Origin of the sequence: Bifidobacterium sp. CP2 (assembly GCF_018555635.1) — a bacterium.
Classification (GTDB): Bacteria; Actinomycetota; Actinomycetes; order Actinomycetales; family Bifidobacteriaceae; genus Bifidobacterium; species Bifidobacterium saguinibicoloris.
Map to the genome: position 1 here is coordinate 1 of NZ_JAFEJX010000003.1, position 115,343 is coordinate 115,343.

Genomic DNA, 115,343 nt, shown 5'->3' on the forward strand with positions numbered 1-115,343 from the left:
ACCCCAGCTCCCGGATCACATCCGCCGCGCAGCACTCATACCTCACATACAACTCGACCGCACGCCGCCGCTGCTCCCTCGTATACCTCGCCACGATGGTTCCTCTCCCGGATCACAGTCCAAGAAAACGGCACCACCTCGTTTTCCCCGGTGTCGTCATCGTTTCCCGGTGATGTGAAGAGGCATCGGTTCCGCCGCCTGTATATTCCCGGATTGCAAGTCGATTCGATCCGGCCGGTTGCCGCCGGCCGGCGTTCCGGGAAGGAAAGGATCATGGCGATACCGATGCCCATTCAGCACGATATCAGGAGACTCGACCATCAGGGGTTGTCTCGAGCGGAGATAGCGCGGCGGCTGCATGTCGACCGGGGGACGGTCGCGAAGTACGCGGATATGCGTGATATGAGTCCGAAACGGCCTGTGGACCGCAGGTATGGAACGAAGCTGGACGAGTTCATGCCGGTCGTGGACGGTTGGCTGGAGGCGGATTGCAGGTTGCCGCGCAAGCAGCGTCATACCGCCAGGCGCGTGTACGACCGGTTGGTACGCGAGCATGGGTTCGCGGGCTCGTATTCCGGGGTGCAGCGGTACGTGAAGCGTTGGCGGGAGACGAACCGGGATTCCTCGGACGGGTTCCTGGATCTCGAGTGGGCGCCGGGGGTGATGCAGGTCGATTTCGGCGTGGCGTTGGCGTTCGTCGCGGGCCGTGAGACGCAGACGCATTGCCTGGTGGTGTCGTTCCCGTATTCGAACATGCGGTTGTGCGTGGCGATGCCGGGCGAGAACGCGGAGTGCCTGTGCGAGGGGCTGATGCTGGTGTTCGAGCACGTGGGCGGCGTCCCGCCCCTGATGGTGCTGGACAACGCCACGGGCGCCGGCCATCGCAATGCGAAAGGCGAGATCACGTTGACCGGGGTGTTCTCCGCGTTCCTGGCGCATCACCGCGTCGAGGCCAGGTTCTGCAACCCGTATTCCGGGCATGAGAAGGGCAGCGTGGAGAACGCGGTCGGGTTCCTGCGGCGTAATCTCATGGTCCCGCCCATGCGTGCGGAGTCCTACGGCCAGCTGAGCCGTCTCATGCTCGAGCGGTGCGACGAACTGGCCGTCGGGTCGTACTGCCCGCGTCTGATGGACGTGCCCGTGGCGGAGGTGTTCGCCGGGGAGCGGGAGCGTCTGCTGCCTTTGCCGGCCGAACGGTTCGATCCGGTGCGTTGGGAGGAGCGGCGCGCCGACAAGCACGGCCGGATCCAGGTCGACTCGCGTTCCTATCTGGCGGGCGGGGCGTGGGCGCGCAGGCGCGTGCTGGCCGCCCCTGCGCTGGGACACGGTCACGCTCATGGACCCCTGTTCCGGCGAGGTCCTGGCCGAATACCCCCGCTCCTATGGCGACGGGCCGCGCGTCCTGCAGGACCCGGCGCTGGTGATGCCCATGCTCGCCGTGCGCCCCGGCGCATGGCGGGAAAGCCCGATCCGCCCCGACGTGCCCGACGACGTGCGCGGATGGCTCGACTCCATGGATGAGAGGACGTTGCGGGAAAGCCTCGGGGCGATCGGCGACGCGTGCCGTGCCGCCGGGTTCGAACCCGCGATGCGGGCATGCGACGAGATCCTGCGCCGCAACAAGGCCATGGGACTGCACACGGACTCGCTCACCCCGATCGCGCTGCGCATGCGCGACAGCGACTGGGAATACCCCGGCGCGGTCGCCGAACCCGACCTGACCGGATACGACCGGTTCATCACCGACACGCACGACCAAGGAGAGGAAGGCCGATGAGCGCCAGACCCGACCCCGTGATCCCCGAGACGCGCCGCCGGCGCGCGTCCACGACCGAGAAGAGCGAACGCATCCTGAGGATGAGCCGCAGCCTGACCCTCACGCGCAGCGTGCTCGCGGACACGCTGGCCGACGCCACCCCCAACCAGCTCGACCTCATCGAACGCTGGTTCCAGGCCGAGCTCGACTCACGCGAACGCTCCAAACGCACGCGCCTGCTGAAACAGGCCGGCTTCCCCGCCGACAAGACCCTCGACGGCTACGACTGGACCAACCTCAGGATGCCCGCCGACTGGGGGCGCGCCCAGCTCGAGAGCCTCGAATTCGTCGACGCCCGCGAGGACCTCGTGCTCTACGGGCCCGTCGGGGTCGGCAAAAGCCACCTCGCCATCGCCATCGGCAGGCTCGCCTGCGACAAAGGCGTACCAGTCAGGTTCTTCACCGCGACCGGACTGCTCATGCGCCTGCGCCGCGCCCAACAGGAGCACCGTCTCGACAGGGAGCTCGCCGCCATCGGCAAGGCGCGCCTGCTGATCATCGACGAGTTCGGCTACCTGCCCATCGACGAGGAAGGCAGCCGCCTCCTCTTCCAGATCATCAGCGACAGCTACGAGACAAGGAGCATCATCTACACCACCAACATCGAATTCAGCGGATGGGGACGCATCCTCGGCGACAAGAACATGGCCGCCGCCCTCATCGACCGCACCGTCCACCACGGACGACTCATCAGATTCGAGGGCCGCTCCTACCGAAGCGAACACGCCCTCATGACCAAATAACCCAACCACAACAACACAACACGCACACAGGCAGCGGCACCACCGCTCACGCCGCGGGAAACCCGCTGCCTACACTGCGGAAAAACACCGCTCACAAAGCGGACGCCAACTTGCTAAAACACACCGCGCATGCGGGGAACACTCAACACGTCACCCTGAAAGGAAAGAAGCGACGGGATCATCCCCGCGTATGCGGGGAACACCTCGAGGATCCTCACGGCGGTGCCCCAATCGCGGGATCATCCCCGCGTATGCGGGGAACACGACTACGACGCGCCCAACCCGGCCACGCACCTGGGATCATCCCCACGTATGCGGGGAACACGACGAGGCCGCGCGCCCGTCCGGCGTGCTCACGGGATCATCCCCGCGTATGCGGGGAACACGCGAACTACATCCTCAAGCTGTTCCCGGACGAGGGATCATCCCCGCGTATGCGGGGGAACACGGCCTTCCCATTGCGCCACAGCATCGCCCCCAGGGATCATCCCCGCGTATGCGGGGAACACGAGCAAACCTTCGAAGTGCCCTTGACTGGCATGGGATCATCCCCGCGTATGCGGGGAACACATGGACAGCATCGCCGGTATCGCCATGCCAAAGGGATCATCCCCGCGTATGCGGGGAACACGACGGCGCGCCATAACGGACGCCGGGAATAGCGGGATTATCCCCGCGTATGCGGGGAACACCCCGACCAGTTGGGCGGCGTGCTGGTGCGCGCGGGATCATCCCCGCGTATGCGGGGAACACCAGGCCAACCGCATCGACACACTGCTCGACGCGGGATCATCCCCGCGTATGCGGGGAACACTGACCCGAAGCGTCGCGCCCTTCTGGGTAACCGGGATCATCCCCGCGTATGCGGGGAACACCGCCGCGACATCGTCATGATCACCACGCACCAGGGATCATCCCCGCGTATGCGGGGAACACGGTGGCGAGGTCCGCCACCAGCGTCATCACCAGGGATCATCCCCGCGTATGCGGGGAACACCGCCACTGTTCAACCGCCGGCAGCTGAAGGGGGATCATCCCCGCGTATGCGGGGAACACCTGCCTTTGGCTGCCGGGTTGGCGAGCAGCTTGGGATCATCCCCGCGTATGCGGGGAACACCATTACCCTCGAAGCCGAAATCGATACGCGCGGGGATCATCCCCGCGTATGCGGGGAACACCGCTGGAAGGCGTGGCCGTGCCCTACGGCCAAGGGATCATCCCCGCGTATGCGGGGAACACCCGCGTTCGTAGTCGGCAATCATGTCGTCAACGGGATCATCCCCGCGTATGCGGGGAACACCACCCCACGTCTTTTCATCGCCAGTCTTTGCGGGGATCATCCCCGCGTATGCGGGGAACACCCCCTGACGCCGGAAGACGTGATAACAACACGGGGATCATCCCCGCGTATGCGGGGAACACGACACGGACCTGTTGAGTTTCGGCCTGCACGCGGGATCATCCCCGCGTATGCGGGGAACACGGCGTCACGGACCCGACCATCGCCGCATATCAGGGATCATCCCCGCGTATGCGGGGAACACACTGTCGTGCAACGGCGTGAGGTCGGATGCGAGGGATCATCCCCGCGTATGCGGGGAACACGGCACACGGGACAGGTCGATGCCCTTCTGCCAGGGATCATCCCCGCGTATGCGGGGAACACTCTACGAGCTCGCGCATCCGCGCGTCGAGAGTGGGATCATCCCCGCGTATGCGGGGAACACAAGGTCACCGTCCGCGACGGCATGGACGTGGAAGGATCATCCCCGCGTATGCGGGGAACACTGCGCGAAACGCAAGCAGACGTTGGCGCAACGCTAATCATCCCCGCGTATGCGGGGAACACACGCCCGTCATATGGTTACTGCTGGTCTTGGGGGGATCATCCCCACGTATGCGGGGAACACTGCAGCTCCCCTCCGACTCTTCGATGTCTGACGGGATCATCCCCGCGTATGCGGGGAACACGTGGCCGCCGCATTCGGCAAGTTTCCCCAGTCGGGATCATCCCCGCGTATGCGGGGAACACCTCCTTGATATTGGTTTCCTGGTTGACGACGTGGGATCATCCCCGCGTATGCGGGGAACACCTCAGGCGGTGGCCTTCGGGCCCAACGGCATGAGGATCATCCCCGCGTATGCGGGGAACACCGTCACGGTGTCCTACCGTGGCGGCTTGATGCGGGATTATCCCCGCGTATGCGGGGAACACCATGTCCGTGTGGGACGCGTCGGTGTGGATCAGGGATCATCCCCGCGTATGCGGGGAACACCAAGGCAACAGCCGATACGCGCCTCTATATGGGGGATCATCCCCGCGTATGCGGGGAACACTGTAGGGCGGTTTCCACCCAACGCTGTATTCGGGGATCATCCCCGCGTATGCGGGGAACACTTCGCCTAAGGGGAGCCACGCATGGCGAGCACTGGATCATCCCCGCGTATGCGGGGAACACGAGTGGCCCGACGATTCGTTAGGTCTCATGTCGGGATCATCCCCGCGTATGCGGGGAACACCCGGCGGGCACGGTCTCCGTCGCGGTCGTGTAGGGATCATCCCCGCGTATGCGGGGAACACTCGATGCTGATGGTCTGGCAGTTCGACGCATAGGGATCATCCCCGCGTATGCGGGGAACACTTCATGCTGCTCAACGACGGTGATGGTGCCGCGGGATCATCCCCGCGTATGCGGGGAACACTGGCCGTCACACGTGGTTTTGTCCATGAACGTGGGATCATCCCCGCGTATGCGGGGAACACTGGCCCAAGAGCCGCGACACTAGAAACAGATCGGGATCATCCCCGCGTATGCGGGGAACACATGTCGTCGCCATTGTTGGAGTCGAGGTCGCCGGGATCATCCCCGCGTATGCGGGGAACACTGGACGCAGGCGTGGCAGGGCGCGCAAAACATGGGATCATCCCCGCGTATGCGGGGAACACTGGAGTTTCGCGAACGCGTTGGTCTTGTCGCCGGGATCATCCCCGCGTATGCGGGGAACACGGGTATTGTTACCGCCGTCATGTCTGCGATTAGGGATCATCCCCGCGTATGCGGGGAACACGCGGCGGCATTGCCCGGTGTGAACACTTGGCAGGGATCATCCCCGCGTATGCGGGGAACACTTAGGAGTTCCCATGGCTATTATCATGCATCCGGGATCATCCCCGCGTATGCGGGGAACACGCGGCACGGGAAGCGTTCACGCATCCCTGCCAGGGATCATCCCCGCGTATGCGGGGAACACTCCGAGTATTTTTCGGCCGCGAACTGCCAAGTGGGATCATCCCCGCGTATGCGGGGAACACTATAAGACGGGAGCGCTTCGCGAGTCCGGTCGGGGATCATCCCCGCGTATGCGGGGAACACGGCGGGGTGCTGCCGAGGATCGTGTCCGGGCCGGGATCATCCCCGCGTATGCGGGGAACACCAGCGGCCCGCCGCGCCCGTCGCGGAACACGCGGGATCATCCCCGCGTATGCGGGGAACACGGGCAGTGTCCGATGATGCGGCGTGTGCGGGGGGGATCATCCCCGCGTATGCGGGGAACACGTCATGAGCACCGAGGGCACGGCCGACAGCACGGGATCATCCCCGCGTATGCGGGGAACACGCGCCGACGTTCCAAGTGAGGGCGACGAGCTGGGGATCATCCCCGCGTATGCGGGGAACACTTTGATGAGGTGGATGAGCCGGGACGTGTACAGGGATCATCCCCGCGTATGCGGGGAACACCCATGCGCCGCCACGTTCCGCCACGTGCCGCCGGGATCATCCCCGCGTATGCGGGGAACACGACACCGACATGCTCGAAGCCGAGTTGGAGCAGGGATCATCCCCGCGTATGCGGGGAACACCCCCGCATAGGCCGGCATAACGTTATTTCCTAGGGATCATCCCCGCGTATGCGGGGAACACACTTCAAAATCCCTTATATACCAGCATATACGGTATGGAATCAAAGTATTTTCATTCGGTTTCAGAGTGTCCATAGCCCAGAACACTCTCTGATCATGCCATGCAATGCAACAGGGTCTCTTGCATATGCCAATCAGGCAACTGGCATATACAAGAGACCCTTAAATGATTCCAACCCAGAGGAACGTGTCACGGTCGGAGTAGCAAACGAATCCCCTCTATCGGACAGGTATCAACCATGTATCAGCGGGGCAGCATCATCGGACGCTGCGAGGCCGTGATCGGCGCGGGCAGCTCGCTGGTGTGCTCGCTGGACAGGTATTCATCCACGGCGGCCGCGCAGGAGCGGCCCTCCGCGATGGCCCACACCACGAGGCTCTGGCCGCGGCCGGCGTCGCCGCACACGAAGACGCCGTCCTGGGAGGTGGCGAACTTGTCGTTGCGGGCGATATTGCCGCGCTTGTCGAGCTCGACGGGCAGCTGGTCGACGATGGTCGAAGTGTCCGGGTGCAGGAAGCCCACGGAGATGAGGACCAGGTCGGCGGGCAGCACGCGTTCGGTGCCGGGCTGACGGGTGAACGGACCGTTCTCGCCGGGGGCGACGGACACGACCTTGAGGCCGGTCACATGGCCGTGCTCGTCCGCCACGAAGCCTTCCGCGGTGGTGGAGTTCTCCACGTGGACGCGGGACTGCTCCTCCTCCGAGCCGATGAAGTTCACCGAATCGGTGGAGTACAGGTATTCGCCGCCTTCGGCCATCGACGTGGTCTTCTGGTAGAGGCGGGCGAAGGTAGGCCACGGCTGGTTGTCGGGACGCTTCGAAGGCTCCTTCGGCATGATCTGCAGGACGGTGACGTCCTTCGCTCCCTGGCGGATGGAGGTGCCGAGGCAGTCGGAGCCGGTGTCGCCACCGCCGATGACGATGACGTGCTTGTCCTTGGCGGTGATGTCGTGTTCGAGCGGCGCGCCGTAGATGCGGCGGGTGGCATCGGGCAGGAAGTCCATGGCGAAGTGGATGCCGTCGAGCTCACGGCCAGGGATCTTCATGTCGCGCGGCACGCGGGAGCCGATGGCGACGACGACCGCATCGTACCGGTCGCGCAGGTCGTCCCAGCTGATGTCCTTGCCGATCTCCACACCCGTCTCGAAGCGGGTGCCTTCGGCCTCCATCTGCTTGATGCGGCGGTCGATGAGCGTCTTCTCGAGCTTGAAGTTCGGGATGCCGTAGCGCATGAGGCCGCCCAACGCGTCGTCCTTCTCGTAGACGACGACGGTGTGGCCGGCGCGCGTGAGCTGCTGTGCGGCGGCGAGGCCGGACGGGCCGGAGCCGACGACCGCGACGGTCTGGTCGGTCAGACGCTGCGGCGGCATCGGCTTGACGTAGTCGAGGTCCCACGCCTGGTCGATGATCGTGCATTCGTCGTTCTTGATCATCGTCGGCGGCTGGTGGATGCCGAGCACGCAGGCCTGTTCGCACAGGGCCGGGCAGATGCGGCCGGTCACCTCGGGGAAGTTGTTGGTCAGGGAGAGCCGCTGGTAGGCGTCCTCCCACTGCTCCTGGCGGACCAGGTCGTTGAACTCCGGGATGAGGTTGCCCAGCGGGCAGCCGGTCATGCAGAACGGGGTGCCGCAGTCCATGCAGCGGGCCGCCTGTTCGGTGGTCCACGGCTGCAGGCCGGATTCGGCGTGGACGTCGAACCAGTCCTTGATGCGCTCCTGGACGGGGCGCTCCGCCAGCTCCCTGCGGGTGCGGACTTTCAGGAATCCTCTCGGGTCGCCCATCTCAGCGCGCTCCTTCCATGACGTGCTCGTACACCTGCTCCCAGGCGCCGGGCGTGTTGAAATCGATGTGTTCCGCTTCGGCCTCGGCCATGGCCTTCTCCATGGCGATGAAGTGCTTGGGCACGACGTGCGTGAACCGCTTGGCGGTCGCGTCCCAATCCTCGAGCAGGCCGGCGGCGAACGCGGAGCCGGTCTCCTCGGCGTGCTTCTTGACGAGGCCCTTGACGAGGTCGGAGGTTTCGGCGTCGAGCGGCTCGAAGAGCAGCGCGCCGGATTCCACGGCCTCCGGGTTGACCTGCTTCATGTCGAGGTCGAGCACGTACGTGTTGCCTCCGGAGAAGCCGGCGCCGAAGTTGCGGCCGGTCGGGCCGAGCACCACGACGGTGCCGCCGGTCATGTACTCGCAGCCGTGGTCGCCCACACCCTCGACGACGAACGTGGCGCCGGAGTTGCGCACGGCGAAGCGTTCGCCCGCCTTGCCGGCGACGAACATCTCGCCGGAGGTGGCGCCGAAGCCGGTGACGTTGCCGGCGATGACGTCCTCGTGCGGGTCGAAGGTCACGCCGTCCTCGGGACGGACGATGAGGCGTCCGCCGGACAGGCCCTTGCCGGCGTAGTCGTTGACCTCGCCGTACACGCGGATGGTCTCGCCGCGCGGGATGAACGCGCCGATGGACTGGCCGCCGGAGCCGTGCAGGGTCATGTCGATGGTGTCGTCGGGCAGGCCGGGCGCGCCGTAGCGGCGGGTGATCTCGTAGCCGACCATCGTGCCGACGGTGCGGTTGACGTTGCGGATCGGCATCTCGATGCGCACGGGTTCCTTGCGTTCGAGCGCGGGCTCGGCGAGTTCGATGAGCTTGTTGTCGAGCGCCTTCTCGAGCTCGTGGTTCTGCTGCTCGGTGTTGTGCAGGATGGTGCCGGGGACCGGACCGGACTGCTTGAGCACGTTGGTCAGGTCGATGCCGTCGGACTTCCAGCGCTTGATCGCCTCGTCCTGGTCCAGGCACTCGACGTGGCCGACGGCCTCCTCGAGCGTGCGGAAGCCGAGCTGTGCGAGGATCTCGCGCACCTCCTCGGCGATGAACATGAAGAAGTTCACAACGCTTTCGGGCTTGCCGCGGAAGCGGGCGCGAAGCTCCGGATCCTGGGTGGCGATGCCCTGCGGGCAGGTGTTCTTCTGGCATGCGCGCATCATGACGCAGCCTTCGACGATCAGCGCCGCGGTGGCGAAGCCGAACTCCTCGGCGCCGAGCAGCGCCGCGATGACGACGTCGCGGCCGGTCTTCAGCTCGCCGTCGCACTGGACGACGATGCGGGAGCGCAGGCCGTTGAGGATCAGCGTCTGCTGGGTCTCGGACAGGCCGATCTCCCACGGGGTGCCCGCGTGGCGGATCGCGTTGAGCGGGGCCGCGCCGGTGCCGCCGTCGTAGCCGGAAATCAGCACCACGTCGGCATGACACTTGGCCACGCCGGCGGCGATGGTGCCGACGCCGAACTCGGAGACGAGCTTGACGTGGACGCGCGCCTTCGGGTTCGCCATCTTCGCGTCGTTGATCAGCTGCTTGAGATCCTCGATGGAGTAGATGTCGTGGTGAGGCGGCGGGGAGATGAGTTCGACGCCCGGGGTGGCATGGCGGACCTTGGCGATCCACGGCGGAACCTTGGCGCCCGGCAGGTGGCCGCCTTCGCCCGGCTTGGCGCCCTGGGCGAGCTTGATCTGCAGGTCGGTGGCGTGGACCAGGTAGTCGGAGGTGACGCCGAAGCGCGCGGACGCGATCTGCTTGATGCGGCTGTAGCGCTGCGGATCCTCGATGCGGTCGTCGGATTCGCCGCCCTCGCCGGAGTTGGAGCGCGCGCCGATCCGGTTCATGGCGATGGCGAGCGTCTCGTGCGCCTCCTGGGAGATGGAGCCGTAGCTCATCGCGCCGGTGGAGAAGCGCTTGACAATCTCGCTGGCCGGCTCCACCTCGGAGATGTCGATCGGCTTGCGCGTGTTGTTGAACTTCATGAGGCCACGCAGCGTCATGAGCCTGTTGGAGGTGTCGTCGATGTGGTGCGAGTACTTCTTGAACATGCCGTAGTCGCCGCGCTGGGTGGACTGCTGCAGCAGGAAGATGGCCTCCGGGTCGTTGAGGTGATCCTCGCCGGTGCGGCGCCACTTGTAGAGGCCGCCGGTGCGCAGGTTGCGGTGCGGGGACGCGGTCCACTGGTTCGGGTAGGCGACGCGATGGCGGGAGGCGACCTCCTCGGCGATCTCGTCGAGGCCGACGCCGCCCACGCGGGTGGTGGTGCCGGTGAAGTATTCGTCGACAACCTGCTGGCTCAGGCCCACGGCCTCGAACAGCTGGGCGCCGCGGTAGCTCATGATGGTGGAGACGCCCATCTTGGCCATGATCTTGAGCACGCCGATGGACAGCGCCTTGGTGAGGTTCTTCACGGCGGTGGCCGGATCGACCTTCACGTAGCCTTCGCGGGAGAGGTTCTCGACGGATTCGAACGCGAGGTACGGGTTCACGCAGGCGGCGCCGTAGGCGATGAGCAGGGCCACGTGGTGGATCTCGCGCACGTCGCCGGCCTCGACGGCCATGGAGATCTGCGTGCGGGTGTGGCGGCGCAGCAGGTGGTGCTGCACGGCGGACGTGAGCAGCAGGGACGGAATCGGACCCCACGTGTGGTTGGAGTCGCGGTCGGACAGCACGATGAAGTTCTTGCCGTTGTCGATCGCCTCGTCGACCTCGGCGAAGATCTCGTCGAGACGCTCCTGGAGGGCGTCGCCGCCGCCGGCCACCTGGTAGAGGCCCTTGACGACGTACGGACGGTAGTAGCCGCCGAGGATGCGCGCCTTGTCGAGACGCTTGAGCTGGGCCATCTCGTCGGAGTTGATGACGGGCAGCGGGATGAGGATCTTCTTGGCGTGCAGCTCGGAATCGGTCAGCAGGTTCGGCTCCGGGCCGATGGCGGATTCGAGGCAGGTGACGATCTCCTCACGCTCCCAGTCGAGCGGCGGGTTGGTGACCTGCGCGAACTTCTGGTGGAAGTAGTCGAACAGCATGCGGCTGCGCTTCGACAGGACCGGCAGCGGGGTGTCGTTGCCCATCGAGCCGAGCGGCTCCTTGCCGGTGTTGGCCATCGGGGTGAGGACGAGCTTCAGATCCTCCTCGGTGTACCCGAAGGCGCGCTGGCGGCGCTGGACGGACTGTCCGGAGTGGTTGACGTGCTCGCGGGCGGGCAGGTCGCTCATCTCCACGGAGTTGCCTTCGACCCACTGGCGGTACGGGTGCTGGGAGGCGAGGGTCTTCTTGATCTCCTCGTCCGGGATGATGCGGCCTTCGGCCGTGTCGACGAGGAACATCTTGCCGGGCTCGAGACGGCCCTTGGAGACGATGTGCTTCTGCTCGACCTCCGGCAGGACGCCCGCCTCGGAGGCGAGCACGAGGTAGCCGTCGTCGGTGAGCTGCCAGCGGCCGGGGCGGAAGCCGTTGCGGTCGAGCAGGGCGCCCACCTGGGTGCCGTCGGTGAAGACGATGTCGGCCGGGCCGTCCCACGGCTCAATGAGCGTGTTGTTGTACTCGTAGAAGGCCTTGAGGTCCGGGTCGAGCTGGTCGTTCTTCTCCCAGGCCGGCGGCAGCATCATCGAGATGGCGTGCGGCAGGGAGCGTCCGGCGAGGTGCAGCAGTTCGAGGCATTCGTCGAAGGTGCCGGAATCGGAGTAGCCGGGCGTGGTGATCGGCAGCAGCGGTTCGAATTCGCCGAGCAGTTCGGAGCTCAGACGGCCCTCGCGCGCGGACAGCCAGTTGCGGTTGCCCTGGATGGTGTTGATCTCGCCGTTGTGCGCGAGCAGGCGGAACGGCTGGGCCAGCGGCCAGCTCGGGAACGTGTTGGTGGAGAAGCGGGAGTGCACGATGGCGACGACGGCCTTCATGCGCTCGTCCACGAGGTCCGGGAAGAAGTGGGTCAGCTGCATGGTGGTCAGCATGCCCTTGTAGGTGATGGTGCGCGCGGACAGGGAGGCGAAGTAGACGCCCACCTCATGCTCGACGCGCTTGCGGATGCGGAAGGTCTTCCTGTCCAGTTCGATGCCGACCAGTCCCCCGTCCGGATCGGCCACGACGAGCGTCTTGAAGCTCGGCATGGCGGCGAGCGCCTGCAGGCCGAGCCCGTCCGGGTTGGTGGGCACGACGCGCCAGGCGAGGACCTCGAGGCCCTCCTCACGCACGATCTTCGCGATGGCCTGCTCCTGCTGGCCGGAGGTCTCGATGTCACGGTCGAGGAACGCGATGCCGGCGGCGTAGTGGCCGGCTTCGGGCAGTTCGGCGGGCACGGTGGCACGCATGAACTCGTCCGGCATGCTCATGAGGATGCCGGCGCCGTCACCCGTGTTCTCCTCGGCGCCGACGGCGCCACGATGGTCGAGGTTGACGAGCACCTCGATGGCGTCCTTGACGATCTTGTGTTCGGGCTTCTTGTTGAGCGTGGTGACCATGCCCACACCACAGGCGTCATGCTCGTTGGAAGGGTCGTACATGCCGTCCGGAGCATGGACCGTGAGATCGAGCGGGGCTTTGAATGTCACCGGAATCACCTCAATCGTTAGCGGGCACGCCGAAGCGCGCCACCTCTGTCAGTTGCTGTTGACAGCGTAGCGTCGGCCTATGTCGTTTGCGTTTCGCTGTCCATATACCGAGTTGCGTGAAAAGTCAATACCCAATTTTACGCGATTCGGGTTTTCCTTGATCCGGCCGCGTCATCCGGTCGCGCCATGCGGGCGTCCGGGAGGTCCGCACGACGCCCGTACGACGCCCGTCGGCGCGTTCAGGCGAGCGTCTCGAGCCATGCGCGCATGCGGCGCAGTCCCTCGGCCGTGTCGTCGGCCGTGCCCACGTACGAGATGCGCACGTATCCGGCGCCGCGCGCGCCGAACCCGGAGGCGGGCGTGACGGCCACGTGCGCCTCGTGCAGCAATCGCACGGCGAAGTCGCGGTCGGACAGACCGGTCCTCTTCACGTTGACGAGCGCGTAGAACGCGCCGTCGGGCTCGGCGCAACCCACCAGCGGCATGTCGGCGACGGCGTCGACCACCATACGCCGGTTCGCGCGGTAGGCGGCCTTCATGACGGGCAGGATATCGGCGGCGCCTTCGAGCGCGGCCACGGCGCCCGCCTGCAGCGCGCCCGGCACGCAGGAGACGACGTTCTCCTGCATGACGGTCATGCGGTCGACGGCGTCCTTCGAACCGAAGACGCAACCGATGCGCCATCCGGTCATCGCGTACGTCTTGGAGAACGAGTCGATGACGAGCGTACGCTCCCGCATGCCCGGCACCTGTGAGATGGAGCGGCATTCCGTCGCGTCGTCATAGACGAACGCGCGGTACACCTCGTCGCTGATCACCCACAGGTCGTGCCGGCGTGCCACGTCGGCGATGCGTTCGAGCTCGTCCGGTCCGATGACGGCGCCGGTGGGGTTCGAGGGCGAGTTGAGCAGAAGCGCCCTGGTCCGCGGCGTGACGGCGGCCTCCACGTCCTGCGCGCGCATGCGCCAGCCGTGCTCCTCATGCAGGGGCACGGGCACCACGTTGACGCCCGTCATCTGGGCCTGACCGAAGTAGTTCGCGTATCCGGGGTCCGGGATGAGGATGTCGTCGCCGGCGTCCATGGCCGCGGTCATGGCGAGGAACATGCCTTCCATGCCGCCGGCGGTGATGATGATGTCGGTGTCGGGATCGTAGTCGACGCCATCGGCGCGGTTGCGGGAGGCGCACCATGCGCGGCGCAACGCAACCGTCCCCCTGTTGGGCGTGTAGTGCGTGTCCCCCGCGCGTGCGGCGGCGTACGCGGCGTCGACCACCTCGCGGGGCGTGTCGAACCCGGGTTCGCCGATCATGAAGGAGATGACGTCCTCCATGCCGGACGCCATCTCATACATCTCACGGACGGACGGGTACAGGGCCTCCTGGGCGCGACGCGACACTTCGGGCATATGCATCTCCTCATCGGACGGACGGAACCGTGTCTGTCCGACGATGCTAGCGCCCGCGTGTTTCTCGACCGGTCCGCCGTCTCACCAGCTCACCGTCCGTCTCACCCAACGCAATGGCTATTCCACCGATTTCAACGCGGCGAGCATGTCCACGTTCCTGAGCTGCCGGTAGACGACCACGCCGAGCACGGCCAGCACCACGGCGACGAGCGCGGCGGGCGCCACGAACGCCGGCCATCCCAGCGCGGGATCGAACATGACCTCGTCCGGCGGCACCTCGGTGATGATGTACCGGTGGAGCCCGGCGCCGAACCCGTAGCCGGCGAGGATGCCGAGCGCGGAGAGCACGATGGTCTCGCGGTAGATGTACATGGTGGTCTCGTTCGAGTGGAAGCCGAGCACCTTGATGGTCGAGAGCTCCCTGATGCGTTCGGACACGTTCAGATTCGTGAGGTTGTACAGGATCACCACGGCGAGCATGCCGGCCACGAGCACGAGCACCTCCATGATCTGGTTCAACGAGTCGACGATCGTGGCGACCTGGTTCTTCATCGTGGTGTTCTGCACCACTCCCCTGACACCGTCGTTCCTCATGAACCGTGCGCCTTGTTTTTCGGCGTTGGCGATGGAATCGTCCTTGAGGTTGACGAGATAGGCGTTCGACCGGTAGTCCCTGCCGAACACGTGCTCGTACCCGCCGGACGTCATGTACATGTAGTGCCCGATGTACGCCTCGCTCACGCCGTCGACGCGCACGGAGCGTTCGGCGCCGTCCTCGCCGGTGACGCGGATCGTGTCGCCGGTCTTCGCGCCGAGCATCGCGGCCATGCGTTCGGAGATGACGGCGCCTCGGTCGGTGAGGATCTGCGGCTTGTGGCCGACGCGCGAGCGCAGTGTCACGTAGTCGGAGAGGTTGTATGCGTCGTCGGTGACGAGCAGCGTGATCGACTGCTTGTCGTCGGCTTTGCCCGCGGTTCTGGTGAGCTCCTCGTAGCGGATCGGCATCGCCTGGTCCACGGCCTTGTCGGTCATGGCCTTGGCGACGGCGGCGCGCTGTTCGTCGTTGTCGTCGGGTTTCTCGGCGACGATCATGTCGTAGTGGACGACCTCGTCGAACTGGCGTTCGCTGATCTGGTCGATGGACCCCTGCACGCCGAGTCCGGCGACGAGCAGCGACACGGCGCCCATGACGCCGAAGATCGTCATGAAGCCGCGCGTCTTGTAGCGGAAGAGGTTGCGCGCGGTGACCTTGCGCGTGAAGCTGAGCCGGTTCCAGATGAAGCCGAACCGTTCGAGGAGGATCTTCGAGCCGTTCGCCGGCGGTTTGGGCAGGAGAAGCGCGGCCGGCTTGTCCTTGAGCTCGCGTGCGGCGGCCAGTATGGCCGGCACGACGGCACTCGTCCACGCGAGCAGGAACGCGGCCACGGTGACGGCCGGATGGAACTTCAGCTCGATGAGCGGCATAGTGAACCCGTCGCTGTACGCATGGTAGACGATGAGCGGCAGGATCGTGTGCCCGGCCGCGACGCCGAGGATGGTGCCGACGGTGGAGGCGGCGAATCCGTAGACCGTGAACTTCTTGAGGATGTCCGCGTTGCCGTAGCCGAGTGCCTTCAGCGTGCCGGAGTTGACGCGCTCCTCGTCGATCATGCGTCCCATCGTGGAGAACGTGACGAGCGCGGCCACGAAGTACAGGAACACGGGGAAGATCATGGCGAGCTTGCCCACGATGTCCGTGATGGTCTCGTATACGCGGTAGCCGTTGGAGGTGAGGCCCTCACGCCTGCCGTCGATCGAGTAGGCGGGCACTTCGAGCGTGTCGACCTTCTCACGGGCGAGCGCGATGTCATGTTCCGCGTCCGCGATCTTCCGTTCGGCGGCGGGTTTCGCGTCGTTGAATTCCTGTAGTTTCGCGTTGTATTCGTCCTCGGCCTTGTCGATGTCGCGTTGGCCTTGGATGAGCTGCTTCGCGCCGGCCGAGGCGCTGCCGTCGTGTGACGCGCCTGCGGGCGCCTTGGAGATGGCCTGGCCGAGTTCGGCCTGTTTGTTCGCGAGCTGGTTGGAGGCGTCGGCGAGCGCGGCCGCGTTTCTCTGGTATTCCTCGGTATTCTGGTCGAGTTGCGCGGCGCCGTCGTTCCATTGCCTGAGCGCGGTGTCGTAGGCGTCCAGCTGCGTGTTGTATTGGGTGACAGCGTCGTTGTAGGCGGCGAGCGCCTTGTCGTATTGCGCTTTGATGGTGTCGTACACGCCACCGGTCAGGCCGCTGTCAGCCCAGTCGGTCAGCAGCTCGCCGGTTTTGTCGAGCACGGGTTTGACCGATTCGAGGGCGGCGCGCGCCGTGTCGAGTTGCGTCTTGGCCTGTGTGAGTTGGCTCCATGACGAGTCGAGCTGGGACTGCCCCTGTGTGAGCTGTTGGGCGCCGGCGGCGAGCTTGGCCTGTCCGGCGGTGATCTGCGAGCTGGCCGAGGCGATCTGCGCGAGCGCGCCGGAGAGTTCGGCGGCCGCGGACGAGCCTTGGTCGACGGCGTCGATCTCGCCTTGGGTCATCTGATCCTTGGCGGTTTCGATCTGGGTCTTCGCGTCGGTGAGCTGCTGTTCGGCATCGGTGAGCTGTTGCTTCGCGTCGTCGACCTTGGCCTGCGCCTTGTCGATCTGCGCGCGGCGGTCTTCGCGGATGGCGGCTTCGCGTGCTTCGGGTTGTCCGGAGAGGCGTTTGGTGAGTGTGTCCTTGTGCGCCTGCACGCGGTCGCGGTAGTCGGCGGTCCAGTAGTCGAGGTCTCGCGTGTCGTCGAAGGTGATGCGTCCGATCATCGTCACGTCCGAGTCGAACGTCTTCGGCACGACCACGCCGTAGCCGTCGAGTTCGCCGGTTCCGGCGGTGGATTGGCCCATGTTGAGGTCGGAGACGATCTCGCTGGCGTCGACGAATCCGACGACGGTGTATTCGGTCCGTTTGAGGATGGTGTCGCCGGCGATGTCGGGCAGTTCGGTGACGTTGACGGTGCTGTCGATCGCGTATTTGTCGCGTTCGCCTGAGTCGAGCGCGATCTCGCCGGTTTTGTCCGGCAATCGTCCTTCGACGACGCGGTATCCGGAGACGACGTTCGGTTTGGAGTAGATGCGCAGGCTGTGGTCGCTGCCTTTGATCGTGACGTCTTTGAAGTAGCCGAATTCGGCCTGGCGCACGCCGGCGGTGTCGCGGATGATGGTCTCGTCGTCGCGGCTCAATCCGTAGTCGCTGATGACGGTCACGTCGGCGAGATTGTGCTCGTCGTAGAAGGTCCTGCCGGTCGCCTGCATGTCGGGTCCGGTGGCGAACAGTCCGACGAGCGCGAATGAGCCGAGCAGCATGAGGCTGACGATCGAGGCGAAGCGTCCTTTGGATTTGGCGAGGGTGACGCGGATGTCCTTCCACAGCATGTGTTTGCGGGTCATGGCGGTCACCACTCCAGGTCGTTGATGTCCATCGGGTGCTCGTTGACGTCGATGGATTTGACGCGGGCGTCGTGCATGTGGATGACGCGGTCGGCGATGGGCGCGATGGCGGAGTTGTGGGTGACGATGACGACGGTCGCGCCTTTCTTCCTGCTTTGGTCCTGCAGGATCCTGAGGACCTGTTTGCCGGTGTTGTAGTCGAGTGCGCCGGTCGGCTCGTCGCACAGCAGGATCTTGGGGTTCTTGGCGACGGCGCGTGCGATGGCGACGCGCTGCTGTTCGCCGCCGGAGAGCTGCGCCGGGAAGTTGTCGATGCGGTCCTTGAGCCCCACGTCGATGAGCGTCTGCACCGGATCCTGCGCGTCCTGCACGATTTCGGAGGCGAGTTCGACGTTCTCCTTGGCGGTGAGGTTGGCGACGAGGTTATAGAACTGGAACACGAAGCCGATGTCGTGGCGGCGGTAGTCGGTGAGTTGGTGGGCGGTGTAGTTCGAGATGTCCTTGCCGTCGATGATGACCTGGCCTTCGGAGTTCGTGTCCATGCCGCCGAGGATGTTGAGCACGGTGGATTTGCCGGCGCCGGACGAACCGAGGATGATGGCGAGTTCGCCCTTCTCGATGCCGAAGCTGACGTCGTTGTTGGCGGTGATGACGGTGTCTCCCATGTGATAGCGCTTGAAGCTGTGGACCATATCGATGTAGGCCATTGTCGGTTCCTTTCGCTCCTCAATAAACAACGTGTTGATTTAAGTTGGTTGTGATTCTAGATACGCCAGGAATGGCCGGTCAATGAACGGTTTCAGGGGTTCTGTTCAGATTGGACAGCCAGCCGGAAATTGTCGATTCGATCGCCAATATCGACAACATGTTGATATAATCGACTATCGATACCACCGACGGGAGCACCATGACCACCAAACGAAAAACCAAGACCGAGGCGAAGATCAAGGCCGCGTTCACATCGCTCGTCCAATCCAGGGGATTCGACGTGATGACCGTGAGCGACCTCGCCCGCACCGCGGGCATCAACCGCGGCACGTTCTACATGCACTACCTCGACAAGTTCGATCTCAGGGAGCAGCTCATCGACGACACGATCGAGGAGCTGACGACGATCCTTGTCGACAACTCCGATGCGGAAGCCCACACCACGTCGAGCGCCACCGGCCGGGCGATCTGCGATGCGTTCCAGACCGAGTCGATCTCCGCCGCGCTGCGCTATGTGCGGGACGACTACGCGTTCTTCAACGCGATTTCGCGCTCCGGCAACGACATGCAGCTCTACGACAAACTGAAGAAGGTGCTCAAGCAACTGATCGTGGCGCAGGCGACACGGTTCGGCGCCGATCCCCAGTCCTCCTACAACGGCATTCCGGCGGACTACGCGATGGAGATCCTCGTCTCGGCGGTCGCCTCGATCATCTGGCTGTGGATCCGGCGCGGCTGCAAGGAGACGCCGGAGGAGATCTGCCGCATCATCGAGATCAACAAGACCACCGCCCCCATCGACGTGCTGTGGTGAGGACGGCGGCGAGCTACAGCAGAGCGGAATCAACGGGTGGATTCGCCGCCTGCTCCACCCGTTTCGAAACTGTCGACGCAGACGGCAAGCGCGGAGGGCGCCAGTTTGGCGAACACGCGATACAGCTTGTAGAACGCCAATGGCGTGTACTCGGCGCATCCGCGTTCCGCCTTCGCCAGCACCTTCCCGGTCTCCCGATGCAGGTCGAGGTACGGCAGCCGGGCGAGTTTGCCGGAGGCAGCGCCACGCACGTTCATTTCGGTATCCATGTTGCCGGGGCTGAACAGCATCACGTTCACGCCGCGAGTACGCTCCTCCTCGTGCAACGCACGGGCGAGGAACCTGACATAGGCCTTGCTCGCGGCATACACGGCCTGCCATGGAATCGGCGCGAAGGACGACACCGATCCGGTGATCACCTCGAAGCTTCCGCTGCTCATGTACGGCAGGCAGATACGGTTGACCATCGTCATGGCGGTCACGTTGAGGTCGATCATCGTGCGGATGTCCGCCGGCTTCATGTCACGCAGCAACCCTTCACGCTCGTAGCCGGCATTGTTGATCAGCACTCGAATGTCCGGCCGCGATTCCCTCAACAATGCGGCCAATTCCCCATGCGCATCCGTCTTGGTCAGGCCCAGCGGCACAACCCGGATACGCGTATTCGGATTGTCGTACCGCTCGGCAAGCGCGCGCAGCCGTTGCTCGCGTCGGGCGATGATCCAGATCTCATCGAGATTCCGGTATCGGGCGACGATCGCCTCGAGGAACGCCGCCCCAAGACCCGATGACGCACCGGCGACGATGGCGATATCCATTCGATGACTCCTTTGCATTTGTCTTTGCAGACTGTGAAACGTTGGCAGCGAAGATCACCGCCGCACTTTGCGGCGGCGTGGAGTGAGGGCGGCGGGACCGTGCTGTCTGAGCGCGAACAGCAGCGCCTTCAGGCCGCCGATGCGCGGATCGGGACCCTCCCCGCGCGCGATGCGGTGCATCTGCAGTTCGAACCAGCTGATGACGAGGATGCCGCCGAACGCCTTGTCGAGGGCCCTGATGCCGGTCATGACGCGGGGCAGCTCGACGCTGCCGTCCCATCGGTCGCGGATGATGCGCTTGGGCAGGTCGGGGACCAGAGCCAGAGGACGCGCGATGCCGATCATCTGCGTGATGCCCTCATCGAGCGCCCGTTCCATGTCGCGTGCGTTGCGGAAGCCGCCGGTCAGGGCGACCGGCACGGTCAGCTCGCCTTTGACGCGGCGTGCGAAGTCGGTGAAGTAGACGCCGCGCCTGCGGTCCTCGGCCGCGCCGCTGTTGGTCTGGATGACCGGCTTGGCGTAGGTGCCGCCGGAGATGTCGATGAGGTCGACGCCTCGGGTCTCCAGCTGTTTCATGACCCAGATGGACTCCTCCTCGCTGAAGCCGCCCGGCGCGCCGTCCTGCGCATTGAGTTTGACCGCCACGGGGAAATCGGGGCCGACCGCCTCGCGCACCGCGTCGAACACGTCGAACAGGAATCGGGCGCGGTGTTCGATGTCGCCGCCGTATTCGTCGGCACGCCGGTTGTCGAGCGGCGAGAGGAACTGGTTGATGAGGTATCCGTGCGCCGCATGGATCTCCACGCCGGTGAAGCCCGCCTTCTTCGCGATGCGCGCCGTGGTGGCGAACCGGCGCACGATGTCGCGGATCTGACCGACCGTGAGTTCGGTGGGCTCGGCGAAGAACCTGCCGTATTCGCCGTCGATTCCGCCGGCGCTCGGGGCGAGCGGATGCGGGTTGATGGTGATGGGCGACTGGCGCCCGGGGTGGTTGATCTGCATCCAGCAGTGTGTGCCGTTCTCGGTGCCGGCCGCCGCCCAACGGCGCAGCATGTCCAGGTCACGCTCGTCCTCGACGGCGACGTTGCCGGGCTCGCCGAGCTGGGTGCGGTCGACCATCACGTTGCCGGTGACAAGCACGCCCGCACCTCCCCTCGCCCACGTGCGGTAGAGACGCACGTGCTCCTCGGTCGGGGCGCAGTCGCGGCCGGCGAGCGCCTCGTTCATCGCGGATTTGTAGAACCGGTTCTTGATCGTCACCCCGCAGGGCAGGATCAGCGGTTCGGCGATCGGCGTCGCAGTCTTCTCATTCATCATGATTTCCAACTTTCCATACGTCTATGTTTTTACAGTTGTCTAAACTATCACATAGTTTGACAACTGCAAAATTCTGGACGATAGGATATGCTGGATGATCATGAAGAAGGATCTCAACGGCAAACTCACGCGTGGCGCGCAGCGCACGCTCGACGCGTTCTTCGACGCGATGACCGGGCTGCTGGCGACCACATCGTTCACCGACATCAGCGTCAACTCACTGTGCGAACGGGCAGGCTATCCGCGCGCCACGTTCTACAACTACTTCGAGGACCGCGACGATCTGCTCAACTACTGTTGGACGGCATTGTCCATGCAAACGAATCTGACCGACCTCGCATCGTCCGAGCCGGAACATCGCGTGGACACCGCTCTTGACGCGATGGCCGACCTGCTGGAATCCAACGCGGATCTGCTGCGCGCGGTGCTAGAGCACAATCCGCCGGCGGGCCCCCTGTTCTCCAGCCTGCACATGTTCATCGAGGGACGGGCGCACGAGATCATGCGCACCTGCGTCGACCTCGACCGGTTCGACCTGCCGGCCGACCTCATCGCCGACCATTACGCGAACACGATGATGCTCGTGCTCGATTGGGCATATCTGCGCGGGCACGAGCTCACCCGCGAGCAGCTGCACGCCTACGCGCACACCCTGCTGGGCGGCGTGGAGTAGCGGATTCCCGTCGTCTCGATGTTCGGCATGAACCGCCATTCGTTTCGGATTTTGCCTATGACCATTATCACTGTTCAGATGCGTTTCAGTTCGGCCATCGCGGCATAATGCAGCACCTCGAACCGTTCCGGGGCGATGCGCTCGAGCAGTGCCTTATGCTCCCGTTCCCACGCCGCAATCTCACGTGCGGGGAGCGACGCACCGATGCCCCGGCATGCCTTCACCCGTCCGTTCCAGCTCTCGCGTGTGAACGGCACGGCGAGTCTGTATTCCTCATGATGAACGAGTTCGAAACCGTTTGAGTAGCAGGCGGGGATGTCGATCGGACGCATCCGTTCCCCCGCGCCGCTCCAGTCCGGGTTGTATTTCAGAATCAGCCGTTCGCTCGCTCCCGCGATCGGATCCTCGAACGGCAGCCACGCCATATACAGCACGAGGATGCGCCCATTCGGTTTGAGGATGCGATGCAGTGTGCCGTGAATCGCCTCATGGTCGAAGTACCAGAAGCATTGGCATGCCGTGATCACGTCGAACATGCCGTCGGGAAAATCGATATGCTCCGCCGGCATCGTGCGATATACAATGCCCATGCCTTCGGAAAGCCTCCGCGCCTGGGCGATCTGCCGTTCGGAGATATCGACGCCGACCCAGGTCGCCCCATACCGGACCATGGCTCTCGGAATCACACCCGTACCGGTGCCCAAATCGAGGACGTACTGTCCGTCACGGCATAGGCCACGGTCGAGGATCCTCCGGTAGAACCGCGCCGGATAGATGTCGCGATAGCGCGCATATTCGTCCGATACGCGTCCCCAATCAAAGGGAACACCGTGATCGATGCGTTCATCGACTATCATCCGGCCACCTCCTTGGCGAACATGCTCTCCGGACTCTGCATATCATCCACCATCATCGGATATATCGACTTCGAGCGCTCGAAGTCAATACCGCCGGGCATCGATTCGCGGCGGCACGATCACGACAGGCCCACGTCGTCAGCCGTTCCGCTCGCTGTGCAGGAACACGAGCGGGATGACGATCAACGGGACCGCGCACGCACCCATGACCAGATACGTCAGGTTCAGGCCATGCATGTCCGCCGCGGCCATGGTCATGCCGCCGGCGTGCGCGGACGCCGCCAACGCGGTCATCATCCCGACGAACACGGCCTGGCCGATCGCGCCGGCGATGGTGCGCAGCGCGGTGAGCAACGCGTTCGCATCGGCGAGACGCCCCTCCCCCGCGACTCCGGTGCCCCAGGTGACCAGCGGCATCATCAGGCAGCCGATCGCGAGCGACCGCGCCACGTTGATCGTGGCGGCCACCCAGATGGACGCCGACATCGGCAGCAGTCCCATGCACAGGTTGCTCGCGGTGAGGCAGACGCCGCCGACGAGGAACAGACGCCGCACGCCGAACCGGTCGTACAACCTGCCGGCCATCGGGCTGATGACCGCCATGGCGAGCGAGCCGGGCAGGCTCACCAGGCCGGCCATCGACGCCGAACCGCCCTTGATGGTCTGCACGTAGAGCGGCAGCATCACCGACGAACCCATCATCGCGAAGTACAGCAGCATGCTGCCGACCACACTCAACGCGAACCCGCAATGACGCAGGATGCGCACATCGAGGAACGGGCGCTCGCGCTTCAGCTGCAGCATCACGAACCATACGGACGCCGCGACGCCCAGCGCCAGCGACGGCAGGACCGCCATGCTCGTCAACGGCATGGAGCCGATGTTGCCGATGCCGAGCGTCACACCACCGAACGCGACGATGCTCACCGCGAAGGACAGGACGTCGAAGGAGCGCCTCGACGTCCTCAGCACGTTGTCGAACACGAGGCAGGCCGCAATCAGCGACACCGCCATCACACCGACCACCAGATAGAAGATCGACCGCCAGCCGAACGCGTCGACCATCAGACCGGACAACGTCGGCGCGATCACCGGCGTGACACCGACCGCGAGGCCGTACCAGCCCATGATCGTGCCACGGCTGTCCGGATAGATGGTCATGAGCACGACCTGCGCCATCGCCATGAGCAGCCCGTTGCCGCACGCCTGCACCACGCGCCCGACCATGATGACGGCGAACGGCACCGGGGCCACGCAGATCAGCGAGCCGATGATGAACAGCACGGTGCCTGCGAGATACAGCGGCTTGGTCGGGAACCGGGTGATGAGGAACGCGGTCAACGGCATGACGATGCCCATGGCGAGCGAGTAGCCGCTGGTGAGCCATTGGCCGGTCTGCATGGTGACGCCCAGATCGGCCACGATGGGTGGCAGGGCCGTAGTGAGCGCCGTGGCCATGATGGTCATGGCGATGCACGAGAGCATGATGTTGACGAAGATGAGCGCGCGGCGGCGATTGCTCAATGGGGTTTGTCCACTGTTGGACATGGCGTTGCCTCGCATGGTCGATGTTCCTGCCGAGAATTCATGGTGATGTCGGTGACGCGCCGATGGCACGGCACGGTTTCGGTTCCGGCCGTTCCGGCCGTCACGTGGCGGCGCTAGGCCCCACGTTCGTCGAGCTCCTGGTAATGGCGTTTGATCGCGGTGAGGATCTCACCGAATTGGACGCGTTGGTCTTCGCTGAGCGCCGCCAGCAGTTCGCCGGACGCGTTGTTGCCGGCGGACCGACGACGCATCGCCTCGGCCCTGCCCTCCCCGGTGAGCTCGACCAGGTAGGTGCGGCCATCCTCCGGATGTGGGGTGCGCGAGATCCAGCCACGCGCCTCCATCTTGCCGAGCAGTTCGCTCATCGATGCCGAGCGTATGCCCAGGATCGCCGCGAGCCGACGCTGGCTGACCGGGCCGAGACCGCCGAGGGTGAGCAGGCAGCGCGACTGCCCGCCGCCATGCGCGAGGGCGTCGTTGTTGCGCACCTCCCGCTGATGGCTGACGCGCGCCACGTCATGGAACAATTCCACCAGTTCCCGGTCGCTTGTCGTCATGGTATGCGGCGCCCCTCACGAAATTCTGCTAGGTACCTTGCAAATAATACAAGGTACCTAGCAAAAAGCAACTCATCGCGGTTCACACGCCGGCGAGGTCGAAGACGCGTTCGATGACGGCGTCGTTGAGCAGACGCCCCTTGCGCGTGGGGACGATGCGGGTATGGTTCCTGGCGTCGGATTCGATGACGACGAGTCCTTCCTCGACCATCGGCAACAGTTGCGCGGCGTCGATGGGACGCAGGGGCGTGGATTCGTCCGCCCCGCGTGCGGAGGCGATGGCCCGGTTGATGCGGTCCATGTCGAGACCCTCTCGGATGCGCAGGCCGAGCATGATGAGCTCCTCGAGGTTCTCCCCCGACGTGATGGTTTCGCTGCCGCCCCACGGGATGCGGCCCTCGTTGATGGCGGTTGCCCACATGCGCGGGTGCGCGATGTCCCACGCGCGCAAGGCATGCGCCTCGGCGCTTTCGCTGTCGGCGACCGTGTTGTAGTGGGAATGGGCTCCGGGGCCGATGCCCGCCCAATCGACGTTGCGCCAGTAGCCGAGGTTGTGACGGCTCTCGTATCCGGGCTTCGCCCAGTTGGAGACCTCGTACCATGCGAGTCCGGCCGCCGTGAGCAGGTCGTCGACGATCTCGTATTTCGCGGCCTCGTCGTCGTCATCAGGCTTGGGTAGGGTGCCGGCGGCGATGCGACGGCCCATCTTGGTTGTCGGCTCCACGGTCAGGGCGTATGCGGAGATGTGGTTGACGCCGAGGCCGATGGCCGTTTCGACCGAGGTACGCCAGTCGTCGAGGCTCTCCCCGGGCGCGCCGTAGATGAGGTCGACGCTGGACCGGAGCCCGGCCTTGGCGGCGGCCCTGACGCCCGCCGCCACGTTCGCGGGCGTATGCGTGCGGTCGAGCGTCTTCAGCACATGCGGCACGGCGGACTGCATGCCGAAGGAGATGCGTGTGAAGCCGCCTTCGGCGAGGCGGTTGATGTAGTACTCGTTGACGGTGTCCGGGTTGGCTTCGGTGGTGATCTCGGCGTCCAGGGCGAGGCCCCAGATGCGGCGGATGGCGTCGAGCATCGCGACGAGGTCGTCCGCCGAGAGAATCGTGGGCGTGCCGCCGCCGAGGAAGACGGTGCTCGCCGCCGGCTCCTCGACGCCGTGCGCGAGCTGCCATTCGCGCGTGAGCTCCATCTCGCGCACGACCATGTCGGCATAGTTGCCCCGCGAGGCGCCGGCGCCGAGATCCACGGCCGTGTACGTGTTGAAATCGCAGTATCCGCATCGCCGCAGGCAGAACGGCACGTGGATGTAGACCTCGAACATCAGCCTTCGGTCTTCTGCGCGGCACGGATCTTGTCCTTGGTATCGCGGTCGTTCGCATCCTCGCCGGTGGACAGGGCGGCGATGAACGCCTCCTGAGGCACCTCGACATGGCCGAGCATCTTCATGCGCTTCTTGCCGGCCTTCTGCTTCTCGAGGAGCTTGCGCTTACGGGTGATGTCGCCGCCGTAGCACTTGGCGAGCACGTCCTTCCTCAGGGCGCGGATGTTCTCGCGGGCGATGATGCGCGAGCCGATCGCGGCCTGAATCGGGATCTCGAACTGCTGGCGCGGGATGAGCTCGCGAAGCTTCTTCGTCATCATCACGCCGTAGCTGTATGCCTTGTCGCGGTGCACGATGGCGCTGAACGCGTCCACCTTCTCGCCCTGGATGAGGATGTCGACCTTGACGAGGTCGGCGGACTGTTCGCCGTCCTCATGGTAGTCGAGCGAGGCGTAGCCCTTGGTGCGGGACTTCAGCTGGTCGAAGAAGTCGAACACGATCTCGGCGAGCGGGATGCGGTAGTGCATCTCCACACGGTCGGTGGAGATGTACTCCATCGTGCCCATCTGGCCGCGGTGGTCCTGGCACAGGTCCATGACCGCGCCGATGAACTCCTTGGGGGTGATGATGTCGGCGGCGACCATCGGCTCGACGATCTTCTTGATCTTGCCGTCCGGGAACTCGCTCGGATTGGTGACGTGATGTTCGGAGCCATCCTCGGAGGTCACGTCGTAGGTGACGTTCGGGGCGGTCTGGATGAGGTCGAGACCGAACTCGCGCGACAGACGCTCGTTGACGATCTCCATGTGCAGGAGTCCCAGGAAGCCGCAGCGGAAGCCAAAGCCCAGCGCCACGGAGGTCTCCGGCGTGTAGATGAGGGCGGCGTCGTTGAGCTTGAGCTTGTCGAGCGCATCGCGCAGTTCGGGGAACTGGGCGTTGTCGATCGGGAACAGGCCCGCGTACACCATCGGCTTGGGGTCGCGGTAGCCGGGCAGCGGCTCCGTGGCGGGACGCACGGCGGAGGTCAGGGTGTCGCCGACCTTGGACTGGCTCACGTCCTTCGCTCCGGTGATGATGTAGCCGACCTCGCCGGCGCCGAGCGCCTTGGTGCGGGTCATGTCGGGGCTGATGACGCCGATCTCGATGGGATCGTGCGTCATGCCGATGCCCATCATGTGGACCTTCTCGCGGTCGTGCAGCTCGCCGTCCTCCATACGGATGTAGGTGACGATGCCGCGGTAGGAGTCGTATACGGAATCGAAGATGAGGGCGCGCGCCGGGGCCGTCGGTTCGCCTTCGGGCGCGGGCACCTCCATGACGATGCGGTCGAGCAAGTCGGCTACGCCCTCGCCGGTCTTGCCGGAGACGCGCAGCACGTCGGACGCGTCGCAGCCGATGAGATTCGCGATCTCCTCGGCGTGCTTGTCCGGTTCGGCGCTGGGCAGGTCGATTTTGTTGAGCACCGGGATGATGGTGAGGTTGTGGTCGATGGCCATGTACAGGTTCGACAGCGTCTGCGCCTCGATGCCCTGCGTGGCGTCCACGAGCAGCACGGCGCCCTCGCAAGCGGCCAGCGCTCGGGACACCTCGTAGGTGAAGTCGACGTGACCCGGGGTGTCGATCATGCCGAGCGTGTATTCGGTGCCGTCGAAGGTCCACGGCACGCGCACGGCCTGCGACTTGATGGTGATGCCGCGCTCCTGCTCGATGTCCATACGGTCGAGGAAGCGGTCGCGCATCTCGCGTTCGGGCACGATGCCGCTCAGCTGCAGGATGCGGTCGGCCACGGTTGATTTGCCGTGGTCAATATGCGCGATGATGCAGAAATTGCGGATCAACGACTGGTCGGTGGAACCGGGCTGGTTGTGCTGGGTGGCCACTGAAGCATGCCTCCTACTCGACGTGCCTGAAGTCAAACTCACATTAGTGTACGCGACATGAAAGACCCCGCAGACGATGCGGTCTGCGGGGTCTTCCGGCCGTTCCGCCCGATGACGGGCGGAACCATGAATCACAGGGCGTTGATCGCCACGGCCAGACCGGACTTGCGGTTCGCGGCCTGGTTCTTGTGGATGACGCCGGCGCCGGCGGCCTTGTCCAGCTTCTTGGCGGCGACCTGGTAGGCGGCCTCAGCGGCGGCCTTGTCACCGGCGGCGATGGCCTCGCGGGTGTTGCGGACGGCGGTCTTCAGCGCGGACTTGACGGCCACGTTGCGCTTGTGCGCCTTCTCGTTGGTGATGACGCGCTTCTTCTGCGACTTGATGTTTGCCAATGTAACTCCAAACGACGTTTGCTATAAGGACATACGAAACGTAGATGATAGCACGCCACCCGGATAACGGGACACGGAATGAAACCCCGGCACATAGGCGTGTCGCGGACGACGAAGGCGGGTCACTCCCGTTCATCACCGTCGTCGTCCCAGCGCGAACGCTTCGGCGTTTCCCCATCCCTGGGCTTCGGCGTGATGTCCGGTCTGCGCAGATACCGTCCCTCCCCCGGCAGATATACGGTACGGCGCTCCACCGCCCCCGGGAATTTGATGTTGAAGATGACCGAGGCCAGACGCAGCCCGACAATGAGGGCGATGATGACGATGTCCAAGGCGATCTCCTGCTCGGCGTCGAGCAACCCGGCGATGCGCCCCTTGCAGACGAACACGGTGAGCACGCATCCCAGCGCCGACGGCACGGCGTACCAGTGCTTGTCGCGGATGATCATCGGCACGTCGTTGAGCAGCATGTCACGCACCAGTCCTCCGCCCAAGGCGGTCGCCATGCCGAGGAAGACGGAGGTCATGCCGGAGGAACCGAGATACATGGCCTTGGACGTGCCGATCACGGCGAACAAGCCGAGAGCCAGCGCATCGAGCGTAAGCATCGACCATTTGAGCTTGTCGACCTCGAGATGCAGCACGGCGATGGCCACACCGGAGACCAACGCGGTGACCACGGACCATTTGTCGGTGATGCCGACGGGCGGCACCTCAAGCAGGACGTCGCGCAGCACGCCGCCGCCCAAGGCGGTCAGCCACGCGGTGACGAGGATGGCGAACAGGTCGTACTCCTTATGGACGGCGGCAAGACCACCCACCAGACCGCAGCAGAACACGGCCACGTATTCGACCAGCATGAAGAAGAGGTTGCTCTCCAACGCGACCTGCACGATGCCCCTCCCCGTTCGGTGTTTCCCTACGGTCACACGCTACCCCATCGCGGCGAAAAGGCGATGCTCCGCGCCCATGGAAAAACACACCTCCTGGATTATCCGTCGTTGTAGACGGTTATAGTCATGATATGGGATGCACGGCAGACGCCGTACCATCTCACCATGCCACACGCTCGTAAAAGACGTGGTTTCATGGTAAACTCACCCCTTGTGAAATGAGCGGGCGCAAATCGTAAGACTTGCGCCCGCGACTTTTACCCCACCATGGGCATGGCGGGGTCGATATCTATCAATCGCGACGCGCGAGTGTATCTCCGACAGGTCCCCAAGGGTTGTTGGGCTATAGGAACTAAACGTGGTGTTTTAGAGTTCCCGGGCATGGCGCGGGTGCTGTCGCAGGATTTTCCGTTGCCGCCTTTCCTTTTGCATCCAGACCGAAGCCCGATGGACGATTCCCATGACGCCGATGATGGCGCAGGCCAGGTCGAAGCCGGCGCGGGTGATGTTCATGGTGCCGCCATTCGCGGAAGGGATGAGGGTCGCGATCATGTCGATCAGGCTTTGCGCTACTTGCATGGTGTATTCAATGATTTCCATGCATGACGGCTATGCGCATTGGCCCGCGGGTCAACGGACGTGGCCCTTGCGGATATAGAAACCGGTTTCGTTGGCGGGGTCGTCATGGTTATTGGCCTGGATGCCGTCGCCATAGGACTTCGGCGAATCGCCGCCGTCTTCGTCCCGGGTGTGGACGCTGACCGGGGGCTTCCAGTGTTCGGGCCTGATCAGCGATGTGGGGTCCGGGGAGCCGCTTTTCATGTAGCACACCCATTCGCAGGCGCGTCTCATGTGTTCCTCGGGTAGCCCGTGGTGGTCGAGGAGCACGTGCTTGAGTGGCGAGTTGACGCCGCCCTCCAAACGGTTCGTGGTGCGCGCCACAGGGCCTCCGGCCGTGAGTCCGGGTTCGAGGAACGCGAACAGCCTGCCCTCGCGGAACAGCTTCTCCAATCTCCGGTAGCAGCGGCGGACCTCCTCGTGCGTCCACCACCACTCCTGACGCGTGGCCTTCGGGTTGGACGGGTCGTCCCTCGCGTAAGTGCGTTCGGCGATGAAGTCCTTCCACCTGATATGCCATGCGTTGAGCGCCTCCGCCCATTTGGCCGCCTGCTCGGCGTCATGGATCTTCGTGAGCTTGTCGGAGAGCTTCTTGAGCTCCCTGCCCGCCTCAAGCCTGGGTTTCGATGTCAGGTCGGTCCTCGTGTTGCGCTGCACGTGCACCAGGCAGCGCTGGATCCTCGTATCCGGCCATACGGCGTTGCAGGCCGTCTCCGCGCCACGCAGCCCGTCCGTGATCAGCACGTCGGGCGCGGGGATTCGGGAGAACAGCGCCGTGTACGCGGCCTTCGACTCGTGCTCGCACCACTGGAGGCCCAGCACCTCGCCGGTCCCGCCGTCGATCGCGACGATCAGGCACCAATCATGGTTCATGTACGTGCCGTCCGCCATCACCGTGTGGTGCCTCACCGCGCACGGCGGCATCACGGGTCGGATGTTCCAGCACCATTGGATGCGTTTGCGAAACGCGCGCGGCCCCGGGCCCATGTCACCCTGCGTCCTGCCGGAAAGCAGCCAGTCGAGGAAGGCCCGCAGGTCGGCGTCATGCTTCCTGTCAGCTCTGGGCGCGGTGGACCCCAGTGAGCAGTCCGTGCATTTCCAGCGTTGGGAGCCGGCCTTCGTCCTTCCGTTCTGCCTCATCGGTTTTCCGCATACAGGGCACAGCCGGGCCCTCTTCGACTTCGTCCTCATGCACCCATCGAACAGGCACCGGACGGCCGGACCGACGGTCTTTAACACGACATCGTGTTAAAACCACCCCGACACGCCTACTGCCACAAGGCCAAACCCCAGTCATAAACACCACGTTTGGTTCCTATAGCCCGGGTTGTTGCCCAATGGCCCCTTGCCCGAATGACTGAACCAAAAAGCAAGGCCCCTCACCCCTACTCGCGTAAGGGATGAGGGGCCTTCAGTCGAACGGATGTTCGAACGGTCTCAGCAGACCTTCCACATCCAGTTGTGCGGATCCTCGATCTCGCCGAGCTGGATGCCGAGCAGCTTGTTGCGCAGGGCCACGGTCAGCTCGCCGGAGCCGCCGTCGGCGACGGTCACATCGAACTTCTCGGACTTGAAGCGGCCGATCGGGGTGATGATGGCGGCGGTGCCGCAGGCGAACACCTCGGTGACCTCGCCGGACTTGATGTCCTCGAGCAGCTGGTCGATGGCGATCATGGTCTCGACGACGTCGCGGCCCTCGTCCTGCAGCAGCTGGATGAGGGAGCGGCGGGTCACACCCGGCAGGATGTTGCCGGTGAGGGACGGGGTCTCCACGTGGCCGTCCTTGTGGACGACCATCATGTTCATGCCGCCGAGCTCCTCGAGGTAGGTCTTGGTGGCGGCGTCGACGAAGCAGACCTGCTGGCAGCCGTTCTCGATGCCGGTGTACTCGCCGAGCAGGGAGGCGGCGTAGTTGCCGCCGCACTTGGCGAAGCCGGTGCCGCCGGGGCCGGTGCGGAACCACTTGTCCTCGACCCAGATGCTCACGGGCTTGACGCCGCCCGGGAAGTACGGGCCGGACGGAGAGGCGATCACGCAGTAGTCGACCTCGTGCGGGGCACGCACGCCGAGGAACGGCTCGGAGGCGAACATGAACGGACGCATGTACAGCGTGTACTCGCGGCGGGACGGGACCCAGTTCACATCACGGCGGACGAGGGCTGCGACGGAGCCGATGAAATCGTCGACCGGCAGCTCGGGCAGGTACAGACGCTTGGCGGAGTTCTGGAAACGCTCGGCGTTCGCATCCGGACGGAACAGCCAGGTGGAGCCGTCGGCGTGACGGTAGGCCTTGAGGCCCTCGAAGCACTCCTGCGCGTAATGCAGCACGGAGGCGCCCGGATCCATCTTCAGCGGCGCGTACGGTTCGACGCGACGGTCGCCCCAGCCCTCGCCCTTGGTCCAGGTCATGTGGGTCATGTTGTCGGAGAAGACCTGTCCGAACGCCGGCTTGTCGATGAGCTCGGCGCGCTTGGCGTCGGATGCGGGGTTGTCGTTCGGCAGTACGGTGAAGGGCTCGACAAGCTTGTCGAGCGCCGCCGGATCGTGATGCGTGTTCTCAGTCATGTTCACTTCTTTATCATTCGGCCGCCCATGGGACGGCGTTCATTGCGAAGGGTCAGCCGCACGCTCGTGGCATGCGGTGCTGTGGGATACTTTGTCACATCCCCGACGTCGGAATATGACATGGTTCACATTATGAAAAGACCCGCGGCCGCCGGGGTCGCGGGTCTTCCAGGGAAGCCATCGGCCGGATTCGCTCCGGCTCGGATCACTTGGCGGCCGGGGCTTCCGCGGCCGGGGCGGCAGCGGCGTCGGCGGCCGGGGCGGCCTCGGGGGCAGCAGTGGACTCGGTGGCGTCCTCCGGGACCTCGACGGTCACGACGGACTCCTCCGGATCCTCGACGTCGAGCTCGACGCCCTCGGGCAGGACGACATCCTTGGCGAACACCTTGGTGCCGTCGGTCAGGCCCTCGACGCTCACGACGATGCGCTCCGGCAGGTTGGCGACGTCGGCGCGGACCTTGAGCTCCTGGATGTCGACGAACGCGACGGCGGCGCCCTTCGGGGTGCCCTCGACAAACACCGGCACCTCGACGTCGATCTTCTCGCCGGCCTTGACCTCGTAGAAGTCGATGTGCTCGACGATGCGCTTGACCGGGTTCTTCTGGACGTCCTTGACGACGGCCATGGCCTTCTCGTCACCGAAGTTCAGCTCGAACAGGGCGTTGGTGTGGCGCAGGGAAAGGGTGGTCTCCTTCATCGGCAGGGCGATGAACTTCGGCTCGGCGCCACCGGCGTAGATGGTGGCGGGGATGAGCTTGGCGACGCGCATGCGGCGCGCGGCACCCTTGCCGAACTCGTTGCGGACATCGCCGTTGAGGACGATCTTGGTAGCCATGGTTATGCTCCTTGGTTGGTTTCGTTAAGTGGGTTGTGTCACTTGTCGTTCTGTCTTTTGACGCCACGACGCGCCGCAGAACGTCCCAAGGAGGGATGATTCACGCCGAGTCGATAACGGAAGCGCGGATTCCCATGGGGGAACCGCTTCTTCCCTCGCCAAAGCAACAGCAACCAAGTATACGAGGCGGCGGGACAACGAGGCGGATAGACTGGTGTCGTCGATGGTTTTCAAGGGAATCGAGCTGCAATGGAGCGAATCGTCAGGAACATGCTGATCGGGGCGGGCGCGGGCGCTGGACTGCTCGCCGCGGGGACATATGCGACGGCCGAACTGATGTTCCACCTGTCGCTGGACCTCGACTGGTCGCGTTGGATGGAACGGCTGATGTCCTCCGGCGCCTCGGCGTCGTATCTCGCCGCACCGCACCACGACGCCGCCGAGGAGGCCGAAGCCGCACGCTGGTTCGACACGGCGAAGCAACCGGTGGCGCTGCGCAGCGAGGACGGGCTACGCCTCCACGGGTGGCTGTTCGATCCGGACTGCGCCTCCCCCGCGCCGCATCTGTACGCGGTCTGCATGCACGGCTATGCGGGCAAGCCCGCCGACATGGCGAAATACGCCCATCGGTTCGCGCGGATGGGATTCACCGTGCTGGTCCCGGCGCAGCGTGGCCATGAGCTGAGCGAGGGACGATACATCGGCATGGGTTGGCTGGAACGTCGCGACCTGCTGGGATGGCTCTCCCTCGTGACGGCGAGCGACCCCGAGGCCCGCATCCTGCTGCACGGCGTCTCGATGGGCGCCGCCACGGTGATGATGACGACCGGCGAGGCGGCCCTGCCCCGCAATGTGAAGGCCTCGATCGAGGATTGCGGGTACACGTCGGTGCGGGATCAGTTCCTGTTCAACGCGAAGGGCATGTATCATCTGCCCCGCCGATGGATGGGAGTGCCGGTCGTGGACCTCATGTCGTCGATCTCACGCCGCGTCGCCGGATACGGGTTCGCCGAGGCGTCCTGCGTCCGTTCGCTGCGTCGCACGATCATTCCGATGATGTTCATCCACGGCGGTGCGGACATGTTCGTCGACCCCGCGTTCCTCGACCGCAACATCGCCGCATGCGCATGTCCGGACCGTGAGCGGCTGCTGGTGCCGGGCGCCGGCCACGCCCTCGCCGCGAGCACGGATCCGGAGCTCTACTGGAGCCGCGTCACCGCGTTCGTCACCCGTGTGTTCGGACTCTAGCGCGGGACGTCCGCGAAGGACGTACGACGAAGGGCCGATTCCCGATTGGGGAATCGGCCCTTCGTCACTGCGACTGGCGCTCCATTATGCGAGCAATGTAATTGCTGGCATGATGTGTGCGGCTTCTAGGCGCACCGAGGGAAGCGGTACGAAGGTACCGCGACCGAGGAGCAACGACGAAGACGCTCCATCAGGCCAGCAATTCCTTGACGGCGTTGATGACGGCTTGCAAGCTCTTCTTCGCGTCGCCGAACAGCATCTGCGTGTTGTCCTCGAAGTAGAGCTCATTCTGGATGCCGGCGTAGCCCATGCCGCGGCCGCGCTTCATGACGACCACGTTCTGCGCCTTGTCGACGTCGAGGATCGGCATGCCGGAGACCGGGGTGCCGGGACGGCGGGCGGCCGGGTTGGTGACGTCGTTCGCGCCGACGACCAGGGCCACGTTGGCCTGCGGGAACTGTGGGTTGATCTCGTCGAGGTCCACGAGCTCCTCGTAGGGCACGTTGGCCTCGGCGAGCAGCACGTTCATGTGGCCGGGCATGCGGCCGGCGACCGGGTGGATCGCGTAGGAGACCTCGACGCCGTGGGCCTTGAGCAGCTCGCCCAAATCGGCGAGCTCGCGCTGGGCCTGCGCCTGGGCGAGGCCGAAGCCGGGCACGAAGATGACCTTCTCGGCGTAGACGAGCTGGACGGCGAGGTCGTCCGGACTGGTCTCCTTCATCGTGCCTTCAGGACCTTCGCCCGCGGCGGACGCACCCGAACCGCCGCCGAAGCCGCCGGCGAGGACGGACAGCAGCGGACGGTTCATGGCCTGGGCCATGAGGATGGACAGGGTCACGCCGGCCGAACCGACCAGAGCGCCGGCCACAATCAGGGCGACGTTGTCGATGGCGAGGCCGGACATGGCGACGGCGGTGCCGGTGCAGGCGTTGAGCACGGAGATCACGACGGGCATGTCGGCGCCGCCGATCGGGATGACGAACACGAGGCCGTAGCACAGGGCGAACACGGTCGTGAGGATCGACCACAACAGACGCTGCTCGGGCTGGACGCACAGCATGACGAGCGCGACGATGGACAGGACGGCGAACAGCACGTTCCACACGCCCTTGCCGGGCAGGGCGAGCTTCTTCACCCACTTGATGCCCTGCAGCTTGCCGGCGGCGATGAGCGAGCCGGTGAACGTGACGGAGCCGATGAGGATGCCGAGGCCGGCGGTGATGAGCACGACAATGTCCGGCAGGCCCTCCTTGGTGAGGATGTCGTTCAGGGCCACGAGCGCCGCCGCGCCGCCGCCGACCGTGTTGAACACGGAGACGAGCTGCGGCATGTCCGTCATCTTGACCTTCTTGGCGGACACGACGCCGGCGACCGCGCCGATGAGGATGCCGACGACGAGCACGACCACGGCGATCGTGTTGATGAATCCCTTGGCGAACAGCACGATGAACGCCATGAGGACGGCGACGACCATGCCGAACGCGGAGATCTGGTTGCCCTTGCGGGCGGTCTTGGGCGAGTTCATGAAGTGCAGGCCCACGACGAACAGGACGGCGGAGAACAGGTAGACGAACCAGGCGACGATGTCGATGGTTCCGACGGTTGCGGAGGCCATTTACTTCTCCTCCCCCTTCTTCTTGTTGGACTTGAACATCTCGAGCATGCGGTCGGTGACGACGTAGCCGCCGACGACGTTCATCGTGCCAAGCACCGCGGCCAGGAAGATGAACACGTAGGCGAGCGGCGAGTTGGCCTCGGCGGCGACGATGACGACGCCGACGATGACGATGCCGTGGATGGAGTTCGCGCCGGACATCAGCGGAGTGTGCAGGGTGGCAGGCACCTTGCCGATCACCTCGATGCCGATGAGCAGGGCGAGCACGAACAGCGTGATGGAAACGACGAGCGTAGGCATTTCCTTGTCCCCTTTCCTTTACTTCTTCTCTTCGGACTTGCCTTCGACCGGGGCCTCGGCGCGGCCGGCCACGACGAGCGCGGAGTCGAGCTCCTCGTTCAGGTCCTGCGAGAGCCTCCCGTCGCGCACGAAGTGGGCGAGCACGTCGGCCACGTTGCGGGCGAGCAGGTTGGACGCGGTGGTGGCGACGCCGGAGGCGAGGTACGGCGCGCCGATGATGGTGACGCCGCCGTCGGTCACGTGCGTGCCGACCGCGGACCCCTCGACGTTGCCGCCGAGATCGGAGGCGGCGCAGTCGACGATCACGGCTCCGCGGTGCAGGCCGTCGACGCCGGCCTTGGTGAGCAGGACCGGCGGCTTCCTGCCGGGGACCTTGGCGGTGGTGATGACGATGTCGAATCCGGCGGCCTTCGCGTCGACCGCGGCCTGCTGCTGGGCCTGCTCCTCGGGGGTCAGGGCGCGCGCATAGCCGCCCTCGCCCTGTCCCTTGGAGAAGTCGAGTCCCAGATCGAGGAACTTCGCACCGAGCGACTCGACCTCGCCCTTGGAGGCGGGTCTCACGTCGTACGCGGTGACGACCGCGCCGAGGCGGCGCAGCGTACCGATGGCCTGGAGCCCCGCGATGCCGGCGCCGAGCACCAGGGCCTTCGCCGGACGGATGGTGCCGGCGGCGGTGGTCATCATCGGCAGGAAGGAGCCATACGCGTCGGCGGCGAGGATCGCGGCCTTGTAGCCCATCACGGAGTTCTGCGAGGTCATCTCGTCCATCGACTGCGCGCTGGAAAGCTGGCGGGGCAGCTTCTCCATCGCCACGCCGACGACGCCCGCCTTTTCGAGCGAGGCGACGTAGTCGGCGTCCGTGAAGGAGCCGAGCATGCCGATCACCCACTGTCCCTTCCGCAGCTTGGCGATGACGGAGGCGTCCGGACGGTCGACGAAACCGAGCGCGTCGGCCTTGGCGATCACCTCGTCGCGCGTGGCGACGGTCGCCCCCGCCTTCTCGTAGTCCTCGTCCGTGTATTGCGCCGCGGCGCCGGCGCCGCGTTCGATGAGGCAGGAGACGCCGCTCCTGCCGAGCCTGGTGACGATGTCCGGGGTCAACGCGACGCGGGATTCGACATCCGACGTCTCGCCCAGCACACCGAAAGCCACCGTGGCTTCCTTGATTCCAGCCATGAGAGCCCTTTCTGACATTGGCCGTGTAGGTCATTACGCCGAACAGTGTAGCCGAAAGTGCTCACCGGACGACGAATCATCCGCCTTTTGGGCCGTCCCACGCCGACGGTCGCGGCATTCGAGGCCGGCGGCGCATATGACGCCTACGCCACCGTAAGGTGACGTGTCGCGCGAAGACGACTAGACTTGCTCCTTTGAGACAGGACATTGCAGAGATTGGGCAAGGAGCTTCACGTGTCCGTTTTTTCCACGCTGAAACAGCAAACCACGAACATCACGCGGAAGGCGTTGCATCTCGGCACCGACTTCGTGCATCCGGTCGGGGATGATTCGGGCAGCGAGCCCGACTACGCGGGAGAGGACATCGTCCGCGAGGAATCCATCGAACTCCCCCACACCGACGTCTGGGGGCCCGACCGTCCCACGGTGACGGAAATCGACCCGGCCTCGGGCCTGCTGACCACCTCCACGCAGGGCAACCCCCCGCTGGACATGGGCACGTCGATCTACGACATCTACGCCGACCGCGCCGCGCGCATGGGCGACGATCCGCTGTACACGTACAAGGAGAACGGCGAGTGGGTGACGAAGACCGCGAACGAGTTCCTCGCGGAGGTGCGTGAGATCGCCAAAGGCCTGCTGCACTACGGTCTGAAGAAGGGCGACGGCGTGGCGTTCATGTGCCGCACCTCCTACGAGTGGGATCTGACCGATGCGGCCGTCATGGCGTGCGGAGGCGTGCTCGCCACAATCTACGACACGGATTCCGCGGAGCAGATCCGCAACATCGTCAACAACTCCGACGCCCGCCTGCTCATCGTGCAGGATACCGCCATGCGGGACAAGGCCGATGGCGCCGTCGAGGAGTGCCCGTCGCTGGAGCACATCGTGTGCATCGAGACCGGCGGATTGGACGAGATCAAGGCGTACGGCAAGTCGGTGTCCGACGAGGAGCTGGACGAGCGCATCGACTCGGTGCAGAAGACCGACCTGTGCTCGATCGTCTACACGTCCGGTTCCACCGCCGCGCCGAAGGGCGTGGAGATGACGCACGAGCATTACTGCCAGACTGCGTTGAACCTGCCCGACTACATGCCGGGCCTGCTGCACGACAAGAGGAACACGATCCTGCTGTTCCTGCCTCAGGCGCATTCGTTCGCACGCGCCATCAACTACATCGTCGTCGCCTCCGACGTCCACATCTACATCGCCACCGGCATCAAGACGCTGATCTCCGACCTGCAGGTCGCGAAGCCGTCCATCATGATCGTCGTGCCCCGCGTGCTGGAGAAGGTGTACAACGCCGCCTCGCAGAAGGCCGGACACGGAGCGAAGGGCATGGTGTTCGCCTCCGCCGTCGTCGCCGCGCAGAACTATATGAAGGAAGTCTCCGAGAAGGGTCACGCGGGGGCCCTGGCCCGTACGAAGCGGGCCGCGTTCGATCCGCTGGTCTACAAGTCGCTGCGCGAGGTGCTGGGCGGCCGCGCCAAGTGGATCGTCGCCGGCGGCGCCCCGCTCGATCCGGAACTCATGGCGTTCTTCCGCGGCGCCGGCGTGCCCGTGTATGAGGGCTACGGTCTGACCGAGACGACCGCCCCGTGCTCGTTCAACGTGCTGGGCGTCCCGTTCCATGCCGGTTCGGTCGGCATCGCGTTCCCGGGATTCTCGCTGCGCATCGCGGAGGACGGCGAGATCCAGGTCAAGGGACGCGCCGTGTTCCCCCGCTACCATAAGAACGAGGAGGCCACCGAGACCTCCTTCACCGAGGACGGTTGGTATGCGACCGGCGATCTGGGGCGTATCGACAACGACGGCTTCCTGTACATCACCGGCCGCAAGAAGGACCTCATCATCACGGCCGGCGGCAAGAACGTGTCCCCCGGGCCCATCGAGGAGGTCATCCAGCGTTGCGAGATCGTCTCGCAGGCGCTGGTCCTCGGCGACAAGCGCCCGTTCATCTCCGCCCTCATCACATTGGACGAGGAGTCGTTGCGCCCGTGGCTCGCGGCGAAGGGACTGGATGAAGACATGCCGATGGAGGAGGCCGCGGCCAATGCCGCCGTGCGCGCCGAAGTGCAGAAGTGGGTCGATCAGGCCAACGAGGGCGTCTCCCGCGCCGAATCCGTACGCAAGTTCATCATCCTGCCCGAGGAGTTCACGCAGGAGAACGGGCTCATGACCGCGTCGATGAAGGTCATCCGTCCGAAGGTCATCAAGCGTTACGCCACGCTGCTCGCCACGCAGATGTACACGAAGAGGACCGCGCCGCGTCAGTGACGCCGCCACGTGACCGGCATCGGACCGGCACCATGGCGAGGCCCGCGCCGATCGGCGCGGGCCTCGCCGCATCTTCGGACGTCCCGGTCCGTCTCAGCGCTTGCCGGCGTAGATCACGTTGTCGATGAGGTCGCGGTAGCGCTCGGTGATGGCCTCGCGGCGGGCCTTCATCGATGCGGTGACGAGTCCGTTGTCCTCGGTGAAGTCGTCGGGCACGATCTCGAATTTGCGAATCGACTCGGCTCGGGAGACCAGTTCGTCCGCCTTGTTGACGGCGCGTTCCACCTCCGCGTACACGATGGGGTTGCGGGCCGCCTCGGCGAGGCTCGCGCATGGCGCGGCGCCCTGCGCCTCGAGCCATGTATTGGTCTCGGCGAGGTCGAGGGCGACGATCGCGGCGACGAACGGCTTGCGGTCGCCGACGACCACGCACTGGTTGACGACCGGGGAGGTCATCACCGACGCCTCCAGTTCGCCCGGGGAGACGTTCTTGCCGCCGGCGGTGATGATGAGGTCCTTCTTGCGGCCGGTCACGCTCACGAAACCGTCATCGTCGAGCGATCCCAGATCGCCGGTGTGCAGCCAACCGTCGACAATCTGTTGCCTGGTGACCTCGGGATGGTTGTGGTAGCCGACGCATACCGCCGGGCTCTTGATGCACAGTTCGCCGTCCTCGGCGATGCCGACCGCGGTGCCCTGCATCGGCAGGCCGATGGTGCCGATGCGGTATCCGGTCGTGGGGTTGACGGTGGCGGGGGCGCAGGTCTCGGTCATGCCGTAGCCCTCGAGCAGCGGGAGGCCGATGCCGTTGAAGAAATGCGCAATCGACTTGTCGAGCGGGGCGCCGCCGCACACCGCATATTCGACGTGGCCTCCGAACACCTGCATGATCGACCGGTAGACGAGCCTGGAATACACCGCATGCTTGAGATTCAGCCAGAACGGAATCGGCCCGGACTGCTGCGCCGCGCTCCACACACGGGCCACGCCGGTCGCGCCGGCGAAGATGCGCCCCTTCAATCCGGCGCCGGCCTTCTGCGAGGCGGCGTTGTAGATCTTCTCGAAGATGCGGGGCACGGCGAGGATGAACGTCGGCTTGAACGCGGCGAAGTCGGACAGGATCGTCTTCAGGTTGCCGGACAGGCCCAGCGTGACGTTGCCGGCGAAGCAGAAGAACTGCATGTACCGGGCGAACACGTGGGCGAGCGGCAGGAACAGCCACAGGCGGGCGTGTTCCGGCATCGCGATGTCCGGCATGGAGCGGACGCCGGAGTAGGTGATGAACAGGAAGTTGCCGTGGCTCAGCTCGACGCCCTTGGGCGTGCCGGTCGAACCGGACGTGTACACGATGGTGGCGAGGTCGGTGCCGCGCACCGCACGTTCCCGCTCGCGGAATTCGGCGTCGGTGACGGTCCTGCCGTACTCCTCGATGGTGTCGAGCGCTCCGAAGTCGATGACGTACACATCGCCGAGATCGGAGCACTCGTCACGTACGGACTCGATCTTGTCACGCTGCATGTCGTTCTCCGCGAACGCCATCCGCACCTTCGAATCGTTGAAGATCATGCTCACCTGCGTGGCCGAGTTCGTCTCATACACCGGCACGGTGAGCGCGCCGATGGACATGATGGCCATGTCGAGCGCCGTCCATTCCCAGCGGGTCTTGGAGATCACGGACACCGCGTCGCCGGGCATGACGCCCCGGGCGATGAGCCCCTTGGCCAACGCGACGACCTTGTCCCTGAATCCGGCCGCGGTGAAGGACTCCCATGCGCCCGTCCGCGGGTCCTTGTACTCGACGAGCGAATCGTCCGGCCTGCGTGCGGCGCGGTCCTCGAGAATCGAGAACAGGTTCCCGTCGGTGTCGATCGGCTGTTCCAGCGGCCTGAGATATTCCTTGATCATACGTGTTCCCCTATTGATGCTGTGGACGCCACCGATTGTAGTCCCTTGTCCCCGTGACGGTCATCGGTCGTACGGCTTCAATGCGATGCGCCGCGGGGTCGTCATGCCTTCCGGATCGATGTACCGCTCGCCTCCGCGACGCACGCCCCAGTGCAGGCACACGCCGTCGCAATGGTCGGAACGGTCCGCCACCTGCGCGAAGGGTGCTCCGCGCGTGACGGCCGCTCCGGCGCCGAGGTCGGTGACGGCGGGCTCGAAGCTGGAGACGAGGCCGTCATGCCGTATGCTCACCACCTGCTTGCCGGCGACGTCCCCGGCGAAGGAGACGACGCCGTCAGCGGGTGAGAGGATCCGCTCCCCCGCTCCCGCCTCGAGGTCGACGCCCCGATGCCCGGCCATCCAAGGTTGTTCCGGTCCGTCGAATCCGCGTGCGACGCGCGCTTCGTCCAACGGCCAGGTCATCGCCGCGACGCACCCGTCCACGTCCCCTGGTTCGCCGGCAAAGGCCGGTCCCACGCCGTCACGCGTCAGCGCGATGCCGGTGGATGACAGCAGCGCGGACGCCGTCATCATGACGATGAGGCGACGCCGCATGCGCACGTCGTCCCGTGAACGCCTGTTCCTCGCGTCGTGTTGCCGGACGGCGCGTCTGCGCCGTCTTCTCCGTTCGTATTCCCTGTCCATGTCGACTCCTTCGTCCGTGGTCCATCCGTCGGCGTCGCGCCGTCGGATGCGCGGGGAGCGCCTGCCCGTCCGGTAGGCTCCTCGTGGTTCCACGATTCCAGTGACGATGAACCAGGTCCAGCCGCGCAGAGGAATGTGGATAGAGCCCCGATGAATCTTCACAATCGGTGCGGCCGGACAACCGATGGCCGAGAGGCCGGGAGGATAATCGCCGGAAAACAAAAACCCCGCCGATCGGCGGGGTGACATGGAGCGGACAACGGGACTCGAACCCGCGGTCTCAACCTTGGCAAGGTTGCGCTTTACCAACTAAGCTATGTCCGCAGAGGATTCCCGCCGTGAGAAGCGGGATTCCAGTGGGCGATGTAGGAATCGAACCTACGACCCCTTCGGTGTGAACGAAGTGCGCTAGCCGCTGCGCCAATCGCCCCTGCAATGATATTCAGTTATCGGATACCGGACCCTATCGGTCCGAGTGGGCGATACAAGATTCGAACTTGTGACCCCTTCCGTGTCAGGGAAGTGCGCTACCTCTGCGCCAACCGCCCGGGTCATGCTCTTCCGGCCGTGTCACCGGCCGTCCGAGAGGTGGGTACGAGAGTCGAACTCGTCTATACGGCTTTGCAGGCCGCTGCCTAACCGCTTGGCTAACCCACCGTAAGGTCGTCAACCCTTCGGACCTTAGAGCGGACAACGGGACTCGGACCCGCGGTCTCAACCTTGGCAAGGTTGCGCTTTACCAACTAAGCTATGTCCGCACGCGGTCTCGGCGGTCATCGCCGCCGAAGCACGAGGCACTACTATAACGACGTCGCACGGTTTTGCCAAACACGGCGTGTCGCACGCCCGGAACGACGCACGCCCATGGCGAAAAACCGGCGGAATGATGCCGCACCGCGGCACCGGCACATTATCGTAGGAGGCATGAGTGAGGAACGAGTCGAAGGACGGCGCGTCCTGATTGCGGCATTCGACGGATGGAACGACGCCTGCCAGTCGGCGACGAACATGATCCGTCATCTGGTGGATCGGTATGACGCCCGGGAGATCCGGCACATCAGCTGCGACGGATACTACGACTATCAAGTGTCGCGTCCGATGCTGTGCCGGGTGACCGGACGGCCGCGCATCATCTGGCCGCAGACGACGTTCTACGAAATCGAACTCTCCCCCGACCGGGTCGTCTACGCGCAGATCGCACCCGAACCCAACTACCGGTGGCGCGAATACTGCCGCCAGAGCCTGCGCATCGCCGACGAACTCGACGTGGACCGCATTATCACGCTCGGCTCGATGTACGCCGACTGCCCGCATACGCGTCCGCTCCCTGTGGATGTGACGCACGGCGGATACGCGGCCGGCCGTCACGACGGTTCCTGCGCCTGCGGCGAATCGGACGCGGAAGGCTACACGGGCCCCGTGGGCATCCCCACCGTGCTGGACGACATGGCCCGTGAGCAATCGTTCGACACCGCCTCCATCTGGGTGTCCATCCCCCAGTATGCCGGCTCCGACGATTGCCCGCAGGCCACACTCTCCCTGCTGCATGCCCTCGAACGGGAGATGGGGACCTCTCTCGACGCCGGTTCCCTGAACGAACGAGCGGACGCCTGGAGGGCCAAGGTCACGATGCTCACGCGCTGCAGCGACCAGCTCGCCGAATACGTGCGGCATCTCGAACGTGACCGGGATGCCGCCGACAGGGCCCGTCACGACGTCGGGGACGCCACGGGCCGGGCCGAACAGCTCGTCAGGGAGACGGAGGACTTCCTGAAGAACCTATGACCATACCGCGGGAGACCATCACGCGGCCCGCCGCGACCGCCATCCCGGCGGCGTGCCTCATCCCAGCAGCGAACGGCACATGGACCGGTATTCGCTTACGTAGCCGCCGCCGAAGAAGACGCAGTGCCCCGCAATCGGATAGAGCCGCCACAGCGTCATGCGCTCCTCCCATCCGGCCTTCAGCGGATGGACGGACTGGTATCCGTCGAGGATGTCGCGCAGATAGGTCATGCCGAACAGACCAAGCATCGCAAGGTCCTCCTCGCGGTGGCCGCCATGCGCCGCGGGGTCGATGAGTACCGCCTCGCTGAAGCCGCGGTCGGCGGTCCACATCACGTTGCCGCTCCAGAGGTCGCCGTGCACGCGCGCCGGCTTGTCGTCCGCGGCGCGGCCGAGCAGGTCGGGCAGGGCGTCGACGACGCGCTGCGTGAGTTCCATGTCGTGCTTGTCGAGTTCGCCGCGACGCATGCCGAGCTCGACCATCGGCAGCAGACGGCCTTCGGCGAAATAGGTGGCGGGATCGTCCCACGCGCCGGTGTCCATCGGCACCGGATCCTGCAGCGGCCCGAAGTAGCAGGTGCCGTCGTAGCCTGCGGGCGCGGAACCGAAATGCGGGGCGCCGGCATCATGCATGCGGGCGAGCGCGGCGCCGAAGTCATGCGCCGCTTTGACCGTCGGCATGGCGGAATGCACCTTCTCGATGTCGAGGTATCCATCTCCCCATCCGATCACCTGCACCACGCGGGGACCACCCTGCGCCATGGCCTCGCCGAGCCACTGCAGCCCCCTCCCCTCGCATTCGAAGAAACCCTTCGGCGCGAACGCCCTGCTCTTGCGGTACTTGTCCATGAAACGCTCCTTCATCGCATTGCCGCGGCGATCCGCCCGGCATCGGAATCGGCATCGGCACGGCGGCCCCACCGATGGCCTCATTGTGTGCATTGTGCAAGACATCCGCCGACGGCGCCCGACGCAAGCGTGGTCTTAGACCCCATTGAGTACAGTGGGCAGGGCAATCGATGAAATCGTCGCACCCGATACATGTATATCCACTGAGGTTGGAAGGGTTATGAATTTCTTTCAGGCTATATTCCTCGGCTTCGTCCAGGCGTTGACCGAGTATCTGCCGGTGTCGTCCAGCGCGCATATCCGGATCATCGGCGATCTGATGATCGGCTCCGATCCGGGCGCCGCGTTCACCGCCATCATCCAGCTGGGCACGGAACTGGCGGTGATCCTGTTCTACCGCCGCGACATCATCCGCATCCTGGGCGCATGGTTCGGCTCCCTGTTCGGCAAGGAAGGGACCGACATCAGGTCCCGTCTCGGCGCGAAGAACCCGGACACGCAGATGGGATGGTTCATCATCATCGGCACGCTGCCGATCCTCGTGGCTGGACTGCTGTTCAAGGACATGATCGAGACGACGCTGCGCAACCTGTGGATCACGGTCACCGTGCTCGCCGTGTTCGGCGTGCTGCTGTGGATCTTCGACGCCCGCTCCAAGCAGGTCAAGACCATGAAGCAGATGACCGTCAAGGATGCGCTCCTGTTCGGCGTCGGTCAGATGCTCGCCCTGATTCCGGGCGTCTCCCGCTCCGGCGGCACCATCACGTTCGGCCGTGCGATGGGCTACACGCGCGAGGATGCCGTGCGCGTGAGCTTCCTCATGGCGATTCCCGCCGTGTTCGGCGCCGGGATTCTCGAATCGGTGTCCGCCATCAAGGACGTCAGCGCGTGCGACGGCGGCGACGTGAAGGCGTGCGCGGCCATCGGCGGCGCCGATGTCTGGCCCGGCTGGGGCCCGACGATCGCTGCCACCGTCGTCGCGTTCTTCATCGGCTACATCGTGATCATCGGCTTCCTGAAGTTCGTGAGCACGTTCTCCTACAAGGCGTTCGCCATCTACCGCATCGCGCTGGCCGTCGTCGTGGCGCTGCTGCTGATCACCGGCGTGCTGCCCGCGATCGATCCGTCGGTGGCCGGCTGACGGCCCCGTTCCCGAGCGGGCGGAACCGAAACCTGGTCTGAAGGGGCGTCGCCTCCGATCCATCCCGATCGGAGGCGACGCCCCTTCCCTGTTTCCGGACGGAATAGGAGGACGGGACGGAAGGACGGGATAGCACCCGAAACAACCGACGGACCATGCCTCGGAACGGCCGGAAAACGAGAATCACACCAAAAATGGCCAAAAATGACCACATAGTGACAACCTCACCATAATATGGGGGCATAGTTTTATCACGGGGGTATGAGCAACTTTCATACGAAGAATCAGAGGCCACAGCAACAATCCACCACCCCCGAACATGGAGGCAACCCCGATAGGCACGCCGACGGTAGACGACGCGTGTTCCCACCAAATCTGAAGACACCGACGTCGGAGGACCTCGAGGACCTCGATGCCATGTACGCCGACCCGCGAACATGGTGGAATCTCCCGGGACTGCCCGACACCGACATCGTCCGGACCAGGCGTCGTCTCGACGCATGGATCGAGGATTGGGAGCGGGACCACATCGGATACTGGATCGCACGCACCCCGTCCGGCATGTTCGTCGGTGCCGGCGGCATCCGCCGCGTCGGCCGGGCATGGAACCTGCGTTTCTGGATCATGCCCGGACAATGGCATCACGGATACGCCACCTACATCGCCGAATGGGCGCTGAAGGCGGCACGACACTTCGACGGCGACGCCCCGGTCTTCATGAACACGCTGTCACGCAACCACACCGCCCATCTCATCGCCGACCGGCTGGGATTCGTGGACGTGCGCAACGACTTCGACGCCGCCGCACAGGATGACGCGCCGCGGCGAATCTACGCCGACCGACCGGTGACCGAACAGGACATCATCGACTATCTCGGTCGCGACATCCGTCTATGACCCGATGCCATAGATGCGGACGGGCCGCCTTCCCACATTCGCGGGAAGGCGGCCCATCCGCATCTTCCAAACCTCGCTCAGCTCAGCGCGTCCTTCAGCTTGCTGAAGAAGCCTTTCCTGCCGCCGGCGGCGCCGGAGGCGGGGCGCGAGCTCTGCGCCACATGGGAGGCGTCGCCGTCGTGCGATTCGGAGAAGCGGGTGATGAGGTCCCGCTCCTCATCGTTGAGCCTGGTGGGAATCTCCACGGCGATGTGCGCGACGAGGTCCCCGCGCTGTTCGGGGTCGCGCAGCTTGGCCACACCGAGCCCCTTGAGGGTGACGGTGTCCTCGGGCTGGCACCCCGCCGGCACGCTTACGGTGCGCTTGCCGTCGAACGTGTCGATCTCCAGGTCATGGCCGAGCACGGCCCAGCTCATCGGCACGCGCACCCAGCAGTGGAGGTCGTCGCCGTCACGGGTGAAGCGCTTGTCGGACTTGATGCGGATGTCGACGTACAGGTCGCCCGCCGGACCGCCTCCCTCGCCGACCTCGCCCTGGTTGGCCAAACGGATGCGGGAGTCGTCACGGATGCCCGCGGGCACCTTCACGCCTACGTTGCGGGTGACGCGGACGCGGCCATGCCCCATGCAGGAGGGGCACGGCTTGCCGATGATGTCGCCATGTCCCTCGCAGCGCTCGCACGGCGCGGAGGTCATCATCTGCCCGAGCATGGTGCGTACCACCTTCTGACGGAAGCCGCTGCCGTGGCAGTCGGGGCACGGCGTGGGCCTCGAGCCGTCCGCCGACCCGGATCCGGAGCAGTCGGGGCACAGTCCGAAGGTGGTGACGCGCACCTGTTCGGTGCCGCCGAACACGGCGGTCCTGAGGTCGATGCTCATGCTGGCCAGCGCGTCGCGGCCGGGCTGCGTGCGCGGCGTAGGGCCCTGCGATCCGCCGCCGAACGCGCCGCCGAAGAACGTGCTGAACACGTCGCCCATGTCGCCCATGCCGAAGCCGCCCTGGCCGAAGCCCGCACCGGCGTTCGGATCGTTGGGGTCGACGCCGGAATCGTACATGCGCCGCTTGTCGGGGTCGCTCAGCACCTCGTAGGCGTTGTTGACCTCCTTGAACTTGTCCTCGAACTCGGGTCCGGCGATGTCGGGATGGTATTTGCGGCTCATCTTGCGATAGGCCTTCTTGATTTCCTCTTCGCTCGCGGTGCGTTCGACGCCCAGCACCTCGTAGTAGTCTGCCACGGTTCGTTCGGTCCTTTATTTCAGTTGGTTACTAGCGGGTTATTGTGCCATAAGGCGGGGTCAGGGCTCCCGGCGATCGGGACCGGAGGGATTCCGCGCGGATGCGGATCCGGACGCCCCGAGGGTCGCCTCCGCATGCCCGTCCGACGTCCCGTCGGCTGCCGGCGATGCGTCCGCCCCGTCCTCCGGCGAGGGTTCGCCGTCGGCCAGGAAGTCCGTCAGGTAACGTGCGACCGCCCGGACGGCGGCGATGGTCGCGGCGTAGTCCATGTGGGTCGGGCCGATGGAGCCGACGAAGGCGACCGGCCGACCGGCCGCATCGTGGATGGGCGCGACGGATGCCGCGTCCCGTCCGTCATCGGATGCGTCGCCTTGGTCGAGGAGACGCGCCGTCCCGTCGCCGTCCTCTTCGGACGGTTCGGATTCCGCGTGCCCGTATCCGCTGGATACGACCGATGCATGCAGCAGTCCCGGCGTGTGCGTTTCGGACCCGATGGCGACGCCGACGCCGTCGCCGCGCGTCGACTCCTCGCTCAACGCGCTCATGAGCTTCATGAGCACCACCTGCTCCTCGAGCGCATCGAACAACGGCCCGAGGTCGGACAGCGTCCGCTGATGGGCCAGGCTGGACGCCCCGGACATGTACAGCTCGCTGGTTTGTTCGCCGTCCGCCATGTCCTCGAACGCGTCGGCGAGCTCCTCTACCAACGCGCGTTCGCTCCTGAAGGAGGCATCGGACGCCATGCCCCTGGTCCGACGGGCCGCGATGGACAGCGGAGCGTCCGCGCATCCGGCGTTGACCGCGTCGCACACGCGTCCGATCGCCTCGCCGGACGGCATGGACGGGACGGGGAGGGTGCGTTGCGCCACCCGTCCGGTGTCGGTGATGACGACGGCGAGGACCACCGTCATCGAGACGGGGACGAGCTCGACGTGCCGCAACGTCGATTTGGCGAGGGACGGCGACGCGACGACGGCGACCTGCCCGGTGATCTGGGCGAGGAGTCTCGCCGCCCGCTGCAGCGTGTCCTGCAGGTTCGCGGATCCGGACAGGAAACCGTCGATGCCGCGGCGCTGCGCCGCCGACAGGGGCATGGCCGTGGCGAGACGGTCCACGAAGTACCGATACCCTTTCTCGGTGGGTACGCGACCGGCCGAGGTATGCGGCTGGATGAGGTATCCGTCGTCCTCGAGCGCGGCCATGTCGTTGCGCACGGTGGCCGAACTGACGCCCAGGTCATGCTGCCTGGTGAGCGACGTCGACCCCACCGGCTCCTGCGAACGTATGTAGTCCTCGACGACGGCGCGCAACACCAGCATGCGTCTCGATTGCCGCATGCGCACCTCCTTGCCATGCCGTCCGGTACGTAGGCATCGGACGATGTTCACCAACAGTTCGCGTCGTGGTCGACGGCGTGCCGACGCACGTCCTTCCCCGACGCCGCGCGGCCACGGAATCGTCCCTCCCGGCCGACCGGAACACCTCCCGTCGGCCTCGGAACCGCCCCGACAGGCCGCTCTCTTACACGAATATTGTATTAGCACTCCGGCATGCCGAGTGCTAATCCGTTCGTCGGCGGCGAACCGCACCGCATTGTGAACGCTAACAGAACAGAACTTACCAAAACACGCCAAAAATCACACCGCTACGTCGCGAAAGGACGGTAGCATGGGTAACGCAATGTGAGGGCGTCTTGCGCTCGGCACAAGCCGGATACGCGGCCCGACCAATTGGAAGGAAAGTAATCCATGACCGAATTCAAGGAGACCGAACTGGACGAACGCGCCATCAAGATGGCGAAGGTCCTGTCGGCCGACGCGGTTGAGAAGGCCGGTTCCGGCCACCCCGGTTCCCCCATCTCCCTGGCGCCCGTCGCCTACACCCTGTACCAGCACTTCATCAAGCATGATCCGAACGATCCCAACTGGGAAGGCCGCGATCGCTTCATCCTTTCGGGCGGTCACGCATCCCTCACCCAGTACGTCCAGCTGTACTTCTCCGGCTACGGCGTCACCTTGGACGACCTCAAGCACTTCCGCGGCGGCGCCGACACCCGCACCCCGGGCCACCCGGAGTACGGCCTGACCCCGGGCATCGAGATGACCACCGGCCCGCTGGGCCAGGGCTTCGCCTCCGCCATCGGCTTCGCGTACGGCGAGCGTTTCCAGCGCGGCCTGCTCGATCCGAACACCCCGAAGGAAGAGTCCCCGTTCTACCACAAGATCTGGGCCATCTGCGGCGAGGGCGACATCGAGGAGGGCATCTCCGGCGAGGCCGCCTCGCTGGCCGCCAACCAGAAGCTCGGCAACCTGACCGTGATCTTCGACGCCAACCGCATCCAGATCGAGGGCGACACCAACCTGGTGCTGGCCGAGGACGTGCTCAAGCGCTTCCAGGCCTACGGCTGGTACACCGACGAGTTCAGCTTCATCCAGCCCGACGGCTCCTACAAGGAGGACATCGAGGGCCTGGCCGACGTCATCGCCAAGGCCGAGGCCGCCGCCCCGGACCAGCCGAAGCTCATCAAGGTCCACTCCCTCATCGCCTGGCCGACCCCGGGCAAGACCAACGATCCGTCCTCCCACGGCTCCAAGCTGGGCGCCGAGGCCGTCGCCGGCCTCAAGAAGCTCCTCGGCTACGACCCGGAGGAGTCCTTCCACGTCGACGAGGAGGCCCTTGCCCACGCCCGCAAGGTCGCCGAGCGCGGTCTCGAGGCCCACAAGGAATGGGACGAGAAGTTCGAGGCCTGGCGCAAGGCCAACCCGGACAAGGCCGCCCTGTACGACCGTCTGAAGGCCGGCGAGCTGCCGGAAGGCTTCGACAAGGCCATCGACGACCTCGAGGCCACCTTCGAGGTCGGCAAGGGCGTCGCCACCCGTGGCGTCTCGGGCTCCGTCCTCAACGCCATCGCGGCCGTCATGCCGGAACTGTGGGGCGGCTCCGCCGACCTCGGCGGCTCCAACAAGACCGACCTCAAGGGCGCCGCCACCTTCGCCCCGGCGGAGTGCGCCACCGTCCAGTGGCCGAACTGCAACGAGTTCGGTCGCCAGCTGCACTTCGGCGTGCGCGAGTTCACCATGGGCTGCATCACCAACGGCATCCTGCTGGGCTCCCACACCCGTCCGTTCGGCGGCACCTTCTTCATGTTCTCCGACTACGAGCGCTCCGCCGTCCGTCTGGCCGCCCTCATGGAGATCCCGAACCTGTACGTGTGGACGCACGACTCCGTCGCCGTCGGCGAGGATGGTCCGACCCACCAGCCGATCGAGCACCTGGCCTCCTTCCGCGCCATCCCGCAGCTCGAGGTCATCCGCCCGGCCGACGCCTTCGAGACCGCCGAGGCCTACCGCTACTTCTTCGAGAAGAAGAACACGCTGCCGGGCGCCATGGTGCTGACCCGTCAGGGCGTTCCGACGCTCGCCGAGACCGCCGCCAAGGCCAAGGACGGTGTCCGCAAGGGCGCCTACGTCCTGGTCGACACCGAGGGCACCCCGGACGTCATCATCATGGCCTCCGGCTCCGAGGTCCAGTGGGCCGTCTCCGCCGCCAAGACCCTGGCCGGCGAGGGCGTCAAGGCCCGCGTCGTCTCCGTGCCGTCCATGGAGTGGTTCGAGGAGCAGGACGCCGAGTACAAGGAGGCCGTGCTTCCGGCCGCCGTCAAGGCCCGCGTCTCCGTCGAGGCCGGCGTGGCGATGCCGTGGTACAAGTACCTCGGCTCCTACGGCAAGCCCGTCTCCATCGAGCAGTTCGGCCTGCAGGGCAACGGCGCTCAGAACATGATCGATCTGGGCATCACCGCCGAGCACGTGGTTGAGGCCGCCAAGGCGTCCATCGCCGAGGTCGAAGCCGCCAAGTGATTCGCCGACGGGTTCCACGCGGCATGCAGCAGCGCATGAGACGAGGAGCCCGTCCCCCGGCGTGCGGCGGCCGCTGTGACGTGCCGCCGCACGCCATCATCCAAGTTTTGATCCACTAAGGAATCAAGGAGATAATCAATGACTGAAGCAACTCAGCGTACGTCCGACAACGGCGTCTCCATCTGGCTGGACGACCTGTCCCGCTCCCGCATCGAGTCCGGCTCCCTGCAGGACCTCATCGCCAACAAGAACGTGGTCGGTGTCACCACCAACCCGTCCATCTTCCAGAAGGCCCTGAGCCAGGTCGGCCCGTACGACGCGCAGCTCAAGGAGCTGGGCAAGGTCGACGTCGAGACCGCCGTGCGCGAGCTCACCACCACCGACGTGCGCAACGCCACCGACATCTTCCGTGAGATCGCCGAGAAGACCGACTTCGTCGACGGCCGCGTGTCCATCGAGGTCGACCCGCGTCTGGCCCACGAGACCGAGGCCACCGAGAAGCAGGCCGTCGAGCTGTGGGAGAAGGTCAACCGTCCGAACGCGATGATCAAGATCCCGGCGACCCTCGAGGGCCTGCCGGCCATCACCGCCACCCTGGCCAAGGGCATCTCCGTCAACGTCACCCTGATCTTCTCGCTCGAGCGCTACGAGCAGGTCATCGACGCCTACATCGAGGGCATCGCCCAGGCCGCCGCCAACGGCCACGACCTGAAGCACATCGGCTCCGTCGCCTCCTTCTTCGTCTCCCGCGTGGACACCGCGGTCGACAAGCTGCTGGAAGCCAACGGCTCCGATGAGGCCAAGGCCCTCGAAGGCAAGGCCGCCGTCGCCAACGCCCGTCTCGCCTACGAGCTGTTCGAGAACAAGTTCGCCAACGATCCGCGTTGGGCCGAGCTGGCCGCCAAGGGCGCCAAGGTCCAGCGTCCGCTGTGGGCCTCCACCGGCACCAAGAACCCGGCCTACTCCGACTGCAAGTACGTCGATGAGCTCGTCGCGAAGCACATCGTCAACACCATGCCTGAGAAGACCCTGAACGCCCTTGCCGACCACGGCAACGGCGCCCCGTCCATCGAGGGCACCTACGAGGAGTCCCACGCCATCATCAACAAGCTGGCCGAGCTGGGCATCAACCTCAAGGACGTCACCGACAAGCTCGAGGCCGACGGCGTCGCCGCCTTCATCAAGTCCTGGGATTCGGTCCTGGCCGACGTGCAGGCCGGCATCGACCGCGTCAACGGCTGAGATGATCGCCACGGACGTTCCACGAGCGTCCATATAACGGCTGCATAGCTGAAACGGGGAGGCTTCCGACCGCAAGGTCGGGAGCCTCCCCGTTTATGGTGGGTGATGCCGCACAGCGGAAGAACGGACCGCCACGGAAGAGAGAGGACACGCTCATGACACTGACCGCACGCCAACGTCTGGTGATGACGTTCACGTTCTTTTCGATGTTCTTCGGCGCGGGGAACCTGATCTTCCCGCCGTTCGTCGGCGCACAGGCGGGCTCGGCGGCCATGCCCGCCGCCATCGGGTTCATCGTCTCCGCGGTCGGTCTGCCGATTCTCGGCGTGCTCGCGGTCACGTTCTCCGGCGGCTTCGACGGACTCGCCGGACGCGTCTCCCCCAGGTTCTCCCTGTGGCTCGGATTGGCGATCATCCTCACCATCGGGCCGTGCTTCGCGATTCCACGTACGGCGACCACCTCGTTCGAGATGATGGTCGCGCCCTTCATCTCCGACGACCCGCAATCGGCCCCTCGTTGGATCGTCCAGCTCGTCTATTCGCTGACGTTCTTCGCCCTATCGTTCCTGTTCGCCCAGCACCCGGAGAAACTCTCCAAGGTATTGGGCCGCTTCATGGGCCCGCTGCTGCTCATCCTCATCGCCGTGCTGTTCGCCGCCTGTCTCGTACACGGTGTCGGCGCGGCGGCCACACCCTCGGGCGACTATGCGACCGGCCAGCTGGCGCGCGGCTTCCTCGACGGCTACCAGACGATGGACCTGTTGGCCGCACTGTATTTCGGCATCGTGATCTCGGCGAACATCCGCGCGCAACAGGTCGACGACGAGCGTCAGGTGCAGACCGAGACCGCGTACGCAGGTCTCGGCACCGGGGCGCTGCTGATCCTCATCTACGGCGCGCTGAGCTACGTGGGCGTCGTCTCCGGGGCGATCACGGCGATCGACCCGTCCACGGACACGGGCGCCACGGTGCTCACCAACCTCACCTCGTCGATCTTCGGCACGGCCGGCACCGCGTTCCTAGGCGTCGTATTCGTCATCGCCTGCCTCAACGTGTGCACCGGCCTGATCTGCACCTGTGCGACCTACTTCCATAAGCGGTTCCCCGTCATCGGCGGACATGCGGTGAGCTACCGCGCATGGCAGGTGCTGTTCACCGTGTTCAGCTTCGTGGTGTCGAACGCGGGGCTGAGCCTCATCATCAAGGTGTCGGTGCCGGTGCTGTCCGCCTTGTATCCGATGGCGATCGTGCTGGTGCTGCTCGCGCTCACGCACCGGGTGCTCGGTTCGAAGTTCTCGCGCGTGTACTTCTGGACCGTGCTGCTGGTCGGCATCGTCGCGTTCGGCGGCTGCATCTCGTCACTGCTCGCCGTGTTCGGATTCGAGGGCGTGCTCCCGTGGCTGGATGCCGTGTTGGCGATGCTGCCGTTGCAGGGCGATCAGCTCGGCTGGGTGACGCCGGCCGTTCTGGGCGTGATGGTCGGCGTCGTCGATTCCCTCGTGCGCAGGCGGTGACGTCGACGACGGACCGCCTCCATGCCGTCGGGACCGTCATCGGCCGCCGACGGTTCCGACGTCACTCCGTCCTCGCCTTGTCCGCCGTCCCTTGCGCTGCGTCGGCGGCCTCGTCGATGCAGCGCAAGGCATTGAGCGTGCGCGGATAGCCGATGTAGGGCATCGTCTGGGAGACGACGGCGATGAGGAAGCGCTTCTCGTTGCCGACGGCGATGTTGGCCTTCGCATGCGCGACGAGCTGCGGCTCGCAGCCGCCCTGCGCGGCGAGGAAGCAGAGGGTGATCATCTCGCGGTGACGCGTGTCGAGCCCGCCGCGCGTGTAGTAGTCGCCGAAGCAGTTGTCGGCGAGCCACTTGTTGATGTGGCGGGTCTCCTCGGGGCCGGACTGTGCGAAACCGCGCATGCCCTCGCCGAAGATCTCGATCTGTGAACGCTCGCCGGCTTCGGCGCGCGTCTCCGGTGTGGTGGTGGACTGGCCTTCAAGCGGAAGGTCGACTCCGCGAGCGACGAGCGTTTCGTTGACGATGGTCAGGAACGGCATGACGCGAGCGAACCCAAGGTAGGCGACGGCCTGGTAGACGATCTCCTTGACCTGTACCGGCGTCACTCCCCCATCGAGCGCGACCGGCAGCATCGTCCCGAACGCGTCCTCGCTCTGACATCCGAGGAGCGTGGCGAGGATGGCCATCGAACGGGTGGCGTCATCAAGGTCGGGGTGGTTCGCCCCGGGCTCGTTGACGACCTCATCGTAGGCGAAGTTCGTGAACAGTTCGATGAACTCCGGATCGCACTGGCCGAGCGTGGGTTTGTCGTCGGCGAACAGGCCGCCCTTCTTCCTGCCGAACATGACGTGTCCTTCCTTCCCGGCGGCCGCGCCGCGACGGCCGCCGCCTTCGGGTTGTTTCGATGGTTTCGATGATTCCGCCGGTTCCGATGACCCCGACGCTCCCAGCGTATGAGGCATGGCCCGTCCAGGCAAATACCGGAGGCGACGCGCGGTTCATGCCCGTCAGGCATGGCGACGGCGCGTGGCGGGTTCGGCGAGGAGCGGCGGAGTGCGGCGGATACGGCCAATGGACATCCTCATCCTGGCGTGTCGTTGTCCGCACTGTCACGGATACAATGCCCACGTCACGGATGCGGCGGACGGCATGAGGAGGCAGGAGAAGACGATGGACAGCGAACTGTTCGAACGGGCGCCGATCCCGAAGGCGTATTTCGCGCTCGCGATGCCGGTGGTGCTGAGCATGCTGGTCACGCTCGTGTACAACATGGTGGACACGTACTTCATCGCGCATACCGGCGACACGGCCATGGTGGCCGGTGTCTCGCTCACGGCCCCGGTGTTCACGGTGATGATTGCGCTGGGAGACATCTTCGGCCTTGGCGGCAGCTCGGTCATCTCCCGCCTGTTCGGCCGGCACCGGTTCGCCGATGGACGACGCCTGAGCGTGTTCTGCTTCTACGCGGCGATCGCGACCGGCATCCTCATCGTGGTATTGGGACTGGTCTTCCGCGATCCGATGCTCGCGCTGCTCGGCGCGACCGCGGACACGTGGGAGTCGGCGAGCGAGTTCTACACGCTGATCATCATCGGCTCGCCGTTCATCATCGTGTCGATGACGCCGACGAACATGCTCCGGACCGAAGGGCACGCGGTGCAGTCGATGATCGGCTCGGTCGCCGGCACCGTGATCAACGTGGCCCTCAATCCGCTGTTCATCCACGTGTTCGGCTGGGGCGCGGCCGGTTCCGCAGGCGCCACGGTCATCGCGAACATCCTGACGGACGCGTATTTCGTATGGTTCCTGCTGAAGCGCAGCCCAAACCTGTCCATCGACCCGCAGCTCATGTTCCGCAGTAGCGGCACGTCCGACAAGGACGACGGCGACGGGACCGTCGACGCCTCAGTCGACACCGCTGACGATACCGCAGCAACTCGCACGACGCGCGCCGGCCGTCTCGACATCACGAGCCGCGAGATCCGCGACATCCTCGTCATCGGCATCCCCTCGGCGATCACGAACCTCACGCAGAGCGTCGGCATGGTGATGGTGAACCTGTTCCTGCTGCCCTACGGCACCGACGCCGTGGCGGCGATGGGCATCGCGCTCAAGGTGGTGATGATCGCGGTGCTCGTGTTCGTCGGATTCGCATTCGGCGCGCAGCGCTCATCGGCTACAACTACGGGGCGCGGAACATGACGAGACTGGCCGGGGTGATGCGCTTCGCATACACGTTCCTGTGCTCGTTCGCGCTGGTCATGACCGTGGTCCTGAGCCTGTGCGACCGCCTGCTCATGCGGTTCTTCATCGCCGACGGGAAGATCATCACCTTGGGCGCCGGGATGCTGCGCGTGCAGCTGCTGAGCCTCGTGTGCGTGGCGGTCGTCATGGTCACGACCTGCACATTCCAGTCGACAGACAAGGCGCTGGGCGCGTTCCTGCTGTCGATCGGACGCCAGGGAGTGGTCCTCGCGTTGACGCTGTTCGTCGGCTCACGCGTGGCGGGATACGCCGGCGTGATCGCGGCGCAGGCGCTCGCCGACCTCATCACCGCGGTGCTGGCGGTCGTGCTGTTCCGGGTGATGCTGCCGGAGCTGCGCACCCGTCGGCGCGACCGCTAGATCGACTCAGTTCTGCCAATAGTAGGAGAAGAAGTCGCCGATCTTGGCGGTGGCGTCCTTCAGCACCTCGATGCGCGGCAGGTAGACGATGCGGAAATGGTCGGGCTTGTCCCAGTTGAAGCCTCCGCCGCGCGTGATGAGAATGCGCTCGTCGTGCAGCAGGTCGAGCGCGAACTGCTCGTCGTCGTGGATGTTGAACCGCTTGACGTCGATCTTCGGGAAGATGTAGAACGCGGCCTTCGGTTTGACGGCGGACAGGCCTGGAATGGCGTTGATCGCGTCGTAGATGTACTCGCGCTGCTCGTACAGGCGGCCGCCGGGCACCACGTAGTCGTTGACGCTCTGATGGCCTCCAAGCGCGGTCTGCACGATTGACTGGGCGGGCACGTTCGAGCAGATGCGCATGTTCGCGAGCATGTTGATGCCCTCGATGTAGTCTCGGGCGATCCGCTTGTTGCCGGACAGCACCATCCAGCCGACGCGGTAGCCGGCGATCATGTGCGACTTGGACAGGCCGGAGAACGTCACGCAGAACAGGTCGGGGGCGAGCGAGGCGATGGACGTGTGCGTGAGCCCGTCCATGACGAGACGGTCGTAGATCTCGTCGGAGAAGATCATGAGCTGGTGTTCGCGCGCGATGTCGACGATCTCCTGCAGCACCTCCTTCGGGTAGAGCGCGCCGGTCGGGTTGTTCGGGTTGATGAGCACGATGGCGACCGTGCGGTCGGTGATCTTGGAACGGATGTCGTCGAGGTCCGGATACCATTCGGACTGTTCGTCGCACACATAGTGGACGGCGGTGCCGCCGGCGAGGTTCACGCAGGCGGTCCACAGCGGGTAGTCGGGGCTCGGGATGAGCACCTCGTCGCCGTCGTCGAGCAGCGCGGACATGCACAGGTTGATGAGCTCGCTCACGCCGTTGCCGGTGTAGATGTCGTCGATGGTGACGTTGGGCAGGTTCTTGAGCTGCGCGTACTGCATGATGGCCTTGCGCGCGGAGAACAGGCCCTTGGACGGCGAGTAGCCTTCAGTCTCGGTCAGCTGGTGGGCCATGTCGTAGACGACCTCGTCCGGCGTGCGGAAGCCGAACGGCGCGGGGTTGCCGATGTTGAGCTTGAGGATGTGGGTGCCGTCGGCCTCCATGCGGGCCGCCTCGTCGACGACCGGGCCACGCACGTCGTAGAGGACATTGTCGAGCTTATGGGACTTGCCGAATGCGCGACGCCGGGGCGCGACGCCGTCGGTGGACGGGGTCGCCGCCGCGCCCGATGGACGTTCGGCGTGGGTGGGTTCCGGGGACGGTTCGACGATCGGGTCGTTCTCGGCGGTGTCCTCCGAGTCCGGATATGCGGCGGAGGAGAACGTGTCCGGGTTGCCGACGGATTCTCCCCTGACGTCGCCGCGGAGCCAGCCGGCATCCACCCTGAGCTCGCCGGCGAGGAAGTCGAGCACGTCCTCGCGAGGCATGGTCTTGCCGGCCACGTACTGGCTGATATGGCTCTTGCCCATCTTGACGCCCCGGCGTTCGGCCGCGTGGACGAGATCGATCTGTTTCATTCCCCTGTCGATCATCGCATTGCGCAGGCGATCGGCGAACACCGTAGTGGTCATGGCTTCCTCCAAACCAAAGTTCAATTTCGCGCCGACGCCGCCGCGCCGACGTTGAACATTGGTTCAAAAGCTAGTCCGGGTTCAAGACAAAGTTCAATTTCGCCATGCCGTATGTCTCGCACCGTGAATTGAACTTCAGCCGAGCAGGTGCGTCTCGATCCATTGGGCGACGCCGTCCTCATCGTTGGCGGGGCAGACCTCGTCGGCGATCGCAAGGACCTTCGGATTGGCGTTGGCGACGGCCACGCCGCGCCCGGAGGCGGTCATCATGTCGATGTCGATGAGGTCGTCGCCGAAGCTCACGGTCTTCCCGATCGGCACGCCCATATGGTCGCACAGGGTTTCAAGGGCGTGGCGCTTGTTGGCGAGCGGGTTCATGAGCATCCACATCACGCCCTCGGAGATCGCCACGTCGAAGTCCGGAGGGACGAGTCTCTCGAGGCGTTCCCACTGCTCCCCCGGCTCGGGGAAGACGATGAGCTTGTCGGCCACGCCCTTGGGCACGTCGGTGAAGTCGGTGAGCCGCCAGGTCTGGGTCTTCCAGTAGACGCTCACGTCGAAGTTCGTGTAGCGCACGTCGTCCATGACGATGCCGACTTTGAGCCCCGGAATCTCGTCGAGAAACATCCGGCACACCTCGCATGCGCGCGACGACGGGAAGCCGATCTTCATGAGGTGCCCGTCGGTCGGCATCACGCCGGAGGTGAGCATGCCGTAGTCGGACCGCGCCGGCGCGAAGTCGATCAGCGCGCCGTTGAGGTAGATGTAGGCGTCCACCGGCAGTTTCTCCGCGTAGACGTATCCGGTGCTCACCGGACGCGCCGTGGCGATCGCGAACCGGTATCCGGCGTCGTGGAGACGTTCGACCGCATGCACGGAACGCTCGGTGATGTATCGGCCCTCGAATGTGGGGGCGCCGTGCAGGAGCGTGCCGTCGAGGTCGGCGACGATGAGGCGGGAGGGTGCGGTCATGTTGGCTTCCTTGTTGCGGTGTGCGATGCGCAGGTCCGCCGGACCTGCGTCATGACATGGATGTGGCCGCCGCCCGTGTCGGTTCCGATGTGGCGGCCACGTATGGTCCGGGGACCGTCAGAGCAGGCCCTCGCAGTAGGAGCGGACGAGCTCGGCGGAGTGGTGGAGCTTGGCGTGCTCCTCGTCGGTCAGGTCGAGTTCGACGATTTCGTTGGCACCGTTGGCGCGCAGCTCGGTGGGGACGCCGAGGAAGACGTCGTGCTCACCATATTCGCCGTCGAGCAGTGTGGAGACGGGCACGATGCGACGTTCGTCCCACAGAATCGTCTGCACGATGCCGGCCACGGTGGAGGCGATGCCGAAGTTGGTGCCGCCCTTGGCCGCGACGATCTCGTTGCCGCGCATGCGGGTCTTCTCCTCGATCTCGGCGGTGGAGACGGAGGCGAAACGGTCCTGGTTGTCGGCGAGGAAGCACGCGAACGGCTTGCCGCCGAGGGAGACGGTGGACCATGCGGTGAACTGGGAGTCGCCGTGCTCACCCATGACGAAGCCGCCCACGTTGCGCGGGTCGAGGCCGGTCTCCTCGCCGATGATGGTCTTCAGGCGGGAGGTGTCGAGGGCGGTGCCGGTGCCGAGGACCTGCGTGCGCGGCAGACCGGAGCGCTTCCACGCATACCAGGCCATCACGTCCACCGGGTTGGACACCATGACGATCACGCCGTTGAAGCCGGAGGCCATGACATGGTCGACGACGTCGCCGACGAGGCCGACGGTGAAGCCGAGTTCGGCCAGACGCGTGGAGTTGGCCGGCGGCTTGCGGCCGACGGTGATGACGACGATGTCCGCGTCCTTGCAGTCGGCGTATTCGCCGGTGCGCACCTTGACGTGGCGGTCCTGGAACTCGCTGCCGTCATCGAGGTCATGGCTCTCCCCCGTCGCCTTGGCGGCGAGGTGGTCGATGAGCACAAGCTCGTTGCACAGGCCGTGCGTGACGATGGCGAATGCCGCGGTGGCGCCCACCTGGCCGGTGCCGACGATGACGACCTTGTTGCGGTTCATGGTGACCATATTGTGCTTCTCCTTGCGATTCCGGCAGTCGTGGGACGCCCGTGGCGATCCCCTGCAAACGAATGCGACCCATGGCCGAAACGGTCATGGGTCCCTTTCATGGATGTCGTCATTGGCGCCGGGCACGGCGCCCTATCATCTCAGACGAGGTTGAACTTGGTCATCAGGCCGAGGGCGATGATGATGGCGACCCACAGCAGCGCGATGATGACGGTCCAACGGTTCAGGTTCTTCTCGGCGACGCCGGAGGTGCCCGCGTTCTGGGTGAGTCCGCCGCCGAACATGTCGGACAGACCGCCGCCCTTGCCCTTGTGCATGAGGATGAGCAGCGTCAGCAGCGCGCTCAGCACGACGACTACGATTTCCAAGGCGATTTTCACAGCGGTCACGGGTGGATTACCTCCGAGTTGTTCTATTGCTGCGCTCAAGCATAGCGCAACGTGGTGAAAACGGACGAATCGTCCGGTGATTTATCGGACGCTTTTCTCGGTGAGCCGGCAGATGCGGGCCAGTTCGTCCACGTCGAGGGCGGCGCCGCCGATGAGGAAGCCGTCGACGTCCGGCTCGCCGATGAGTTCGACGGCGTTGCGTGACGTGACGGACCCTCCGTACAGGATGCGCACGGTTTCGGCGACATCGCCGCCGAACGTCGTCCTCAGATCGGACCGGATGGCCTGGGCCGCGTCCTGGGCGGATTCGGGGGTGGCCACCATGCCGGTGCCGATGGCCCACACCGGTTCGTAGGCGATGAGCAGCCGGGACGCCTCGTCCTCGTTGAGGTCCCGCGTGACGTCATGCACCTGTCCGACGGCGAAATCCAGTTCGATGCCCTGGCGGCGCTCCTCATAGCTCTCACCCACGCACAGGATGGGCCGCATGCCCGCGGCGAGCACGGCGCGCACCTGGTCGACGATGTTCGCGTCGTCCTCCGGATGGTATTTGCGCCGTTCGGAATGGCCGATGATGACGTATGAGCAGCCGAGCCGGGCGATCATGTCCGCGGAGATGTCGCCCGTGAACGCCCCCTGGTTGGTGACGGACACGGACTGCGCCCCGTAGCGGATGCCCAGTCTGTCGGATTCGACGAGCACCTGCACGCTGCGCAGCGCGGTGAACGCGGGGAACAGCGCCACCTCGACGGCACGGTAGTCGAAACGGGCGTCACGCAGCAGCCACGCGAGCTTCTGCACGAAATACGTGGCCTCCAGATGATCGAAGTTCATCTTCCAGTTGCCGGCAACCAGCGGGATGCGTTCGGACGCCATGGGATTCCTTTGCTTGTGCGGACGGCCGCCTGGGCCGCGGAACGGATCGGAACGGGAAGGGGCGGCTTCCGCCGCCCCTTCCGACAGGCCATGCCCAGCGGGCCGGCCTTCATTGATTCGACTACTCGAGCACCTTCAGGCCCGGGAGCTCCTTGCCCTCGAGGAACTCGAGGGAGGCGCCGCCGCCGGTGGAGATGTGGGAGAAACCATCCTCCGGGAAGCCGAGGTTGCGCACCGCGGAGGCGGAGTCACCGCCGCCGACGATGGTGAAGGCGCCAGCCGCGGTCGCGTCGACGAGGCCCTGGGCCACGGCCTTGGTGCCGGCCGCGAACTCCGGGATCTCGAACACGCCCATCGGGCCGTTCCACACGACGGTCTTGGAGTCCACGATCTTGTCGTGGAAGAGCTTCTGGGAGTCCGGGCCGATGTCGAGACCCATCTTGTCGGCCGGGATGGCGTCGGCGGACACGACCTCCGGGGCGACCGGGGTGTCGCCGGCCGGGAAGCCGGGGTTCACGACGATGTCGGTCGGCAGCACGAGCTCGACGCCGTTCTTCTCGGCGGTCTCGATGTAGCCCTTGACCTTGTCGAGCTGGTCCTCCTCGAGCAGGGAGGTGCCGACCTCGTAGCCCTTGGCCTTGAGGAAGGTGAAGACCATGCCGCCGCCGATGACGAGACGGTTGGCCTTGTCGAGCAGGTTCTCGATGACGCCGAGCTTGTCGGAGACCTTGGAGCCGCCGAGCACGACGGTGAACGGACGCTCCGGGTTCTCGGTGGCCTTGGACAGCGCCTTGACCTCCTTCTCGACCAGCAGGCCGGCGGCGGCCGGCAGATCGGCGGCCACGTCGTAGTTGGAGCCCTGGGCACGGTGCACGACACCGAAGCCGTCGGAGACGAAGACCTCGCCGAGGGCGGCGATCTTCTTGGCGTACGGGGCGCGCACGGCCGGGTCCTTGCTGGTCTCCTCCGGGTTGAAGCGCACGTTCTCGAGCAGGACGACGTCGCCGTCGTTCATCGCGGCGACCTTGGCCTGGGCGTCCTCACCGTAGGTGTCCTTGGCCAGCGGGACCTCGACGCCGAGCAGCTCGCCCAGACGCTTGGCGACCGGGGCCAGGGACAGCTCCGGGACGACCTTGCCCTTCGGACGGCCGAGGTGGGCCATCAGGATGACCTTCGCACCCTCCTCGCGCAGCGTCTTGATCGTCGGCAGGGCGGCCTTGATGCGGCCATCGTCGGTGATCGTGGTGCCGTCCAGCGGGACGTTGAAATCGGCGCGCACCAGAACGCGCTTGCCCTTGAGATCTCCAAGATCCTTGAGTGTCTTCATGAATATCCTTTCATAACCGCTTCCGCGGGAAAGTGGCGGTGTCTTGCCACTTCGCATAATACATCAGGCCCGCCGGATAGGCGGGCCTGACACAGGATTTTTTGGAACGTCGCCGTTCATCGCCATGGGATGGCACGGACGTTCACGCGCGTGCGGTCATGCACGCGCCTTGGCGGTCTTCTCCGCCAGCTGAAGCAGACGCCGGATGCGGCCTGCGATGGCGTCCTTGGAGATGGGCGGGTCGGCGATGCGCCCGAGCTCCTCGAGGCTGGCGTCGCCGTGCTCGAGACGCAGGCGGCCGGCGGCACGAAGGTTGTCGGGGACTTCCACACCGGCCTCGTCGAACAGCTCGAACGCCTTGCGCACCTTCTCGCACGCCTCGGCCGCGGCCTTGGCGGACCTGCGCATGTTGGCGTCGTCGAAGTTGGCGAGACGGTTCGCCTTGGAGCGGGTCTCCCCGTCGGAGCGCTTGCCGGTCCAATCGCGGGCGGACCGCACCGCACCCATGGAGTTGAGCATGCGCTCGATGGAATCCGGGTCGCTCAGAGCCACGCAGCAGGACTTGGTGAGCTGCCTGGGCTTGGCGGTGATGCCAAGACGGCGGGCCAGACCGGCGAGGGCCATGGCGGCCTCGTTGCTCGGGCAGACGATGGCCATGTACGGGTTCTTGCCCAGGTCGGACAGCGCACCCTTGGCCATGAACGCGCCGCGCCATGCGGCGCGGACCTGCGCGATCTTGCCCTGGACGATCTTGACCGGCAGGCCGCGCACGGCCTTGTTGCGGTCGATGAGACCCGTGGCGACGGCGAGGTTCACCGCGCCGCGCTCCACCTTGACCACATGGTATTCGTGTGGTCCCTTCGGTGTGGCCCTCGTCGACGTGATGAGCTTGGCCTCGAGGTTGTACAGGTCTTCGATGTTGGTCTTCAGCCATTGGGCGGCGACGAGCGAATCGAAGTTGGCGAGCATGACGATCTGCTTCTGCGCATTGTTGGTGAACCCGCCGGCGAAACGAATCATGGCGGTGACCTGCGCCTTCCTGGCGTCCGCCTTCTCGTCCTCAAGCGCAGCAAGCTCGCTTTTCACATCATCCAGAAGAGCCAAGAGCCAACCTCCTAAGTCTCGTCCCTCTCAATGGTCCCGGGCTTGGTGCGGGGACCATGTTCCCGCTGTTCGCCGAAGTTCCGTGATACCGGCTATCTTGGACAACCCTCCCGCGCGGCGCAGGTTTTGGCGCAACACGTCTCGGCATGTGGTCAGCGCCGTTCGGCGCGCTTGCGCTGCTCCCTGGCGGAAACGGTGACGTCAAGCCCATGTGAACGCAAACGTCGCGCGAGCTCCTCGCTCATGGCCACGGAACGGTGCTGGCCGCCGGTGCAGCCGACGGCGATGGTGACGAAGTGCTTGTCCTCCTTCGCGTACCCCTCGATGGCGATGAGCAGCGCCCGCTCATAGGCGTCGAGGAACTCCACGGCCCCCTTGCTGCCCAGCACGTAGTCGGACACGGGCTTGTCGAGTCCGGTGAGCTCCCGCAGGCTCGGCACCCAGAACGGGTTCGGCAGGAAACGCACGTCGGCGACGAAATCCGCATCGGTGGGCGTCCCGTATTTGAAGCCGAAGCTGAAGATGTGCACGGCCACGGTGGACGGCCCCTTGCCGACCATCGCCTCGTAGAGCTTGGTGGACAGCTGATGTATGGACAGCGCCGACGTGTCGATCACCATGTCGGCGCGTTCCTTGAGGTTCGCAAGCAGGGCCCGCTCCTCGTTGATGCCGTCGATGAGACGGTTGCCATGCTGGAGCGGATGCGGCCGGCGCACCGACTCGTACCGCTTGACGAGCACGTCGTCCCGGGCGTCGAGGAACAGGATGCGCGTGTGCACGCCGAGATCGTCCAGATGGCTCAGCACCTCGTTGAGGTCGTCGAAGTAGGATCTGGACCGTACGTCGATGACGGCGGCGAGCTTGTGCACGCCTTTGCCGCCTCCCGCGTTGGTCATCATATCGACGAGCGGGACGAGCAGCTTGGGGGGCAGGTTGTCGACGACGTACCAGCCCATGTCCTCCACGCAGTCGGCCGCATGGGACCGTCCAGCGCCGGACATGCCCGTGATGAGCAGCACCTCGAAGCCGTCCGCTGGGGCCGGGCGGTCCTCGGTCTTCGCTCCGCCGTTCACGTCGACGACATCCATGGCCTCTTCCTTCCGATCGTTTCCGTCCGTGCCGTTCCCGCTCATAGGGCCTCCTCCAGCGCACGCCGCATGGCGATCTCCAGATGGTCGTCGTCCACGGTGACGTCCTGCAGCCGCCAATCGGCGTCGGACGGCGGGTCGTCGTCCCAGATGCCGGTCATGAGCAGCACCTGGATGAGCCCCTGATACAGCAGCATCTCCTCGCCGCCAATCGCCCGGCCGCCATGGGCGCGCCACACCTGCATGAGTCTCGTCGGGCGCGGATCGTAGACGACGTCCAGCAGCAGCCCGCGGAACGTCGCCCCGGACGCGTCGAGCCTCGCGGCGACGCCGTCGGCGGCGTGCCCGGGGATGGTGTTGATGACGTGGGTGGCCCCGCGCGCCGCCTCGGTCACGGCGTCCGCATCGTTCAGATCGATCTCGTCATAGGGACGCCGGGCCTCGCCGGTGAAGATCCTCGCGGCGCCGTCAAGCCCCAGATCGCGTCCGGGGTGGCGCGCGGCGATGGTGATGCGTCCGTTCCGCGGCATCATCATGCATGCCGCCACGGCGGAGGTGGCGGTGTTGCCGTTGCCGATGATGAGCGCACGTCCCTCGCCCACGCCGCCCCCGTGCAGACCGAATTCGCGTTCGGCGTGGTCGAAGGCGAGCTGGATGCCCGCCACGTCGGTGTTGTAGAGCCTGATGCCCGGTCGCCCATGGGACCATGACGGATCGTCATGCGTCGCCTTCGACCAGTCGAACACCGCGGTGTTGGCCACGTGCAGCTCGCGTGCCCATACATTGCGTGGTGTGCCGTACGGCTGGATGGTCTTCTTCAGGGGCATGGTCAGGCTGAGTCCGCGCCACGTGGGGTCAAGACTCTTGAGGAAGGCGTCCAGATCCGGCTCCCCCACCTCGTGTCTGTCGTAGGACCAGTCATCGAGTCCCAGCGAACGGTATGCGGCGTTGTGCAGGACCGGTGACAGCGAATGCGCGATCGGCTTGCCGAGCACCGCGCACCGATTGGCGATCGTCATGCTTCCCTCCTTGGCTACCGGGCGTCTGCCGCCCATCCTACTCGAAGAACACCTCGGGCGGATGATTTCGCCCGGACGGTTCCGCCGCACGATCACCCGTCACGTACGGCGGTTCCCTCGGAGTCCGCCTTCCGAACGGCCTGTACGGCATCCCCCTCGGCGTGCAATGCCGCATGGATTGCCTCCGCCTTGGCGCGTCCGATGCCCTTGACCGCCTCGATTTCTTCGACGCTCGCCCCGCGCATGGCGCGGACCGAGCCGAAATGGGCGAGCAGGCGCTTCCTGTAGGTCGCGCCGATGCCGGGGATGTCGTCGAGGACGCTGTGCAGCGCGCCCTTGCGACGGGTCTGCCTGTGGTAGGTGATGGCGAAACGATGCGACTCGTCGCGCACGCGCTGCAGCAGGTACATGCCTTCGGACTGTCGTTTGAGGATGATCGGATAGTCGTCGTCCGGCACCCACACCTCCTCGAGACGTTTCGCCAGTCCGCATACCGCCACGTCGTCGACGCCGCAGTCGCGCAGCGCTTTGGCCGCGACCATGACCTGCGGCCTGCCGCCGTCGACCACGACGAGGTTCGGCTTGTAGGCGAAACGATGGCGGTCCGTGTTCTGCTGGACCACGGCGTCGGAGGCGTCCGTCCCGTCCGCCGCGCCCGCATGCGCCGCCGCGGCGGACGCCGCCTTCGCGCGACGCTCCGCGTCGAGGCTGTCGCCGGAATCCCCGGCGACGTTGCCGTGGCGGAACCGGCGAGTCAACGTCTCGTACAGGGCGCTGAGGTCGTCGAGCGCGCCACGGCCGTCCCCTCCCCGGATGGCGAAGCGGCGGTACTCGGATTTCTTCGCCACGGCGTCCTCGAACACCACCATGGAGGCGACCTGGTATGCGCCTCCGACGGTGTTGGAGATGTCGTAGCATTCGATGCGCAACGGGGCCTCGTCGAGGCCCAGCGCGTCGGCGACATCGTTCATGGCCTGCGTGCGGGAGCCCATGTCGGAGATGCGGCTCAGCTTGCTGCGACGGAGCGCCTGGTCGGCGTTCTCGTCCGCCCGGTCCATGAGCCGCTTCTTGTCGCCTCGCGAGGCGACGCGGATGGAGACCGCTCCCCCGCGCAGCCCGGTGAGCCATCCTTCGAGCTCCTCGCGGCGGGATGGCTCGACCGGCACGATGACCTCGCGCGGCACCGGAGCGATCGGCGCGAGCAGGTCGGCGCGCCCGGTGACATCCTGACGCGCGTTGCGCTCGCGGGTGGCCTGGGCGCGCGCCTGGGCGTCCACCGCGGTCACTGTCTGCGTGGAGCCGATGGCCTCGCGCCGCTCCTTCACCCTGCCGTCGCCGTCAGCCCGGGGAAGGTTCTCCGCCTCGCTGCCGGTCAGTTCGGAGTAGACCTGCACGATGAGGTCGGCCATGAGGTCGGCGTCGTCGATGTCCTCGACGCGTTCGACGCTCCAGTTGCGTTCGCCGCGGATCGATCCCGCCCGCACATGGAACGCATGCACGGACGCCTCGAGCTCGTCGGAGGCGAAGCCGTAGACGTCGGCGTCCACGTCCTGGTCGAAGACGACGGCGTTCTGTTCGACGACGGTGGAGAGCATCTGGATCTCGTCGCGCAGGCGCGCGGCCTTCTCGAATTCGAGGTCCGCGGCGGCCTCCTTCATGTCCCGCGTGAGCTGCGCGATGTACGGGCGTCCCAGCCGTCCGGTCATCACGCCGATAAGCCGTTCGCACATGCGGCGGTGTTCGGAGGGGTCGATCCGTCCCACGCAGGGGGCGGAGCATTTGCCGATGGAGGCGAGCAGACACGGACGACCGCTCATCTCCGCCTTGCGGTAGGCGCCCGCCGTGCAGGTGCGTACCGGGAAGGCACGCAGCAGGCGGTCGAGACCGTGGCGCAGGTCCCACACCTTCGCATAGGGGCCGAAATACCGCGCCCCATGACGTCGGCGGCTGCGCGTCACCCATACGCGCGGCACCTTCTCGTCCACCGAGACCGCAAGGTACGGATACGTCTTGTCGTCACGGAACTGCACGTTGAACCGCGGGTCGAACTCCTTGATCCACGTGTATTCGAGGGTCAGCGATTCGAGTTCGGTCCCCACGACCGTCCATTCGAGGCTGCGGGCGGTGAGCACCATGGTCTGCGTGCGCGGGTGCAGCAGGTACAGCGGCTGGAAGTAGTTGGTCAGCCGGTTGCGCAGGTTCTTGGCCTTGCCCACGTAGATGACGCGGCCTTCGCCGTCGCGCCACTTGTATACGCCCGGACTGGCCGGGATGTCCGAGGTTTTCGGGCGGAACAGGTCGCGCGAGTCGCCGAGCAGCGGCGCCCCGTTCCTGTTGACCTTGTCCGCGGCGGCGTCCGGACTCCCGTCGGGGGAACCGGACGTCGCCGCGCCCTGGTCGGCCCGCAACGCTTCGGCGGTCCTGCGCCAGGTCTCCGGCGCATGCCGTTCGATGTCGTTCGTCACAGCATGTCCTTGAGGAACCTGCCGGTCCACGACTCCCCGCACGCCGCCACCTGTTCCGGCGTGCCCTGCGTGACGACGGTGCCGCCACCGTCGCCGCCCTCGGGTCCGAGGTCGATGATCCAGTCGGCCGACTTGACCACGTCGAGGTTGTGTTCGATGACGATGACCGTGTTGCCCTTGTCGACGAGCCCCTGCAGCACCTTGAGCAGTTTGTTGACGTCCTCGAAGTGCAGGCCGGTGGTGGGCTCGTCGAGGATGTACACCGTTTTCCCGTCGGAGCGCCGCTGGAGCTCGGTGGCGAGTTTGACGCGCTGCGATTCGCCGCCGGAGAGGGTGGGGGCGGGCTGGCCGAGACGGATGTATCCGAGGCCGACGTCCACGAGGGTCTTCAGATACCGGGAGATGCCGGTGTACGCCTTGAAGAAGTCGGCCGCCTCCTCGATGGGCATGTCGAGGATGTCGGAGACCGTCTTGCCGTTGTATTTCACCTCGAGAGTCTCGCGGTTGTACCGTTTGCCGTGGCAGGTCTCGCATTCCACGTACACATCCGGCAGGAAGTTCATCTCGATCTTGAGCGTGCCGTCGCCGTGGCAGGCCTCGCAGCGCCCGCCCTTGACGTTGAAGGAGAACCGTCCGGGCCCGTAGCCGCGCACCTGCGCCTCGGGGGTCTTGGCGAACAGGGCCCTGATCTTGTCCCACACGCCGGTATAGGTGGCGGGGTTGGAGCGCGGCGTGCGGCCAATCGGGTTCTGGTCGACGTGGATGACCTTGCGCACCTGGTCGACGCCCTCCACGCGCCGGTGTTTGCCGGGCACGATGCGTGCGCCGTTGAGCTTGTCCGCGAGCACCGGGTAAAGGATCGAGTTGACGAGCGAGGATTTGCCTGAGCCGGACACGCCGGTGACGACGGTGAACACGCCCAAGGGGAAGCTCACGTCGATGTTCTTCAGGTTGTTCTCGCGCGCGCCGACGACCTTGAGTTGCGCGGTCCTGTTGACCTTGCGGCGGTGTTCGGGCACGGCGATCTCGCGCCGGTGCGCGATGTAGTCGCCGGTGATGGAGCGTTTCGCCTCGACGAGGTGCTTCGCCGGCCCCGAGTATACGACCTCGCCGCCGTGTTCGCCGGCGCCAGGTCCGATGTCGACGAGCCAGTCGGCGCCGCGGATGGTGTCCTCGTCGTGTTCGACGACGATGAGCGTGTTGCCGAGGTCACGCAGGTGGTGAAGCGTCTCGATGAGACGCGCGTTATCCCGCTGGTGCAGGCCGATGGACGGTTCGTCGAGCACGTACATGACGCCGACGAGACCGGAGCCGATCTGCGTGGCGAGCCTGATGCGCTGCGCCTCGCCGCCGGACAGGGTCGCCGCGGCGCGCGAGAGGGTGAGGTAGTCAAGGCCGACGTCGTTGAGGAATCCAAGCCTGGCCCGGATCTCCTTGAGCACCTCCCCGGCGATCATGGCGGCCGAGCCTTCGAGCTTCAGACCGTTGACCCATTCGAGCTCGCGCACGACGGGCATGTCCGTGACGTCGAAGATGGACTTCCCCTCGACGGTGACGGCGAGCACCTCGGGCTTGAGCCTCATGCCCTTGCACACCTGGCAGGGCACCTCGCGCATGTACGACTCGTAGTATTCCTTCATGGACTGCGAGTCGGTCTCTTCGTGCCGACGCATGAGCGTGCGGATCACGCCCTCGAAGCCGGTGGAGTATTCGCGCAGACGTCCCCAGCGGTTGCGGTAGGAGACATTGACTTTGAACTCGTGGCCGTAGAGGATGTCATGGCGCACATCTGATGGGAGGTCCTTCCACGGGGTGCGCATCGAGAACCCCATCTCCTTGGCGAGGCCCTCGAGGATATGCCCGTAGTACTGGGAGGTCATCTTCGTGTTGCTCCACGGTTCGATGACGCCTTCCGCCAGCGACTTGTCCGGGTCGGAGATGACGAGCTCCGGGTCAATCTCGAGCTTGAAACCGAGCCCGGTGCATGCGGGGCATGCGCCGTAGGGCGCGTTGAAGGAGAAGGTGCGCGGTTCGATCTCGTCGAGTTCGAGCACGTGGCCATTCGGACAGCTGCGGTGTTCGGAGAACGGGCGGCGGCGCGCGGGAGAGCCCTCCTCCTCGTCGACGAAGTCGATGACGATGGATCCGTTGGCAAGTTTCAGCGCCGTCTCGACGGAATCGGTGAGGCGCTGGCGCATGCCGTCCTTGACGACGAGACGGTCGATGACGACCTCGATGGTGTGCTTCTTCTGCTTGGCGAGCTTGATGTCGTCGCCGAGCTGCGTCATCTCGCCGTCGATGAGCGCGCGGGCGTAGCCGTCGGAACGCAGCAGCTCCAGCATGTCCACGAACTCGCCCTTGCGGCCTTTGACGACCGGCGCGAGAATCTGGAAGCGGGTGCGTTCCGGGTAGTCCATCAGGATGTCGACGATCTGCTGCGGGGTCTGCGAGGCGACCGGTTCGCCGCATTCGGGGCAGTGCGGCACGCCGGTGCGGGCGAACAGGAGCCTGAGGTAGTCGTAGATCTCGGTGATGGTGCCGACGGTGGAGCGCGGGTTGCGGTTCGTGGTCTTCTGGTCGATGGAGACGGCGGGGCTCAGGCCTTCGATGAAGTCCACGTCGGGCTTGTCCATCTGGCCGAGGAACTGGCGCGCGTACGCGGACAGCGATTCGACGTAGCGGCGCTGGCCTTCGGCGAACAGGGTGTCGAACGCGAGCGAGGATTTGCCCGAGCCGGACAGTCCGGTGAACACCACCATGCGGTTGCGCGGGATAGCGAGGTCCACGTTCTTGAGGTTGTGCTCGCGGGCGCCCTGGATGGTGATCTTGAGGTCGTTGGGAATGTGCGAGATGTCCGCCACGAGCGAACCGTCATGCTCGACGAGCGGCGCCTTGCGGATCTCACGCGTGAGGAACGAATCGCTGGTCATCACCTTCTCGACGACGACCTCGCCGCTCCTGCCGTTCGTGGTCTTCCGTTTCACCGCCATCGCACACCCCGCCTTCCGCCGCATGTCGCGGTCCACCTGCCGATCGGCCCCTGAGGACCGGGAATTTCCCGCACCAAGAATACCCGAGACCCCGACTCATATCGAACACATGTTCGATAGGCGTGTCTCTTTCCCGGAAGCGGCGAATCGCGTCGTCCCATCACGGCGTCCGTCGGACCACATACCCCGAGGGAAGTCTGATACCTCACGGCACGTCCGAGGCGGTCGGCGCATCCCTTCATCAATCGCCCATGTGCATGTCCCGTGTCCCACCGGCGGCTTGCGGCACCGGTCTAACCGGCCACACGTCATCGATTCCTTGGTGTCTCACAGGAAAACCCATGCTCGTCAAGCGTGACGCGGCATACTCCATCGTGATTCGCTCCTGCTCGATGCGGAGACAATCGACACCTTCCCCCGTGCACAGGGATTCGTACAGATTCCGTTCCTCATCCGTCAGCCCCGGAAGCATCTGCGGGACCTGCGTGCGGATATCCTTGCCGTCTTTCGTGAATTCGGTTCCGAATTCCCTATGCGCCTCGTACGTCTCCCTGTCCATGCATACGGACTCGCAGGAGACACCGGCCTCCCTGACTTTGGACAGAATCTCGAAGCCGGAAGCATCCAGGTCTCCCCAGTACGCCACGTGGATGTCCTGTCCCGCATCGTCGAACAGCCACGGCAGCAACGGCAGTGAATCCGACGCCGCAAACCCCTGTCCGAACACGCATAACCCCCCGTCGATGGGCGGCATGGTCTGATAGGTGTCCTTGTTCTCACAGATGACGACGTATCGGATGCCGCATGACGGTCCTGCATTCCAAGGCTGGACGGCAACCATATCGGGAGACCGGTGCAACGCCGGATCCAGGTATCTGAAACGACATTCGCGAGGACGTTCATCAAGCCCGAGATCGTCCAGACCGCATAACAGTTCGATGGCTCGCCGACGTACCTTATGCGACTGGTCCAGCCATTTCGCGCTGAACCCGGCGAGCGGCACGGCCCTTGGCCTCCTACCGGCGACGTCATAACGCAGGAAAAACTCAGAGGCACGTATCAGCAGCTCGAAATCGACATCCGATTGGTCATGGGTCTTACGGACCGCCTTCATCGCCAACATCGGTTCCACACCCAGACGGTCACATAACCGACCGGCCCGTTCCCGCATCTTGCGGTACTCGGCCGCGTCCCGACGGCCGATGACCCGCAACGCGGTGGCTTCGTCCTCGATCAGCACTTTGGATACGAGCCGCACCGGAGTTCCCATCCGTCGCGTCACATATTCCAAGCCGCATCCATGGCCATCCGCCCATCTTCTGATCGCGTTGTTGTTGTCATGCACCTTGACGATGTCGGATTCCAGTTCGTCCTTGCCGGGCAATCCCACCTTCACCGCCAACGGCCACACCGCATCAGGAAGATACATACGGGACCGCATCACCCGCCTCACCTCGGCGGCGATGTCCTCCACGCTTTTCATACGGCTCATGACCGCGCCTCCTCCTCATCCGCCGACGGTTCCTGTCCACGGGCCCCATGGTCTGGATCCTGTGTTCCGAAGCCTTCGAGCACGGCCTCACGCAGGGAGGTGAGGCCGGTGTCCGGGTCCTTGTAGGTGACGTACGCCTTGGTGGACACCTCGAGGATCTCGCCGGTCTTGCTTTCCGGCGCGGAGACGATCACCTGGAAGCCGAGGCGCGGCAGCACGGTGAGGGCGCGCTGGGTGTAGCGGCCGTCCGCCTTGATGAGAGCCTCGTCGAGGAACAGCGTCGTATAGCTCGGCTTGAGCCGGTTCTCCATGCCGCCGCCGAGCAGGTAGATGAGCGCGGCGCCGTAGACGAAGGAGGTGAGTTCCTGGAGGGCGCCGCCTGACCTTCCTCCGGTGGAGGTGATGCGCTCGTCGGGCCCGTTCTCATGGTGCACGATCGCGTAGAAGGCCGAGCGGCACCGGGGATCGAGGTCGCGCGCGCCATAGCTTCTCACGCCGTTCGCGTCCCTCACCTGTGCGAGCTGGGCCCGCAGCAGGCCGATAACGCCGCCGCACGAGGCGAACACCTTGCGCATGGCCGCCGTGTCGCCGTCTCCCGACGACTTCCAGTCGTTGAGCGTCCCGATCGCCCGCATGAGCTGCGCGGCGAAGACACGGTCGGGCCTGCGTACGTCCGCATGCAACGACAGACTGCCATGCTTGGGACCGAACCGTTGCCCGTCGAGCATGGCGTTGATGCGGTCGAGCTGGTCGCGGATGTCGGCCTCGTCGGTGTCGATGGCGCGTTTGATGGTCAGCAGACTCATGAGCAGCTGCTCCAGGCAACGCCGGTACTCGGCGTCGGTCGCGGATCCCGCGGTCAGACGGGAGAGACCGTCCAGTTCGTCGAGATAGTACCGGTAGTCGTCCACGGTGGCGGACAGCGCGTCGTCGTCCGCGGCGTACATGGCCTTGTACGATTCCATCCTCGTCTCGACCACGTCCTTCGCGGCGCGAGACCGCTCGACCAGCATCCCGATGTGGGAGGCCACATCGTCACGCATCCCGGCGATGAGACGTTCCGGGAACGGCGTGCCCACGGCCGGGCCGCCGCCGGCCCCGATGATCATGTGGGCGCGCAGCGCGTCCGGGACCCCGGAGAACGCGTTCCCGTAGGCGTGGTCGAGCACCGCGCCCGTTTCGTCGTCCGGCATGGGGTCGGCATCCTGGCCGGCGCCACGCTCCCCCGCCATCGCATCCCGGTTGTCGTCCAGCCACCGACGGGCGGCCTCGCATGCCGCGGAGGCGGAGTCGGCCTGCTGCTTTTCGTTGAACCGATGCTGCTCGCTGCGCTCGAGCTCCTGCTCCATCGTCTCCCTGCGCCGCACGAGTTCGGCGAGCTCAGGGTTGTTCCGGATCGCCTCGATGGATGATTCGAGCTCGCTCACCTTGGCCGAAGCGGATTCGACGTCGACGTTCTCCCATGAGGTGTAGGCGAGCTGCTTGGCGAGTTCGAGCCCGCTGCGCAGCGTCTCGGAGCGCCGCTTCGCGTCCGCGTAGTCGTGTCCGGCCTGCGCCGCGCGCTCTCTGGCTTCGGCGATGCCGCGCTCCAACGCTTCGAGGTAGGACTCGTTGACGTATCCAATGACTTCGCGCCGGTCCTTGACGCCATGTTGTCCGCGCCGGCCGCTTTTGATCTGTCCGTCGGCCTGCACCTGCCGCCGATCACGGTCGGTGTCGTCGATGGCGTCGACGCATACGGCGTCGAACCGTTCGGATGCGGTCTGTTCGCGCAGCCAGCCGGCGAACGGCGAATCGTCGCGATACCGCAGCTTGGAGGACATCCAGGGTCCGTTCTTCTCCGACGCCCGCGTCCCGTCGCCCGCGCCGGCCTCCGCCGAGGTGTCGACGAACTGCCAGGTCCGCCGCGCCATCGCATGGGGGTCGATGGCGCTGACCTTGGCGGCGAAGCCCCGTTCATGCCGTTTGTCGACGAGGATGGTCTGCGCGATGGCGCCGTAGGTGACGTTCATGGCGAGACGCCATCGTTCCTCATCCTCGCGCACGTCCATGAGCTCGGCGACGTACGGCAGCTCGTCGGCGCCCAGTCCGGTGGCCCGGCACAGCATGGCGCGGGTCTCGTCCATCTGCTGGGTGATGCGGGTGCGCTGCGCCTTCTGACGTTCGTAGTCACGTTCGAGGCGACGCAGTTCCCCGTTCGCCTCGGAGCAGGCCGCGACCGCCTGGTCGCGCTCCTCGTCCAGCTCCTGTGCGCGCCGGTCGTAGAGGCGAGTGAAGTCCACCGCGGCGATGCGCCGTTCCGTCCACGCATGTTCGTCACCGGGCATCGTCTCGTCGATCGCCACGAACCCCTCTTCGATGCGTCCGCGGTTCGTTCTCACGTCGGCGAGCGCACGCCGGGCCTGGTCGAGTTCCGTCTCCAGCCGCGCGAGATTGCCGCCGTCCAATCCCCTGATGCGGTCCCGGATGGCCTCGATGCCGGCGCGGATCTTCTCGCTGTCGCGGAAGGCGGCTTCGGCGGCGGCCTGATGCTCGCGATGTTCCCGTTCGTCGACGGGCAGGCGTTCGGCGACTTCTGCCGTCATGCGGACCATCGCCCAGCACCGTATGGCCGCCGCCCCCTGTTCCCTCCCGGGGTCGATGGGGTCGAGCTCCCGCACCCGCAGGCGCGCGGCCGCATAGGCGTCGTAGGAGTCCCGGATGCCGGCGAGCGTCGCCACGCGTCTCGCCTTCTCCTCGATTTCGTTGAAGTTCGCCTCGTAGCGCTCGTAGTCGGCGACGGTGTCCCGCGCGAGGTCCAGGGCTTCCGGCACGCCGAGCACACCCTGTTTGAAGATGTCGTCGAGTCTTGACGGGGCGTCGGCCGATTGGATCTTGTGCAGGAGCCTGCACGCCTCCTCGCTGAGTCCCATCATGTTCCAGATGTGCTCATGGAACGCGTCGGCGCTGGTGAAGGTCTCGCACCCCGGGTACGTGTCCTTCAGTTGGGTGGGCGTGAACGGATGGTCGCGATAGGCGTCCATGAGCCGCGGGTCGATCGCCCTGCCCCATGCCGCGTATTGCCGTCGCACGTCGCCGCGGCCGTCGCCCGCCGTCAGGTACAGGAACTTGGCGCAGGACAGCGTCTGTCCGCTGGTGGCGTTCACGTAGGTGTCCACGATGGCACCCCAGATGGCCTGCGGCGCCCCGTCGGCGTCGCGGCCGCGCAGATAGATCGGCTCATCGCCGTCCGCGGTGCTGCCCACGCCGGTCATGCCACGCAGATACGTGTAGTCGCTGCGTTCGGACCGGCCGGAGTTCGATGCCTTGTTGAACGGGGTGCCCGTCGGGTACAGCAGCGAAATCTGCGCGTCGACGAGCGTGGATTTGCCGGATTCGCTGGCTCCGGCGAGCAGCGTCACGGGCAGTTCGGGGTCGGTCGACGGTCTGAACTCGTGATAGCCCTGATACGAGCCCCAGTTGACGAGGCGGCGGCTTTCCAGCATCCACCGGTCGGCGATCATCTGCAGTTCCCTGGCGGCCATCGTCACTCCTCCTCTTCCGTATCGGCATCCATCCCGTCGGCTCCACCCTCATCGGCGCCGGGCAGAGCGGTGTCGGAGCCTTCGTCAACGTCGTCGTTCCCGGCGGCCACGCCGAGCCATGCGTCCGCCAGACCACGGTCGAGCACGACGGGGACGAGCGGCGTGATCCGGTACATGGCCGCGTCGGCGGTGGCGGCCAGATAGCCGTAGGTGACCATCGTATTGACGAGCGCGCCCACTTGCCTGAGCACGCCTTCCTCGTCGTTGCTCGAGGCGAGGTATCCGGCTCCGCCGGCGAGCGCTGCGCGGATCTCGTCGAATCCCGCGATCCACTGGTCTTCGGACACCCTCATGTTCTCGTATTCGAGCACGCGGATGCGTAGGAACGCGAGCAGGGCGGCCTCCTCCCGCCTGAGGCTGGTGCGCGTCTTGAGCGAGCGCAGCGTGACGTCCGGTCCGGTGACGGGCGTCGCGTACATGATGCGGTGGCGTTCGTCATCGACGAGGGCGAGCATGTCGTTGTTGAGCGAACGGATGACGGCGTCCCTGTTCTCGTCGACGAGGTCGTACAGTTCGCCTTCGATGTACCGCTCGCGCTTGAGCGCGATGGCGGCCCGTCGCGCGTCCGCGCTCATGTCGCCGCGGTCCCCTTCGAACAGGGCGTAGGGGTTGGTCTCCTCGTCCATGGTCATCCTTCCTCCATGATGGCGTCCAATTCGTCCATGCTGGCGGTCAGCGGCCGCGTACGCCAGTCGCGCGGCCCGCCGTCGATCGTCACGCAATGCCAGATGGCGTCGCCGCTTCCCTGCCCACCGATCGCGCCGAGGAATCCGACGAGCTCGCTTTCCCGCCTGTCGGTCTGCGGCAGCCGGTTGAAGCTGGCGGCGACGTCGATGCCGTCCCCGTCCATCACCGGATTGCGCCGGATGAGCGTCATCATGCGGCGCAGACGCGGACCGCCATGGTCGACCAGGGCCTTGAGGTCGATGCGCGGCGCCGTCACGTCGCCATCGCCCCCGTCCAGTCCCGCGGCCGGCGTGCGGGTCATCGACCGGGCCGGCCGCGTGGGCAGCGGCGGGAGTTTGACTCCGGCGACGTCCGTGCCGTAGGGCCTGTCCTCGCAGCCCGGATGCGCCTTCGCGTCGTCGTTGAGGGCCGTGTATAGGCGGTTGAGCCGTGCGAGCATGGACCGGTACCGGGTGTCGGTCTGCTGGCGCACGAGTCTGCCGATCTCCTCGTTGGAGATGCGCATCTGGGCGCGCACCGCCTCGATGCCGTCGTAGATGTGGGCGAGCTCCTCGCGCACCTGCCCGAGCAGTGCGGAGGACTCCCCCGCCAGATACGGGGTTCTCGCGATGTCGCGCATCGCGTCGTCGATCTGTTGGCGTCCTTCGTCGGTGATGATCACCTGGAAGGCGTCCTCGAATCGACGTCCGATGTCGGATTCGCCGAAGTCGGCGCGGTATTCGGCGTTGTAGGCGCCCAGTATCTCGTCGACGCTCATGTCGCCGGCCTGCATGCGCCGCCGCAGCGCGTCGCCGTTGTCGCGTTCGGCGAGCACGAGTTCCCGCAGGTCGATGGGCACGCCGCGCAACGTGTTGTGGATGACGGCGATGACGTCCTCCACCTGCGATTCGTCGAGCGTCTCGCGCTGCTGCCCCTGCTGGATGCGCTTGATCTCGTGCCTGCGTTCCTTGATCTCGCGGTTGAGCAGACGCACACGTTCGCCGGGATCGGCGGTGAGCTGCATGCGGGCATGCTCGATCTCCATGATGATGCTGTTGGCCTGCGCGCCGGACAGGGTGCGGGATTCGTCCTCCAGCCGTCCCAGCGCCTCGATGGCGCGGTGCGCACGCGCGGTGAGGCGGTAGAGGAACCTGTGCGATGCGACGTCATGCGAGTTGGCGAGCCACGCGTATTCCCCGTCGCCCTCACGGGACAGGTCCACGAGTACGCGGTGGGCCGCCTCGCCCCATGTCTGTTCCGGGTCCGGGGTGTATTCGCCGATGTCGGCGAGGGAGGCGAGCCCCTGGGCGAAACGCTCCTCCACGCTCTCGCGGGGAAGCTCGCCGGTGAGCGGATCGAACGCGGCGCGCAGCAACGCCACGTACAGGCGTGAGTTGCGGCGCAGCAGCAGCCTGAGGACGCCGGTCTCGTAGACCGGCCGCAGCCGTTCCATCTCCCGTCGCGCATCGCCCATGGCGCACCTCCCGTTGCCGTCCGGCCGTTTTCCGCGAAGCCGTGACGCGGTCCGGCCTCCTGTCCCCTTGAAGCTAACACACGCCCCCGCGGGCCGGCATATCGTGTACGGTTTCATGCCGCCACGGCGTGTCGCGGAATCTATGGGCGACCGGACGGACGGTCAGCGGGACAGATCCATCACCCGGTCGCACCATCCGGCGGCGAGCTCCTCGTCATGGGTGACGACCAGCACGGCGGCGCCGCGTCGTGCGACGTCACGCAGCAGAACGCCCACCTGCTCCATGTGACTGCGGTCAAGACCGCTGGTCGGCTCGTCCAATACGACGAGCCGCTTGCCGCACATGAGCGCGGCGCCGATGGCCACGCGCTGCTTCTGACCGCCGGACAGACTCATCGGATGCCTGTCCGCCACGTCGGCGAGGTCGAGGTCGGCGAGCATCCGGTCGCGTCGCATCGCCGTCGGACCGTCCTCGTCCATGCCGAGCGTGAGCTCCTCGCGCACGCCGTCGGCGAACAGCTGATGGTTGACGTCCTGCATGACGAGGAATCCGACGCGCGCAAGGTCATGGGCGCGCGCGGTCTTCCCGTCCAGGAGGATGCGGCCGGAGATCGGACGCGCCAGACCGGTCAGCGTGCGTACGAGCGTGGTCTTGCCGCACCCGTTGCGCCCCATCAGCCCGACGATCTCGCCGGGGCGCAGCGTCATGTCGGGTATGGCGCGGGAGAATCCCCCATGCGTCGCATCGCGGCGGCGCGCCCATGGGAGGGCAGGTCGACGCGGAGCGTCGTATCCGATGACGAGTCCGCGCGTCCGCAGCAGCACCGTCCCGTCATCCTCCGTTCCATGTGCGTCGTCCTCGGCGGCGTCGGCCGTCCGCGTCACCAATCCCGCCACCCTGCGCCGATACGGTTCCAGGTCGAGCGCGCGCAACCCCATGGCCGCGATGCGCTCCGGCGGCAGGGAGAGGAACTCGTCGGACCGGTATTCGCGTACGATCCGGGCACGGTCGCACAGCAGATACCGGTCGGCGACGCCGTTCAGCCAGGCGAGACGGTGCTCCGCGACGAGCACGGCGACGCCCTCGTCCTTCAGACGCCACACCGCCGCACGCATGTCGTCGATCGCGGCGGCGTCGAGGTTGCCGGTCGGCTCGTCCATGATGACGAGACGCGGACCGAGCACCGTCGCGGCGGCGACGGCGACGCGCTGGCGCTGGCCGCCGGACAGGCGGGACACGCTGCGGCCGAGCAGCCCGGTCACGCCGAAGCGGCGTGCCACGTCCTCCACACGCCGGTCGATCTCCTCGGCGGGCATGCCCATGTTCTCGCAGGGAAAGGCGAGCTCGTCGGTCGTATCCGCGTTGAAGTACTGGGTCTTCGGATTCTGGAACACGCTGCCCGCCAACGGCGTGAGCCGGTCGATCGGTCCGTGTGCGGCGTCGACGCCGCACACGGAGGTCTCGCCGGAAAAGTCGCCGCGGAAGAACGCCGGTGCCAGCCCGTTGGCGAGACGGATCAGCGTGGTCTTGCCGCACCCGCTCGCCCCGCACAGGACGACGCATTCGCCGGCATGGACCGTCAGGGACACGCCGTCCACCGCCGTTCCCCCGGTCCGCGCATACCGGAAGACGACGTCCTTCATACGCAAGGATTCGGCGGCGGTCATCCGACCACCCCGGCGATGTCGAGCGCGAGCGGCGCGGCGCATGCGAGCATGACCGTCCAATCGGCCGCACGCATGCGGATCGTCGTGCGTGACGTGTGGACGCCGTCGCGGCCCAGACCCTTCGTCAACGCCGCGACGGACAGGTCCTGGGCGACGAGGGCGGCGTTCATCAGCAGCGGCACGATCACGTATTCGAGGCTGCGCACAGGATGGCGCAGCATGGCGAGACGGCCGGACACGAGACCCCGCAGCGCCATCGCGTCACGGATGGCGCGATAGTCCTCGCCGATGGTCGGGAAGAACCGGATGATCACGATGCATGGCACGACCACGCTCTCGGGCATGCGCATGCGCCGCATCGCGCATACGAACGCGCTGGCCGACGTGGTCGTGAACGCGTAGGCGCCGGTGATGAGGCACGGCAGCATCATCGCGCAGCCGACGGCGAGCGCGGCGGGCGCATGCAGCCACGGCATTCCCAGGGCGTCGGGGTCGAGCCCGCCGAGCGCGGCCGTCACGGCGTACAGGAACGCGAAACGGGCGGCCATGCGCCATCGTCCCGCGGCGAGCGGCGGGACGAGGAACAGGACCACCATGACGGTCTGCGTGAGGAGGGCCGCATGGAAGAACATCATGAGATTGGCGAGCAGCAGCAACGCCAGCTTCGTGCGCGGGTCGAGGCCGCGTACGGCGGAGCCGGGCGCCGCCGCGTCCGTCGCGGCGGGAGGACGAGGACCGCGACCGGGCATCAGACGATGCCGGCCTTGGCGAAATGCCTGGCGCACAGGCGCTGTCCGAACCATCCGCCGATGACGGCGCACACGAGGATGGCGGCCATCGACGCCGCGAACGTTCCCATGGTGATGTGCGCGAACACGCCGTCGATGTACGCGGCGTCCTTGCCGCGCGCCTCGAGGCTGGCGACGTACGCGTCCCGCATGAACCACAGCGGGAGGATGGGTCCGGTCAGATCGTACGAGAACACCACGTAGGAGACGAGCAGCAGCGGCCTGCTCCGGTAGGCGCCGATCCGGGCGATGAGGTCGGCGGCGACGGGGAACACGAGGCTCGCGACGAACGAGAGGATGAAATGGCCGGAGACGAACAGGAACAGGCCGATCACCAACCCCATCACCGTGATGCCGCCGAACCTGCCGACGCGGGCCGCGGAAAGCATGAACACGGGGCCGGCGATCAACGCGGCGATCGCCGGCAGGAAGATCGAGGCGAATCCGGCGGTGGCCACGGTGCTGATCAGGGTGGCCACGCACACCATCACGAAGTACAGCGCGCTGAACACGCCGATGGAGATGAGGTCGGGCACCTGCAGGCCCTTCCGCCCGCCGGCTGCGGACGAGGTGGCGGACGTGGTGGCGGACGAGGGTTCGATCGGCGTCTGGTCGTTCAATGAAGTCTCCGTTCGTGCGTTCGGGCATACCCAATGTAACGGCCGCGGCGGCGCTTGGCAATACCTTTTCCGTCGAAAACCCGGAATCATCCACCGGGTTATCCACATTCATCCACCGTCTCCGTCCCGTAGTTGCCTTGACGACGCGGGCCGGGTACATGTGGAGATACACGTCGTCCCGGTTCGACGACGGGCGGCATGGTCGACGACGATCGTGCCGGATGAGGAATGGAAGGTCCATCATGACGAGGACATCGGATCGTCCGGCTCCACAGGAGGAGCCGGGCATGGGGAAGGTACGGAGCACCGGAGACGGGCATGGCGCGGACGGCCGTTTCGAACAGCTGGCGAAGCCGTGGATATCGAGGTTCGTCGCGGACACGGACCGGAGGTACGTGTCGGAGCGGCAGACGCCGCGCGCGGTGAACCTCATCAGCGGCATCGTCAGGGAGGCGACGTCCCGGGGCTTCGATGTGCCGGCGCCGTCGAAGACGCTGCTGGACCTGGTGGGGAAACGGCGTTGGCCATGGCCGCATGTCCTCGTCGATCTGGGGAACGGGCGGATGGCGTCGTTCCATCTTGCGGAGGCCTCGATGTCCCTTGCTCCTCCGGGAGCCGACGGGAAGGACGAGACCTCCGACGGCATGAACAGGGACGTCCCGGATGACGGGAACACCGGGGATCCGGAACCGGTGCCGTTGTGGATGGCGGAACGTTCCCGCGCGTTCGTGGCGTCCGGCGTGCTGGGGTTCGTCGTCGACAGCGACATGGACTACACCCACCGGAAGTCCAGCAAGGATTCGAGCAAGTCGCTCGTCGAATCGAGGCTTCCCTCCGTATTCGACTCGCTGGTGGCGTGCGTGGTGCGCCAACGCGATATGGAACGCGTCGCCCGGATGCGCCGCGCCAGCCTCGAACGGGCGCAGCGCGAATGCCGGGGCGAGCAGCTGTACACGGCGTTGTGCGAGGAGGTCCACCTGTATGAGGACCTGCGCGCGCAGCGCGCGTATCTGGACCGCGTGGAGCAGCGCATGCGTCTGCATGATCCGGACGGCCTGCAGCGCGGCGCCGGCACGATACGGATGATGCGCGAACGCATCGACGCGCGCGATCCGCTGCTTGCCGGGGGCGCGGCGTGGATGCGGCTGCCCGAGCCTTCGGAGGCGGAGGTGTTCGCGTACATGCGTCGCGGCAGCCGGCTTTCGGCGTTCGAGGAGGATCAGCTGACGCGTCGTCGCCCCGGGGCCCGTGACGTCTCGTCGCCGTCCGCGGACGGCTCGGTCAGCAGGTTTTTCGATTGACCGCCGCACTTCCCGCCGGGGATGCCGGCCGTCCCGTCCGACGCGTCGGCGGCCGGTGCGGCCGAAGTCCCGTCATTCCTCGGCGACGAGTTCGAGATAGCCGTCGTTCCACAGGTCCTCGTCGCCGTCCGGCATGAGCAGCACGCGCTCAGGGTTCAACGCCTCGACGGCGCCCTCGTCGTGGGTGACGAGCACGATGGCGCCCTCGTATTTGGCGATGGCCTTGAGGATCTCCTCGCGGGAGGCCGGGTCGAGGTTGTTGGTGGGCTCGTCGAGCAGCAGCACGTTAGCGCGCGAGGTGACGAGCGTGGCGAGCGCGAGCCTGGTCTTCTCGCCGCCGGAGAGCACGCGCGCGGGCTTCAGCGCGTCGTCGCCGGAGAACAGGAACGAGCCGAGGATGGAGCGGGCCTGCGTGTCGTTGAGGTCCGGGGCCACGTGCGTGAGGTTCTCGAGCACGGTGGCGTCGAGGTCGAGGGTGTCGTGCTCCTGCGCGAAGTAGCCGATCTTGCAGCCGTGACCGTAGTCGACCGAACCGGTGTCGGGCTGCTCGATGTGCGCGAGGATGCGCAGCGTGGTGGTCTTGCCGGCGCCGTTGTAGCCGAGGATGACGACGCGCGACCCCTTGTCGATGGCGAGGTTGACGCCGGCGAACACGATGTTCGAACCGTACGCCTTGGAGATGTCCTTGGCCATGATCGGCGTGCGGCCGCAGGGGGCGGGTTCGGGGAAGCGGATGTCGGCGACCTTCTCCGCCTTCTGCGCCTCGGACGTGTTCTCGAGGAGCTTCTCCGCGCGGCGCATCATGTTCTGCGCGGCGACGGCCTTCGTGGCCTTCGCGTGCAGACGGATGCCCTGCTTCATGAGACGTTCGGCCTTCTTCTCGGCGACCTCGCGCTCGCGGCGGCGGCGCTCCTCGTCGACGACGCGCTGATGCAGGTACGCCTTCCAGCCGAGCGAGTACATGTCGATCTGGCCGAGCTGGGCGTCGAGGTGCCACACCTTGTTGACGACCTCGTCGAGCAGTTCGGTGGAATGGGAGATGACGAGGAAGCCGCCCTCGTATTTCTTGAGATATCCGCGCAGCCATTCGATGGAGTCGGCGTCGAGATGGTTGGTGGGCTCGTCGAGGATGAGCGTGTCGGCGTCGGAGAAGAGAATGCGCGCCAGTTCGATGCGCCTGCGCTGGCCGCCGGAGAGCGTGCCGAGCGTCTGCTCCATGACCTCCTGCGGCAACCCGAGCGAGGCGGCCATGGTGATCGCCTCGGACTGGGCGGCGTAGCCGCCGGCCTTGTCGAAGTCCTGCATGGCCTTGTCGTAGCGGTTCATGGCCTTCGTCATGACGTCCGGGTCCGGGTCGGTCATCTCCTTCTCGGCCTTGCGGATGCGGCTGATGATGGAGGCGATGTCGCGCGCGCTCATCATGCGGTCGAGCGCGGTCTGCTCCGGGTCGGCCGCGTGCGTGTCCTGCGGCAGGTAGCCGAGTTTGCCGGAGACGCGCACCTTGCCGGCGGTGGGCAGCATGTCGCCGGTGATCACGCGCGTAAGGGTGGTCTTGCCGGCGCCGTTGCGTCCGACCAGGCCGATCTTGTCGCCTTTGGCGACGTGGAAGTCGGTGGGATGGAGCAACGTGCGCGCGCCGATCTGAATCTCCAGACCCTGTGCATCGATCGCCATGCCTCACCTGCCGCTTTCCGTCGTCGTCGTTTCCGTCATACGGCCCCGTGCACATGCGCTGCCGGGTCCGCCGTTTTGCCGATTGACCACTATAACGTGAGGCGTGAAAAACCGTGACGGCGACGGCGCGCGGACTAGACTGGTACGCGGAACGCGGGTCTCGAGGGCCCGCCGCCAGTTCAAGGAGGCCGTCATGGACGTCAGGAACGATTCGGAACGTCGTGGGATGCTGCTGCACGCCGCCTATCGCGCGGCCGACGTGCGCGAGATGGAGCGGCCGCTGCTCGATGACGACGTGCCGCTGATGCGCATGGCGGCCAATGCGGCGGCGCATGTGGCGGCGCGCATGCTCGACGACGCCGGCGTCGACATCGAAGATGCGTCCGTGACGCTGCTCGCGGGCGCCGGCGACAACGGCGGCGATGGCCTGTTCGCGGCGGCCGCCCTGGCCGACGAGGGCGCGACAGTCACGGCCGTGGCGACCGGACGGTCCCTGCACGACGCGGGCTTCGCCGCGTTCGTGCATGCCGGGGGCAAGGTGCTGGTCCTGGATCCGGCGGCGGAGATTCCGGGCTGCGCGTCCGGGTTCACGCCGGGCGAGGCGGGCGAACGGCTCGAGACGGCGGTGAGGCTGGCGCGTCGTTCGCATCTGGTCATCGACGCGATGACCGGCATCGGATTGGCGGGCGACCTGAGGGGCGTGCCGGCGGCGCTCGCGGCATCGTTGGGCATGCCGGCCGCAGGACCGGACCGCGGCGACGTCTCCCCGCTGCCCGACCGTCCCGCGCTGCCGGATCGCGCGTCCGACGACGCCGACCTTCCGCTCGTGCTCGCGGTGGACACGCCCTCCGGCGTCGGCGTGGACGACGGCGCGTTGACGGGCGCGTACATCCCGGCCGACGAGACGGTGATGTTCGGCGCGATGAAGCCGTGCGCGGTGCTGCCGCCGGCGACGTTCGCGTGTGGACGCATCACGCTCGTCGACTTCGGGTTCGACTTGGACGGCGTCGAACCAGCGGCCGAGGCGATGTCGCACGACCTTGCGGCCGCCGCGGTGAGGCTGCCGCGGGTGATGGACGCGAAATACTCGCGGGGCGTCGTGGGACTGGCGACGGGTTCGGCCCGCTACCCGGGCGCGGCGGTGCTGACGGCGCGCGCCGCGGCCCGCACGAACGCGGGGATGGTGCGCTACCTCGGCCCCGAGCGCGCGCAGGACATGGTGCTCGCCGCACTGCCCGAGGCGGTCATCGGCAAGGGGCACGTGCAGTCGTGGGCGGTCGGATCCGGCGTGCCGGACAACGACGGCGACCCGGAATTGAAGGACATCCAACGGCAGACGATCGCGGCGCTGCTCGCCCACTATTCGACGGACGAGGACGGTTCGCGCGTGATGCCGCCAATCGTCGTCGACGCGGGCGCGCTCGACCTCATGCCGGACCATGTGCCGCCGCAGGTCGTCATCACCCCGCATGCGGGCGAGCTGGCACGGCTGCTGGGCGTGTCGCGCACGCAAGTCGAGACCGAACCGTTCCGATACGCGACGGAGGCGCACGAACGCACCGGCGCGACCGTACTGCTCAAGGGCGCGGCCACGATCGTCGTGGGTGACGGGGAGCATCCGATGGTCTCCGGAGCCGCTCCGGCGTGGCTGGCCACTGCGGGGGCGGGCGACGTGCTCGCCGGCATCGCGGGCGCGCTGCTCGCACAGATGGACGACGACCTGGATGGCGTATCCGCCGGACCGGACGCAAGCGACGCTGGCGTAGGCGAAGGCGCCGCGGACGGCGACGCCCTCGCCTACGACGCGGCGCTCGTCGCCGACACGGCCGCCGCGGCCGCCTACCTGCACGGCGTGGCGGCCGGCATCGCCTCCGAATCGGGACAGTGCGGATGGCAGCCTCCGGAACTGTTCGGCATGACCTCCCGGCCGTCCCGTTTCGACGCCTTGGGGCGTCCGATCGTCGCCTCGGACGTGATCGCCGCGATTCCCGACGCGATCGCGGACCTCATCGGCTGAGCGGCCGGCATCCGCCAGGCCGGTCACCGGATCACGAACCCCGTCCACGGAATCCACGCTCCCGCGGACGGGGTTCCGTCATATCCGTACACTGGTCATTGGAATCCCGATCACCGACAATCGTCAACGTTCAACCCGAAGGAGCTTCCATGGCCGACTCCCCCATCACCGACGTGATCTTCGACTTCTGCGGCGTGCTGCTCGACTGGAACACCCGCGCATGTCTCGAAGGGCGCTTCCCGGACGACGTGGTCGACGCGATCTGCGCCGATGACGACCCGCACGGCTTCTTCCGCTACGAGGACCGTATGGACGCCGGCGAGGACTTCGACGACATCTACCCTGACGTGGTGCGCGAACAGGGCGAGGACATCGCCGGCATCTTCCGCTACTACATCGAGCACTACGGCGACGCGCTGCCGCGCACGCTGCCCGGCATGGTCGAACTGCTCGAGGACCTGAAGGCCCACGGCTACGGCGTATGGGGACTGACGAACTGGTCTCACGAGACGTTCCACCTCGCCTTCGAGAAGTTCCCGCGCCTCAAGGAGCTGCTACAAGGCACCATCGTCTCGGGCGTGGAGAAGATGCACAAGCCGAACGCCGACATCTACGAGCTGGCGCTCTCCCGTTTCGGCCTCGAAGCCGGACGCTGCGTGTTCTTCGACGACACCGCGAAGAACGTCGTCGGAGCGGACGAAGTCGGTATCCACGGCGTGCTCTTCGAGAACGCCCTCCAGGCGAGGGAGGCGCTCGCCGAGCTCGGCGTGACGCTGTGACGCCATGGTCTCCCTGTAAGACGGGACGAGCGCGAAGATGAACTTTGGGTGACATCGCGCCGGCAGCACGCCTCACGTCACTACAGTGGACAGTATGAAGGACGACAAACGGCCGTGGGTGGTCATCGCACTCATCCTGCTGGCGGTCGCCGCCGTGTTCGGCGGTTCGTACGCCTACGGCCGATTCACCGTCGACCCGACGGGCAGCGAAGCCTATCACCGGCTGGACTCCCGCATCGCGGCCACGCGACGCGACGTCAAGGACAACCACCGGAAGACGGCGAAGCTCACGAAGGAACGCGACGAGCTGCGACGCAAGGCGTCCGACAAGCAGAAGGCGCTCGCGGACGTCAAACGCAAGGCGGAAGGCTACGTGCCGGAAGGCTCCGTGGGCGACGCGCCGCTCGCCCTGGAATCGTTCGACGTCACCAACGAACCCCGCCGCTACCTGAGCGGCAACGAGATCCACGTCACCGTCACCGTGCGCAACACGTCGGGGCACATCCTCACCTCGGTCGGCATCAAGGGGACGGTGACGCGCGCCGACGGCTCGACGGTCAAGGACGACGTCTACGTCTCCGCCTCCTACGTGCGCGTATATCCGGGCAGGACCGTGGTATGCACCGACGTATACGACGACGCCGGCTATTCCGGGGCCACGCTCACGCTGGGCGAATACTATGCGACTACCGCGCAGGACGGCGGCAAGCAGAGCGAGGCCACGTTCACCGGAGATGCGGCGAAGAAGGTGATTCCATGACGGACGACGACAAGCACGACGAGGACGCGCCGGACGACGCGCCGAAGCAGGCCGACGCGACCGCACCGGACGACGAGCGGCATGGACGGATCGGCGACGGGCATATGATCGTCTCCGGCCTGCTCGAAGGCGCAGCCGGCAGGTTCCATGGACTGCTGAAGATCGCGGCCACGTTGGCCGTCGTCGCGCTGCTCGGATGGGTCGGGCACACCGGCATGGCCATGGGCGTCGCGTCGGTGGACGTGACACGCACACCGCAGTACGCGCAGCGCGCCCGCGACCTGCGTTGGGCGCAAAGCGATCTGAAGGAATCGCAGGAGGACGTCGTCAACCGCACCCGGGACATCGGCAAGGCCAACGACGCCATCAAGCAGGCGGACAAGGACGCCGCCACCTACCAGGCGGTCGTCGACGAGTTCGACAAGGCCGGGCAGGCCAGCGAGAGTCCGGCGATCACGGTCACCGGCATCGGGGAACGCGGCGCCAGCGCCGGCGGCTACACCACGATTCCCATGACGGTGCACAACAACACGTCGAACACGTACACCTTCTACGAGGTGAACTTCCAGGTGCAGGACGACGCCGGCAACGTGCGCCACGCCTACTTCGCGCTCGGCTCGTCCGACATCGGGAGCGGCGTATGCGGGCCGAACGCCGACTGCCATATCCAGGTGCTCGACCAATTCGACTATGCGGGTCTGACGCTCGTGCCCATCTCATGGAGCGTGAGCACCGCGGACTCATCCGGCAACGGATACGGGACGTACGGCACCGACGCCCCCACGCGGAGGTTCTGACGGGCCGGCGCATGGTAGCGCTACTCTAGGAACCGTAGGAAAAGTCCATGCAGTGAAAGAAGGACATGATGACCGTTCCACAGCAGCCGTACCCGCAGAATCCGCAGACCCCGCCCCAGCCGGCGGTTCCGCAGCAGCCCGCGGCTCCGGCTCCCACCGGCGCCCCCGCGTACACCACCGGACAGTACGCGCAGACCGGACAGCAGTACAACGCCCCCGCCGGGCAGCCCGCGCAGCCGGGCTACACCAACTACGCGGCGCCGCAGCCGGGCTACCCCACCCAGCCGACCGCGCCGGCGCAGCAGGCGCCGAACTTCCTCGACACCCTCGACGTGGCCAAGACCACCAAGCTGAGCCTCATCCTCATGGTGGTGTTCATGGGCATCGATACGCTGCAGTCGTTCATCCACCTGCTGGTCGGCAGCGCCGTCTTCAACAGCCACGCCGCGGCCACGCTGATCGTCTACTTCACCCCGTGGTCGTACCTGACGCTCGCCGTCGCCCTGTTCGCGTTCGGCATCAACACGGTCAGGACCCTGCCGTGGTACCGCATGGCCGGCTTCATCATCCTGTGCGCCGGCGCCGGCGTGGAGCTGCTCACCGAAATCCTCAACGCCGTCGAGGTGTACGGCATCGGCATTCTGCTCCTGACGTTCCTCGCCTACGGCGCGCTGCTCGCGCACGCCGTGATCCTGTTCATGGCGAAGACGAAGGAAGCCTGAGCCCATTACGGACCGGCATGGTTCATCGCCGTCCGATCCGTGACCGAAGGCCGATTCATCAAGGCGCCGTCTGCGATCGCAGACGGCGCCTTCGCCGTATATCCGCCCTTCCGCCGAAACGGATGCCGGAGAGCCCCGTTCCGAGCACCCAGACGACCGGCCCGTCTCACATGCCGTTCGTCATCACGAACATTCCCCGTTATAACCACGACCGCCGGCCAGACCTGCTGGTATAACCGGTGTTTATGACGCTTCTGCAACTCAAATACATCGTCAAGATCGTCGAATGCGGTTCGATGAACGAGGCCTCCCACGAACTCTACGTCTCCCAGCCCGCGCTGAGCTCCTCCGTCAAGGAGCTCGAGAAGGAGCTCGGCATCGAGATCTTCACCCGCTCCTCGCAGGGCATCGCCCTGACGGTCGACGGCGCGGAGTTCCTCACCTACGCGCGTCAGGTCCTCGATCAGGCGTCGCTGCTCGAGGAGCGCTACAAGAACGCGAAGCCGCGCAAGCAGCTGTGCACCGTCTCCACGCAGCACTACATGTTCGCGGTCGAGGCGTTCGTCGAGATGATCAATTCCATCAAGTCCGACGAGTACGAGTTCACGATCCGCGAGACGCGCACGCGCGACATCATCGACTCGGTCGCCAACATGCGCTCCGACGTCGGCATCATCTACCTGTCCGACTTCAACAAGGACGTCATCGGCAAGCTCCTGCGCGAAAAGCATCTGGAGTTCCATGCACTGTTCCGCGCCCCGCTGCACGTGTTCCTGGCGCGCACGAACCCGCTCGCCACGAAGAAGGTCGTCACGATGAAGGACCTCAAGCCCTTCCCGTTCATCCAGTACGAGCAGGGCGAGGACGGCTCGTTCTACTTCGCCGAGGAGGCGGTCTGGCCGGACTACTCCCCCAAGCAGATCAACGTGACCGACCGCGCCACGATCCTGAACTTCATCATCGGCCTCAACGGCTACACGGTGTGCACCGGCATCGACAACGGCGACCTCAACAACGAGAAGATCTGCACGGTCCCGCTCGACTCCGACGAGACGATGCTCGTCGGCTGGATCACCAACGAGCGCGCCAAGCTCTCCGCCGCCGCCGAAAACTACCTCGACAAGCTGAAGTCGGTCGTGTCGAGCCACGGCTACAAGCTCATCGACTAATCGTCCGCAGGCGCGTCGGCGACGTCGCTCCGGCGCCGTTCTCCCGGTCCCGCGACATCCCAAGGCTCCCTTCGGGGAGCCTTTCGCATAGCCGCTATCTGCCCGTGGGAATCACGGCGGTCACCGACGTGGCGGCCGTCGCGGCGAAGCCCTTGAGCACGTCGAGCATCACGCTCCGGTCCTCGGAGTCGATGCCGCGGGCGGTGGCGAGCATGACCGGCAACGCCTGCGTCCAGTGCGAGGAGAGTTCACCGAAGGTGGCGTGCCCGCCGTCCGGGGCGACGGCCCGTCCACCGGCCTCCAGTACGGCGAACAATCCTTCGATGAAGAGGCGTCGACGCTCGTCGTCGTAACGCGCCATCCAGTCGTTCAGCGTACGCGCCGCGTATCGTGCGCCCGCGTCAAGCCCGTCGGCGCGCACGAACGTGCCGTCCGCCACCTGCCAGTGCAGGGCGAAGTGCTGCATGATGCCGAGGCCGTCGCTGTTCACCACCGTGTAGCCATCGGCGGCGTCCTCGCGCGATTCGAACAGCATGCCGATGATCGACGACTCCGGCACCGACTTATGGACCTTGGGAGCGATGTCCGCGTAACCGGGCGTCGCGAAGAACGCCTCGTCGAAGCCCGGGCCGTCGTGCGAGTAGACGCCCGTGATGCGGCGTCTCACGTCGGCGGGCGCGCAGGCGGCGGCGTAGACCGCGAGGTTGCCGCCTTTGGAGTGGCCACCGACCGCAATCGGCCCGTCCCATCGTGCGGCGATGTCGGTCAGGTACCGGACGGCGGACTCCTGCGAGGCGACCGGACGCCGGAACGCCATCGTGAAGTCCTCCTTCCACCCGACGATCGAACTGTCGGTGCCGCGGAAGGCGACGTACAGGGAGCCATCCCCCACGTCGAACGCGCACGCGGCGAACTGCTTCGTGGTCTCGGGATCGAACTCGTCCACATATGCGCCGACACGCAACCCACGCCATCTCGGACTTTCGGCCATCGCGCGCAGCAGGTCGACGTTGAGAGGCGGCGACCACACGCGGCCGAACATCGCCTCGTAGCATTCGGCGCGCAGCAGGTCGCGCAGCGGCACGGTAGGCAGGCCGGCTTCGTCGGGCCGGTACCGCGGCACGTTGTCGGGCATACGCGCATACGCCAATTGGGACAACGCGAGACTGTCCGTCTCGTTGAACGACGACGCGGCGAACGTATCGAACCGCGTGCGGATGTCATCGGTGATGTTCCCCATGACGGACTCCCTCGTCGAGGACGTGAATCACCTCCATCGTACGCTTCCACGGACGAGACCGACCGTCGTGCGTGACCCGTGACGTGCGATCAGAACGGGAAATACCTGCCCTGATCCATCTTGTGCGACACCTCGCGCATCTCGCGCGCATATTCGCGGTCGGTCTCGTCGCCATGCGACAGCCTGTCCGCCTTGTCGTCAAGATGATGCTGCACCCCGAACACGGCGCACAACGCCACCACCGCGATGAACCCCACAACCACCGCAATCCACAGCATGATGACTTCCCTTCCCTCATCTTGCGACGTTCACCGATGCCATTATAGGTGGCCGAGGAACGGAAACACCCGTCGGACGATGCGTGGGCGGCACGTTCCGCAGACTCCGGAACGCACGAAACCCCAGCCGGGAGGGCCGGGGTTTCGTGGCGATGCGTACGTGACGCGTCGGCGTTCCCACCGTCGTGTCCGCTGACAGGGGATGACGGGAATCAGGCGCCGTACCGTGCGAGGTACGCGTCCGCCGCGGCCTTGATCTCCGGGGTCACATACGGTTCGCCGGACGTCGTCTCGATGTGCTGGCCGGCCTCGAAGATCTCGCGCACGTTGGCGATGGCGAACACGGGGAAGCCGAACTCGGCTTCGACGGCCTTGACGGCGGAGGTGTCGGAGTCCTTGGTCTTCTCCATGCGGTCGACGGAGAGCACGAGACCCACGACCTCGACGTCCGCCTCGGTCTTGAGCTTGGGGATAACCTCGCGTACGGCGGTGCCGGCGGTCATCACGTCGTCGACGAGCAGCACCTTCATGCCGTCCTTGAGCTGGGTGCCGACCATCATGCCACCGTCGCCGTGGTCCTTCTTCTCCTTGCGGTCGAACGTGTAGCCGATCTCCATACCGTGCGCGGAGGTGAGCGCGATGGCGGTGGACACGGCCAGCGGGATGCCCTTGTAGGCCGGGCCGAACACGGTATCGATGTCCTTCGGGAGACGTCCGGTCTCGATCTCAGTGGCGACCTTCTCGGCGTAGAACGCGCCGAGCGTGGCGATCTTCGTGCCGTCGTTGAACGCGCCGGCGTTGATGAAGTACGGGGACTTGCGGCCGGACTTCAGCGTGAACTCGCCGAATTTGAGGGCCTGCGCCTCGAGCAGGAACTGCGTGAAGCGGATGTCGAGCGATGCGGTGTCAATCATAGGGTTTCCCTTCCTTGGAACGGGTTGCGTGGTGTGCGATGGTCAGCGCCAGGTCTCGCCCGCGGCGAGCTTGGCGGCGAGTTCCGGACGTTCGTCGAGCAGGTCGTCGAGCTCGCGAGCGACGCGCAGGGGCGCGACCGGATCGAACAGCGCGGCGGCTCCCACTTCGACGGCGTTCGCGCCGGCATACAGGTATTCGAGCGCCTTCTCGCCGGAGTCGATGCCGCCGATGCCGATGATCGGAATCTCCGGCAACACGGTGCGCGTGCGGTAGACGGCCACGAGGCCGACCGGCAGGACGGCAGGCCCGGACACGCCGCCGGTGACGTTGGCGATGATCGGTTCGCCGGTGTGGATGTTGATGCGCATGCCGAGCAGCGTGTTGATCATGCTCAGCGCGTCGGCGCCGTGTTCGACGGCCGCGCGCGCCGGCACGGTGATGTCGGTGACGTTCGGCGTGAGCTTGATGATCATCGGCTTGTCGGTCATCGGGCGAAGCCGGTCCATGAGCTTGGCGAGGGCCACCGGGTCGGTGCCGACGCTCATGCCGCCGTGGGTCACGTTCGGGCAGCTCACGTTGATCTCGAGCATGTCGGCATCGGAGTCGGCAAGTTTAGCGACGACGGCCGCGTAATCGTCGTCGCTGTGGCCTGCCACATTGGCGACGACCGTGGCGCCCGCCTGCTTGAGCTTGGGCAGGTCGTCCTCGAGGTAATGGTCGACGCCGGGGTTCTGCAGGCCGACGGCATTGATGTTGGAGGCAGGCCCCTCCGCGGTGCGCGGGGACGGATTGCCCTCCCACGGTACGGGCGAGCAGCCCTTGGTGGAGACGGCGCCGAGCTGGCTCACGTCGTAGAACCAGCGCACGGCCGCATACTGGAACGTGCCGGAGGCGGTGCCGACCGGGTTCTTCCAGGTGACGCCCGCCACCTGGGTGGGGTGCTTCCACTCATGCTTCTCATACAGGTTGATGTGCTTGCCGTTCGAAGTGGTCCCGGTCATGCTCACTCCCCCCATCCGAGCTGTTCGCGGGTGAACACCGGTCCGTCGGCGCACACCTTGAGTCGGCCGTCGACGGTGTCGACGGTGCACAGCACGCAGGTGCCGTAGCCGCAGCCCATGCGCTGCTCCATGCTCAGCTGGCAGGCGAGGCCCCGCTTGGCGGCCCATGCGGCGACGGCCTTCATCATCGGCAGCGGACCACAGGAGAGGATCATGGTCTCCAACCCTTCGGCATGAAGGTCTCCGGAGGCTTCAAGACGGTCGAGCAGCGTGATGACGTTGCCTTCGGACTCGTCGATGCTTACGGTGGAGTCCGCGAACGGTGCGACGAACCGGTCGGCGAAATGCTCGTCTCGATAGCCGAACACGGCGGTGGTCCTCATCGCCGGGTCCTCGGCGAGGCACTGGGCGGTATAGATGAGCGGCGGCACGCCGAGGCCGCCGGCCACGAGCACGTAATGGGCGGCCTGCTTGGTGTTGAACGGACGTCCGAGCGGGCCGAGCACCTGCAGCGGGTCGCCGGGTTCGAGGCCGGCGAATTCGGCAGTGCCTTTGCCGACGACGGCGAAGATCACGCTCACCTCGTCGTCGTGGACCTCGCTGACGCCGAACGGGCGCGGCATCGGCATCAGCGGATCGTTGGTGAACAGGTTCACGAACTGGGCGGGACGGGCGTGCTTCGCGATGTAGGGATCACGGAAGGTGAGGCGCGTCACGCGGTCGGCAAGCGTCTCGACGCGGGTGATCTCGACGGGGTGGCGCGGCGGGAAGTACCCGGCCGCGACGGCCTCGTCCACCACGTCATAGGTCGGGGTGAAGGTGGCGGTCATCATGCTCCTTGTCGAAGGATGGTTCGGGTGAGGGATGAATCGGAGGTGTCGGGAGACGGATCGGAGGCTCCGGACGGCCTACAGCACGGCGCGCAGGTCGTCGCGCATGGCGATGGCGGCGTCGCGGGCGCTGTCGAAGACGAGGGCGATTGCATCGTCGGCGGACATGGATTCGGCGTAGCCGCCATGCTTCCTCCACGCGCCGATGATGCCGCGTGAGGAGTTGACGATGGCGCCGAATCCGTCCTTGTCGAACATGCCTCGCACGTCGGCGGCGGTGCCGCCCTGTGCACCGTAGCCGGGCACGAGGAAGAAGGTGTGCGGCATACGTGCACGCAGCGCCTTGCCCTCCTCGGGATGGGTGGCGCCGACGACCGCGCCCACGCGCGAGTAGCCGTGGCTTCCGATCGTGTCGGTGCCCCAGCCTTCGACGAGGTCAGCGACGTGCTCGTACACCTTGGATCCGTCGGCCAGGTCGAGCATCTGCAGCTCGCTCGAGGACGGGTTGGAGGTGCGCACCAGCACGAACAGGTCCTTGTCGGTCTGCTTGGCGGCGTCGACGAACGGGGTGATGCCGTCGGTGCCGAGGTACGGATTGACGGTCACGGCGTCCACATGCCACGAGTCGTGGCCTTCGACTCCGGTGAGCATGCGCGCGTAGGCGGCGGCGGTTGAGCCGATGTCGCCACGCTTGGCGTCGGCGAGCACGTACAGTCCCTGCTGGACCGCGTATTCGCAGGTCATCGTGTACACGTCGACGCCGGCGGGGCCGAGCGCCTCGTACATGGCGATCTGCGGCTTGACGGCGGGCACGATGCCGGCGACCGCATCGATGATGGTGCGGTTGAACTCGTAGAAGGCGACGGCGAGCTGTGCGGCGGGCACCTCTTCGGGGGTGTCGACGGAGTCACGCACCTCCTCGGCGAAGCTCGCGACGACCTGCGGCGGCACGAGCGCCTCGGTGGGGTCAAGCCCGACGACGCTGGGGTTCTGCGTCGCCTCGATCGCGTCGATGAGACGGTCCATGGTTGTTTCCTCCTGGGAGTCGTTTCCGGATCGGTTCCGTCCTCGGACGGGTTCGGTCGCGGTTGCGGTCAGATTCGGCTGAACGCGAGGTTGCGGCCGATGATGGTGGCGAGCGGACGGCCGGTGACCTTCCATCCGCCGAATGGGGTGTTGCGCGCCTTCGAATGGAACGCCTCCGGGTCGATGGTCCATTCGGCGGCCGTGTCGAGCACGACCAGGCCGATGCCGTCGGCGGTCTCGTCGCGTACGGCCGAGAGGTCGAGCACACGCTTGGCGTCCGGTTCACGGGAGGCGTCGGTCTCGCGGTCGAGCAGGGCGTTGACGTCGGTGGGCTCGTGGCCCATCAGCCGCATCGGCTCGACGCTCATCAGCTCGATGAGGCGCTTGTCGGAGATGAAGCCGCCGTCGACGAGACGCGAGTGGCATACGCCGTATGCGCATTCGAGGCCGATGATGCCGTTGGGGGCTTCGAGGAAGCCGCGTTCCTTCTCCTCCATCGTGTGCGGCGCATGGTCGGTGGCGAGGAGGTCGACGGTGCCGTCGGCGATGGCCGCGATGGTGGCCTTGCGGTCGGCCTCTGAACGAAGCGGCGGGTTCATCTTGGCGAGGGTGCCGTATTCGAGCAGCGCCTCATCGCTCAGCGCGAGGTAGTGGGGCGCGGTCTCGCAGGTGATCGGCAGGCCTTCGGCCTTGGCTGCGCGGATCGCTTCGAAGGAGATCGCGGTGCTCACGTGCTGGAAGTGGATGTGGACTCCGGTCTCGCGGGCCTTGGCGATGTCGCGCGCGACGACCTTGAGCTCGGTGTCCTCGGGGATGCCCGGCACGCCGAGTTCGCGGGAGACGGGGCCCTCGTTGACGGCGCCGGTGTCGTGGTGTTCGCAGTGCTCGATCAGTGTCAATCCGCTCGCCTTGGCCAGCGCGAGCACATCGTCGAGGGTCTCGGGAGTGACGGCCGAACCGTCGTCGCTGATTGCGGTGACGGGGTGGTCGAGCTGGCCGGCATCCTTCGTCTCGTCGTCGACGCCGGGCATGTACCGGCGCCACTTCGCGAAATCCGTGGCTTCGTGGCCAGCACGACCCTTGGACGCGCACACGCACAGGTCGTAGCGTACCGGCAGGTTCACGCCGTGGACGGTCCCGTAGTGCTGGAGGTAGTCGATGACGGTGTCATAGCCGGCGTCGAGCACCTCCTTCGCGCCCGGAGCGGCCGGGTCGGAGATTCGTTCGCCGTCCATGGCGGGCACGGTGTTCGGCATGATGAGCACGTCGGTGTAGCCGCCGGAGGCCGCCGCCGCGCAACCGGAGATCATCGACTCCTTGTAGGTCTGGCCGGGGTCGCGGAAGTGGACGTGCGGGTCGGCGAATCCCGGTGCGAGGGTCAGTCCGGTGGCGTCGATCTCGATGTCGTCGGCCGTCGCCGAGCCGTCGGCGCCTCGCGCGCCGTCCTCGAACAACGTCCCGTCCGTGGGCACCTTCAGGTCGATGATCTCGTCGGTGTCCCACACCTTGATGTTGCGCAGCGTAAGCATTGGCTCTCCTTGGGGCTACGAATCGTCCCGGGGCGGCTCCGCCGGATCCGGGACGACGGATTCACAGCTTGGCTTCCTCGTCGCAGTAGTCGCAGCGGTACTCCTGACGCTCGGAGTGCGTCAGGTGGAACATCTGGTCGATGCCGCGTTCGGTGGTGGTCACGCAGCGCGGGTTGCGGCAGGTGAGGATGTTGACGACGTGCTCGGGCAGCGTCGGGGTCTTCTTCTCGACGATGTGGCCGCCGCGCACGATGCCGACGGTCGCGGTGCGGGCCACGAGGCCGAGCACGTCGAGGTCGATGCGCGGGTTCTCCTCGCCGTCACGGTCCTCGATCTTGATGATGTCCTTCGAGCCGTAGAGGTGGCTGTCGGTGTTCATGATGAGGGCGAGCTTGGTCTTCGCCGGATCGATCTTGAGGTAGTCGAGCACCTTGAGCGCGGTGCCCGCCGGCACGTGGTCGATGATGATGCCGTTGACGATGCTGGTGACTTCCATCAGGCCTGGACCTCCTTGGTCTCGAGCGGTTCGTATCCGGGCAGTTCGTCGCCCATCACGGTGCTTTCGAGCGCCATGCGCATGAGCATGCCGTTCTTCACCTGTTCGAAGTAGGCGGCGCGCGGATCGTCATCGACTTCCACGGCGATCTCGTTGACGCGCGGCAGCGGGTGCAGCACGGCCATGTCCTTCTTGGCGTGGGAGAGCTTGTCCTCGTCGAGGATGTAGGTGTCACGAAGACGCAGGTAGTCGTCCTCGTTGAAGAATCGTTCCTTCTGCACGCGGGTCATGTACAGCACGTCGAGGTCGCCGATCACGGAGACAAGGTCCTTGACCTCCACGTAGGAGCAGGACGGGGTGGCATCGATGCGGTCGAGCACATACTGCGGGGTCTTGAGCTCGTCGGGGCTGATGAGCACGAAGTTCACGTTGCCGAAGCGACACAGCGTCTCGATGAGCGAATGCACGGTGCGGCCGAACATGAGGTCGCCGCACAGGCCGACGGTCAGGTTGGTGACGCGGCCGAAGCGGGACTGGAGGGTCGCGAGATCGGCGAGCGTCTGCGTCGGGTGCATGTGGCCGCCGTCGCCCGCGTTGATGACGGGTACGCTCGCGGCACGGGAGGCGACGAGGGCCGCGCCTTCCTTCGGATGGCGGATGGCGACGACGTCGACGTAGTTGGAGACGGTCTTCAGGGTGTCGGCGATGGACTCGCCCTTGGTGACGGAGGCGAGCTGCGCGCCGGCGAAGCCGATGACCTTGCCGCCGAGACGCAGCATCGCGGTCTCGAAGCTCAGACGGGTGCGGGTGGACGGCTCGTAGAACAACGTGGCGAGCACCCTGCCGTCGCACGCGTGCGCCACTTCCCTGCGATGGGAATCGATGTATTGCGCCTTGTGCAGCAGGTCCTGGATCTGGGGGATGGAGAGGTCGTCGAGGGAGATGACGCTCTTACCAATCATCGGCGTCTCCGCCGGCTCTTGTGGAGTTGACACGGCTCACCTTTCGTGCGTTGAAGCGGATAAGGTGGCCACTAACGTGACCTATCCGACTATAGACCATTTCGCCGACGCGCGACGCACCCATCCGTCGCCCGCGCGTCACCGTTCGTTCATATTCACCATCTGCCGCCCGTCGTATTCACGGAGCAACCGTTCCAACGCCTCACGCAGCGCCTTGCGGCGCCTGTAGCGCCGCAGTAGCAGATCCGTCTCGGTCCGCATCCTGTCCGGACCGAGTGAATCGGCCAGGCGACGCAATACGGTGCAGATACGTTCAATGTGTTCCTGCATGTCCGCGCGCATGAGCGGGGAATCGGCGTCATGCAACGGTTCCAGCAGCAGTGCGCACGCCTGTTCGGCATCAGATTCCGCCATGACGGCGAACAGTTCGTCGATGACCGCGTCGGCTCGCAGATCGCGGTTTCTCGACCGGCAGTACTCCCATGCGGCCTCGCCGAGCCTCTCCTGTTTCAGGAGCATCTCGTATGCGGGGTTCCTCCCGTGGACCATGGGGTTGCCGTGGTAACGCTGCTGCAGGTCGACGATGCGCCGCACGCAGTCGGACCACTCGTCTCCTGCGAGTTCGCGCAGCGAGCGAATCAGTCTCCTCACGGCGCGATTGGACTCCTCCGTCCCGATGCGCCCGTCGTCCCTGCTGGTGATGATGCGATACGAGTACAGGCGTCGCAGCCCGTCCGCATCGCCCAATCGTTCGTACGCGGCTTCCAGCCAGGTCCAGCAGATGCTTGGCGGGTTCAGCACCCGTGGGACGGCCCGTTCATCGTCGCCGCCGCATCCGCAGTATTGGAACAGCCGGTCGGCGTGGCGCGCGTTGTCCACGGTCACGGCCCTTTCGAGGTCGTCCATGGCGAGCAGACGCTCCATGAAGGCTCGTATCCACTCCCAGCCCTGCACGTCGGTGATCATGCTGTAGTCGGTCGTCTCGTCGCGGGTGAACGCATGCCCTCCGAAATGGTCATAGATGTATGCGTAAAGCTCGCGGCCCGCCGAACCGTCGCCTATGATGGCCGGACCGTCCGTCCCGTTCCGCTGTTCGATGTCGTTCATCGTTCCGGTTCCTCCTGTCGCGGCATCTCATCCGATTGGCCTTCGCCCGCACCCGCCGTCTCATCCGGTGCTCCGTCATCCGACGCACCGTCGACCGGTGCGGCCTCATCCGCCGTCGTTTCGTTCATCATTGTTCCGTCCGCTTCGGTTTCATCCGGATGATTCGCGTCCGATGTCCCCTCGTCCGATGTGGAATCTCGCGTACGCTCATCAACGGTCCTAAGGTATTCGGATAGTTCGGCCCGCAGCTCCGAACGATGCGGGAACATGCTGATGATGTCCTCGCTGCATGCGGCGGCTTGTTCGAAGCCGTAGACCGCCTCGATCTTGCGGATCCACCGTCCCACACGCTTCGCGGACCGCGCATCGTCGGATTCATACAGCACCGAATCCGGGTCCTGAAGCACCTCGCACAGACGCCGCAACGCCTCCTGCGCGTGCTGCGGGTCCAATGCGATGACGTCGAGCATACGCACCATCACGTCCGGGGATTTCAACCTTGTGTATTTCATCGCGGCATCGGCCAATCGATCCTCACGCAGCAGACGTTCGTAGGCCGGGTTCACCGCCGGCCACATCAGACCGCGGCGCTGCTTCTCGCACAGGGAGACGATCAGATCCCGGTCTTCCTCCCAATGCTCACCGCTGATGTACCGGAGCCGTTCCACGTAGACCGCCTCCGGATAGGTCTGGGCGATGAGGATGTAGTACGCATACAGCCGTCGCAGTCCTTCGACGTCTTTCAAATGCTCGTAGGCGGCCTCCAGGAACGTCATCCAGGTATGCGGCAGTTCGTCCAATCTGGCCGGTCTGACGAACGGCACCATGAGACGCATGTTCGCCAATGCCACATCGGCTTCCCAATCCTTGTCTCGCCTGCGTCTTGTCGACGCATGCTCCTCGGCCATGGTGTGTGAGCGTGGCTCGAAATCATTATCATGGGCACGTCTGGCCTTGCGGCGACGCACCTCCCGGTCATGCGCGCTCTCCCCCGTGGGGATATCGTCCTTCTCCGCATGGGCGAGGTCGCCCAGTATCGTCAGTTCGTCATGAAGCAGCAGTTTGCCCAGATCCGAAAGGCAAAACAGCCGTTCCAGAAGACTCCGGACCATACGCCATTCAGTCTCCCCGAAGCCGCGCCACGCGGGGAACGTCTCAATGGCATACATGCCCACGAGGGGCGAGGCAGCGGACGTCGGAAGCGTACCGGGCCTTGAACGCTCGTCCATGGCGATCAGCACGCCGGCCACATGCTTGCAGTAGGTGACCCTTGGGCATACGGGCATGTACATGCGGCGGAGACCACCTTGCCGTGGCGCAGCCGCACGTCGACCTGATACTCCTCCTCGCCTCGCACCACGGCATGCCACAGCCCTTCGGCGATCTCCATTGGCGCATCGACCTTGCCGGCGTCGTAATACGCCTGCCCGCGATCGAACACCTTCCCATTGAATAGGCTGTGGTATCCATCATTCAGTTGTTCCATGACCGCACCTCCTTGGAAGACATCATCAGGCGCAATCCGCATGCCGGTACATATCTACCGGTATCCGCACCGCTTCGGCGTGTCGCGGCGTTCGCCCAACGAGGATGCGCACCCGACGCGCATCATACGGGTCCTAGAATCAGAATCGACGATACAGCTCCATTCACACCAACGGAGGACCCACCATGGCTGCATTGCTCGAACCACCGGCCATTCCCACGCGTCGCGCGCATGACGGGCTGGAACTGCCGGCCATCGGCTTCGGCACATACAAAGTGAACGGCTTCGCCGGCGTCGAGGCCATCAGCTCGGCGCTCGAGGTCGGATACCGGCTGCTCGATTCGGCGTTCAACTACGAGAACGAGGGCGTGGTCGGCAAGGCGATCCGCGAATCCGCCGTACCACGCGAGGACATCATCGTCGCTTCGAAGCTGCCCGGCCGCCACCATCAGTACGATCAGGCGCGCATCGCCATCGAGGAGTCAGTGGCACGCATGGGCCTCGACTACATCGACCTGTACCTCATCCACTGGCCGAACCCTTCGCAGGGCCGGTTCGTGGAGGCATGGCAGGCGCTCGTCGACGCCCAGAAGCAGGGCATCGTGAAGCATATCGGCGTGAGCAACTTCCTGCCCGGCCACATCGACCTGCTCATCCGCGCCACCGGCGTTACCCCGTCGGTCAACCAGATCGAGCTGCACCCGTACTTCCAACAGACCGAACAGCGCGCCTACGACGACGCCCACGGCATCATCACCGAGGCATGGAGCCCACTCGGCCGCGCCAACCAGATGCTCAAGGACCCGACCGTCACACGCATCGCCGCCAAGCACGGCGTCTCCCCCGTGGCCGCCATCCTGCGCTGGCATGTCCAGCTCGGCGACGTGGCCATCCCGAAGTCGATGAACCGCGAGCGCCAGCGCGCCAACCTCGATCTGACCGGTTTCACGCTCGATGAGCAGGACATGAAGGACTTCGCCGCCATGGACAATCCCGAAGGCCGTTCCTTCGCGCAGGATCCGCACTGGCACGAGGAGGACTGACCGGGAGTCCCGGGCCCCGGAAGGAAAGGATGATGTCCATGCGGCTGAAGATGGTCTGTCAGGTGAACGACCCGCATGACGGAGACCGGTCCGACGACCGGTTGTTCGTCATGTTCCATGGGTATGGCAACGACGAGCACGAGATGATCCGCATCATCGACGCCGTGTACGCAGGAACCGGCCGGGGTCCCAGCTACCTCTCGTTCCATGGCACGACCGACCGAGCCTACATGGGCGGCGCCTACTGGTATCCGGATGGTTGCGGCGTCGACGAGCGCCGCACCGCGTGCTCCGCCGTTGGCGACGCCGTGGTCTCGCTGCTCGATTCACCGATGTTCGCCACGCGCCGGAAGATCCTCGTCGGCTTCTCGCAGGGCGGATACCTGTCGTACCGTCTCGTGCGCGAGCATCCGCATGTGTTCGACGCGGCGATTCTGATGAGCCCGTCGTTCAAGGGCGAGGAAAAGACCGACGGTACGGGGATCGCCGGCGACACGCGCTTCCTGCTGCTCTACGGCTCCGAGGACCATACGATCCCCTTCGACGACCAGCGCGCGGCGCACCGCGTGCTCGATGCGACCGGTCGTCTCGAATCGCGCGAATACGCGGGGATGGGGCATGCCGTCGGCGACATGGAGATCGCCGACATCCGCGCATTTCTCAGTTCTGTCGGCCACTGACACCGTAACACCGGTCCTGAGGCCCCGTATCGCGCAGCTCAACAGCTCTCGAGCTGCGCGATACGGGCCCGGACCTTATGCAGACGCGCGTAGATCTCGTTGCGTTGGGCCGGGTTCTTCGCGCGCTGATGGTCCCTCACGAGCTTCGCCTCCTCGGCGACGAGCCGTTCCAGCAGATCACGCCTTGCGATGCACTCGTCAAGGCCCGTGCCGTCCGCATCGTCCACAATCGTCTGCGCGCACAGCGAATCCCACAACGCGTCCATCGTGTCGCCGTTCCGTTCCAGCCGCATCCCATCGGCCGGCTTCCACCGTCCCGCATACACCTTCGCGACGGCGGGGCGTCCCGGCTTGACAGGCACGGCACGGCGGACGGCGAGCGCACACTCCTCACGATTCGTTCCTTCGTGCGGCACGTCGCGCACGCACGCGAACACGATGCCGGACCGACTGCGGATCGACGAGATGAGTTCGACGAGTTCGACCGGCACCGTTTCGGTCCGTCCGGTGAGTTTCAGCCCGATGACGAGAATCTCCGGAATCCTGCCGCTCCCCGCGGCGACGTCGGCGTTGTCCGGTCTCATGATCGCGAGCATCGTGACCGATTCGATTTCGGTCTGCAGCCGCTGTCTGAGTTTTGCGGAGACGGGAAGTCTCAGAAACATCGTCTTGGGCAGCGTCCCCTTCGTCTCCGGCACCGCCATCGAGACGGGCAGACCCAATGTCGGCGCGGATATGGGGCCGCAGTGCGCAACGGCAACAGGCATCATCGACCGTCCTTTCATGGCAGCGTCGTTTCCGTCACCCTACCGCATTCCGACGCGTCGGAATCCGTGACGACCATATATCGCACCACGCCTGTGCGACCGCACGGCATCGACCGCATTGCCTTCCACGGCGTCCCACGCGTACCATGGAGAGGTATGTCCGCCCCATGCCGCGGCGGACGGGACTGCGTGCCGAGAGGGGACCGACGATGACCGATGCCTTGAGCGGAGACCACCGACGTGTGGCGGGCAGACAGGGGACGCAATCCACCGCGCAGACCGTGGTGGAGATTCTCGAGCTGCTCGACCGCCACACCGATCGTGAGCATGGCGTCAGTGCCGCATGGATCGCGGGCGAACTCGGCGTCAACGAGAAGACCGTACGCACGCATCTGAAGACCCTCGAGGCGATGACCCCATTCGGCCGCAGGGTCGGACGCATCGAACGCCATGAACTCGCCCACGCGGAAAGCGCTGACCCCCGTCCGGGCTGGTACATCGAACCGGTGTTCGACACGGCCCAGATGCGTCTGCTCACGGATGGAGCGCTCATGTCCCGTTCGGACGGGGACTATCTGCGCGACCTCGTCGCGAAGATCTACTCGTTCGCAGGCCGGTCCGGCCAGCTGCGCGGCCTGGCGCAGTTGGACACCCCGAAGAACTACAACACGGAGTTCCTCAACAACATCGAACTGCTCAACGACGCCATCGCGCACGAGCGCGCCATCACCTTCCACTACTGCACGTACGATATGGACGGCAACCTCGTGCCCCGGCGCAGTCGTGACGGCGGCATGCGTCTCTACCACGCCGACCCGTACGACCTGCGCTACAAGAACAACAAATATTATCTCGTGTGCCACATGCGCCCGTACAAGGACCTCTCCTACCTGCATGTGGAACGGTTCCGGGACCTCTCCATCAGCGGCGAGGACCATTCGCTCGAACGCACGCTTGACAGTTTCAGCGACGTTCCGGGCGAACCGTTCGGCATCGCACGCCACATGGATGAACGCCCCTACCCGGTCAAAGGCAAGGCCGTGCCCATCCATCTGCGGATCAAGAAAAACCTCGAGCCCCTGTACGACTGGTTCGAGGACGCACGGGTCGAGCGCATCAGCGACGACGTATGGGACGTGCACATCCGGGCCGGGGAACAGGCCACGCTCTGGTGGGTGCTGCAATACGCGAAATCGGGACAGATCGAGGTGCTCGCTCCGGAACATCTGCGCGCCATGCTGCGTAACACAGGAAAGGAGCTCACCGAACTGTACGCCGACCATCACGGAGGATCCGGTGACGACGCCGCATCGAACGCACCGGACACATCGGACACGTCACGCGCAACAGACGCGACAGACGGTTCGGACGCAACGGACGACACCGGCGAAATGTGAAGATTCGTCAGGGTTCTATCCACAATCCTCCGGAGCCCTTGCGCTCCCCCACACATCGCGTTCACGATGGAACGAACCGCACGGCATCGGCCGTGCGGTTCTCGGAATCGATCGAGACCAAGGAGACGCGATGAGGCGCAACCAACTGGCCATTCCCGCATTCGTCGCCGCATGCATGGCGATGCTGCTGCTCATACTGGCGGTGCTGGGAACCGTGGGGGTTCCCGGAACCGGCCGAGGAGCGTTCATACTGTTCCTGACGGGCATGATGGCCGTATGGCTGTGCCCACTCGTGTCCATCGTGGCACTCGGCCTGTCAGTGGCATGCATGGTGCAGATCGTTCGGACACGTCGCGGCGCCGTTCCGTCACCATCCGCCGCCGGCTCGGGAATGGCCCTGGCCATCGCGGGGACCGTGCTCGCGGCGACGCCGCTGGCGGTGTTCGGCTTCGTCGTCCATATCGTGCCGCTGCTGCCCGGCATGACGTGACCGTATGCGCATACCCGGCCGGACGTCGACATCAATTGGAGGAACGGCCTGGCTCCTCATGCCGTTCACGCATCACCGTCAACGCATGAGCGAGATCGGCCGGATACTCCGATTTCACCGTGGTCCACACGTGGGTGCGCGGATGCCGGAATTCGAGCTGCATGGCATGCAGCCACTGGCGTTCCAGCCCGAGATCGGCGGCGAGCACCGGGTTGGCACCATACATGTGGTCACCGACCAAGGGATGTCCGATGGATGAGAAATGCACGCGGATCTGGTGCGTACGTCCGGTCTCCAGGTTCACGGAGACCAAGGTGGCCTCGGAACCGAACCGCTCCATCACGTCCCAGTGGGTCACGGCCGGTTTGCCGGCGGGCGTCACGCAGAACCGGAAATCGGAGACCTTCGCACGTCCGATCGGCGCTTCGATGGTGGCCTTGTCCTGCCGAAGGCATCCCTGCACGAGCGCATGGTACGTCTTCACGACCTCATGCTCGGCGAACTGCCGCCGCATCTCCACGTACGCCAGATCGGACTTGCAGACGAGCATGAGCCCGGAGGTGCCGACGTCCAAGCGTGAGACGATGCCCTCGCGTCCCGCGGCCCCATATGAGGTGATGTGCACGCCCCGGTCGCGCAGGGAGCCCAGCACCGTGGGGCCGGTCCATCCTACGGAGGCGTGCGCCGCGACGCCGACCGGCTTGTCCACGACGACGACGTCGTCGTCCTCGTAGACGACGGCCATGTCGCCGGCGATGGGTTCGGGGTCGTGGCGTTCCTCGGCGAGATCGAACTCGACGGTCTCCCCCGATTGGAGGATGCCGGACTTCGTCAACGTCCGGCCGAGCACGCGCGCCTGCCCGGTGTCGATGAGGTCGGCGGCCTTCGAACGCGACACCCCGAGCATCTTGGCCACCGCGACGTCGAACCGCTTGCCGACGAGCGCGTCGGGGGCGGGGGCGAGACGACTCATGCCGTCTCCTCCCCCTGCTCCCGTTCTGAGCCTGCGGACTTCCCGCCACGCGCACGCTCGTCGAACGGCACGTTGAGCAGAATCATCAGGACGATGGCCACCCCGGCCACCACCAGATACACGTCGGCGACATTGCCTACGGACCAGCCGTAATTCAGGAAATCGACGACCTTGCCATCGAGGAATCCCTCCGCATAGACGACGCGGTCGATGAGATTGCCGAACGCGCCGGCGAACGCAAGCGCGAACGCCGCATCCCACATCATCGATGTGGTGCGCACGGCAAGGACGGCCAACGCCACGCATGCGGCGACGGCCAGCAGCGTGATCACCCATGTGGCTCCGGAACCGAAGCCGAGCGAAGCGCCGGGGTTTCGAACGAGCGTCAACGACAGCAGTCCTTTGACCACGGGGACGGTGCGCCCGTCCCCGAGCGCACGCAACGCCCAGAGTTTGGTCACCTGGTCGATGACGACGGCAATCAGTGAAACGCAAACAAAGACGGCCACGCGTACGCGCAGCCGTCCTTCATGAACCTTGTTCATACCGGGGGTTCAGTCCGCTCTCACTGACCGGACTGCTCGGTCTGGTTGTAGGTGTTCGTGTCCGAAACCTGGTTGATGAGCTGGCCGAGGAAGTCGGTCAGACGGCTGCGGTATTCGGTCTCGAACTGCTTGAGTCCCTGGATGTTGCCCTCGATGAGCTTGGACTCGTTGGTGAGGTTCTCGCGGACCTGGTTGGCGTAGTCGTCGGCCGTCGCACGCGTCTTGGTGCTGTAGTCGTCGGCGGCGCCGCGGATCTTCTTGTCGTATTCTGCGGCACGACGCTGCACTTCGGCCTCGTACTGGTCGGCGTCGTTGTGCTTGTCGGTCAGGTAAGTGTCCGCGTCCTGACGGGTCTTCACCGAGTAGGCGTCGGCGTCGGAACGGGTGCGGTCGGAGTAGGCGTCCGCATCCGAGTGGATGCGCTTGTTGTACTCGTCGGCCTCGCCGCGGGTGCGGTCGTTGTAGTCATTGGCCTTGCCGATGAGCTCGTTGTAGTCGCGCTGGCTCTTCTCAGTGATCTCCTTGGCCTTGGCCTTGCCCTTGTCCACGTACTGGTCGTGCAGCTGCATGGCCAGGGTGAGCATGGCGGTGGCGCGCTCGGGTTCGGTGCCCGCTCCGGCGGCGGCGCCGGCGATCTTCTGCAGGGAGCCGGTCTCGGTGTTCGGCTCGACCTTGGAGACCTGCTCGCGCAGCTGGTTCTCACGCTGCTTGGACTCCTCGAGCTGACGGGTCAGCTCGGCCACCTGCTGGGCCTGCTGCTGCGCGCCGGCGGCCTGCTGCTGGAACGCGGCGAGCTGACGTCCGAGCTTCTCGTTCTGCGCACGGTACTGGTCACGCTCATGCTGGATGGACGCGATCTGCTGCGCGACGGCATCCTGATTGCCGGACGCCTGGGAGACCTGCGCGGTGAGCTGGTCGATCTGCGCGTTCAGCTGGTCCACCTGGGCCTTGAGCTGCTCGTTCTGGGAGGACAGCGCGCGGTTGGATTCCTCGGCCTCCTGAAGCTTGGAAGCCACGGCCTGCGCGTTCTCGTCGCCGTTGGCGGCTGCCTGCTGGGCGGCACCCTTGAGCTTTTCGTTCTCACCCTGCAGCTGCTGCACCTGAGCCGTCAGATCGGAGATCTTCTGGTTGAGAGCGGTCACCTCCGGCCCCAATGCCTGGGTGGACTGTCCGCCGGCGACGGCCTGCTTGCCGAGCGCTTCGACGGTCTCCGTCACCTGATCGAGGAAATCGTCGACCTCGTCAACGTCGTATCCTTCCTTGAAACGCACCGTCTGGAAAGTACGTTCCCTGATGTCCTTAGGCGTCAACAGAGCCATAAATCTACACCTCGCTTTGGGGCTATGCCTCGCTTACGTATGTATCAAGACATGACCTTACCACGTACCCCGTCATTCGTGCAGGTTTCGCGGCGTTTACATGAGTGTCAGATGAAAACGCGGAGGAGAACGAGCAGGAAATACAGCACCAGGAAGCTCATGTCCAACGCGACAGCCCCCATCCGCAGCGGGGGGATGAAGCGTCTGAGCCACCTGAGCGGAGGATTCGTGATGTCATACACCACGCCGATGAGACGTGCGACGATGCCCCGCGGATACCAGCGTGGTGCGAGTATCGCGACCCAATCGAGAATCATGCGGATGAACAGCACCGTGATGTAGGCGTCGATCACCCCATCGACGACGTGTTGGAGAATAAGGAACAGCATGATGCCAACTTACCAACGGCCCCGCATGAGGACGTCCATGTTCGCCGACGACGTACCGTCATTCCCACAAGGACATGCCGGACACATGTCCGGCATGTGGACAGTCGTTGGTGACGACGCCACGCCACGCATCCGCTCGGCCGATGCGCTCAGTCCGCGAACAGATCTCGCGCGCTGTTCGCGGAAGCGGACTCCTCCACCTTGATGTTCACCTGCGCGGGGCTGAGCAGGAACACACGCGGGGTGACGCGTTCCATGGATCCGTGCACGCCGAACACCACTCCCGCGGAGAAGTCGATGATGCGGTAGGCCACCGCCTCGGACACGCCGGTGAGATTGAGCACCACGGGGACGCCGTCGCGGATGGCCCGTCCGACCATCTGCGCATCGTCATAGGACTTCGGGTGGATGGTGGTGATGCGGCTCAGCCTTCCCTGGAAGGGGTTGCCTCCTCGCGACGAGGCGGTGGAGGACGAGGCCGGTGAGGAGGAGACGGACGGCTTGGTGGGCATTGGAGTCACCGTGCGGTCGGAGTCGAAGGACGTGGGCGTCTCGGCCGGCGTCTCGGGCTCCTCCTCGACGTCGAAGTCATCGTCCTCCTCGGCGACGTCGGACATGCCCAGATAGGACATCGCGTTCTTCATGAATCCAGCCATGTCTCAATCCTTTCTCGTGTGGTGTCCGCCGTCAGCGCAGAAAGTCGGGGATGTCGAGATCGCCGGCGTCATCCGCGCCCGGAGCAGGCTGATACGGCTCGTACGGCTGCGCGGGGGCACCGGTGGACGGGGCGAACGTGAACGGCGAAGGCTGCTGGGCCGGCTGGGCTGCGGGAGCCGTCTGCTCGGGTGCGGCGGGTGCGGCCGGCGACGGCGTCGCCGGTGCGGCCGGTGCCGCGGGCGTGGCGGGAGCCGGCGCGCTCTGCGCGGTCGTGCGCGGCTGCGTAGAGGACTGATGCTGCGGAATCGCCGAGGCGGCGGCGTTCATCGCAGCCTGCTTGGCGGTGTCGAAGCCCGCGGCGATGACGGTGACGCGCACTTCGTCGCCGTACGCGTCGTCCAGAGCGAGACCCCAGATGATCTGGGCTTCGGGGTGGATGGCCTTGCGCACGAGCTCGACGGCGGCGGACGCCTCCTGCAGGCCGATGTCGGTGGGACCGGCCACGTTGATGAGCGCGCCGTGGGCGCCTTCGATGCTCTCCTCGAGAAGCGGCGAGCTGATGGCTAGCTCGGCCGCCTGGGTGGCGCGGTCCTCGCCGCGCGCCGAACCGATGCCGAACAACGCGGTTCCGGCATTGCGCAGGATAGCGGTGACATCGGAGAAGTCCACGTGGATGTACGAGTTGGAGGTGATGAGGTCGGTGATGCCCTGCACGCCGGACAGCAGCGCCGAATCGGCCGTCTTGAACGCGTCCATGATGGTGATGGAGCGGTCGGACAGTTCCAGGAGCCTATCGTTCGGAATGACGATGAGGGCGTCGACCTCCTGACGGAGATTGTCGATGCCAAGCTCCGCGGAGGCGGAACGCTGGGGCCCTTCGAAGCTGAACGGACGGGTGACCACGGCGATGGTGAGCGCGCCCTGCTGATGCGCTGCCCTCGCCACGATGGGGCTGGCGCCCGTTCCCGTGCCGCCGCCCTCGCCGCAGGTGACGAACACCATATCGGCGCCCTTGACGGCCTCCTCGATGTCGGACTGGTGGTCCTGCGCGGCCTTCGCGCCCTTCTCGGGGTCGGCTCCTGCGCCGAGACCGCGGCTGGACTGGTCGGACAGGGAGATCTTCACGTCGGCGTCGGACCGCAGCAGGTCCTTCGCATCGGTGTTCACTGCTACGAATTCAACGTTCGCCAGACCCTCGGCGATCATGCGGTTGACGGCGTTGCCGCCGGCGCCACCTACGCCGACGACCTTGATGTTGGTCTTGTCGTTGAACTCAGTCTGGGCGGTCTCGCTCACGTTGTGCTCCTGTCACTACACGGTTACACCCTAGAGTAGCGCAGGGCCTTACCGTTTGGTGTGATATTTTCGCGCGTGTAGCGCATTTTTGGGACGCGCGCGCCGGCCGCATCCGGACCGGCGCGCAGGAATCAGTACGAGGCGTCCATGGGGTCGTCCCCGAACAAGGTCTCCCGTTCCTCATGACTGGTGACGCGGGAGTCCAGCCAGCCATACGGCAGATGCACCTTCTTGGCGAACCTCACGCGCCCACGGGGCTTGTCGATCACCCGTTCCGGGAAACGTATGTCCGGATCGAGCCTGCCGATCTCGCGGTCCACGTCCTCGAGGCTCTCGCACTCCATGAACGCCTTGCGCGTGGAGCCGCCGACGGGGAACCCCTTCAGATACCAGGCGATGTGCTTCCTCAGGTCATGGACGGCCATGCGCTCGTCGCCGTCGTAGAACTCGACGAGCAGGCGCGCATGGCGCGAGATTACGCGGCAGACCTCGCCCAACGTGGGGTTGAACCGCTCGCCGGAACCCTCGAACGCGTGCTTGATGTCGGCGAACAGCCACGGACGCCCCTGGCAGCCGCGGCCGATGGCCACGCCGTCGCATCCGGTCTCGCGGATCATGGCGAGCGCATCGTCCGCGCCCCAGATGTCGCCGTTGCCGAACACCGGGATGTCCACATGGCTCTTGAGCTCGGCGATACGGCTCCAATCGGAATGGCCACCATAGTATTCGGCGGTGGTGCGGGCGTGCAGCGTCACGGCCGCGCACCCCTCCTCCTGGGCGATGTGTCCGGCCTCGAGGAATGTCTCATGCTCGTGGTCGATGCCGACACGGATCTTCGCGGTGACGGGGATGCCGGCCTCGCCGCACACCTTGACGACGCGTCGGATCACATCCGTGTAGATGTCGGTCTTCCAGGGCAGCGCGGAACCGCCGCCGCGGCGCGTGACCTTCGGCACGGGGCACCCGAAGTTCAGGTCCACGTGGTCGGCCATGTCCTCGTCGACGACGATGCGGGCGGCCTGCTCGACAATCGAAGGGTTCACACCGTACAGCTGCAGCGAACGCACCCGTTCGGAAGGCGCGAAGCGGCATAGGCGCAGCGCCTTGGGGTTGCGGGCCACGAGCGCGCGAGCGGTGATCATCTCGGCGACGTAGAGCCCGTCCGGGCCATATTCCTCGCAGAGCACGCGGAACGGCCAGTTGGTGACGCCCGCCATCGGCGAGAGCACCACCGGGGTCGGCACCTCGATCGGGCCGAGTCCGACGGGTTTGACGGCCGCGGCCACGGTGGGGGCGTCGACGGCACGACGCGGCGAGCGCGGGTCCTGCCCCGTGAGGCAGTCACCGCGCTCGTCGATGGTGATTTCGTTGTCGGAAGTCACTGGGATACGGGTCCTTTATGGGTCCTTCGATGGGGGTCGGGGATCAGTACAGACCGCCGGCCTCGTTGATCCTCACGGATTCCGGCCACGCCTCGCCGCCCATGGCGACGGGCTTCATGGGCACGCGCGTGCGGTGCTCGCCGATGCGGGAGTCCACGTATTCGGCGACCTTGTTCAGGGAGACGCGCTCCTGGTTCATCGTGTCGCGGTCGCGGATGGTGACGGCGTGGTCGTCGAGGGTGTCGAAGTCGACGGTGATGCACAGCGGGGTGCCGATCTCGTCCTCACGGCGGTAGCGGCGGCCGATGGCGCCGGATTCGTCGTAGTCGATCATCCACTCGTGCTGACGCAGGTCGGCGGCGAGGTCCTGGGCCACGGACTGCAGCTCCGGCTTCTTGGAGAGCGGCAGCACGGCGGCCTTGACCGGGGCGAGACGCGGGTCGAGGCGCAGCACGGTGCGCTTGTCGACGCCGCCCTTGGTGTTCGGGGCCTCGTCAACGTCGTAGGCGTCGACGAGGAAGCACATGAGGGAGCGGGTCAGGCCGGCGGCCGGTTCGATGACGTACGGCACGTAGCGTTCGCCGGTGGCCTGGTTGAAGTAGCTCAGATCCTCGCCGGAGTGCTTGGCATGCGCGGACAGGTCGAAGTCGGTGCGGTTGGCGACGCCCTCGAGCTCGCCCCAGTCGGAGCCCTGGAAGCCGAACTTGTATTCGATGTCGACGGTGCGCTTCGAGTAGTGGGCGAGCTTCTCCTTCGGATGCTCGTAGTGGCGCAGGTTCTCCGGCTTGACGCCGAGGTCCAGATACCACTGGGTGCGGGCGTCGATCCAGTACTGGTGCCATTCCTCGTCGGTGCCGGGCTCGACGAAGAACTCCATCTCCATCTGCTCGAACTCGCGGGTGCGGAAGATGAAGTTGCCGGGGGTGATCTCGTTGCGGAAGGACTTGCCCATGTTGGCGATGCCGAACGGCGGCTTGGAGCGCGAGGAGGCCATCACGTTCTTGAAGTCCACGAAGATGCCCTGCGCGGTCTCCGGACGCAGGTAGTGCAGGCTGTTCTCGTCCTCGACCGGGCCGAGGTGCGTGCGCAGCATCATGTTGAAGTCGCGCGGCTCGGTCCACTTGCCGCGGGTGCCGCAGTCGGGGCACACGATGTCGGCCATGCCGTTCTCCGGCAGCTTGTCGCCGTGCTTCTCGGCGTAGCTCTCCTGGAGCTTGTCGGCGCGGTTGCGCTTGTGGCAGTTGAGGCATTCGACCAGCGGGTCGTTGAACACGGCGACGTGGCCGGAG

At 65.7% G+C, this 115,343-nt stretch carries 88 protein-coding genes, 5 tRNA genes, 3 pseudogenes and 1 CRISPR repeat array (1 of these 97 running past the window's edge); of the genes and pseudogenes, 24 read left to right on the plus strand and 72 right to left on the minus strand.

Translation table 11 applies throughout. The annotated features are described in order from the left end of the window. The first annotated feature begins 273 nt into the window (after positions 1 to 273). Positions 274 to 1,777, plus strand: a pseudogene (istA, locus tag JS531_RS02695) (IS21 family transposase). 17 nt (positions 1,778 to 1,794) lie between these two features. Then, positions 1,795 to 2,559 carry an IS21-like element helper ATPase IstB gene (istB, locus tag JS531_RS02700; protein WP_214312877.1) on the plus strand — a complete coding sequence of 255 codons (765 nt, stop codon included), beginning with the start codon at positions 1,795 to 1,797 and terminating at the stop codon, positions 2,557 to 2,559. A gap of 113 nt (positions 2,560 to 2,672) precedes the next feature. Continuing rightward, positions 2,673 to 6,482: a CRISPR direct-repeat array (repeat unit 29 nt; unit sequence GGGATCATCCCCGCGTATGCGGGGAACAC). Between the two features lie 243 nt (positions 6,483 to 6,725). Here the strand turns inward: istB and JS531_RS02705 are convergent. From JS531_RS02705 to JS531_RS02725, 5 genes are all read right to left on the minus strand, one after another. Next, positions 6,726 to 8,264, minus strand: a complete 1,539-nt coding sequence (locus tag JS531_RS02705) for a glutamate synthase subunit beta (protein WP_214312326.1) — start codon at positions 8,262 to 8,264, stop codon at positions 6,726 to 6,728. A gap of 1 nt (position 8,265) precedes the next feature. Then, complete coding sequence (gene gltB / locus JS531_RS02710) at positions 8,266 to 12,837, minus strand: glutamate synthase large subunit (protein ID WP_214312328.1); 4,572 nt, start codon at positions 12,835 to 12,837, stop codon at positions 8,266 to 8,268. Positions 12,838 to 13,076: 239 nt separating this feature from the next. Continuing rightward, entirely contained in the window at positions 13,077 to 14,243 is a 1,167-nt protein-coding gene (locus JS531_RS02715) for a pyridoxal phosphate-dependent aminotransferase (protein WP_214312330.1), read from the minus strand. Positions 14,244 to 14,360: 117 nt separating this feature from the next. Then, positions 14,361 to 17,678, minus strand: coding sequence for an FtsX-like permease family protein (locus JS531_RS02720; protein ID WP_214312332.1), 3,318 nt, complete (start codon positions 17,676 to 17,678; stop codon positions 14,361 to 14,363). Between the two features lie 5 nt (positions 17,679 to 17,683). Then, positions 17,684 to 18,385 (minus strand): ABC transporter ATP-binding protein, encoded by a 702-nt coding sequence (locus JS531_RS02725; protein WP_214312334.1) that lies wholly within the window; start codon positions 18,383 to 18,385, stop codon positions 17,684 to 17,686. A 200-nt stretch (positions 18,386 to 18,585) separates the two neighbouring features. On the opposite strand from JS531_RS02725, the gene JS531_RS02730 reads away from it, so the two are divergent. Then, positions 18,586 to 19,200, plus strand: coding sequence for a TetR/AcrR family transcriptional regulator (locus JS531_RS02730; protein ID WP_214312335.1), 615 nt, complete (start codon positions 18,586 to 18,588; stop codon positions 19,198 to 19,200). A 29-nt stretch (positions 19,201 to 19,229) separates the two neighbouring features. On the opposite strand, the gene JS531_RS02735 is transcribed toward JS531_RS02730, so the two are convergent. Together JS531_RS02735 and JS531_RS02740 are read right to left on the minus strand one after the other, a co-directional pair. Beyond that, a complete protein-coding gene (locus JS531_RS02735; protein ID WP_214312337.1) occupies positions 19,230 to 20,018 on the minus strand; it encodes an SDR family NAD(P)-dependent oxidoreductase in 789 nt (262 codons plus the stop codon). 54 nt (positions 20,019 to 20,072) lie between these two features. After that, positions 20,073 to 21,335 carry an NADH:flavin oxidoreductase/NADH oxidase family protein gene (locus tag JS531_RS02740; protein ID WP_214312339.1) on the minus strand — a complete coding sequence of 421 codons (1,263 nt, stop codon included), beginning with the start codon at positions 21,333 to 21,335 and terminating at the stop codon, positions 20,073 to 20,075. Positions 21,336 to 21,429: 94 nt separating this feature from the next. Here JS531_RS02740 and JS531_RS02745 point away from each other — a divergent pair, with 94 nt between their 5' ends. Beyond that, the gene (locus JS531_RS02745) at positions 21,430 to 22,008 is read left to right on the plus strand and encodes a TetR/AcrR family transcriptional regulator (protein ID WP_214312341.1); all 579 of its coding nucleotides are present in this window, start codon (positions 21,430 to 21,432) and stop codon (positions 22,006 to 22,008) included. Positions 22,009 to 22,082: 74 nt separating this feature from the next. On the opposite strand, the gene JS531_RS02750 is transcribed toward JS531_RS02745, so the two are convergent. The 11 genes from JS531_RS02750 to JS531_RS02800 all read right to left on the minus strand — a co-directional run bounded on the left by JS531_RS02750 (position 22,083) and on the right by JS531_RS02800 (position 33,474). Further along, positions 22,083 to 22,865 (minus strand): methyltransferase domain-containing protein, encoded by a 783-nt coding sequence (locus JS531_RS02750; RefSeq protein ID WP_214312343.1) that lies wholly within the window; start codon positions 22,863 to 22,865, stop codon positions 22,083 to 22,085. A 138-nt stretch (positions 22,866 to 23,003) separates the two neighbouring features. After that, positions 23,004 to 24,413, minus strand: coding sequence for a DHA2 family efflux MFS transporter permease subunit (locus JS531_RS02755; RefSeq protein WP_214312345.1), 1,410 nt, complete (start codon positions 24,411 to 24,413; stop codon positions 23,004 to 23,006). A gap of 113 nt (positions 24,414 to 24,526) precedes the next feature. Beyond that, the gene (locus tag JS531_RS02760; RefSeq protein ID WP_214312353.1) at positions 24,527 to 24,970 is read right to left on the minus strand and encodes a MarR family transcriptional regulator; all 444 of its coding nucleotides are present in this window, start codon (positions 24,968 to 24,970) and stop codon (positions 24,527 to 24,529) included. Positions 24,971 to 25,052: 82 nt separating this feature from the next. Next, positions 25,053 to 26,291 (minus strand): radical SAM family heme chaperone HemW, encoded by a 1,239-nt coding sequence (gene hemW, locus JS531_RS02765; protein WP_214312355.1) that lies wholly within the window; start codon positions 26,289 to 26,291, stop codon positions 25,053 to 25,055. Further along, a complete protein-coding gene (lepA, locus tag JS531_RS02770; RefSeq protein ID WP_214312357.1) occupies positions 26,291 to 28,171 on the minus strand; it encodes a translation elongation factor 4 in 1,881 nt (626 codons plus the stop codon). Before lepA ends, hemW begins: the two co-directional genes overlap by 1 nt. A gap of 131 nt (positions 28,172 to 28,302) precedes the next feature. After that, complete coding sequence (gene rpsT / locus JS531_RS02775) at positions 28,303 to 28,563, minus strand: 30S ribosomal protein S20 (protein WP_214312359.1); 261 nt, start codon at positions 28,561 to 28,563, stop codon at positions 28,303 to 28,305. 122 nt (positions 28,564 to 28,685) lie between these two features. Beyond that, a complete protein-coding gene (locus JS531_RS02780; protein WP_214312879.1) occupies positions 28,686 to 29,423 on the minus strand; it encodes a TRIC cation channel family protein in 738 nt (245 codons plus the stop codon). A gap of 399 nt (positions 29,424 to 29,822) precedes the next feature. Continuing rightward, positions 29,823 to 30,056, minus strand: coding sequence for a hypothetical protein (locus JS531_RS02785; RefSeq protein WP_214312361.1), 234 nt, complete (start codon positions 30,054 to 30,056; stop codon positions 29,823 to 29,825). 30 nt (positions 30,057 to 30,086) lie between these two features. Next, positions 30,087 to 31,265, minus strand: coding sequence for an IS1249 family transposase (locus JS531_RS02790; RefSeq protein ID WP_214312374.1), 1,179 nt, complete (start codon positions 31,263 to 31,265; stop codon positions 30,087 to 30,089). Positions 31,266 to 31,511: 246 nt separating this feature from the next. Continuing rightward, positions 31,512 to 32,639: a branched-chain amino acid aminotransferase gene (locus JS531_RS02795; protein ID WP_214312376.1), complete on the minus strand. Its 1,128-nt coding sequence runs from the start codon at positions 32,637 to 32,639 to the stop codon at positions 31,512 to 31,514. A gap of 205 nt (positions 32,640 to 32,844) precedes the next feature. Further along, positions 32,845 to 33,474, minus strand: coding sequence for a 50S ribosomal protein L25/general stress protein Ctc (locus JS531_RS02800; protein WP_214312377.1), 630 nt, complete (start codon positions 33,472 to 33,474; stop codon positions 32,845 to 32,847). Positions 33,475 to 33,744: 270 nt separating this feature from the next. Between JS531_RS02800 and JS531_RS02805 the strand changes: the two genes are divergently transcribed. Continuing rightward, entirely contained in the window at positions 33,745 to 34,722 is a 978-nt protein-coding gene (locus tag JS531_RS02805) for an alpha/beta hydrolase (RefSeq protein WP_346427753.1), read from the plus strand. Positions 34,723 to 34,912: 190 nt separating this feature from the next. Here JS531_RS02805 and JS531_RS02810 read toward each other — a convergent pair whose 3' ends face one another. The 3 genes from JS531_RS02810 to JS531_RS02820 are packed head-to-tail and all read right to left on the minus strand — an operon-like array spanning position 34,913 to position 37,813. Next, positions 34,913 to 36,337, minus strand: coding sequence for an NAD(P)(+) transhydrogenase (Re/Si-specific) subunit beta (locus JS531_RS02810; RefSeq protein WP_214312387.1), 1,425 nt, complete (start codon positions 36,335 to 36,337; stop codon positions 34,913 to 34,915). Then, on the minus strand, positions 36,338 to 36,637 hold the full coding sequence (locus tag JS531_RS02815) for an NAD(P) transhydrogenase subunit alpha (RefSeq protein WP_101622745.1): 300 nt from the start codon (positions 36,635 to 36,637) through the stop codon (positions 36,338 to 36,340). Positions 36,638 to 36,655: 18 nt separating this feature from the next. Next, positions 36,656 to 37,813, minus strand: coding sequence for an NAD(P) transhydrogenase subunit alpha (locus JS531_RS02820; protein WP_214312388.1), 1,158 nt, complete (start codon positions 37,811 to 37,813; stop codon positions 36,656 to 36,658). A 234-nt stretch (positions 37,814 to 38,047) separates the two neighbouring features. Here JS531_RS02820 and JS531_RS02825 point away from each other — a divergent pair, with 234 nt between their 5' ends. After that, on the plus strand, positions 38,048 to 40,090 hold the full coding sequence (locus tag JS531_RS02825) for an AMP-binding protein (RefSeq protein ID WP_214312390.1): 2,043 nt from the start codon (positions 38,048 to 38,050) through the stop codon (positions 40,088 to 40,090). A gap of 93 nt (positions 40,091 to 40,183) precedes the next feature. Here the strand turns inward: JS531_RS02825 and JS531_RS02830 are convergent, their stop codons facing one another. The 7 genes from JS531_RS02830 to JS531_RS02860 form a co-directional block, all read right to left on the minus strand. Next, positions 40,184 to 41,995 (minus strand): AMP-dependent synthetase/ligase, encoded by a 1,812-nt coding sequence (locus JS531_RS02830; RefSeq protein ID WP_214312392.1) that lies wholly within the window; start codon positions 41,993 to 41,995, stop codon positions 40,184 to 40,186. 60 nt (positions 41,996 to 42,055) lie between these two features. Beyond that, entirely contained in the window at positions 42,056 to 42,679 is a 624-nt protein-coding gene (locus JS531_RS10965) for a M23 family metallopeptidase (RefSeq protein ID WP_240542003.1), read from the minus strand. Between the two features lie 248 nt (positions 42,680 to 42,927). Further along, positions 42,928 to 43,003, minus strand: a tRNA-Gly gene (locus JS531_RS02840). Positions 43,004 to 43,036: 33 nt separating this feature from the next. Continuing rightward, positions 43,037 to 43,109, minus strand: a tRNA-Val gene (locus JS531_RS02845). Positions 43,110 to 43,155: 46 nt separating this feature from the next. Further along, a tRNA-Val gene (locus JS531_RS02850) sits at positions 43,156 to 43,227 on the minus strand. A 38-nt stretch (positions 43,228 to 43,265) separates the two neighbouring features. Beyond that, positions 43,266 to 43,336 (minus strand) — tRNA-Cys (locus JS531_RS02855). Between the two features lie 28 nt (positions 43,337 to 43,364). Further along, a tRNA-Gly gene (locus JS531_RS02860) sits at positions 43,365 to 43,437 on the minus strand. 166 nt (positions 43,438 to 43,603) lie between these two features. On the opposite strand from JS531_RS02860, the gene JS531_RS02865 reads away from it, so the two are divergent. Next, entirely contained in the window at positions 43,604 to 44,464 is an 861-nt protein-coding gene (locus JS531_RS02865) for a PAC2 family protein (protein WP_214312394.1), read from the plus strand. Between the two features lie 57 nt (positions 44,465 to 44,521). On the opposite strand, the gene JS531_RS02870 is transcribed toward JS531_RS02865, so the two are convergent. Then, entirely contained in the window at positions 44,522 to 45,313 is a 792-nt protein-coding gene (locus JS531_RS02870; RefSeq protein ID WP_214312403.1) for a fructosamine kinase family protein, read from the minus strand. Positions 45,314 to 45,533: 220 nt separating this feature from the next. On the opposite strand from JS531_RS02870, the gene JS531_RS02875 reads away from it, so the two are divergent. After that, positions 45,534 to 46,454: an undecaprenyl-diphosphate phosphatase gene (locus JS531_RS02875; RefSeq protein WP_214312405.1), complete on the plus strand. Its 921-nt coding sequence runs from the start codon at positions 45,534 to 45,536 to the stop codon at positions 46,452 to 46,454. A gap of 360 nt (positions 46,455 to 46,814) precedes the next feature. After that, positions 46,815 to 47,351 (plus strand): GNAT family N-acetyltransferase, encoded by a 537-nt coding sequence (locus tag JS531_RS02880; RefSeq protein ID WP_214312407.1) that lies wholly within the window; start codon positions 46,815 to 46,817, stop codon positions 47,349 to 47,351. A 77-nt stretch (positions 47,352 to 47,428) separates the two neighbouring features. Here JS531_RS02880 and dnaJ read toward each other — a convergent pair whose 3' ends face one another. Both dnaJ and hrcA read right to left on the minus strand, forming a co-directional pair. Further along, positions 47,429 to 48,586, minus strand: coding sequence for a molecular chaperone DnaJ (dnaJ, locus tag JS531_RS02885; protein WP_214312409.1), 1,158 nt, complete (start codon positions 48,584 to 48,586; stop codon positions 47,429 to 47,431). Between the two features lie 198 nt (positions 48,587 to 48,784). Next, a pseudogene (gene hrcA, locus JS531_RS02890) lies at positions 48,785 to 49,924 on the minus strand (heat-inducible transcriptional repressor HrcA); the annotation flags it as partial. 411 nt (positions 49,925 to 50,335) lie between these two features. Here hrcA and tkt point away from each other — a divergent pair. From tkt to brnQ, 3 genes are all read left to right on the plus strand, one after another. After that, on the plus strand, positions 50,336 to 52,444 hold the full coding sequence (tkt, locus tag JS531_RS02895) for a transketolase (RefSeq protein WP_214312413.1): 2,109 nt from the start codon (positions 50,336 to 50,338) through the stop codon (positions 52,442 to 52,444). 138 nt (positions 52,445 to 52,582) lie between these two features. Next, positions 52,583 to 53,686: a transaldolase gene (gene tal, locus JS531_RS02900; protein ID WP_214312415.1), complete on the plus strand. Its 1,104-nt coding sequence runs from the start codon at positions 52,583 to 52,585 to the stop codon at positions 53,684 to 53,686. A 155-nt stretch (positions 53,687 to 53,841) separates the two neighbouring features. After that, positions 53,842 to 55,200, plus strand: a complete 1,359-nt coding sequence (gene brnQ, locus JS531_RS02905; RefSeq protein WP_240542004.1) for a branched-chain amino acid transport system II carrier protein — start codon at positions 53,842 to 53,844, stop codon at positions 55,198 to 55,200. Between the two features lie 61 nt (positions 55,201 to 55,261). Here brnQ and JS531_RS02910 read toward each other — a convergent pair whose 3' ends face one another. Further along, a complete protein-coding gene (locus tag JS531_RS02910) occupies positions 55,262 to 56,047 on the minus strand; it encodes a carboxymuconolactone decarboxylase family protein (protein WP_214312423.1) in 786 nt (261 codons plus the stop codon). A 325-nt stretch (positions 56,048 to 56,372) separates the two neighbouring features. Here JS531_RS02910 and JS531_RS02915 point away from each other — a divergent pair. Further along, positions 56,373 to 57,826 (plus strand): annotated as a pseudogene (locus JS531_RS02915) (MATE family efflux transporter). Positions 57,827 to 57,832: 6 nt separating this feature from the next. Here JS531_RS02915 and JS531_RS02920 read toward each other — a convergent pair. The 18 genes from JS531_RS02920 to JS531_RS03005 form a co-directional block, all read right to left on the minus strand. Continuing rightward, complete coding sequence (locus JS531_RS02920) at positions 57,833 to 59,437, minus strand: aminotransferase class I/II-fold pyridoxal phosphate-dependent enzyme (RefSeq protein WP_217625623.1); 1,605 nt, start codon at positions 59,435 to 59,437, stop codon at positions 57,833 to 57,835. Positions 59,438 to 59,572: 135 nt separating this feature from the next. Further along, positions 59,573 to 60,409, minus strand: a complete 837-nt coding sequence (locus tag JS531_RS02925) for an HAD family hydrolase (protein WP_214312425.1) — start codon at positions 60,407 to 60,409, stop codon at positions 59,573 to 59,575. Between the two features lie 117 nt (positions 60,410 to 60,526). Further along, positions 60,527 to 61,477, minus strand: a complete 951-nt coding sequence (locus JS531_RS02930) for an L-lactate dehydrogenase (RefSeq protein WP_214312427.1) — start codon at positions 61,475 to 61,477, stop codon at positions 60,527 to 60,529. Between the two features lie 140 nt (positions 61,478 to 61,617). After that, on the minus strand, positions 61,618 to 61,866 hold the full coding sequence (gene secG / locus JS531_RS02935) for a preprotein translocase subunit SecG (RefSeq protein ID WP_214312429.1): 249 nt from the start codon (positions 61,864 to 61,866) through the stop codon (positions 61,618 to 61,620). 81 nt (positions 61,867 to 61,947) lie between these two features. Beyond that, a complete protein-coding gene (gene tpiA, locus JS531_RS02940; RefSeq protein ID WP_214312431.1) occupies positions 61,948 to 62,742 on the minus strand; it encodes a triose-phosphate isomerase in 795 nt (264 codons plus the stop codon). 121 nt (positions 62,743 to 62,863) lie between these two features. Next, a complete protein-coding gene (locus JS531_RS02945; RefSeq protein ID WP_214312433.1) occupies positions 62,864 to 64,069 on the minus strand; it encodes a phosphoglycerate kinase in 1,206 nt (401 codons plus the stop codon). Positions 64,070 to 64,225: 156 nt separating this feature from the next. After that, positions 64,226 to 65,173: a DNA-binding protein WhiA gene (whiA, locus tag JS531_RS02950; RefSeq protein WP_214312435.1), complete on the minus strand. Its 948-nt coding sequence runs from the start codon at positions 65,171 to 65,173 to the stop codon at positions 64,226 to 64,228. Between the two features lie 152 nt (positions 65,174 to 65,325). Beyond that, entirely contained in the window at positions 65,326 to 66,261 is a 936-nt protein-coding gene (gene rapZ, locus JS531_RS02955) for an RNase adapter RapZ (RefSeq protein ID WP_214312437.1), read from the minus strand. Positions 66,262 to 66,302: 41 nt separating this feature from the next. Next, positions 66,303 to 67,274, minus strand: a complete 972-nt coding sequence (locus tag JS531_RS02960) for a shikimate dehydrogenase (protein WP_214312887.1) — start codon at positions 67,272 to 67,274, stop codon at positions 66,303 to 66,305. A 98-nt stretch (positions 67,275 to 67,372) separates the two neighbouring features. Beyond that, complete coding sequence (uvrC, locus tag JS531_RS02965; RefSeq protein ID WP_214312444.1) at positions 67,373 to 69,745, minus strand: excinuclease ABC subunit UvrC; 2,373 nt, start codon at positions 69,743 to 69,745, stop codon at positions 67,373 to 67,375. Further along, entirely contained in the window at positions 69,742 to 72,735 is a 2,994-nt protein-coding gene (uvrA, locus tag JS531_RS02970; protein WP_214312446.1) for an excinuclease ABC subunit UvrA, read from the minus strand. The genes uvrC and uvrA overlap by 4 nt, the downstream gene beginning before the upstream one ends. Positions 72,736 to 72,976: 241 nt before the next feature. Beyond that, positions 72,977 to 74,227 carry a DUF3322 and DUF2220 domain-containing protein gene (locus tag JS531_RS02975; RefSeq protein ID WP_214312448.1) on the minus strand — a complete coding sequence of 417 codons (1,251 nt, stop codon included), beginning with the start codon at positions 74,225 to 74,227 and terminating at the stop codon, positions 72,977 to 72,979. Next, a complete protein-coding gene (locus JS531_RS02980; protein ID WP_214312450.1) occupies positions 74,224 to 77,751 on the minus strand; it encodes an ATP-binding protein in 3,528 nt (1,175 codons plus the stop codon). Before JS531_RS02980 ends, JS531_RS02975 begins: the two co-directional genes overlap by 4 nt. A 2-nt stretch (positions 77,752 to 77,753) precedes the next feature. Further along, the gene (locus tag JS531_RS02985) at positions 77,754 to 78,443 is read right to left on the minus strand and encodes a DUF4194 domain-containing protein (RefSeq protein WP_214312452.1); all 690 of its coding nucleotides are present in this window, start codon (positions 78,441 to 78,443) and stop codon (positions 77,754 to 77,756) included. Next, positions 78,440 to 79,951: a DUF3375 family protein gene (locus JS531_RS02990; RefSeq protein WP_214312454.1), complete on the minus strand. Its 1,512-nt coding sequence runs from the start codon at positions 79,949 to 79,951 to the stop codon at positions 78,440 to 78,442. Before JS531_RS02990 ends, JS531_RS02985 begins: the two co-directional genes overlap by 4 nt. Before the next feature lie 162 nt (positions 79,952 to 80,113). Further along, the gene (locus tag JS531_RS02995) at positions 80,114 to 81,595 is read right to left on the minus strand and encodes an energy-coupling factor ABC transporter ATP-binding protein (protein WP_240542005.1); all 1,482 of its coding nucleotides are present in this window, start codon (positions 81,593 to 81,595) and stop codon (positions 80,114 to 80,116) included. A 20-nt stretch (positions 81,596 to 81,615) separates the two neighbouring features. Further along, positions 81,616 to 82,368: an energy-coupling factor transporter transmembrane component T gene (locus tag JS531_RS03000; protein ID WP_214312458.1), complete on the minus strand. Its 753-nt coding sequence runs from the start codon at positions 82,366 to 82,368 to the stop codon at positions 81,616 to 81,618. Then, the gene (locus tag JS531_RS03005; RefSeq protein ID WP_346427754.1) at positions 82,368 to 83,009 is read right to left on the minus strand and encodes an MptD family putative ECF transporter S component; all 642 of its coding nucleotides are present in this window, start codon (positions 83,007 to 83,009) and stop codon (positions 82,368 to 82,370) included. Before JS531_RS03005 ends, JS531_RS03000 begins: the two co-directional genes overlap by 1 nt. A gap of 305 nt (positions 83,010 to 83,314) precedes the next feature. On the opposite strand from JS531_RS03005, the gene JS531_RS03010 reads away from it, so the two are divergent. Then, the gene (locus tag JS531_RS03010; protein ID WP_214312473.1) at positions 83,315 to 84,328 is read left to right on the plus strand and encodes a hypothetical protein; all 1,014 of its coding nucleotides are present in this window, start codon (positions 83,315 to 83,317) and stop codon (positions 84,326 to 84,328) included. Between the two features lie 72 nt (positions 84,329 to 84,400). On the opposite strand, the gene JS531_RS03015 is transcribed toward JS531_RS03010, so the two are convergent. Further along, positions 84,401 to 86,002 carry an ABC-F family ATP-binding cassette domain-containing protein gene (locus JS531_RS03015; protein ID WP_214312475.1) on the minus strand — a complete coding sequence of 534 codons (1,602 nt, stop codon included), beginning with the start codon at positions 86,000 to 86,002 and terminating at the stop codon, positions 84,401 to 84,403. A gap of 193 nt (positions 86,003 to 86,195) precedes the next feature. Between JS531_RS03015 and JS531_RS03020 the strand changes: the two genes are divergently transcribed. The 6 genes from JS531_RS03020 to JS531_RS03045 all read left to right on the plus strand — a co-directional run bounded on the left by JS531_RS03020 (position 86,196) and on the right by JS531_RS03045 (position 92,246). Then, a complete protein-coding gene (locus tag JS531_RS03020) occupies positions 86,196 to 88,019 on the plus strand; it encodes a bifunctional ADP-dependent NAD(P)H-hydrate dehydratase/NAD(P)H-hydrate epimerase (RefSeq protein ID WP_214312482.1) in 1,824 nt (607 codons plus the stop codon). 149 nt (positions 88,020 to 88,168) lie between these two features. Continuing rightward, on the plus strand, positions 88,169 to 88,798 hold the full coding sequence (locus JS531_RS03025; RefSeq protein WP_214312484.1) for an HAD family phosphatase: 630 nt from the start codon (positions 88,169 to 88,171) through the stop codon (positions 88,796 to 88,798). Positions 88,799 to 88,892: 94 nt separating this feature from the next. Then, positions 88,893 to 89,558, plus strand: coding sequence for a hypothetical protein (locus JS531_RS03030; RefSeq protein ID WP_214312486.1), 666 nt, complete (start codon positions 88,893 to 88,895; stop codon positions 89,556 to 89,558). Further along, positions 89,555 to 90,355, plus strand: a complete 801-nt coding sequence (locus JS531_RS03035; RefSeq protein ID WP_214312488.1) for a hypothetical protein — start codon at positions 89,555 to 89,557, stop codon at positions 90,353 to 90,355. The genes JS531_RS03030 and JS531_RS03035 overlap by 4 nt, the downstream gene beginning before the upstream one ends. Positions 90,356 to 90,420: 65 nt before the next feature. Continuing rightward, the gene (locus JS531_RS03040; RefSeq protein WP_214312489.1) at positions 90,421 to 91,077 is read left to right on the plus strand and encodes a DUF2076 domain-containing protein; all 657 of its coding nucleotides are present in this window, start codon (positions 90,421 to 90,423) and stop codon (positions 91,075 to 91,077) included. A gap of 245 nt (positions 91,078 to 91,322) precedes the next feature. Then, positions 91,323 to 92,246, plus strand: a complete 924-nt coding sequence (locus JS531_RS03045) for a LysR family transcriptional regulator (RefSeq protein WP_214312491.1) — start codon at positions 91,323 to 91,325, stop codon at positions 92,244 to 92,246. Positions 92,247 to 92,340: 94 nt separating this feature from the next. Here the strand turns inward: JS531_RS03045 and JS531_RS03050 are convergent, their stop codons facing one another. The 12 genes from JS531_RS03050 to JS531_RS03105 all read right to left on the minus strand — a co-directional run bounded on the left by JS531_RS03050 (position 92,341) and on the right by JS531_RS03105 (position 103,116). Beyond that, positions 92,341 to 93,486 (minus strand): DUF2974 domain-containing protein, encoded by a 1,146-nt coding sequence (locus JS531_RS03050; protein WP_214312493.1) that lies wholly within the window; start codon positions 93,484 to 93,486, stop codon positions 92,341 to 92,343. A gap of 89 nt (positions 93,487 to 93,575) precedes the next feature. After that, positions 93,576 to 93,764 (minus strand): hypothetical protein, encoded by a 189-nt coding sequence (locus tag JS531_RS03055; protein ID WP_214312495.1) that lies wholly within the window; start codon positions 93,762 to 93,764, stop codon positions 93,576 to 93,578. Positions 93,765 to 93,976: 212 nt separating this feature from the next. Further along, the gene (gene pyrE / locus JS531_RS03060; RefSeq protein WP_214312497.1) at positions 93,977 to 94,678 is read right to left on the minus strand and encodes an orotate phosphoribosyltransferase; all 702 of its coding nucleotides are present in this window, start codon (positions 94,676 to 94,678) and stop codon (positions 93,977 to 93,979) included. Between the two features lie 42 nt (positions 94,679 to 94,720). After that, entirely contained in the window at positions 94,721 to 95,695 is a 975-nt protein-coding gene (locus tag JS531_RS03065; RefSeq protein WP_214312499.1) for a dihydroorotate dehydrogenase, read from the minus strand. Beyond that, a complete protein-coding gene (locus JS531_RS03070; protein WP_214312501.1) occupies positions 95,683 to 96,513 on the minus strand; it encodes a dihydroorotate dehydrogenase electron transfer subunit in 831 nt (276 codons plus the stop codon). The genes JS531_RS03065 and JS531_RS03070 overlap by 13 nt, the downstream gene beginning before the upstream one ends. A 75-nt stretch (positions 96,514 to 96,588) precedes the next feature. Beyond that, positions 96,589 to 97,536 (minus strand): orotidine-5'-phosphate decarboxylase, encoded by a 948-nt coding sequence (gene pyrF, locus JS531_RS03075; RefSeq protein WP_214312503.1) that lies wholly within the window; start codon positions 97,534 to 97,536, stop codon positions 96,589 to 96,591. Between the two features lie 68 nt (positions 97,537 to 97,604). After that, positions 97,605 to 99,065 carry a dihydroorotase gene (locus tag JS531_RS03080; RefSeq protein WP_214312505.1) on the minus strand — a complete coding sequence of 487 codons (1,461 nt, stop codon included), beginning with the start codon at positions 99,063 to 99,065 and terminating at the stop codon, positions 97,605 to 97,607. 61 nt (positions 99,066 to 99,126) lie between these two features. Further along, positions 99,127 to 99,561 (minus strand): aspartate carbamoyltransferase regulatory subunit, encoded by a 435-nt coding sequence (locus tag JS531_RS03085; RefSeq protein WP_214312507.1) that lies wholly within the window; start codon positions 99,559 to 99,561, stop codon positions 99,127 to 99,129. After that, complete coding sequence (gene pyrB / locus JS531_RS03090) at positions 99,561 to 100,523, minus strand: aspartate carbamoyltransferase (RefSeq protein WP_214312889.1); 963 nt, start codon at positions 100,521 to 100,523, stop codon at positions 99,561 to 99,563. The genes JS531_RS03085 and pyrB overlap by 1 nt, the downstream gene beginning before the upstream one ends. Positions 100,524 to 100,661: 138 nt before the next feature. Beyond that, entirely contained in the window at positions 100,662 to 101,630 is a 969-nt protein-coding gene (locus tag JS531_RS03095) for a hypothetical protein (protein ID WP_214312509.1), read from the minus strand. Continuing rightward, positions 101,627 to 102,742: a hypothetical protein gene (locus tag JS531_RS03100; RefSeq protein WP_214312511.1), complete on the minus strand. Its 1,116-nt coding sequence runs from the start codon at positions 102,740 to 102,742 to the stop codon at positions 101,627 to 101,629. The genes JS531_RS03095 and JS531_RS03100 overlap by 4 nt, the downstream gene beginning before the upstream one ends. A gap of 122 nt (positions 102,743 to 102,864) precedes the next feature. After that, positions 102,865 to 103,116: a hypothetical protein gene (locus JS531_RS03105; protein WP_214312513.1), complete on the minus strand. Its 252-nt coding sequence runs from the start codon at positions 103,114 to 103,116 to the stop codon at positions 102,865 to 102,867. A 194-nt stretch (positions 103,117 to 103,310) separates the two neighbouring features. On the opposite strand from JS531_RS03105, the gene JS531_RS03110 reads away from it, so the two are divergent. Both JS531_RS03110 and JS531_RS03115 read left to right on the plus strand, forming a co-directional pair. After that, the gene (locus JS531_RS03110) at positions 103,311 to 104,159 is read left to right on the plus strand and encodes an aldo/keto reductase (protein ID WP_214312891.1); all 849 of its coding nucleotides are present in this window, start codon (positions 103,311 to 103,313) and stop codon (positions 104,157 to 104,159) included. A 32-nt stretch (positions 104,160 to 104,191) separates the two neighbouring features. After that, positions 104,192 to 104,839 (plus strand): dienelactone hydrolase family protein, encoded by a 648-nt coding sequence (locus tag JS531_RS03115; protein ID WP_214312900.1) that lies wholly within the window; start codon positions 104,192 to 104,194, stop codon positions 104,837 to 104,839. A gap of 38 nt (positions 104,840 to 104,877) precedes the next feature. Here JS531_RS03115 and JS531_RS03120 read toward each other — a convergent pair whose 3' ends face one another. Further along, positions 104,878 to 105,609: a DUF4391 domain-containing protein gene (locus JS531_RS03120; RefSeq protein ID WP_214312515.1), complete on the minus strand. Its 732-nt coding sequence runs from the start codon at positions 105,607 to 105,609 to the stop codon at positions 104,878 to 104,880. Between the two features lie 206 nt (positions 105,610 to 105,815). Here JS531_RS03120 and JS531_RS03125 point away from each other — a divergent pair, with 206 nt between their 5' ends. Both JS531_RS03125 and JS531_RS03130 read left to right on the plus strand, forming a co-directional pair. Beyond that, positions 105,816 to 107,003, plus strand: coding sequence for a WYL domain-containing protein (locus JS531_RS03125; RefSeq protein WP_214312516.1), 1,188 nt, complete (start codon positions 105,816 to 105,818; stop codon positions 107,001 to 107,003). Between the two features lie 130 nt (positions 107,004 to 107,133). Further along, entirely contained in the window at positions 107,134 to 107,493 is a 360-nt protein-coding gene (locus JS531_RS03130; RefSeq protein WP_214312517.1) for a hypothetical protein, read from the plus strand. 31 nt (positions 107,494 to 107,524) lie between these two features. On the opposite strand, the gene JS531_RS03135 is transcribed toward JS531_RS03130, so the two are convergent. The 8 genes from JS531_RS03135 to JS531_RS03170 form a co-directional block, all read right to left on the minus strand. Continuing rightward, positions 107,525 to 108,466 (minus strand): RluA family pseudouridine synthase, encoded by a 942-nt coding sequence (locus JS531_RS03135; protein WP_214312519.1) that lies wholly within the window; start codon positions 108,464 to 108,466, stop codon positions 107,525 to 107,527. After that, positions 108,463 to 109,011 (minus strand): signal peptidase II, encoded by a 549-nt coding sequence (gene lspA, locus JS531_RS03140; protein ID WP_214312522.1) that lies wholly within the window; start codon positions 109,009 to 109,011, stop codon positions 108,463 to 108,465. Before lspA ends, JS531_RS03135 begins: the two co-directional genes overlap by 4 nt. 20 nt (positions 109,012 to 109,031) lie before the next feature. Continuing rightward, a complete protein-coding gene (locus tag JS531_RS03145; protein ID WP_214312530.1) occupies positions 109,032 to 110,330 on the minus strand; it encodes a DivIVA domain-containing protein in 1,299 nt (432 codons plus the stop codon). Positions 110,331 to 110,437: 107 nt separating this feature from the next. Then, the gene (locus JS531_RS03150) at positions 110,438 to 110,719 is read right to left on the minus strand and encodes a YggT family protein (protein WP_214312532.1); all 282 of its coding nucleotides are present in this window, start codon (positions 110,717 to 110,719) and stop codon (positions 110,438 to 110,440) included. 149 nt (positions 110,720 to 110,868) lie between these two features. Next, complete coding sequence (locus tag JS531_RS03155) at positions 110,869 to 111,375, minus strand: cell division protein SepF (RefSeq protein WP_214312534.1); 507 nt, start codon at positions 111,373 to 111,375, stop codon at positions 110,869 to 110,871. Positions 111,376 to 111,406: 31 nt separating this feature from the next. After that, on the minus strand, positions 111,407 to 112,672 hold the full coding sequence (gene ftsZ, locus JS531_RS03160; protein WP_214312536.1) for a cell division protein FtsZ: 1,266 nt from the start codon (positions 112,670 to 112,672) through the stop codon (positions 111,407 to 111,409). A 131-nt stretch (positions 112,673 to 112,803) separates the two neighbouring features. Continuing rightward, positions 112,804 to 114,054 carry a tRNA dihydrouridine synthase DusB gene (dusB, locus tag JS531_RS03165; protein ID WP_214312544.1) on the minus strand — a complete coding sequence of 417 codons (1,251 nt, stop codon included), beginning with the start codon at positions 114,052 to 114,054 and terminating at the stop codon, positions 112,804 to 112,806. Positions 114,055 to 114,097: 43 nt separating this feature from the next. After that, positions 114,098 to 115,343 carry the 3' portion of a glycine--tRNA ligase gene (locus JS531_RS03170; protein ID WP_214312546.1) on the minus strand. 230 nt of this gene lie beyond the right edge of the window, so the window shows 1,246 of its 1,476 coding nt (coding positions 231-1,476); its start codon lies off the right edge, out of view; it ends in the stop codon at positions 114,098 to 114,100.

Bases quoted from the DNA above. Each gene is read 5' to 3' on its own strand.
- JS531_RS03100 (WP_214312511.1), bottom strand. From the start codon at position 102,742: ATGGTCCGGAGTCTTCTGGAACGGCTGTTTTGCCTTTCGGATCTGGGC.
- JS531_RS02735 (WP_214312337.1), bottom strand. From the start codon at position 20,018: ATGGATATCGCCATCGTCGCCGGTGCGTCATCGGGTCTTGGGGCGGCG.
- JS531_RS02925 (WP_214312425.1), bottom strand. From the start codon at position 60,409: ATGACCGCACCCTCCCGCCTCATCGTCGCCGACCTCGACGGCACGCTC.
- JS531_RS02790 (WP_214312374.1), bottom strand. From the start codon at position 31,265: ATGAGGACGAAGTCGAAGAGGGCCCGGCTGTGCCCTGTATGCGGAAAA.
- JS531_RS03035 (WP_214312488.1), top strand. From the start codon at position 89,555: ATGACGGACGACGACAAGCACGACGAGGACGCGCCGGACGACGCGCCG.
- JS531_RS02815 (WP_101622745.1), bottom strand. From the start codon at position 36,637: ATGCCTACGCTCGTCGTTTCCATCACGCTGTTCGTGCTCGCCCTGCTC.
- JS531_RS02865 (WP_214312394.1), top strand. From the start codon at position 43,604: ATGAGTGAGGAACGAGTCGAAGGACGGCGCGTCCTGATTGCGGCATTC.
- JS531_RS02870 (WP_214312403.1), bottom strand. From the start codon at position 45,313: ATGGACAAGTACCGCAAGAGCAGGGCGTTCGCGCCGAAGGGTTTCTTC.
- JS531_RS03015 (WP_214312475.1), bottom strand. From the start codon at position 86,002: ATGGCGATCGATGCACAGGGTCTGGAGATTCAGATCGGCGCGCGCACG.
- JS531_RS02800 (WP_214312377.1), bottom strand. From the start codon at position 33,474: ATGGCTACCAAGATCGTCCTCAACGGCGATGTCCGCAACGAGTTCGGC.
- JS531_RS02795 (WP_214312376.1), bottom strand. From the start codon at position 32,639: ATGACTGAGAACACGCATCACGATCCGGCGGCGCTCGACAAGCTTGTC.
- JS531_RS03070 (WP_214312501.1), bottom strand. From the start codon at position 96,513: ATGATGACCGCCACCTTCACCCCGACCTATGACGTGGTGGACGAGGCC.
- tal (WP_214312415.1), top strand. From the start codon at position 52,583: ATGACTGAAGCAACTCAGCGTACGTCCGACAACGGCGTCTCCATCTGG.
- JS531_RS02980 (WP_214312450.1), bottom strand. From the start codon at position 77,751: ATGGCCGCCAGGGAACTGCAGATGATCGCCGACCGGTGGATGCTGGAA.
- JS531_RS02745 (WP_214312341.1), top strand. From the start codon at position 21,430: ATGATCATGAAGAAGGATCTCAACGGCAAACTCACGCGTGGCGCGCAG.
- JS531_RS02830 (WP_214312392.1), bottom strand. From the start codon at position 41,995: ATGATCAAGGAATATCTCAGGCCGCTGGAACAGCCGATCGACACCGAC.
- rapZ (WP_214312437.1), bottom strand. From the start codon at position 66,261: ATGGATGTCGTCGACGTGAACGGCGGAGCGAAGACCGAGGACCGCCCG.
- JS531_RS02945 (WP_214312433.1), bottom strand. From the start codon at position 64,069: ATGAAGACACTCAAGGATCTTGGAGATCTCAAGGGCAAGCGCGTTCTG.
- JS531_RS02990 (WP_214312454.1), bottom strand. From the start codon at position 79,951: ATGGGCGATGCGCGACGGGAGATGGAACGGCTGCGGCCGGTCTACGAG.
- JS531_RS02780 (WP_214312879.1), bottom strand. From the start codon at position 29,423: ATGCTGGTCGAATACGTGGCCGTGTTCTGCTGCGGTCTGGTGGGTGGT.
- lspA (WP_214312522.1), bottom strand. From the start codon at position 109,011: ATGAACAAGGTTCATGAAGGACGGCTGCGCGTACGCGTGGCCGTCTTT.
- JS531_RS02705 (WP_214312326.1), bottom strand. From the start codon at position 8,264: ATGGGCGACCCGAGAGGATTCCTGAAAGTCCGCACCCGCAGGGAGCTG.
- JS531_RS03050 (WP_214312493.1), bottom strand. From the start codon at position 93,486: ATGGGGAACATCACCGATGACATCCGCACGCGGTTCGATACGTTCGCC.
- JS531_RS03115 (WP_214312900.1), top strand. From the start codon at position 104,192: ATGTCCATGCGGCTGAAGATGGTCTGTCAGGTGAACGACCCGCATGAC.
- tpiA (WP_214312431.1), bottom strand. From the start codon at position 62,742: ATGGCGTCCGAACGCATCCCGCTGGTTGCCGGCAACTGGAAGATGAAC.
- JS531_RS03080 (WP_214312505.1), bottom strand. From the start codon at position 99,065: ATGCTTACGCTGCGCAACATCAAGGTGTGGGACACCGACGAGATCATC.
- JS531_RS02740 (WP_214312339.1), bottom strand. From the start codon at position 21,335: ATGATGAATGAGAAGACTGCGACGCCGATCGCCGAACCGCTGATCCTG.
- JS531_RS02985 (WP_214312452.1), bottom strand. From the start codon at position 78,443: ATGACCATGGACGAGGAGACCAACCCCTACGCCCTGTTCGAAGGGGAC.
- JS531_RS02875 (WP_214312405.1), top strand. From the start codon at position 45,534: ATGAATTTCTTTCAGGCTATATTCCTCGGCTTCGTCCAGGCGTTGACC.
- JS531_RS03040 (WP_214312489.1), top strand. From the start codon at position 90,421: ATGATGACCGTTCCACAGCAGCCGTACCCGCAGAATCCGCAGACCCCG.
- JS531_RS02820 (WP_214312388.1), bottom strand. From the start codon at position 37,813: ATGGCTGGAATCAAGGAAGCCACGGTGGCTTTCGGTGTGCTGGGCGAG.
- JS531_RS03125 (WP_214312516.1), top strand. From the start codon at position 105,816: ATGACCGATGCCTTGAGCGGAGACCACCGACGTGTGGCGGGCAGACAG.
- JS531_RS02785 (WP_214312361.1), bottom strand. From the start codon at position 30,056: ATGGAAATCATTGAATACACCATGCAAGTAGCGCAAAGCCTGATCGAC.
- JS531_RS03010 (WP_214312473.1), top strand. From the start codon at position 83,315: ATGGGGAAGGTACGGAGCACCGGAGACGGGCATGGCGCGGACGGCCGT.
- brnQ (WP_240542004.1), top strand. From the start codon at position 53,842: ATGACACTGACCGCACGCCAACGTCTGGTGATGACGTTCACGTTCTTT.
- JS531_RS03155 (WP_214312534.1), bottom strand. From the start codon at position 111,375: ATGGCTGGATTCATGAAGAACGCGATGTCCTATCTGGGCATGTCCGAC.
- JS531_RS03020 (WP_214312482.1), top strand. From the start codon at position 86,196: ATGGACGTCAGGAACGATTCGGAACGTCGTGGGATGCTGCTGCACGCC.
- JS531_RS02805 (WP_346427753.1), top strand. From the start codon at position 33,745: ATGCTGATCGGGGCGGGCGCGGGCGCTGGACTGCTCGCCGCGGGGACA.
- JS531_RS02755 (WP_214312345.1), bottom strand. From the start codon at position 24,413: ATGTCCAACAGTGGACAAACCCCATTGAGCAATCGCCGCCGCGCGCTC.
- tkt (WP_214312413.1), top strand. From the start codon at position 50,336: ATGACCGAATTCAAGGAGACCGAACTGGACGAACGCGCCATCAAGATG.
- JS531_RS03105 (WP_214312513.1), bottom strand. From the start codon at position 103,116: ATGGAACAACTGAATGATGGATACCACAGCCTATTCAATGGGAAGGTG.
- JS531_RS02920 (WP_217625623.1), bottom strand. From the start codon at position 59,437: ATGACCACTACGGTGTTCGCCGATCGCCTGCGCAATGCGATGATCGAC.
- JS531_RS02760 (WP_214312353.1), bottom strand. From the start codon at position 24,970: ATGACGACAAGCGACCGGGAACTGGTGGAATTGTTCCATGACGTGGCG.
- JS531_RS03055 (WP_214312495.1), bottom strand. From the start codon at position 93,764: ATGCTGTGGATTGCGGTGGTTGTGGGGTTCATCGCGGTGGTGGCGTTG.
- JS531_RS03030 (WP_214312486.1), top strand. From the start codon at position 88,893: ATGAAGGACGACAAACGGCCGTGGGTGGTCATCGCACTCATCCTGCTG.
- pyrF (WP_214312503.1), bottom strand. From the start codon at position 97,536: ATGGACCGTCTCATCGACGCGATCGAGGCGACGCAGAACCCCAGCGTC.
- hemW (WP_214312355.1), bottom strand. From the start codon at position 26,291: ATGTTCGAGGTCTACATCCACGTGCCGTTCTGCCTGCGGCGATGCGGA.
- JS531_RS02810 (WP_214312387.1), bottom strand. From the start codon at position 36,337: ATGGCCTCCGCAACCGTCGGAACCATCGACATCGTCGCCTGGTTCGTC.
- pyrE (WP_214312497.1), bottom strand. From the start codon at position 94,678: ATGATTGACACCGCATCGCTCGACATCCGCTTCACGCAGTTCCTGCTC.
- JS531_RS03120 (WP_214312515.1), bottom strand. From the start codon at position 105,609: ATGATGCCTGTTGCCGTTGCGCACTGCGGCCCCATATCCGCGCCGACA.
- JS531_RS10965 (WP_240542003.1), bottom strand. From the start codon at position 42,679: ATGGACAGGGAATACGAACGGAGAAGACGGCGCAGACGCGCCGTCCGG.
- JS531_RS03045 (WP_214312491.1), top strand. From the start codon at position 91,323: ATGACGCTTCTGCAACTCAAATACATCGTCAAGATCGTCGAATGCGGT.
- pyrB (WP_214312889.1), bottom strand. From the start codon at position 100,523: ATGATTGGTAAGAGCGTCATCTCCCTCGACGACCTCTCCATCCCCCAG.
- JS531_RS03085 (WP_214312507.1), bottom strand. From the start codon at position 99,561: ATGGAAGTCACCAGCATCGTCAACGGCATCATCATCGACCACGTGCCG.
- JS531_RS02750 (WP_214312343.1), bottom strand. From the start codon at position 22,865: ATGATAGTCGATGAACGCATCGATCACGGTGTTCCCTTTGATTGGGGA.
- JS531_RS02910 (WP_214312423.1), bottom strand. From the start codon at position 56,047: ATGTTCGGCAGGAAGAAGGGCGGCCTGTTCGCCGACGACAAACCCACG.
- uvrA (WP_214312446.1), bottom strand. From the start codon at position 72,735: ATGGCGGTGAAACGGAAGACCACGAACGGCAGGAGCGGCGAGGTCGTC.
- JS531_RS03135 (WP_214312519.1), bottom strand. From the start codon at position 108,466: ATGAGTCGTCTCGCCCCCGCCCCCGACGCGCTCGTCGGCAAGCGGTTC.
- JS531_RS02930 (WP_214312427.1), bottom strand. From the start codon at position 61,477: ATGGTCACCATGAACCGCAACAAGGTCGTCATCGTCGGCACCGGCCAG.
- JS531_RS03095 (WP_214312509.1), bottom strand. From the start codon at position 101,630: ATGAACGACATCGAACAGCGGAACGGGACGGACGGTCCGGCCATCATA.
- JS531_RS03150 (WP_214312532.1), bottom strand. From the start codon at position 110,719: ATGCTGTTCCTTATTCTCCAACACGTCGTCGATGGGGTGATCGACGCC.
- JS531_RS02720 (WP_214312332.1), bottom strand. From the start codon at position 17,678: ATGACCCGCAAACACATGCTGTGGAAGGACATCCGCGTCACCCTCGCC.
- JS531_RS02730 (WP_214312335.1), top strand. From the start codon at position 18,586: ATGACCACCAAACGAAAAACCAAGACCGAGGCGAAGATCAAGGCCGCG.
- JS531_RS03025 (WP_214312484.1), top strand. From the start codon at position 88,169: ATGGCCGACTCCCCCATCACCGACGTGATCTTCGACTTCTGCGGCGTG.
- JS531_RS03065 (WP_214312499.1), bottom strand. From the start codon at position 95,695: ATGGGGGGAGTGAGCATGACCGGGACCACTTCGAACGGCAAGCACATC.
- JS531_RS02975 (WP_214312448.1), bottom strand. From the start codon at position 74,227: ATGAGCCGTATGAAAAGCGTGGAGGACATCGCCGCCGAGGTGAGGCGG.
- JS531_RS02715 (WP_214312330.1), bottom strand. From the start codon at position 14,243: ATGCCCGAAGTGTCGCGTCGCGCCCAGGAGGCCCTGTACCCGTCCGTC.
- JS531_RS03000 (WP_214312458.1), bottom strand. From the start codon at position 82,368: ATGCCCGGTCGCGGTCCTCGTCCTCCCGCCGCGACGGACGCGGCGGCG.
- JS531_RS03130 (WP_214312517.1), top strand. From the start codon at position 107,134: ATGAGGCGCAACCAACTGGCCATTCCCGCATTCGTCGCCGCATGCATG.
- JS531_RS02995 (WP_240542005.1), bottom strand. From the start codon at position 81,595: ATGAAGGACGTCGTCTTCCGGTATGCGCGGACCGGGGGAACGGCGGTG.
- JS531_RS03145 (WP_214312530.1), bottom strand. From the start codon at position 110,330: ATGGCTCTGTTGACGCCTAAGGACATCAGGGAACGTACTTTCCAGACG.
- JS531_RS02725 (WP_214312334.1), bottom strand. From the start codon at position 18,385: ATGGCCTACATCGATATGGTCCACAGCTTCAAGCGCTATCACATGGGA.